Source organism: Allobosea sp. (assembly GCF_035999205.1).
In the GTDB taxonomy this organism is placed as follows: Bacteria; Pseudomonadota; Alphaproteobacteria; order Rhizobiales; family Beijerinckiaceae; genus Allobosea.
On sequence record NZ_DASYHA010000025.1, the window covers coordinates 1,184,321 to 1,297,171 of the forward strand.

99 protein-coding genes and 2 tRNA genes (1 of these 101 running past the window's edge) are annotated in these 112,851 nt (G+C 67.0%); 64 read left to right on the forward strand and 37 right to left on the reverse strand.

What is annotated here, in order from left to right; all coding sequences use genetic code 11:
• Positions 1-86: 86 nt before the first annotated feature.
• Positions 87-1,721 carry a cisplatin damage response ATP-dependent DNA ligase gene (locus VGN82_RS20980; protein ID WP_327528984.1) on the reverse strand — a complete coding sequence of 545 codons (1,635 nt, stop codon included), beginning with the start codon at positions 1,719-1,721 and terminating at the stop codon, positions 87-89.
• Positions 1,722-1,828: 107 nt separating this feature from the next.
• On the opposite strand from VGN82_RS20980, the gene VGN82_RS20985 reads away from it, so the two are divergent.
• Positions 1,829-2,605, forward strand: coding sequence for an SGNH/GDSL hydrolase family protein (locus VGN82_RS20985; protein WP_327528985.1), 777 nt, complete (start codon positions 1,829-1,831; stop codon positions 2,603-2,605).
• 7 nt (positions 2,606-2,612) lie between these two features.
• Here the strand turns inward: VGN82_RS20985 and VGN82_RS20990 are convergent, their stop codons facing one another.
• Positions 2,613-3,656, reverse strand: a complete 1,044-nt coding sequence (locus VGN82_RS20990) for a ligase-associated DNA damage response exonuclease (RefSeq protein ID WP_327528986.1) — start codon at positions 3,654-3,656, stop codon at positions 2,613-2,615.
• 56 nt (positions 3,657-3,712) lie between these two features.
• Here VGN82_RS20990 and VGN82_RS20995 point away from each other — a divergent pair, with 56 nt between their 5' ends.
• Complete coding sequence (locus VGN82_RS20995; protein ID WP_327528987.1) at positions 3,713-4,672, forward strand: class I SAM-dependent DNA methyltransferase; 960 nt, start codon at positions 3,713-3,715, stop codon at positions 4,670-4,672.
• A gap of 5 nt (positions 4,673-4,677) precedes the next feature.
• On the opposite strand, the gene VGN82_RS21000 is transcribed toward VGN82_RS20995, so the two are convergent.
• Positions 4,678-5,157, reverse strand: a complete 480-nt coding sequence (locus VGN82_RS21000; RefSeq protein WP_327528988.1) for a VOC family protein — start codon at positions 5,155-5,157, stop codon at positions 4,678-4,680.
• A 219-nt stretch (positions 5,158-5,376) separates the two neighbouring features.
• Here VGN82_RS21000 and VGN82_RS21005 point away from each other — a divergent pair, with 219 nt between their 5' ends.
• The 13 genes from VGN82_RS21005 to VGN82_RS21065 all read left to right on the forward strand — a co-directional run bounded on the left by VGN82_RS21005 (position 5,377) and on the right by VGN82_RS21065 (position 20,069).
• Positions 5,377-7,863, forward strand: coding sequence for a ligase-associated DNA damage response DEXH box helicase (locus VGN82_RS21005; protein WP_327528989.1), 2,487 nt, complete (start codon positions 5,377-5,379; stop codon positions 7,861-7,863).
• Positions 7,864-7,874: 11 nt separating this feature from the next.
• The gene (gene pdeM, locus VGN82_RS21010) at positions 7,875-8,570 is read left to right on the forward strand and encodes a ligase-associated DNA damage response endonuclease PdeM (protein ID WP_414644356.1); all 696 of its coding nucleotides are present in this window, start codon (positions 7,875-7,877) and stop codon (positions 8,568-8,570) included.
• A gap of 194 nt (positions 8,571-8,764) precedes the next feature.
• A tRNA-Thr gene (locus tag VGN82_RS21015) sits at positions 8,765-8,839 on the forward strand.
• 355 nt (positions 8,840-9,194) lie between these two features.
• Positions 9,195-9,983 (forward strand): GntR family transcriptional regulator, encoded by a 789-nt coding sequence (locus VGN82_RS21020; protein WP_327528991.1) that lies wholly within the window; start codon positions 9,195-9,197, stop codon positions 9,981-9,983.
• Positions 9,980-11,491, forward strand: coding sequence for an ABC transporter substrate-binding protein (locus tag VGN82_RS21025; protein WP_327528992.1), 1,512 nt, complete (start codon positions 9,980-9,982; stop codon positions 11,489-11,491). The genes VGN82_RS21020 and VGN82_RS21025 overlap by 4 nt, the downstream gene beginning before the upstream one ends.
• Before the next feature lie 84 nt (positions 11,492-11,575).
• Entirely contained in the window at positions 11,576-13,081 is a 1,506-nt protein-coding gene (locus VGN82_RS21030) for an ABC transporter substrate-binding protein (protein WP_327528993.1), read from the forward strand.
• A 6-nt stretch (positions 13,082-13,087) separates the two neighbouring features.
• Positions 13,088-14,014: an ABC transporter permease gene (locus VGN82_RS21035; RefSeq protein WP_327528994.1), complete on the forward strand. Its 927-nt coding sequence runs from the start codon at positions 13,088-13,090 to the stop codon at positions 14,012-14,014.
• Entirely contained in the window at positions 14,011-14,862 is an 852-nt protein-coding gene (nikC, locus tag VGN82_RS21040) for a nickel transporter permease (protein ID WP_327528995.1), read from the forward strand. The genes VGN82_RS21035 and nikC overlap by 4 nt, the downstream gene beginning before the upstream one ends.
• Positions 14,863-14,875: 13 nt before the next feature.
• The gene (locus VGN82_RS21045; RefSeq protein ID WP_327528996.1) at positions 14,876-15,661 is read left to right on the forward strand and encodes an SDR family NAD(P)-dependent oxidoreductase; all 786 of its coding nucleotides are present in this window, start codon (positions 14,876-14,878) and stop codon (positions 15,659-15,661) included.
• Positions 15,662-15,671: 10 nt separating this feature from the next.
• Positions 15,672-16,580, forward strand: a complete 909-nt coding sequence (locus tag VGN82_RS21050; RefSeq protein ID WP_327528997.1) for a polysaccharide deacetylase family protein — start codon at positions 15,672-15,674, stop codon at positions 16,578-16,580.
• Positions 16,580-18,124: a gamma-glutamyltransferase gene (locus VGN82_RS21055; protein WP_327528998.1), complete on the forward strand. Its 1,545-nt coding sequence runs from the start codon at positions 16,580-16,582 to the stop codon at positions 18,122-18,124. The genes VGN82_RS21050 and VGN82_RS21055 overlap by 1 nt, the downstream gene beginning before the upstream one ends.
• Positions 18,121-19,101 carry an ABC transporter ATP-binding protein gene (locus VGN82_RS21060; RefSeq protein WP_327528999.1) on the forward strand — a complete coding sequence of 327 codons (981 nt, stop codon included), beginning with the start codon at positions 18,121-18,123 and terminating at the stop codon, positions 19,099-19,101. The genes VGN82_RS21055 and VGN82_RS21060 overlap by 4 nt, the downstream gene beginning before the upstream one ends.
• A complete protein-coding gene (locus VGN82_RS21065; RefSeq protein ID WP_327529000.1) occupies positions 19,098-20,069 on the forward strand; it encodes an ABC transporter ATP-binding protein in 972 nt (323 codons plus the stop codon). The genes VGN82_RS21060 and VGN82_RS21065 overlap by 4 nt, the downstream gene beginning before the upstream one ends.
• A 34-nt stretch (positions 20,070-20,103) precedes the next feature.
• Here VGN82_RS21065 and VGN82_RS21070 read toward each other — a convergent pair whose 3' ends face one another.
• The 4 genes from VGN82_RS21070 to VGN82_RS21085 are packed head-to-tail and all read right to left on the reverse strand — an operon-like array spanning position 20,104 to position 23,627.
• Positions 20,104-20,895 (reverse strand): ABC transporter ATP-binding protein, encoded by a 792-nt coding sequence (locus VGN82_RS21070; RefSeq protein WP_327529001.1) that lies wholly within the window; start codon positions 20,893-20,895, stop codon positions 20,104-20,106.
• A 7-nt stretch (positions 20,896-20,902) separates the two neighbouring features.
• Entirely contained in the window at positions 20,903-21,895 is a 993-nt protein-coding gene (locus tag VGN82_RS21075) for an ABC transporter substrate-binding protein (protein WP_327529002.1), read from the reverse strand.
• A gap of 59 nt (positions 21,896-21,954) precedes the next feature.
• Positions 21,955-22,779, reverse strand: coding sequence for an ABC transporter permease (locus tag VGN82_RS21080; RefSeq protein ID WP_327529003.1), 825 nt, complete (start codon positions 22,777-22,779; stop codon positions 21,955-21,957).
• Positions 22,776-23,627, reverse strand: a complete 852-nt coding sequence (locus tag VGN82_RS21085) for an IclR family transcriptional regulator (RefSeq protein ID WP_327529004.1) — start codon at positions 23,625-23,627, stop codon at positions 22,776-22,778. The genes VGN82_RS21080 and VGN82_RS21085 overlap by 4 nt, the downstream gene beginning before the upstream one ends.
• A 133-nt stretch (positions 23,628-23,760) precedes the next feature.
• Here VGN82_RS21085 and VGN82_RS21090 point away from each other — a divergent pair, with 133 nt between their 5' ends.
• The 5 genes from VGN82_RS21090 to VGN82_RS21110 all read left to right on the forward strand — a co-directional run bounded on the left by VGN82_RS21090 (position 23,761) and on the right by VGN82_RS21110 (position 27,838).
• A complete protein-coding gene (locus tag VGN82_RS21090; RefSeq protein ID WP_327529005.1) occupies positions 23,761-24,459 on the forward strand; it encodes a hypothetical protein in 699 nt (232 codons plus the stop codon).
• The gene (locus tag VGN82_RS21095) at positions 24,459-25,235 is read left to right on the forward strand and encodes an SDR family NAD(P)-dependent oxidoreductase (protein ID WP_327529006.1); all 777 of its coding nucleotides are present in this window, start codon (positions 24,459-24,461) and stop codon (positions 25,233-25,235) included. Before VGN82_RS21090 ends, VGN82_RS21095 begins: the two co-directional genes overlap by 1 nt.
• 91 nt (positions 25,236-25,326) lie before the next feature.
• Positions 25,327-26,085, forward strand: a complete 759-nt coding sequence (locus tag VGN82_RS21100; protein ID WP_327529007.1) for a 5-oxoprolinase subunit PxpA — start codon at positions 25,327-25,329, stop codon at positions 26,083-26,085.
• The gene (locus VGN82_RS21105; RefSeq protein ID WP_327529008.1) at positions 26,082-26,816 is read left to right on the forward strand and encodes a 5-oxoprolinase subunit B family protein; all 735 of its coding nucleotides are present in this window, start codon (positions 26,082-26,084) and stop codon (positions 26,814-26,816) included. Before VGN82_RS21100 ends, VGN82_RS21105 begins: the two co-directional genes overlap by 4 nt.
• Entirely contained in the window at positions 26,813-27,838 is a 1,026-nt protein-coding gene (locus VGN82_RS21110) for a 5-oxoprolinase subunit C family protein (RefSeq protein WP_327529009.1), read from the forward strand. The genes VGN82_RS21105 and VGN82_RS21110 overlap by 4 nt, the downstream gene beginning before the upstream one ends.
• Before the next feature lie 17 nt (positions 27,839-27,855).
• Here the strand turns inward: VGN82_RS21110 and VGN82_RS21115 are convergent, their stop codons facing one another.
• Positions 27,856-28,500 (reverse strand): helix-turn-helix transcriptional regulator, encoded by a 645-nt coding sequence (locus VGN82_RS21115; protein WP_327529010.1) that lies wholly within the window; start codon positions 28,498-28,500, stop codon positions 27,856-27,858.
• Between the two features lie 308 nt (positions 28,501-28,808).
• Complete coding sequence (locus VGN82_RS21120) at positions 28,809-30,077, reverse strand: NAD(P)/FAD-dependent oxidoreductase (protein ID WP_327529195.1); 1,269 nt, start codon at positions 30,075-30,077, stop codon at positions 28,809-28,811.
• A 143-nt stretch (positions 30,078-30,220) separates the two neighbouring features.
• Here VGN82_RS21120 and VGN82_RS21125 point away from each other — a divergent pair, with 143 nt between their 5' ends.
• The 5 genes from VGN82_RS21125 to VGN82_RS21145 are packed head-to-tail and all read left to right on the forward strand — an operon-like array spanning position 30,221 to position 36,057.
• Positions 30,221-31,099, forward strand: a complete 879-nt coding sequence (locus tag VGN82_RS21125; RefSeq protein WP_327529011.1) for a MurR/RpiR family transcriptional regulator — start codon at positions 30,221-30,223, stop codon at positions 31,097-31,099.
• A 51-nt stretch (positions 31,100-31,150) separates the two neighbouring features.
• The gene (locus VGN82_RS21130) at positions 31,151-32,719 is read left to right on the forward strand and encodes an ABC transporter substrate-binding protein (RefSeq protein ID WP_327529012.1); all 1,569 of its coding nucleotides are present in this window, start codon (positions 31,151-31,153) and stop codon (positions 32,717-32,719) included.
• Between the two features lie 30 nt (positions 32,720-32,749).
• On the forward strand, positions 32,750-33,682 hold the full coding sequence (locus tag VGN82_RS21135) for an ABC transporter permease (RefSeq protein ID WP_327529013.1): 933 nt from the start codon (positions 32,750-32,752) through the stop codon (positions 33,680-33,682).
• Positions 33,679-34,524 (forward strand): ABC transporter permease, encoded by an 846-nt coding sequence (locus VGN82_RS21140; protein ID WP_327529014.1) that lies wholly within the window; start codon positions 33,679-33,681, stop codon positions 34,522-34,524. The genes VGN82_RS21135 and VGN82_RS21140 overlap by 4 nt, the downstream gene beginning before the upstream one ends.
• Positions 34,525-34,569: 45 nt before the next feature.
• Positions 34,570-36,057, forward strand: a complete 1,488-nt coding sequence (locus VGN82_RS21145; RefSeq protein ID WP_327529015.1) for a M81 family metallopeptidase — start codon at positions 34,570-34,572, stop codon at positions 36,055-36,057.
• Between the two features lie 330 nt (positions 36,058-36,387).
• Here the strand turns inward: VGN82_RS21145 and VGN82_RS21150 are convergent, their stop codons facing one another.
• The gene (locus VGN82_RS21150; protein WP_327529016.1) at positions 36,388-36,636 is read right to left on the reverse strand and encodes a hypothetical protein; all 249 of its coding nucleotides are present in this window, start codon (positions 36,634-36,636) and stop codon (positions 36,388-36,390) included.
• A gap of 505 nt (positions 36,637-37,141) precedes the next feature.
• Between VGN82_RS21150 and pcaF the strand changes: the two genes are divergently transcribed.
• Genes pcaF through VGN82_RS21165 form a run of 3 tightly spaced genes read left to right on the forward strand, consistent with a single transcriptional unit; the run spans position 37,142 to position 39,761 of the window.
• The gene (pcaF, locus tag VGN82_RS21155) at positions 37,142-38,350 is read left to right on the forward strand and encodes a 3-oxoadipyl-CoA thiolase (protein ID WP_327529017.1); all 1,209 of its coding nucleotides are present in this window, start codon (positions 37,142-37,144) and stop codon (positions 38,348-38,350) included.
• A gap of 44 nt (positions 38,351-38,394) precedes the next feature.
• A complete protein-coding gene (locus tag VGN82_RS21160; RefSeq protein WP_327529018.1) occupies positions 38,395-39,105 on the forward strand; it encodes a CoA transferase subunit A in 711 nt (236 codons plus the stop codon).
• The gene (locus VGN82_RS21165) at positions 39,105-39,761 is read left to right on the forward strand and encodes a 3-oxoacid CoA-transferase subunit B (RefSeq protein WP_327529019.1); all 657 of its coding nucleotides are present in this window, start codon (positions 39,105-39,107) and stop codon (positions 39,759-39,761) included. The genes VGN82_RS21160 and VGN82_RS21165 overlap by 1 nt, the downstream gene beginning before the upstream one ends.
• An 83-nt stretch (positions 39,762-39,844) precedes the next feature.
• Here the strand turns inward: VGN82_RS21165 and VGN82_RS21170 are convergent, their stop codons facing one another.
• Both VGN82_RS21170 and VGN82_RS21175 read right to left on the reverse strand, forming a co-directional pair.
• Positions 39,845-40,234 carry a Crp/Fnr family transcriptional regulator gene (locus VGN82_RS21170; protein WP_327529020.1) on the reverse strand — a complete coding sequence of 130 codons (390 nt, stop codon included), beginning with the start codon at positions 40,232-40,234 and terminating at the stop codon, positions 39,845-39,847.
• Positions 40,210-40,614 (reverse strand): cyclic nucleotide-binding domain-containing protein, encoded by a 405-nt coding sequence (locus VGN82_RS21175; protein WP_327529021.1) that lies wholly within the window; start codon positions 40,612-40,614, stop codon positions 40,210-40,212. Before VGN82_RS21175 ends, VGN82_RS21170 begins: the two co-directional genes overlap by 25 nt.
• A 423-nt stretch (positions 40,615-41,037) precedes the next feature.
• On the opposite strand from VGN82_RS21175, the gene VGN82_RS21180 reads away from it, so the two are divergent.
• Entirely contained in the window at positions 41,038-41,772 is a 735-nt protein-coding gene (locus VGN82_RS21180; protein WP_327529022.1) for a metallophosphoesterase family protein, read from the forward strand.
• Positions 41,769-42,617: an EamA family transporter gene (locus VGN82_RS21185; protein WP_327529023.1), complete on the forward strand. Its 849-nt coding sequence runs from the start codon at positions 41,769-41,771 to the stop codon at positions 42,615-42,617. Before VGN82_RS21180 ends, VGN82_RS21185 begins: the two co-directional genes overlap by 4 nt.
• A gap of 2 nt (positions 42,618-42,619) precedes the next feature.
• Here the strand turns inward: VGN82_RS21185 and VGN82_RS21190 are convergent, their stop codons facing one another.
• Positions 42,620-43,513, reverse strand: a complete 894-nt coding sequence (locus tag VGN82_RS21190) for a LysR substrate-binding domain-containing protein (protein ID WP_327529024.1) — start codon at positions 43,511-43,513, stop codon at positions 42,620-42,622.
• A 75-nt stretch (positions 43,514-43,588) separates the two neighbouring features.
• Between VGN82_RS21190 and VGN82_RS21195 the strand changes: the two genes are divergently transcribed.
• The 7 genes from VGN82_RS21195 to VGN82_RS21225 all read left to right on the forward strand — a co-directional run bounded on the left by VGN82_RS21195 (position 43,589) and on the right by VGN82_RS21225 (position 53,254).
• Positions 43,589-44,764, forward strand: a complete 1,176-nt coding sequence (locus VGN82_RS21195) for a 2-aminoethylphosphonate--pyruvate transaminase (RefSeq protein ID WP_414644357.1) — start codon at positions 43,589-43,591, stop codon at positions 44,762-44,764.
• A gap of 17 nt (positions 44,765-44,781) precedes the next feature.
• Complete coding sequence (gene phnA / locus VGN82_RS21200; protein ID WP_327529196.1) at positions 44,782-46,029, forward strand: phosphonoacetate hydrolase; 1,248 nt, start codon at positions 44,782-44,784, stop codon at positions 46,027-46,029.
• A 1-nt stretch (position 46,030) separates the two neighbouring features.
• Positions 46,031-47,482 carry a phosphonoacetaldehyde dehydrogenase gene (gene phnY / locus VGN82_RS21205; protein ID WP_327529026.1) on the forward strand — a complete coding sequence of 484 codons (1,452 nt, stop codon included), beginning with the start codon at positions 46,031-46,033 and terminating at the stop codon, positions 47,480-47,482.
• Positions 47,483-47,590: 108 nt separating this feature from the next.
• Complete coding sequence (locus tag VGN82_RS21210) at positions 47,591-48,610, forward strand: putative 2-aminoethylphosphonate ABC transporter substrate-binding protein (protein ID WP_327529027.1); 1,020 nt, start codon at positions 47,591-47,593, stop codon at positions 48,608-48,610.
• A 151-nt stretch (positions 48,611-48,761) separates the two neighbouring features.
• Positions 48,762-49,856: a putative 2-aminoethylphosphonate ABC transporter ATP-binding protein gene (locus VGN82_RS21215; protein ID WP_327529028.1), complete on the forward strand. Its 1,095-nt coding sequence runs from the start codon at positions 48,762-48,764 to the stop codon at positions 49,854-49,856.
• Complete coding sequence (locus VGN82_RS21220) at positions 49,853-51,568, forward strand: putative 2-aminoethylphosphonate ABC transporter permease subunit (protein ID WP_327529029.1); 1,716 nt, start codon at positions 49,853-49,855, stop codon at positions 51,566-51,568. Before VGN82_RS21215 ends, VGN82_RS21220 begins: the two co-directional genes overlap by 4 nt.
• Positions 51,569-51,589: 21 nt before the next feature.
• Entirely contained in the window at positions 51,590-53,254 is a 1,665-nt protein-coding gene (locus VGN82_RS21225; RefSeq protein ID WP_327529030.1) for a Na/Pi cotransporter family protein, read from the forward strand.
• 11 nt (positions 53,255-53,265) lie between these two features.
• Here the strand turns inward: VGN82_RS21225 and VGN82_RS21230 are convergent, their stop codons facing one another.
• Entirely contained in the window at positions 53,266-54,276 is a 1,011-nt protein-coding gene (locus VGN82_RS21230; RefSeq protein ID WP_327529031.1) for a 2-hydroxyacid dehydrogenase, read from the reverse strand.
• A gap of 37 nt (positions 54,277-54,313) precedes the next feature.
• Positions 54,314-55,675 (reverse strand): (R)-1-hydroxy-2-aminoethylphosphonate ammonia-lyase, encoded by a 1,362-nt coding sequence (gene pbfA / locus VGN82_RS21235; RefSeq protein WP_327529032.1) that lies wholly within the window; start codon positions 55,673-55,675, stop codon positions 54,314-54,316.
• 199 nt (positions 55,676-55,874) lie between these two features.
• Here pbfA and VGN82_RS21240 point away from each other — a divergent pair, with 199 nt between their 5' ends.
• The 8 genes from VGN82_RS21240 (at position 55,875) to VGN82_RS21275 (ending at position 62,066) form a co-directional block, all read left to right on the forward strand.
• Positions 55,875-56,744 carry a LysR substrate-binding domain-containing protein gene (locus tag VGN82_RS21240; RefSeq protein ID WP_327529197.1) on the forward strand — a complete coding sequence of 290 codons (870 nt, stop codon included), beginning with the start codon at positions 55,875-55,877 and terminating at the stop codon, positions 56,742-56,744.
• Positions 56,745-56,900: 156 nt separating this feature from the next.
• Positions 56,901-57,401, forward strand: coding sequence for a gamma-glutamylcyclotransferase family protein (locus VGN82_RS21245; RefSeq protein ID WP_327529033.1), 501 nt, complete (start codon positions 56,901-56,903; stop codon positions 57,399-57,401).
• A 157-nt stretch (positions 57,402-57,558) separates the two neighbouring features.
• Positions 57,559-58,302 (forward strand): ABC transporter substrate-binding protein, encoded by a 744-nt coding sequence (locus VGN82_RS21250; protein ID WP_327529034.1) that lies wholly within the window; start codon positions 57,559-57,561, stop codon positions 58,300-58,302.
• 23 nt (positions 58,303-58,325) lie between these two features.
• Positions 58,326-59,177 carry an amino acid ABC transporter permease gene (locus VGN82_RS21255; protein WP_327529035.1) on the forward strand — a complete coding sequence of 284 codons (852 nt, stop codon included), beginning with the start codon at positions 58,326-58,328 and terminating at the stop codon, positions 59,175-59,177.
• A complete protein-coding gene (locus VGN82_RS21260; RefSeq protein ID WP_327529036.1) occupies positions 59,174-60,004 on the forward strand; it encodes an amino acid ABC transporter ATP-binding protein in 831 nt (276 codons plus the stop codon). The genes VGN82_RS21255 and VGN82_RS21260 overlap by 4 nt, the downstream gene beginning before the upstream one ends.
• Positions 60,001-60,639 (forward strand): GntR family transcriptional regulator, encoded by a 639-nt coding sequence (locus VGN82_RS21265; protein ID WP_327529037.1) that lies wholly within the window; start codon positions 60,001-60,003, stop codon positions 60,637-60,639. The genes VGN82_RS21260 and VGN82_RS21265 overlap by 4 nt, the downstream gene beginning before the upstream one ends.
• A gap of 44 nt (positions 60,640-60,683) precedes the next feature.
• A complete protein-coding gene (locus tag VGN82_RS21270) occupies positions 60,684-61,121 on the forward strand; it encodes a VOC family protein (protein ID WP_327529038.1) in 438 nt (145 codons plus the stop codon).
• 3 nt (positions 61,122-61,124) lie between these two features.
• Positions 61,125-62,066: a DMT family transporter gene (locus VGN82_RS21275; RefSeq protein WP_327529039.1), complete on the forward strand. Its 942-nt coding sequence runs from the start codon at positions 61,125-61,127 to the stop codon at positions 62,064-62,066.
• Here the strand turns inward: VGN82_RS21275 and VGN82_RS21280 are convergent.
• The 9 genes from VGN82_RS21280 to katG all read right to left on the reverse strand — a co-directional run bounded on the left by VGN82_RS21280 (position 62,041) and on the right by katG (position 71,380).
• Positions 62,041-62,304, reverse strand: a complete 264-nt coding sequence (locus tag VGN82_RS21280) for a hypothetical protein (protein ID WP_327529040.1) — start codon at positions 62,302-62,304, stop codon at positions 62,041-62,043. The genes VGN82_RS21275 and VGN82_RS21280 overlap by 26 nt on opposite strands.
• Positions 62,305-62,401: 97 nt before the next feature.
• Positions 62,402-63,418, reverse strand: a complete 1,017-nt coding sequence (locus tag VGN82_RS21285; RefSeq protein ID WP_327529041.1) for a Gfo/Idh/MocA family protein — start codon at positions 63,416-63,418, stop codon at positions 62,402-62,404.
• A complete protein-coding gene (locus VGN82_RS21290; RefSeq protein ID WP_327529042.1) occupies positions 63,415-64,302 on the reverse strand; it encodes a sugar phosphate isomerase/epimerase family protein in 888 nt (295 codons plus the stop codon). Before VGN82_RS21290 ends, VGN82_RS21285 begins: the two co-directional genes overlap by 4 nt.
• A complete protein-coding gene (locus VGN82_RS21295; RefSeq protein WP_327529043.1) occupies positions 64,299-65,135 on the reverse strand; it encodes a carbohydrate ABC transporter permease in 837 nt (278 codons plus the stop codon). Before VGN82_RS21295 ends, VGN82_RS21290 begins: the two co-directional genes overlap by 4 nt.
• Positions 65,132-66,013, reverse strand: coding sequence for a carbohydrate ABC transporter permease (locus VGN82_RS21300; RefSeq protein ID WP_327529044.1), 882 nt, complete (start codon positions 66,011-66,013; stop codon positions 65,132-65,134). Before VGN82_RS21300 ends, VGN82_RS21295 begins: the two co-directional genes overlap by 4 nt.
• Positions 66,014-66,107: 94 nt before the next feature.
• The gene (locus VGN82_RS21305) at positions 66,108-67,328 is read right to left on the reverse strand and encodes an ABC transporter substrate-binding protein (protein WP_327529045.1); all 1,221 of its coding nucleotides are present in this window, start codon (positions 67,326-67,328) and stop codon (positions 66,108-66,110) included.
• Positions 67,301-68,287 carry an alpha/beta hydrolase gene (locus VGN82_RS21310; protein WP_327529046.1) on the reverse strand — a complete coding sequence of 329 codons (987 nt, stop codon included), beginning with the start codon at positions 68,285-68,287 and terminating at the stop codon, positions 67,301-67,303. Before VGN82_RS21310 ends, VGN82_RS21305 begins: the two co-directional genes overlap by 28 nt.
• Positions 68,287-68,937 carry a GntR family transcriptional regulator gene (locus VGN82_RS21315; protein ID WP_327529047.1) on the reverse strand — a complete coding sequence of 217 codons (651 nt, stop codon included), beginning with the start codon at positions 68,935-68,937 and terminating at the stop codon, positions 68,287-68,289. Before VGN82_RS21315 ends, VGN82_RS21310 begins: the two co-directional genes overlap by 1 nt.
• Positions 68,938-69,202: 265 nt before the next feature.
• A complete protein-coding gene (katG, locus tag VGN82_RS21320; RefSeq protein ID WP_327529048.1) occupies positions 69,203-71,380 on the reverse strand; it encodes a catalase/peroxidase HPI in 2,178 nt (725 codons plus the stop codon).
• A 302-nt stretch (positions 71,381-71,682) separates the two neighbouring features.
• Here katG and VGN82_RS21325 point away from each other — a divergent pair, with 302 nt between their 5' ends.
• The 9 genes from VGN82_RS21325 to VGN82_RS21365 all read left to right on the forward strand — a co-directional run bounded on the left by VGN82_RS21325 (position 71,683) and on the right by VGN82_RS21365 (position 86,870).
• Positions 71,683-72,579: a hydrogen peroxide-inducible genes activator gene (locus VGN82_RS21325; protein WP_327529049.1), complete on the forward strand. Its 897-nt coding sequence runs from the start codon at positions 71,683-71,685 to the stop codon at positions 72,577-72,579.
• 439 nt (positions 72,580-73,018) lie between these two features.
• Entirely contained in the window at positions 73,019-73,594 is a 576-nt protein-coding gene (locus tag VGN82_RS21330) for a TetR/AcrR family transcriptional regulator (protein WP_327529050.1), read from the forward strand.
• 46 nt (positions 73,595-73,640) lie between these two features.
• Positions 73,641-74,822, forward strand: a complete 1,182-nt coding sequence (locus tag VGN82_RS21335) for an efflux RND transporter periplasmic adaptor subunit (RefSeq protein ID WP_327529051.1) — start codon at positions 73,641-73,643, stop codon at positions 74,820-74,822.
• Positions 74,823-74,828: 6 nt separating this feature from the next.
• The gene (locus tag VGN82_RS21340) at positions 74,829-77,972 is read left to right on the forward strand and encodes an efflux RND transporter permease subunit (protein WP_327529052.1); all 3,144 of its coding nucleotides are present in this window, start codon (positions 74,829-74,831) and stop codon (positions 77,970-77,972) included.
• Positions 77,973-78,638: 666 nt separating this feature from the next.
• Positions 78,639-80,978, forward strand: coding sequence for a UDP-forming cellulose synthase catalytic subunit (gene bcsA, locus VGN82_RS21345; protein ID WP_327529053.1), 2,340 nt, complete (start codon positions 78,639-78,641; stop codon positions 80,976-80,978).
• A 36-nt stretch (positions 80,979-81,014) separates the two neighbouring features.
• The gene (locus VGN82_RS21350; RefSeq protein ID WP_327529054.1) at positions 81,015-83,333 is read left to right on the forward strand and encodes a cellulose biosynthesis cyclic di-GMP-binding regulatory protein BcsB; all 2,319 of its coding nucleotides are present in this window, start codon (positions 81,015-81,017) and stop codon (positions 83,331-83,333) included.
• A complete protein-coding gene (locus tag VGN82_RS21355; RefSeq protein WP_327529055.1) occupies positions 83,333-84,454 on the forward strand; it encodes a glycosyl hydrolase family 8 in 1,122 nt (373 codons plus the stop codon). Before VGN82_RS21350 ends, VGN82_RS21355 begins: the two co-directional genes overlap by 1 nt.
• Positions 84,445-86,190, forward strand: a complete 1,746-nt coding sequence (locus VGN82_RS21360; protein WP_327529056.1) for a hypothetical protein — start codon at positions 84,445-84,447, stop codon at positions 86,188-86,190. The genes VGN82_RS21355 and VGN82_RS21360 overlap by 10 nt, the downstream gene beginning before the upstream one ends.
• Before the next feature lie 44 nt (positions 86,191-86,234).
• Positions 86,235-86,870 (forward strand): GGDEF domain-containing protein, encoded by a 636-nt coding sequence (locus VGN82_RS21365; RefSeq protein ID WP_327529057.1) that lies wholly within the window; start codon positions 86,235-86,237, stop codon positions 86,868-86,870.
• Positions 86,871-87,233: 363 nt separating this feature from the next.
• Here VGN82_RS21365 and VGN82_RS21370 read toward each other — a convergent pair whose 3' ends face one another.
• The 9 genes from VGN82_RS21370 to VGN82_RS21410 form a co-directional block, all read right to left on the reverse strand.
• Positions 87,234-89,456 carry a hypothetical protein gene (locus tag VGN82_RS21370; RefSeq protein WP_327529058.1) on the reverse strand — a complete coding sequence of 741 codons (2,223 nt, stop codon included), beginning with the start codon at positions 89,454-89,456 and terminating at the stop codon, positions 87,234-87,236.
• A complete protein-coding gene (locus VGN82_RS21375; RefSeq protein ID WP_327529059.1) occupies positions 89,447-90,466 on the reverse strand; it encodes a glycosyl hydrolase family 8 in 1,020 nt (339 codons plus the stop codon). Before VGN82_RS21375 ends, VGN82_RS21370 begins: the two co-directional genes overlap by 10 nt.
• A complete protein-coding gene (locus tag VGN82_RS21380) occupies positions 90,463-92,934 on the reverse strand; it encodes a cellulose biosynthesis cyclic di-GMP-binding regulatory protein BcsB (RefSeq protein ID WP_327529060.1) in 2,472 nt (823 codons plus the stop codon). The genes VGN82_RS21375 and VGN82_RS21380 overlap by 4 nt, the downstream gene beginning before the upstream one ends.
• Positions 92,931-95,117: a UDP-forming cellulose synthase catalytic subunit gene (gene bcsA / locus VGN82_RS21385; protein WP_327529061.1), complete on the reverse strand. Its 2,187-nt coding sequence runs from the start codon at positions 95,115-95,117 to the stop codon at positions 92,931-92,933. Before bcsA (VGN82_RS21385) ends, VGN82_RS21380 begins: the two co-directional genes overlap by 4 nt.
• Positions 95,118-95,137: 20 nt before the next feature.
• A complete protein-coding gene (bcsN, locus tag VGN82_RS21390; protein WP_327529062.1) occupies positions 95,138-95,998 on the reverse strand; it encodes a cellulose biosynthesis protein BcsN in 861 nt (286 codons plus the stop codon).
• Between the two features lie 430 nt (positions 95,999-96,428).
• On the reverse strand, positions 96,429-97,832 hold the full coding sequence (locus VGN82_RS21395) for a M20/M25/M40 family metallo-hydrolase (RefSeq protein ID WP_327529063.1): 1,404 nt from the start codon (positions 97,830-97,832) through the stop codon (positions 96,429-96,431).
• 54 nt (positions 97,833-97,886) lie between these two features.
• Positions 97,887-98,849 carry a Bug family tripartite tricarboxylate transporter substrate binding protein gene (locus VGN82_RS21400; RefSeq protein WP_327529064.1) on the reverse strand — a complete coding sequence of 321 codons (963 nt, stop codon included), beginning with the start codon at positions 98,847-98,849 and terminating at the stop codon, positions 97,887-97,889.
• Positions 98,850-98,910: 61 nt separating this feature from the next.
• Positions 98,911-99,219 carry an AtuA-related protein gene (locus VGN82_RS21405; RefSeq protein ID WP_327529065.1) on the reverse strand — a complete coding sequence of 103 codons (309 nt, stop codon included), beginning with the start codon at positions 99,217-99,219 and terminating at the stop codon, positions 98,911-98,913.
• Between the two features lies 1 nt (position 99,220).
• On the reverse strand, positions 99,221-100,567 hold the full coding sequence (locus tag VGN82_RS21410) for an acyclic terpene utilization AtuA family protein (protein ID WP_327529066.1): 1,347 nt from the start codon (positions 100,565-100,567) through the stop codon (positions 99,221-99,223).
• Between the two features lie 82 nt (positions 100,568-100,649).
• On the opposite strand from VGN82_RS21410, the gene VGN82_RS21415 reads away from it, so the two are divergent.
• Positions 100,650-101,558: a LysR family transcriptional regulator gene (locus VGN82_RS21415; protein ID WP_327529067.1), complete on the forward strand. Its 909-nt coding sequence runs from the start codon at positions 100,650-100,652 to the stop codon at positions 101,556-101,558.
• A 287-nt stretch (positions 101,559-101,845) separates the two neighbouring features.
• Here VGN82_RS21415 and VGN82_RS21420 read toward each other — a convergent pair.
• Positions 101,846-101,922, reverse strand: a tRNA-Arg gene (locus VGN82_RS21420).
• 175 nt (positions 101,923-102,097) lie between these two features.
• Positions 102,098-102,472 carry a phosphoribosyl-ATP diphosphatase gene (hisE, locus tag VGN82_RS21425; protein WP_327529068.1) on the reverse strand — a complete coding sequence of 125 codons (375 nt, stop codon included), beginning with the start codon at positions 102,470-102,472 and terminating at the stop codon, positions 102,098-102,100.
• Positions 102,473-102,570: 98 nt separating this feature from the next.
• On the opposite strand from hisE, the gene VGN82_RS21430 reads away from it, so the two are divergent.
• Both VGN82_RS21430 and VGN82_RS21435 read left to right on the forward strand, forming a co-directional pair.
• Entirely contained in the window at positions 102,571-102,969 is a 399-nt protein-coding gene (locus VGN82_RS21430) for a MarR family winged helix-turn-helix transcriptional regulator (RefSeq protein ID WP_327529069.1), read from the forward strand.
• Between the two features lie 50 nt (positions 102,970-103,019).
• Positions 103,020-104,333 (forward strand): MFS transporter, encoded by a 1,314-nt coding sequence (locus VGN82_RS21435; protein ID WP_327529070.1) that lies wholly within the window; start codon positions 103,020-103,022, stop codon positions 104,331-104,333.
• Positions 104,334-104,369: 36 nt separating this feature from the next.
• On the opposite strand, the gene VGN82_RS21440 is transcribed toward VGN82_RS21435, so the two are convergent.
• On the reverse strand, positions 104,370-106,190 hold the full coding sequence (locus VGN82_RS21440) for an ABC transporter ATP-binding protein (protein ID WP_327529071.1): 1,821 nt from the start codon (positions 106,188-106,190) through the stop codon (positions 104,370-104,372).
• A 142-nt stretch (positions 106,191-106,332) separates the two neighbouring features.
• On the opposite strand from VGN82_RS21440, the gene VGN82_RS21445 reads away from it, so the two are divergent.
• Entirely contained in the window at positions 106,333-107,469 is a 1,137-nt protein-coding gene (locus tag VGN82_RS21445) for a DSD1 family PLP-dependent enzyme (RefSeq protein ID WP_327529072.1), read from the forward strand.
• Positions 107,470-107,558: 89 nt separating this feature from the next.
• Here the strand turns inward: VGN82_RS21445 and VGN82_RS21450 are convergent, their stop codons facing one another.
• The gene (locus VGN82_RS21450) at positions 107,559-108,455 is read right to left on the reverse strand and encodes a helix-turn-helix transcriptional regulator (protein ID WP_327529073.1); all 897 of its coding nucleotides are present in this window, start codon (positions 108,453-108,455) and stop codon (positions 107,559-107,561) included.
• Between the two features lie 139 nt (positions 108,456-108,594).
• On the opposite strand from VGN82_RS21450, the gene VGN82_RS21455 reads away from it, so the two are divergent.
• The 6 genes in view from VGN82_RS21455 to VGN82_RS21480 are tightly spaced (at most 56 nt apart) and all read left to right on the forward strand, a layout consistent with a single transcriptional unit that may run on beyond the window.
• Positions 108,595-109,257: an ABC transporter permease gene (locus tag VGN82_RS21455; protein ID WP_327529198.1), complete on the forward strand. Its 663-nt coding sequence runs from the start codon at positions 108,595-108,597 to the stop codon at positions 109,255-109,257.
• Positions 109,258-109,262: 5 nt separating this feature from the next.
• Positions 109,263-109,985, forward strand: coding sequence for an ATP-binding cassette domain-containing protein (locus VGN82_RS21460; protein WP_327529074.1), 723 nt, complete (start codon positions 109,263-109,265; stop codon positions 109,983-109,985).
• 56 nt (positions 109,986-110,041) lie between these two features.
• The gene (locus VGN82_RS21465; RefSeq protein ID WP_327529075.1) at positions 110,042-110,920 is read left to right on the forward strand and encodes an ABC transporter substrate-binding protein; all 879 of its coding nucleotides are present in this window, start codon (positions 110,042-110,044) and stop codon (positions 110,918-110,920) included.
• Positions 110,921-110,924: 4 nt separating this feature from the next.
• Complete coding sequence (locus VGN82_RS21470) at positions 110,925-111,746, forward strand: molybdate ABC transporter substrate-binding protein (protein WP_327529076.1); 822 nt, start codon at positions 110,925-110,927, stop codon at positions 111,744-111,746.
• Positions 111,747-111,759: 13 nt separating this feature from the next.
• A complete protein-coding gene (locus tag VGN82_RS21475) occupies positions 111,760-112,242 on the forward strand; it encodes an SAM-dependent methyltransferase (protein ID WP_327529077.1) in 483 nt (160 codons plus the stop codon).
• Positions 112,229-112,851: the 5' portion of an iron ABC transporter substrate-binding protein gene (locus VGN82_RS21480; RefSeq protein WP_327529078.1), read on the forward strand. 409 nt of this gene lie beyond the right edge of the window; only the first 623 of its 1,032 coding nucleotides appear in the window; it begins with the start codon at positions 112,229-112,231; its stop codon lies beyond the right edge, outside the window. Before VGN82_RS21475 ends, VGN82_RS21480 begins: the two co-directional genes overlap by 14 nt.

The window sequence follows — 112,851 nt, forward strand, 5'->3', positions numbered from 1 at the left end:
GGAGCATCGTGGCCCGCGGCAAAGGCTGTGAACCATCCGGCGTCCGGTAGCAATTCCGACAAATGGCGAGCCCGCCTGGCCTGTCCTCACGAGGGCGGCAGTAGTGCTTCCAGGGCCTCGATGCGGTCGGCCTCGCTGGGAGGCTTGTCCCAGCGGATGCGGCTGATCCGGGGAAATCGCATCGCGAGACCGGATTTGTGCCGCGTCGAACGCTGCAGCCCCTCGAAGGCAACCTCGAAAACGAGCCCGCTTTCGGCGTTGTGCGTGACCTCGCGCACCGGCCCGAAGCGGTTCAGCGTGTGCTTGCGTACATAGCGGTCGAGCTCGAGCAGTTCCTCGTCGGTGAAGCCGAAATAGGCCTTCCCGACCGGCACCAGCTCGGCCGCCCCGCTCTCACCGGCGCGCCAGACGCCGAAGGTGAAGTCGGAATAGAAGGAGGAGCGCTTGCCGTGGCCGCGCTGGGCATACATCAGCACGCAATCTACGAGCCTGGCCTCGCGCTTCCATTTCCACCAATGCCCTTTGGGGCGCCCCGGCAGATAGGGCGATCCGAGCCGCTTGATCATGCAGCCCTCGACCGCCTCGGCATCCGCGCCCGCCCCGGCGGCAGACGGATCGGCTCGCGCGGCGGCCAGCACTTCCCAGGTCGAGAAGGCGATCGGCGGCGAGAGATCGACGATCGGGCTCGCCAGCCTGGCGACGAAGGCCTCCAGCCGCTGCCTGCGTTCCGAAAGCGGCAGATCCCGCAGATCCTCATCGCCATCGACCAGCAAGTCGTAAGCGCGGATATGGGCGGGATATTCGACCAGCATCTTGGCTGTGACGCTCTTGCGGTTGAGGCGCTGCTGGAGCGTGTTGAAGCTCTGCACGCTCTCGTCGCGCCGCACGAGCAGTTCGCCATCGATCGCCCCGTCCTGTGTCAGCGCCTCGACGACATCGGGAAAGGACGCGGCGATGTCCTCGCCGGTGCGCGAGAACAACCGCGTGACACGCGAGCCGTCGGGTCGCATGCCGCTCGTCGCCTGGACGCGGATGCCGTCCCATTTCCATTCCGCCTGGAACTCGGCCGGCTCCATCTTCTCGAAATCGCCATCCTCGATCGGGTGCGAGAGCATCACCGGCCGGAACGGGGCGGGATCGGTCGCCTCCGGCCGCGGCGCCCTGCCTTCGAGCCAGGCGAAGAGCTCCCGATAGGGCGGCTCCAGCCCGTGCCAGACCTCCTCGACCTCGTCGGGCGCGATACCGCCGAGATTAGCGGCCGCCGTCTTGGCGAGCCGCGCCGAGACCCCGATGCGCAGCGAGCCCGTGATCAGCTTCAGCAGCGCCCAGCGCCCGGTCTCGTCGAGCGCATCGAGCCACGAGGCGACGAGGCGCGGCAGGTCCGTCTTGCCGGCATTGCGCAGACCGGCGACGACATCCGGCAAATGCGGAACGTCGTTGGCGCCATGTCGAGCCGGCCACATCAGCGCGACCGTCTCCGAGAGGTCACCGACATAGTCGTAGGACAGCGCGAACAGCACCGGATCGGTGCGCTCGGCGATCAGCGCGCGGATCAGCCCGGCCTTGGCGTTCGGAAAGACCAGCCCACCCGTCATCGCCGCCAGCGCAAGGCCGCGATCAGGGTCAGGCGTCGTGCGGAAATAGTCCGCGATCAGCGCCAGCTTGGCATTGCGGCGCGGCTCATAGGCCAGACGATCGAGCAGCCAGGCGAAGCGGTTCATGCTGTCCCCCGCCGGCCACGGCTCGCCATTTCCTGTTTGCTGCACTGCATCGTTCAGCCGCCATTCATGAACGAAACCTTACCCGCTGAGGGGTACAAGGGAGAGACATGCCGATGCGCGTCGCGATGCGGTTCCTTGCTTTGCCTGTCATCGCTGCAACGCTTTCGGCCGGAACTCCCGCGCAGGCGGCGAGCTTCTCCTGCCGCGAGGCGCCGATCATGCGCTCGAGCGCCACGCTTGCGCCGCTCTCCACCAAGGCTTCGCAGGGCCAGTCGCTCGCGATCCTCGCCATCGGCTCCTCGTCGACCGAAGGCGTCGGCGCCAGCGCCAAGGACCGGACCTATCCGGCCCGCCTGCAGGCACTGCTCGCCAAGGCCTGGCCGAAGTCGCAGGTCGAGATCGTCAATGCAGGCATCGGTGGCGAGACCGCGCCGCAGACCCTCGCCCGATTGAAGACCGCATTGGCCACCCGCCACTACGACCTCGTGATCTGGCAGGTCGGCACCAATGACGCCGTCAAGGGCGGCGATCTCGACGCCTTCAGAGCCATGGTCACGGATGGTATCGCGATGGTGCGCGAGGCCGGCCCGGCGCTCGCCATCCTCGATCCGCAGTTCTTTCCCTCCGTCCGCGATCCGCAGCGCTACGGTGCCTATGTCGAGGCGGTCGGCGAGATTGCCCGCCGCGAGGCGGTGCCTGTCTTCGCCCGCTATGCGGCGATGCGGGAATGGCACCGCACCGACGCCGAAGCGTTCAAGGCGGCGCTTTGGACAGACGGCTTCCATATGAGCGACGCCGGCTATGACTGCCTCGCCCGCGACATGGCGAATGCCATGGTTGGCATGGCCGCACCCGCGCGCCCGGTCGTAACGGCCTCGCGCTGATCGAAAACTAGACGGCCGCAGCATCGGCCGCCTCCCCTACGGGATCGGCCTCGCCCTCGTCGCCATAGCCGACGAGGTGCAGCGGTTTCGCCTTCAATCCCACCGTGCCGCACCAGTGGACGAGCGCCTCGGCCTCGCCATGGGTGACCCAGATCTCGCCAGCGCCGGTCTCCCGGATCGTCGCCTGGAGGTCGTCCCAATCGGCGTGATCGGAGATGATCAGCGGCAACTCCACGCCCTTCTGCCGCGCCCGCGCCCTGATGCGCATCCAGCCGGAGGCAAAGCTCGTCACCGGATCAGGGAATTTGCGCGCCCAGAGATCCTGCGTGGCGCTCGGCGGGCAGATCACGATCTCGCCGCCGAGCGCCTTCCGATCGGCCGTCGCGACCTTCCTGGTCTCGCCAAGGACGGCGCCTTGCGCGAGATAGAATTCCGTCAGCTTCTCCAGCGCGCCATGGAGATAGATCGGGCGCTCGTATCCGGCCTCGCGGATCAGCGCCATCACGCGCTGCGCCTTGCCGAGCGAATAGGCCCCGACGATGTGGGTCCGCTCGGGGAAGAGGCGGACCGACTCCAGCAACTTGCCGACCTCTGCATGGGCCGGCGGATGCCGAAAGACCGGCAACCCGAAGGTCGCCTCGGTGATGAAGATGTCGCAAGCGACGGGCTCGAAGCCGGCGCAGGTCGGGTCGCGCTCGCGCTTGTAGTCGCCGGAGACGACGATACGCAGGCCGGCGCTCTCGACGACGATCTGCGCCGAGCCCAGCACGTGGCCGGCCGGAACGAAGGTGAAATCGACGCCAGCGATCCGTGTGGTCTCGCCGGGCACCGCCTCCTGCCGCTCTCCGGTGAAGCCCTCGCCATAGCGCAGCGCCATGATGGCGAGCGTCTCGCGTGTCGCCAGCACGGCACCGTGGCCGGCGCGGGCATGGTCGGAATGGCCGTGCGTGATCAGCGCCCGCGCCACGGGCCGGACCGGGTCGACATAGATGTCGGCCGGCGGGCACCACAGGCCGGCCGGCGTCGGGATCAGCAGCTCTGACGGGCGCATCGTCCTAGCCGGGTGCGGTCTGGCCAGTGTCATACTCCTCAGATAGACCCGCAGGCATGATCGAAAAGAGCTCCACCGCGCATTTCGCCAGTTCCGGCGACCCGACGCTCGACCGTCGCTATGCCTGGGCGGAAGCCGCGTTCAAGGAGGGCGACGCCCAGGCCGCCGTCGAGATCCTCGACCAGACGCTGGCGCAGGCCTACCACTTCACCGCCGCCTGGCATCTCTACGGGCTGGCGCAGGAAGCGCTCGGCCACAAGGAGGACGCCGCGACCGCCTGGCGGCAATGCCTCGACCTCGACCCCAACGACCATTTCGGCGCGCGGCTCGACCTCGCCCGCATCGGCGCCATGTCTGCCGAAGAGGCGACCTCGGAGAATTTTTCCGGCACCCTCTTCGACACCTATGCCGAACGCTTCGACAGCCATCTGACGCAGGCCCTGCAATACAACGCTCCCGCCTTGCTGAAGGCCGCGCTGGCCCGCATCTGCGACAACGCCCGCAAGCCCTTCCGGTTCGATGCCGTCCTCGATCTCGGCTGCGGCACCGGTTTGATGGGCGAGGCGATCCGCGACGAGACGGGCTTCCTCGCGGGCTGCGATCTCTCGCCACGGATGATCGAGCGGGCGCGGGCGAAGATGCGGGCCGATGGCGATTCGCTCTACGACAAGCTGGCGGTGGCGGGCCTCACCGCCTTCCTGACCAGCCGCCCTGATGCCTGCGCCGACCTCGTCATCGCGGCCGATGTCTTCGTCTATGTCGGCGAGCTCGCTCCGGCCTTTGCCCAGAGCGCGCGCGTCCTGAAGCACGGCGGCCTGTTCGCCTTCACAGTCCAGAGCCATGAGGGTGAGGGCGTCGTCGTCGGGGCGGATCGTCGGTTCGCGCATGCGGAAAGCTGGCTCCGGCAGAGGCTGGAAGAGGCGAAGCTCTCTCCCCTAATGATCGAACCCGCCAGCACGCGTCAGGACCGCGGCGAGGCCGTCCCGGGCCTGCTGGTGGTGGCGCAGCGGCTCTGACAGGTTCAGCCGCGCCGGGCCTTCTCGATCGCGGCGACATCGATCTTGCCCATCTCCATCATCGCGGTGAAGGCGCGCTTGGCCTCCTCACCTCCGGCCGCCATCGCCTCGGTCAGCACGCGCGGTGTGATCTGCCAGGAGATGCCCCAGCGATCCTTGCACCAGCCGCAGGCACTCTCCTTCCCACCATTGCCGACGATGGCGCTCCAGTAGCGATCGGTCTCCTCCTGGTCGTCGGTCGCGATCTGGAAGGAGAAGGCCTCGCTATGCTTAAAAGCCGTCCCGCCATTGAGGCCGATGCAGGGCGTTCCGGCGACCGTGAACTCGACGGTCAGGACATCGCCGGCCTTGCCGGACGGATAGTCCGTCGGAGCGCGATGGATTGCCCCCATGACGCTGTCCGGAAAGGTTGCGACATAAAATCGGGCGGCGGCCTCGGCGTCCTTGTCGTACCAGAGGCAGATCGTGTTCTTGGCAATCGCCATGGCTCTCCCTTTCGCTCCTCTTGAAGCCGTCTCGGCACAGCGGCGCGCCAATGGAATGCTCCCGCGCCGCCAACGTTCCATCCACAATAGCTGAAGGATCATCACGGCAGGCGCGAGGCGGCGGCAACGCGGTCCGACCGCCCATCGGGTCGGGTTCGATGTGGCAGGCCCTCGCATTCCCCTTTCGTTCTCGCACGCCACGCCCTATCTCTGGACGACATGGCCGTGCCCTCCCCGCTCCCACCCGCCTTCACTGCCTGGTTCGCCAGCCGCGGCTGGAGCGCGCGGCCGCATCAGCTCGCGTTGCTCGATGAAGCCCGCGCCGGGCGCTCGACCTTGCTCGTCGCGCCTACGGGTGCCGGCAAGACGCTCGCCGGCTTCCTGCCCTCGCTGGTCGAATTGACGGAGCGGGGCGGCGAGCGCGAGGGGTTGCACACGCTCTACATCTCGCCGCTGAAGGCGCTGGCCGTCGACATCGCGCGCAACCTCGAGGCTCCGATCCGCGAGATGGGCTTGCCGATCACCGTCGAGACCCGTACCGGCGATACCTCGGCGGCCAAGCGCACGCGCCAGATCCAGCGCCCCCCTGACATTCTGCTGACGACGCCGGAGCAACTCGCCCTCTTGGTCTCGCATCGCGATGCCGCGCCCTTCTTCGCGAGCTTGCGCCGGGTCGTTCTCGACGAACTGCATGCGCTCGTGACCTCGAAGCGCGGCGACCTGCTCTCGCTCGACCTGGCAAGGCTGCGTGCCCTGGCTCCGGAGGTCAGCGCGGTCGGCCTTTCGGCGACGGTGCGCGAGCCGGCCGATCTTCAGCGTTTTCTCGGCGGCGCCGAGAGCCCGGCAGGGCTCGTTACGGTCACCGGCGGGGCGGCGGCGCGGATCGGCATCCTGCACACCGAGACCCGCCTTCCCCTCGCGGGCCACACCACAGCCCATGCGATGGGTGCGATCTATGACGCGATCCGCACGCACAAGCTGACGCTGGTTTTCGTCAACACCCGCATGCAAGCCGAGTTCGCCTTCCAGGCGCTGTGGAGCATCAACGACGACAACTTGCCGATCGCGCTCCATCACGGCTCACTCGATGCGCAACAGCGCCGCAAGGTCGAGGCGGCGATGGCGGATGGGCGGCTCAAGGCGGTTGTCTGCACCGCCACTCTCGATCTCGGTATCGACTGGGGCGATGTCGATCTCGTCGTCAATCTCGGCGCCCCCAAGGGCGCAAGCCGGCTAATGCAGCGCATCGGCCGCTCGAACCACCGTATGGACGAGCCTTCGCAAGCGCTGCTTGTTCCATCAAACCGCTTCGAGCTGCTGGAATGCCGCGCCGCGCTCGATGCCGTCGCCGAGGCCGCGCAGGACACGCCCGATGCCCGGATCGGCGCGCTCGACGTGCTCGCCCAGCATGTGCTCGGCGTCGCCTGCTCCGACGGCTTCGATGCGGATGCGCTGTATGACGAGGTTCGCACCGCCTCGCCCTATGTCGGGCTGGCGCGCGAGGACTTTGACGCGGTGGTGCACTTCGTCGCGACCGGCGGCTACGCGCTGCGTTCCTATGAGCGCTTCGCCAAGCTCCGGCAGGACAAGGCCGGGCATTGGCGCGCGAGCAATGCCAGGGTGATCCAGCAATACCGGATGAATGTCGGCACGATCGTCGAATCGACCATGCTGAAGGTCCGGCTCGGCCGGGCACGCGCCGGCAAGCCGGGCCAGCCCTCGACGATCACGCGGGGCGGCCGCGTGCTCGGCGAGATCGAGGAGTACTTCGCCGAGACGATGACGCCGGGCGACACCTTCATCTTCGCCGGCGAGGTCCTGCGCTTCGAGGGCATCACCGAGAACGAGGCCGTCTGCTCGCGTGCGTCTCCCGGCACGGACCCGAAGATTCCCTCGTATAACGGCGGCAAGTTTCCGCTCTCGACCTTCCTCGCAGCTCGCGTCCGCGCGATGCTCGCCAGCCCGAAGGAATGGAACAGCCTGCCCGACGAGGTTTCCTCCTGGCTGCATGCCCAGCGCCTGAAATCGCGCCTGCCGAAGCCCGGCGAACTGCTGGTCGAGACCTTTCCGCGCGGCGGGCGCTTCTATCTCGTAGCTTACCCCTTCGAGGGGAGGCTCGCCCACCAGACGCTCGGCATGCTGCTGACGCGGCGGCTGGAGCGCGCGAAGATGCGGCCGCTCGGCTTCGTCTGCAACGATTACGGCATTGCCTGCTGGGGCCTCGGCGACATGAGCGCGGCGGTCGCGCGCGGCGCGCTGAGCCTCGAGGATCTGTTCGCGCAGGACATGCTCGGCGACGATCTCGAGGAGTGGCTGGCGGAATCGGCGCTGATGAAGCGTACCTTCCGCAGCTGCGCCATCATCGCGGGCTTGATCGAGCGGCGCTTTCCCGGCCAGGAGAAGAGCGGTCGGCAGGTCACGATCTCGACCGATCTGGTCTATGACGTGCTGCGGCGGCACGAACCCGACCATGTGCTGCTCAAGGCCGCGCGCGCGGACGCCGCGACCGGCTTGCTCGACATCCAGCGGCTCGGTCAGATGCTGACACGAATCGGCGGCCGAATCGTGCATCAGCCGCTCGACCACGTCTCGCCGCTCGGCGTGTCGGTGATGCTCGAGATCGGCCGCGAGGCGGTCTATGGCGAGGCGGCGGACGAAATCCTGGCGGAGGCGGAAGCGATGCTGATCGAGGAGGCGATGGCGTGAACGCAGCGGCGATGGCTGCAGGCGCGATGGACCGCCCAGCCTTCATGCTTGGGCAGCTGGCGGTCGTGCCGGACCTGTCGGGCGCGCTCTGGCTGCCCGACGAGCGCACGCTCGTCGTCGCCGACCTGCATCTGGAGAAGGGCTCGGCCTACGCCGCGCGCGGCGTGTTCCTGCCGCCCTACGACTCGACGGCGACGCTTGCAGCGCTTGCGGCCGCGATCAGACGCCATGCCCCGCTGCGCGTGATCGCGCTCGGCGACAGCTTCCATGACCGTGAGGCGGAGACACGCATCGGCGAAGCCGAGCTCGCGACGCTGCGGCGATTGCAGACAGGCCGCGACTGGCTCTGGGTGACCGGCAATCACGACCCCCAGATCAGCCTCGCGATGGGAGGCGACACGGCGGGCAGCATCGAACTCGCCGGCGTCACCCTGCGCCACGAGCCCGATGCGCACGAAACCGGATACGAGATCGCCGGCCATCTCCACCCCGCCGCCAAGGTCAGGATGCGGGGCCGCGCCCTACGGCGGCGCTGCTTCGCGCTATCGGCGAAGCGCTGCGTCATGCCGGCGATGGGCGCCTATGCCGGCGGGCTGAACCTGCGCGACGCGGCATTCCGGCCGCTGCTGGGACCGGGATTCAGCGCCCATCTGCTCGGCGATGCCCGGCTGTTCCGCATCGATCCGCGGCTCCTGCTGCCGGACTGAGCCGACCACGCCGTTTCGTCGCCACGGCACGGCCGGCAAGGGCGAAATGGCGGTCATCCCCATATCGCTGTCACGACGATGACGAGATGGGTTGCGTCCGCGAAGGGCTTGTGGCATCAGGACGCCGCTTCGGAACGACGCCCCCGCTGACCCTCGCCTCAAGGCGACCGCCAGCCACGATGGCCGACGATCCTGCTGCGGTAGCTCAGTGGTAGAGCACTCCATTGGTAATGGAGAGGTCGAGAGTTCAATCCTCTCTCGCAGCACCAGCCCTTATCCAAGAACAGCCAGCGCCTTTCCGCGGCCTCAAGGCAGGTCCGCATCTAGAGCGGCAGATCAACTCACCTCCCGCCAGCCGAACACCCGGCCGTGAATGCCCTAGCGCTCGGGGCCATTCCAGCTTTCCGTACACCGGACCAACTGCAAGCCCTTGTCTGCGGGTGCTCGATGCCGCGCCTGGGCATGAATAGCGTTCGCGCGGACCGAGATGGTTTGGCGCCCCTCGGCCGATCGTTTCGCGCTTCTGATCTCCGCGACAGCGCGGCCCGGGAACAATCTTCCAATCTGTCGTGAAGCCTCACATCGCTCTTGTGAAATCTCACAAAGCGATTCAGACTTCGTCACATGCTCGACACATCCTCTCCCTTCAGCCCCGTCGCGACTGCCCCGATCGCCGAAGCCCGGCTCGATGTCGCGACGCGACGGCTGCGCAAGGCCATCGTCGGCTGCGAGCTGGCGCCGGGCGAATTCATCCATGAATCGGCCCTGGCCGAGCGCTTTGGGCTTGGCCGCGCCAGCATCCGCGTCGCGCTCACGGAACTCGCGGCGGCTCGTTTCGTCAGCCGCCATGCACGCCAGGGATGGCGGATCGCGCCGATCGACGGCGCATTGATCGCGGCCGTCCTGGACGGTCGTCGGCGCCTGGAAGCCTCGCTGGCGGCGCAATCACTGCCCGAGCCGGCCGGTTCCAATGCCGTGGCGCTGCTTGGCATGCTGCGCTCCGTGACCGGGCGACCGGAGCCCGCCGCACTTGCGACCGCCCGGGCGGCGGAGCGCCAGCTGCGGGATCTCATCGCGGCAGGCGCTGGCGCCTTCGCCCGCGACTGGCTCGAGGAGATCTGGGACCATGCCGACCGGATCGTGCGGATGCTCGATGTCGCCGGCCACCCGATCCTGCCCGCCGATCTCGGCGACCTCGTCACCGCCCTGATCGCAGCGGATTCCGAGGCGGCCTCGCGGGCGCTCGCGCGGGAGCATCAGCGTTTCGCCGATGCGCTCGCCCACGGCTTCCTGGCTGCATCCGCGCAGCTTTCGCGTCCGCCGGCCCGCTCGGCCCGCCGGCGCAGCAAGCGCCGCACCGGCGTCACAACCGCAGATCGATCGCCCCCCCTCACGAAGGAGCAGCAGTCATGAGCATTGCCTGGCAGAACTATTCGCTCGCGGCCGCCTGCGCCGCGGCGCTCGCTCTGGGAACGGTCGCGCCGGCGCAGGCCTCGAAGGAGCGCTTCGTCGTCGATCTCGTCAACGAGCCGTCATCGCTGGACCCGCAGGTCCAGTGGAACCCCGACAGCTACTATGTCTACCGCAACATCTTCGACAATCTCGTCACCCGCGACGACAAGGGCGAGATCGTCCCGCAGGTCGCGACCTCCTGGAAGTACCTGTCCGACAACGAGATCGAGTTCGAGCTCCGGCCCGACATCGCCTTCCATGACGGCTCGAAACTGACCGCCGACGATGTCGTCTTCAGCGTCAAGCGCATCACTGATCGCAGCTTCGGCAGCCCGCAGCTCGGGCAGTTCGACAAGATTACCGATGCTGTCGCGCTGTCGCCGACCAGGGTCAAGCTGACGACCAGCGGAGCCTATCCCGCCTTGCTGGCGCAGCTGGTCAAGCTCTCGATCGTGCCCAAGGCGGTCGTCGAGGCGGTGGGCAAGGACGCCTTCAACCTGAAGCCGGTCGGCAGCGGACCCTACAAATTCGAGGGCTGGCAGCGCGGCGTAGCTGTGACGCTCTCGCGCAACGATGCCTATTGGGGCACGAAGGGCCCGTTCCCGAGCGTGATCTTCCGGGCCGTGCCGGACAGCGCGACCCGCCTCGCCAACCTCCAGGCCGGCACCAGCGATCTCGGCGTCACGCTCGACAGCGACCAGGCGGCCCAGCTGAAATCCGCGGCGAAGGCCAAGCCCCTGACAGGACTGACCGAGCGCGTCGCCTATCTGCGCCTGAACACGACCAAGCCCCCCTTCGACAACATCAAGGTCCGCCAGGCGGCAGCTCTCGCCATCGACAAGGAAGGGCTGGTCGACGGCCTGCTCGGCGGCTTCGACAAGCCGGTCGGGCAGCTGCTGACGCCCGCGATCTTCGGATGGGTCGATGGCTTGGCCGCCCCGAAGCATGACCTCGCCAAGGCGAAGGCTCTGGTCGCCGAGGCAGGGCCGGCGGCGAAGGCCGAGATCGAGCTGTCGACGGCACCGGTCTTCGACCAGCGCATCGTCCAGGCCGTGCAGCAGCAGCTCGGCGAAGCCGGCCTCAACGTCAAGATCGCGATGTCGGACATGGCGAGCTACCTCAAGCGGGCCCAGGCCGGACCCGAGGGTACCTCGACGCTGAGCTTCGGCCGCTGGTCCTGCGCCTGCCAGGACGCCGATGGAGTGCTCTTCCCGCTGCTGCACAAGAGCAGCGGCTGGTCGGCTTATCGCAACGCCAAGACGGACAGTCTGCTGGAGGAAGCCCGCCAGACTCTCGACAAGGACAAGCGCCTCGCCGCCTACAAGCAGGTCCACGAGATCGTCGCGACTGAGGCGCCGGTGATCCCGCTCTACCAGGCCGTCGTGATCTATGGCGCGACCAAGAACCTGAATTTCACGCCGACGCCGAACGAAAGCATGTTCCTGAACCGGATGAGCTGGACCGACTGAGCGGTCGCGTCAGCCACTGAAACCGCAGGGCCAGGCGCCGGGAGGAGACCGGGCGCCGCATCAACAAGAAGAGGGGAACGAAAGATGAAGCGAACTCGCCGAATGCTCGCAAGCGCGCTGGTCGCCGCTTGCCTGGCCGTGCCGGGCGGCGCGGCCTTCGCCGCCAAGGATCGCCTGACGATCGATCTCGTGGGCGAGCCGAACTCGCTCGATCCGCATGTCCAGTGGAATCCGGACAGCTACTATGTCTACCGCAACATCTTCGACAACCTCGTCACCCGCGACGACAAGGGCCTGATCGCGCCGCAGGTCGCCACGAGCTGGAAGCAGCTCTCCGACACGCAGATCCAGTTCCAGCTGCGCGACGACATCACCTTCCATGACGGCTCGAAGCTGACCGCCGAGGATGTCGTCTTCAGCGTCAAGCGCATCACCGACCCGAAATTCGCCAGCCCGCAACTCGGCCAGTTCGACAAGATCACCGACGCCGTCGCCGACGACGCCAAAACGGTGACGCTGACCACCAACGGCGCCTATCCGGCCCTGCTGGCGCAGCTCGTGAAGCTCTCGATCGTGCCCAAGAAGGTCGTGGAGGCGGTCGGGAAGGATGCCTTCAACCTCGCGCCGGTCGGCAGCGGCCCCTACAAGTTCGGCGGCTGGCAACGCGGCGTATCGGTGACGCTCGCCCGCAACGACGCCTATTGGGGCACCAAGGCGCCGTTCCCGAGCGTTGTCTTCCGGGCCATTCCGGATGCCGCGACACGCGTCGCCAATCTGATGGCCGGAACGTCAGACCTGGCCGCCAATCTCGATGGCGATCTCGCCAAACAGCTCCAGACCTCGCAGCGCGCCAAGCCTGTGCCGGTGCTGACCGAGCGTGTCGCCTATCTGGCGATGAACGTACAGAAAGAGCCGCTGAACGACCCGCGCGTGCGGCGTGCGATCGCGCAGGCCATCGACAAGCAGGCGATCACCGACGGCGTGCTCGGCGGCACCGAGAAGCCCCTGGCGCAGATGCTGTCGCCGGCCCATGAGGGGTTTGTCGAAGGCATCAAGGATCTCCCCTTCGATCTCGCCAAGGCCAAGGCCCAGATCGCCGAAGTCGGCCCCAAGGCCAAGCAGGAGATCGCGCTGGTCACCGCGCCGGTCTACGACCAGCGCGTCGTGCAGGCGCTGCAGCAGATGCTGGTCGATGCCGGTCTCAACGTGAAGATCGAGATGACCGACATGGGCTCCTGGCTGAAGCGCATGCAGAGTGGCCCGGACTCCATCCCCGTGATGGCCTTCAGCCGCTGGTCCTGCGGTTGCCAGGACGCCGACGGCGTGCTGTTCCCGATCCTGCACAGCGCCAGCGGCTGGGCCAACGCCAAGGACAAGACGATCGAGGAGGCGCTCGAGGCTGGGCGGCAGACGCTCGATCCGGCCAAGCGCCTCGCCGCCTACAAGACCGTTCACGAGCGCATCGCCAGCGAGCACTTCGTGATCCCGCTCTATCAGGCGGCGCAGATGTACGGCACATCCAAGAACCTCGTCTGGACGCCGACGCCCAACGAAAGCATCTTCGTCAACCGCATGAGCTGGAAGGACTGAGCCAGAGTGCCCGGTTTCCTCCTTCAGCGCGCCGGACAGGCGCTCGTCACCATCCTCGGCGTGGCGACGCTGATCTTCTTCGTCCAGCGGCTGACGGGGGATCCGACCTATCTTCTGGTGCCGGAGACCGCGACCAAGGCCGATATCGACGCCCTGCGCCACGCGCTGGGCTTCGATCGGCCCCTCGTCGTCCAGTATCTCGACTTCCTCGCCGATCTCGCCCGCTTCGATCTCGGGCAATCGGTCGTGCAACGCGTGCCGGTCCTGACCATCATCGGCTCGCGCCTGCCCTACACGCTGATGCTGGCGGCGGGCGCCCTCACTGTCGCCTGCGGCATCGGCATCCCGATCGGCATCCTGCTCGCGGTCTTTCGCGACAGTGCCATCGCCAAGGCGGCGGCGGGCTTCGTGCTTGCCGCCCAGAGCATGCCGACCTTCTGGAGCGGCATCCTGATGATCATGGTGTTCTCGGTGTTGCTCGGCTGGTTGCCGCCGTCATCGACGGGCGACCTCCGGCATCTCGTCATGCCGTCCTTCGCGCTCGGCCTGCTGAGCATGGCGACGTTTGCGCGCATCGCCCGCTCGGCCCTGCTCGACGAATTGTCGAAGGATTATGCCCGCACCGCCCGGTCGCGTGGCGTGCGCACGCCGCGCCTGCTGCTGCGCCACATCGCGCGCAACGCCTCGATCCCGGTGATCACGGTCCTAGCGCTGGAAATCTCGAACCTGCTGGCGGGAGCGGTGATCGTCGAGACCGTCTTCGCCTGGCCCGGCATCGGGCAAGTCACGGTACAGGCAATTCTCGCGCGAGACTTCATGATCGTGCAGGGGGTCGTGCTGCTCGGCGCCTTCGTCACGGTGGCGCTCAATCTGATCTCGGACGTGCTCTACAGCGTCGTCGATCCCCGTATCGTCCTGGATGGCGCCCGATGAGTGCGGTTGCAGCCTCCCGTCTGCGCCAAGGGCTCGGCTTGCGCCGCTGGTGGCCGCTGACGATCGTCGCGCTGGTGGTGCTGGCCGCGATCTTCGCGCCATGGCTCGCGCCCTATGACCCCAACACGCAGAATCTCGTCGGCCGGCTGAAGCCGCCCGGTACAGTCTCGCGCGCCTTCCACTACTGGCTCGGCAGCGACGAACTCGGACGCGACGTTCTGAGCCGGATCATCTACGGCTCGCGCGTCTCGCTCGTGGTTGCCTTCGCCTCGGTGATCCTGTCGGGCACGGTCGGCACGACGCTCGGCATGATCGCCGCCTATCGGCGCGGCTGGGTCGAGACGCTGGTGATGCGCGTCGTCGATGTCTTCCTGTCGATTCCGGCCGTGCTGCTGGCGATCATCACCGTCGCGGTGCTGGGGCCGAGCCTCGTCAACGTCATCATGGTGCTCGCCCTGACGCGCTGGCCGCGCTACGCCCGCGTCGCCTACAGCCAGACGCTGTCGGTCGCGACGATGCCCTATGTCCGCCTCGCCGCATTGATGGGCGCGGGCGCGCCGCGCGTGATGTTCCGCCACATCCTGCCCAACATCATCGGTGCGGTCAGCGTCGTGGCGACGCTCGAATTCGGCCTGATGATCCTGTTCGAGGCCGGCCTGTCCTTCCTCGGTCTCGGCGTGCAGCCGCCGACAGCAAGCTGGGGTTCGATGCTCTCCACCGGCCGCAACTACGTCGCCACCGCCTGGTGGGTGGCGACGTTGCCCGGGCTTTGTCTCTTCGTGCTCGTGCTCGCGGTCAACCTGACCGGCGATGCCGTGCGCGATCGTCTCGACCCCCGTTTCCGCTGAGGATGATCTGACCATGTTCGACGACATCAAGGGCAAGCGCGCGCTCGTCACCGGCGCCTGCGGCGTGATCGGCAAGTGGATTGCCGAGACGCTTCACCAGGCCGGCGCGACCCTGGCCCTGACGGATGCCAAGGCTGACGACCTCGCGGCCTTCGCCGGAACCCTGGGCCTGAGCGGCGACAGCTTCTGGAAGACCGCCGACCTCACCGACGAGGCCTCGATCAAGGCCCTGACGGCCGAGATCGGCACGCGCTGGGGAGCCGCCGACATTCTCGTGAACAATGCCGGCATCTACCCGAGCGCCTTCCTGCTGGACACGCCGACCGAAGAGTTCGACCGCATCTTCTCGATCAACCTGCGTGCGCCCTTCATCCTCAGCCGCGAGCTTGCGACGCAGATGGTCCGCAAGGGCGTCAAGGGATCGATCATCAACATCTCGTCGGGCGCATCGCGCAAGATGCGGCGGACTGCCACGGTCTATTCGACCTCCAAGACGGCGCTCGACCGCCTGACCAAGGGCTTTGCCGTCGAGCTGGCCGAATATGGCATCCGCTCGAACGCACTCGAGCCGGGCTTTGCCGCCGGCAGCACGGTGAGCAGCCTGTCGGAGGCGCATGTCCGCAACACGATCGCGCAGATCCCGCTCGGCCGCCCCTCCTCGCGCGCGGATGTCGGCAACGCGCTGCTCTATCTCGCCAGCGACGCCTCCTCCTATGTCACCGGCGCGACGCTGACCGTCGATGGCGGCGGTTCGGCCGGCACGCTCGCGGTCCATCAGGACAAGAAGAGCGCGCTGTGAGGGCCGCGCGATGAATCCGGACTCATCTCCGGCGACCTTCGTCCCCTCGGCCTACGAATGGCCGCAGGGCAAGAGCAGCGCCTTCTGCTTCTCAGTCGATGTCGACGCCGAGAGCCCTTACCAGTGGAACCTACCAACGGACGCGCCGCAAACGCTGGGCCAGATCGAGCAGCGCCTGTTCGGTCCGCGCATTGGCATCTGGCGCATCCTCGACCTGCTCGACCGCTACGGCATCAAGGCGACGATGTTCGTGCCGGGGCTCGTCGCCAGGAACCATCCGGACCTGTTGCCGGCCTTCGTCGCGCGCGGCCACGAGGTCGGGCTGCACGGCTATTTCCATGAGCTCGCCACCGAAGCGGGGCCCGAGGAGTTTGCCCGCGCGCTCGATGAATCTCTGGCGCTGTTCAAGAGCCAGGCCGGCATCGTGCCCAAGGGTTTCCGCTCGCCAGCCTGGGAAATGACGCCGTTCATGCTGGCCGAGGTCAAGCGCCGGGGTCTCTACGATTCGTCGCTGATGGGGTTCGACCACCCCTACACGATCGACGGCGTCACGCAGGTGCCGGTGCTCTGGGCGGTCGACGACGCGATCTATTTCCGCTTCTCCGGCAGCCCGACCGACAGAGCCCCGCCATCGCCGCAGGGCGGAATCCTCGAAGCCTGGCTCGACGAGTGGCATGTCCTGCATCGCGAGGGCCGGATGATGATGCTGACGATCCATGACTGGATCTCCGGGAGGGCCGGTCGCATCCGCATGCTGGAAAAGCTGCTCGATGTCGTTGCGACCTCGCCCGGAACCTGGATCGCCACGGTCGGCGAAGTCGCGGCGCATCATGCCGCCAGTGCCAATGCCGAACGCTTCAGCGTGCCATTGCGCTTGCCCGAGGCGAGCGGTCCCCATCGTTTCAAGGCCCCTCGCTGATGCAGACATTCACCATCCAGAGATCCGCGGTGCAGTCGGAGCATGGCCTCGTCGCAGCCCAGAACCGCCATGCGGCACAGGCCGGCGCTGATGTCCTGTCGCGCGGCGGCAACGCCATGGATGCGGCCGTCGTCGCCGCTCTGGTGCTCAGCACGGTCGAGCCCTGGCTGTCGGGCATCGGTGGCGGCGGTTTCCTCGTCCATGCCGACGGCAAGACAGGCGAGACGGAAACGCTCGACTTCAACGTGCGCTCGGCCGCAGGGCTCGACCCGGCAGACTATCCGCTGGCCGACGCCCAGGCCGGCAACTGGTTCAGCTGGCCTTCGGTGGTCGGGGATCGGAATGTCTCGGGCTATGGGGCCATCTGCGTGCCCGGCGCGATCGCAGGCCTTGCCGCCGCGCTGGAGCGCCATGGCTCGATCTCCTGGGACGAGGCATTGCAACCCGCGATCGAGCATGCCGAGCGCGGGCTGGAAATCGACTGGTTCGCCGCGCTCTGCATCGCGATCGAAGCTCCCGGCCTTGCGCGCGACCCTACGCTCTCCGCGATCCTGCTCGACGACGGCCATGGCCCGAAGGCCGGCGCCGACACGCGCCGCTTCAAGCCGATGACGCTCAAGGCCAAGCTGCTGCGGCGGCTTGCCAAGGCGGGAGCGCGCGACTTTTATGAAGGCGAGTGCGCCGGCCAGATCGCAGCCGATCTCGAAGCCGGCGGCTCGCCACTGCGCTCCAGCGATCTGGCGGCGTATGAGCCGGTCTGGGCGCCAGCGCTGGCGGGCCGCTATCGCGGTTTCGACATCGCCGCCGTGCCGGGTTTGAGCGGCAGCCCGACCTTCTTCGACGCGGCGCAGCGCCTCGCAGACGGGCCGCTATCGCGGGCGACCTCGCCTGCCCAGACCGCCCTGCTCTATGCCACCGCCATCCGGGAAGCCTATGAAAAGCGCCTGACCACGCTTGGCCATGCCGCGACGCCCGAGGCCGGTTGCACATCTCACGTCAGCGTGGTCGATCGCAGCGGCAACATGGTCTCGCTCACCAATACGCTGCTCTCGCGCTTCGGCGCCAAGGTCGCGTTGCCTCAGGCCGGCATCATCATGAACAACGGCATGATGTGGTTCGATCCGCGCACCGGCCAACCCAACAGCATCGCGGCGGGCAAGAAGCCGCTCGCCAATATGTGCCCGTTGATCCTGAGCCGAGGCGGCCGCCCCATGCTCGCGATCGGCGCGGCGGGCGGGCGCACGATCTTCCCGACGATCTTGCAGCTGATCTCGGGAATGGCCGATTTCGGATTGTCGCTGGAAGAGGTGTTTCACCGCCCACGTATCGACGCCTCGACCCCGCGCATCAAGATCGACGCTCGCGCCGAGGCCGATGTCGCGGCGACCATCGCCGGCGCCTTCCCGGTCGAGATCGTCGAGGACACGCTCTACCCCGTGAACTTCTCGATTCCCTCAGCGGTGATGGCGACCGAGGGCGGCGGCTTCACAGGCATGGCCCATCCGACCAGCCCCTGGGCGGCCGTGGTGGCGGCAACCGCATGAGCGCCGCGACCATCCCCGTCCTGGCGATCGACGACCTCGTCGTCGAGATCGGCGGCAACCGCATCGTCGATCATGTCTCGCTGAGCGTCGGATCGGGCCGCATCCTCGCCATCGTCGGCGAATCCGGCTGCGGCAAGAGCCTCACCGCCTTGTCGGTGCTGGGCCTGCTGCCAAGGGCGGCACGCGTCGCAGGCGGCGAAATCCGGCTGAACGGCCGCGATCTGCTGCCCCTCGGCGAAGATGCCTTGTCCGACGTCAGGGGCAACGAGGCCACGATCATCTTCCAGGAGCCCGTGGCTTCCTTGAATCCGCTGATGCGGGTCGGCGAGCAGGTCGAGGAAGCGCTGCGTCTGCATCGCGGCCTCTCGCCTACGGCCGCACGGGAGGAGGCGATCGCCATGATGACGCGCGTCGGCATCCCCGATGCGGCCAGGCGAGCGCGGCAATATCCGTTCGAACTGTCGGGCGGGATGTGCCAGCGCATCATGATCGCCTCGGCGCTGATCTGCCGCCCTGCCCTGCTGATCGCCGACGAGCCGACGACGGCGCTCGACGTCACCATCCAGGCGCAGATCTTGGAATTGATGCGCGACCTGCGCGGGGATGTCGGCACCGCGATCGTGCTGATCACCCACGACATGGGGGTCGTCGCCGATCTCGCGGACGATGTCTGCGTGATGTATGGCGGGCGCGTCGTCGAGAGCGGCTCGGTGGAGGCCACCTTCGCCTCGCCGCGCCACCCCTACACCAAGCTGCTGCTGGCGACGATCCCGACCCTGCATGGCCGCCGCAAGACGACGCTGCGGACCATCGAGGGCATGGTCCCGAGCGCGGATTCCTGGCCCGATGGCTGCCGCTTCCGGACACGCTGTCCGCTCGCGGACGAAGCCTGCCGGGAGGTGCCACACCTGGCCGATGTCGGCCACAACCATGCCGCCGCCTGCTGGCACACGGCCCGGGTCGAGGCGCTGGCATGACGGCAGAAGCGCTTCTCCAGGTTCGAGACCTCAAAGTCCATTTCAAGCTGCGCCGGGGCGTCGGCACGCCGGGCGGCGTGGTCAAGGCGGTCGATGGCGTGTCGTTCGACCTCGCCGCCGGCCGCACGCTGGCCCTTGTCGGGGAATCCGGCTGCGGCAAGTCGACGACAGCCTATGCCGTCATCGGGCTGGAACAGCCGACGGGCGGTAAGGTCCTCTTCGATGGCCGCGACATCACCCATCTCCGCGGTGCGGATCGGGCCCATCTCGCCCGGGACATCCAGATCGTCTTCCAGGACCCGAGCGCCGCACTCAATCCCAAGATGAGCATCGCCGACAGCGTGGCCGAGCCCCTCGCCATCGCGGGCTGGACGCGCAACGACCGTCGCAAGCGCATCGCCGAACTGCTCGACCGCGTCGGCCTTCCGGCCACCTTCGCCGAACGGCTGCCGAGCGCGCTTTCCGGCGGGCAGCGCCAGCGCGTCGTGATCGCGCGCGCGCTCGCCCTGTCGCCACGCCTGCTGATCCTCGACGAGCCGGTCTCGGCTCTCGACGTCTCGATCCGCTCGCAGGTGCTGAACCTGCTGCTGGAACTGCAACGCGACCTCGCCCTCGCCTATCTCTTCATCTCGCACGACCTCTCGGTGGTGCGCCACATCGCCGACGAGGCCATCGTGCTCTATCTCGGCTCCGTCATGGAGCGGGGACCGATCGACCTGATGTTCGAGGCGCCGCAACACCCCTATACCAAGGCCCTGCTCTCCGCGATTCCGCTGCCGGACCCGGTCCAGCAGCGCCAGCGCGAGAAGATCATCCTGACTGGCGACCTGCCGAGCCCGCTCGCTCCGCCACCAGGCTGCCCCTTCATCAGCCGCTGCCCGACCCGCGTCGAGACCTGCGCCACGGCGCGACCGGAACTGCGCCCGACAATCTCGGCAACGGAGGCCGCCTGCTTCCTGACACGGTAGGCCGTGCCGTACCGAGTTCCGCGCACCCGGCGCCTCAGTACTTGATCACGCCGAAGCGCCGGAAGGCTTCGTGGATGCGGTCGGCATAGGCATTGAAGCTCGGATAATCGCCGAGATGAGCCGGGCGCGGACGCGGCAACTCGATCGCGATCTCGTCGACGACGCGGCCCGGCGTCGGCGACATCACCAGAACGCGGTCGGACAAGCCGATCGCCTCCTCGATCGAATGGGTGATGAAGACCACGGTCTTGCCGGTCTCCAGCCAGAGCATTTCGAGGTCGTGGCGGATCTGAGTGCGGGTGATGGCGTCGAGCGCGCCAAAGGGCTCGTCCATCATCAGCACGCTGGGATCATGGATCAGCGCCCGCGCGATCGAGACGCGCTGACGCATGCCGCCAGAAAGCTGCTTGGGATAGCGGTCGACGGCATGGCTGATCCCGAGCTTTGCGAAGAGTTCGAGCGCGCGCTCCCTGGCCGGCTGGAGCGGCAGGTGCCGGATCTCGGCCTGCAACATCACGTTCTCCAGGGCCGTCCTGAATTCGAGCAGGAGGTGGTCCTGGAAGACGATGCCGATATCGGTCAACGGCGAGGTCAGGGCCTTGCCGTCGACCAGAAGCTCGCCGTTGGTGACAGGAATCAGCCCCGCCGCCATCAGCATGAAGGTGCTCTTGCCGCAGCCGGAGGGGCCAATCAGGCTAACGAACTCGCCGCTCCTGATGTCGAGGTTGAGACCATCGACGGCGGTAAAGCCGCCGAAAGTCTTGACGATGCCGCGCCCGGTGATGGACGCGGCGCTTTTCCCCGTGCTGACGGCAAGGTCGGTCACATTGGCCTCACGAGCAGGCGGCGGCCGAGGCCGGCAGCAGTTCGGTGCTGTAGTAGTCGGTGATCGGCTTGTCCTTGGGCAGGCCGAGATACTGGGTCAGCAGGTCGAAGCTGACGGTCCAATTCTTCTCGGGCACCCTGCCGAGCGAGGTCGCGCCCGGTGCGCAGAGCAGCCTGTTGACGACGTCGAACTGCGCCAGCACCTGCGCCTTCTTCACGGCCGGGAACTGCGCCACGACGGCATCCGCCGCAGCATCGGGGTTCTTGCGGGCGGCTTCCCAGCCCTGCAGGCTCGCCTCGACGAACTTCTTGAACAGCTCCGCATCGGCCTTGATCCGGTCATCGCGGGCAATGATCGAGAGGCCGACGGTGGGCACGCCGACATCGCGATAGAAGATGTCGGTGACCTTGAAGCCGCGTTCGCGGATCTGGATCGAGTGGAAATCGGCGCCGCCGAGGATGGCGTCGACCTTCTTCTCCAACAGCGCGCCGACGAAGGCAGCCGGATCGATGGCGATGACGTCGACCTTGGTCTTGTCGATCTGATTGCTGGCGAGGATCGCCTCCAGCAGGATCGTCTGGGCGGTGCCGGGCTGGACGGCGACCTTCTTGCCGACGAGGTCCTTCGGCGAGGCGATGCCGCTCTCGGCCAGCGAGATGATGGCGAAGCCGTTGGTCTGCAGCACCGGAGCGACGATCTTCACCGGCGCGCCCTTGCTGCGCAGCTGCATGGCGGCCGGCGCGTCGGCGAAGCCCACATCCGCCTGTCCCGTCGCGACCATCTGGGCCGTGGTGCCGGAGCCCTTGCCCTCCTCGATCGTCAGGTTGATGCCGGCCTTCTCGTAGAGCCCCATCTGCTTGGCCATCATGAAGCCGGCATTGGGCGCGGCGGCCAGGAAGTTCAGCGTGATCTTCATCGGCTTGCCGGCACCCTGCGCGAGGGCCGTGCTCGCGCTCAGAGCCAGCAGGGTGGCGGCGGTGATCAAACTGCGTCGGTTCATGGTCTTCATCCTCCCAGATATCCCGGTTGATCCCGGGTTGATGGTTTGTGGAGCGTTTCTCAGCCCTTGCGCTGCCAGGGCATCAGCAGGACCTCCAGCCCGTCGACGAGGTAGCTGAACAGGATGCCGACGAAGCTCAGCGCGACGAGGCAGGCGAAGATCAAGGGCATGTCGAGGAAGCTCGTGCCGCGCAGCAGGAGATAACCCAGGCCCGAATTAGCGCCGACGAACTCGCCGACGATCGCGCCGGTCGCCGCGAAGACGGCCGAGACCTTCAGCCCCGAGAAGATGTAGTTCAGCGCCGCTGGCACCCGCACCTTGCGGAAGGTCTGCCAGGGCGTCGCGCCCATCGATCGGGTCAGGTAGAGCACGCGCTCATCCAGCGCGCGGAAACCGGTCATGCTGGCGACCAGCGTCGGGAAGAAGCAGAGCAGAAAGGTCAGCAGAACCTTCGGGAACAGGCCGAAGCCGAACCAGACCACAAAGAGCGGCGCGATCGCGATCTTGGGCACGAGCTGGAAGAAGACGATCACCGGATAGATGGCCTTCTCGAGCAGCCGGACCGAAACGATGATGTAGCCGAGCGGGATCGAGATCACCGCCGCCATCAGGAAGCCGAGCACGATCTCGTTGGCGGTGATCAGCATGTGCTGGAAGATCAGGGCGCGATCCGTCCAGAGCCGCTCGAAGAAGGCGCTCGGTACTGGGAGGATGTATTCCGGAACGCCGGCCATGGGCACCAGCACCTCCCAGGCGAGGAGAAGCACGCCGAAGCTCGCCAGCGGCCAGGCAATCGCCGATGTCCAGGCGGCCAGGCGGCCGGGCGTGACCTCGGACGGAGGGATCGGCCGTGTCGTCGGAGCAGGTGCGGCGTTGTCGGTCATGCGCTGGTTCTCGCCTGGAGTTCGGCTTGCGGCTGTCCCTTGGCGCCGGGCCTCACCGGCGCCTGCATCTGCCGTCGACGCAGTGGCCAGATCGCGGCCATGTCCTGCGCCGCCTCCTGCAGCGCCAGGGCGATCGGGCCACGCCGTTCCTCGGTCATTCGCGGCAAGGGGCCAGCGACGCTGAGCGTGCCGGCGATGGCCGCGTCGGGGGCCGGGCCCGAGCGGAAGACGACGGCCATGGCGACCGTGCCGATCTCCCCCTCCTCGACGGCAAGGGCGACGCCGCGCTTGCGGGTCTCGGCGAGATGGGCGCGCAGCGCATCGACGTCGGACAGCGCATTGGGGCCGGTCCGGTCGCCTGCTTGGAAGCCGCGAGCGCAGACGATCCGCAAGGCTTCCGCCTCCGGCAGGGAGGCAAGCCAGGCCTTGCCGGTCGCCGTGGCGTGCAGGACGATCTCCGTCCCCATCGGCGGGTCATAGCGCAAACCGGCGGTCGCGCCCTGCGCCCGGGCGATCCAGACCAGGCTCTCATCCTCGACCACAGCGAGACGGCAATATTCGCGTGTCCTGTGGGCGAGCGCGTCGAGCACGATCTGCCCGGCATCCGGCAGGCCGCGGAGATCGAGATTGCGGAAGGCGAGTTGGGAGAGTTTCAGGGTCAGCGCATAGGCACCGGTGCCTGCGTCCTGCGTGACGAAGCCGCGTTCGGCCAATGTCGTCAGAAGGCGGTGCGTCGCGCTGGCAGGCAGGTCGAGTCGGCTCGACAGAACGCCGAGGTCCGCCCCGTCGGGCTCGCCCGCCAGCGCCTCCAGCATGTTCAGCGCGCGCTCGACCGCTGCGATCGTCACCGTTCCATCCCTCTGCGTCTCTACCCTGCGAACTTTATTTTTGGAATTGAATTCCAATTCGGAATTGATTTCCGTATATGAGGCAACAGAGGCGGAGTCAACGCGCCTCGCCAAGATGCGCGGGAGGTTGCTGGTGAGCTTGTCTGGAGAGGGCGCGGTCGCGATCTGGCACGACATCGCGCCGGAAGGGCGCGACGAATTCTATGCCTGGCACGGCCAGGAGCACATGCCGGAGCGAGTCGGCATCCCCGGCTTCCAGCGCGGCCGGCGCTATGTCGCGATCGAGGCCGATCTCGAATTCTTCAATCTCTACGAGGCCTTGAGCGTCGAGGTGCTGAAGGGGCAGGACTATACGGCGCGCGTCAACGCGCCCACGCCATGGACGCTTTCGGCGGTGAAGCACTTCCGTTCGGTGGCGCGCTCGATCTGCCGCGTCGCCCATAGCGCAGGCCCGGCCCAGGGCGGGCTGATCGCGACCTTGCGCTACGACGTAGCCGACACGAATGCGGCTGCCCACAAGACGAGCCTCCAGCGCCAGAGCATTCCCGATCTGCTCGCAAAGCCCGGGATCGCGGCCGTGCATCTCCTGACGGCCGACGCCGAGGCGAGCGGCGTTGCCACCGCCGAGCAAAAAGCGCGGGGCGTCGCCAACACCGTCCCGCGCTGGGTGCTGCTGCTCGAAGGCTGGGGCGACGAGGCGGCTTTCGTCGCCACCGCGAAGGCCGAACTCGCACCGGAAAGGCTCGATGCGATCGGCGGCCGGGGCCCCTATTCGCTCGGGCTCTATCGCCACCAGATCACACGGACAAAGACCGCCTGGAGTGCCGGCTGATGGGCGCGACCTATGATCTTTCCGGGCGCTATGCGATCGTCACCGGCGGAGCCGGTGGGCTGGGCCGCGGCATCGCCCGCGCCCTGCTCGACGCCGGCGCCGGCGTCGAGTTGTGGGACAGCAACGCGACTGCCCTCGCCGAGGCCGCAGCTGAGCTGGGGGCCAGCACCCGCATCGTCGACATCACCAATCCGGCCGCGGTCGAGCGCGCCGCCAATGCAGCCTTCTCCGATCACGGCAGCATCGACATCCTGATCAACAATGCCGGCGTGCTCGGCGAGGTCAAACCGATCTGGGAGACCTCGCCCGAGGATTTCCAACGCGTCCTGCAGGTCAACCTCTTCGGCGCCTATCTGGTAACGCGTTCCGTCGTCGGGCATATGCGCCAGCAGGCACCGCGCCCCTCGCGCGTGACCCCGCATCCGCTGCGCGGCCATGTCGTCAACATCGCCTCGATACAAGGCAAGGAAGGCATGGCGCGGGCCTCAGCCTACAGCGCCTCGAAGGCCGGGCTGATGGCGCTAACCAAGAGCGTCGCCAAGGAAACGGCGCAGGAGGGCATCATCGTCACGGCGATCACGCCGGCAGCGGCCGAGACGGCGATGGCGCGGGAGATTTCGGCGGAGCGGCGGGCCGACATCCTCGGCCGGATTCCGATGGCCCGCTTCGTCGAGATCGACGAGGTGGCGCGGATGGTGCTCTGGCTCTCCTCGGACGAGTGCTCCTTCTCGACCGGCGGCATCTTCGACCTCTCGGGGGGCCGGGCGACTTACTGATCATCAGGCTCTATCACCGCCGGCGACGATCATCCTATGGTCGGCGCAGGCAAGGCTGCGCCGGTCCGGTGCCGGCTTCAGGGGACAGGCCATGACGACGATCGATCTCAACTCGGACCTCGCCGAAGGCTTCGGCGCCTATCGCTGCGGCGATGACGAGGCGATGCTCGGAATCGTCACTTCGGCGAATGTCGCCTGCGGCCTGCATGCGGGCGATCCAGAGATCATGGCCACCACCTTTACGGTCGCACGCGAGCGCGGCGTGGCGGTCGGCGCCCATCCGGGCTTTCCCGATCTCTGGGGCTTCGGCCGCCGGCGGATTCCGTTCTCCACTGGCGAGATCGAACGCCTCGTCGCCTATCAGGTCGGCGCGGCGGCGGCGCTCGCCGCCTATGCCGGCCATCGCATCACCTATGTCAAACCGCACGGCGCGCTCGGCAACATCTCCTGCGAGGAGCGGCCCGTGGCGGATGCGATCGCGCGGGCGATCAAGGCGGTCGATCCCAAGCTCTCCTTCCTCGCGACGGCGCTGACCGAACAGGTCGCCGCCGGCGAGGCGGCCGGGCTGCAGGTGCATCAGGAGATCTTCGCCGATCGCGGCTATACCGAAGAGGGACTGCTCGTGGCGCGCAGCCAGCCCGGCGCCATGATCACCGATCCCCAGGAGGCAGCCGACCGCGTCGTGGCCATGGTCACGGAGGGCGCCATCATCACGCTGTCCGGCCGGCGCCTGCCCACGCCGATCCGCTCGGTCTGCGTGCATGGCGATTCCAGCCATGCCGTCGCCACGGCGCGGCGCGTCCGTGAGGCGCTCGAGCAGGCCGGCATCGGGCTCGCCCCCTTCGCATGAGCACCGGACAGGGCGAGCGCCCGCTCTTTCTGGACGCAGGCGAGGCTGCGCTCGTGGTCGAATTCGGCCGCAGTGTCGATCCCGCGATCAGCGATCGGGTGCTGGCGCTCGATGCGGCGCTGGCCGCGGACCCGCCGGAAGGACTGCGGGAACTGGTGCCGACCTATCGTTCGCTGATGATCCATTACGATCCGCTCCGGCTGGAGCGGGCGCGGCTGGTCGCTCTCGTCGAGGAGCGCCTGACAGCGCCGGTCGCCTCGAAACGAGCCGCCGCACACTGGACCGTGCCCTGCTGCTACGATCTCCCGCATGGCGAGGACCTGGCCGAGATGGCGGCGCTGCTCGGGCTCTCCGCGACCGAGGCCGCCGCGATCCACGCTTCCGCCAGCTACCGGGTCTACATGTACGGCTTCTCGCCGGGCTTCACCTATCTCGGCGGCCTGCCCGAGGCGATCGCGATCTCGCGCCGCATCAAGCCGCGCCCTCCCCATGACAGCAAGGTCGTGCTGGTCGGCGGCGGCTTGAGCGCGATCGCCAGCTTTTCGATGCCCACTGGCTGGTATGTCGTCGGCCGCACGCCGGAACGACTCTATGCGCCGGAGCGCGCGGAAGCCTTCCTGTTCGAGCCGGGCGACAGCCTGCGCTTCGAGCCGATCGATGCCTCGACCTTCATGGCTCTCGATGCACGCGCCGAAGCCGGCGAAGTGGTGGCCCGGAGGCAGGCACCATGAGGCCGAGATTGCGCGTCCTGTCGGCCGGACCCGGTGTCACCGTCCAGGATGGCGGCCGGCGCGGCTATCTGCGCTATGGCGTCACCGGCGCCGGCCCGATGGATCCTCTTGCACATGCCATCGCCAATCATGCGCTCGGCAATCGCCCGGATGCCGCCGCGATCGAGGTCTCGCTCGGCGGAATCGAGGTCACGACAGAGGGCGCGCCCGCGGCGGTGGCTGTTGCCGGAGGAGACTTTCAGCTCACGCTGGACGGGCAGGCGCAGCCTTCGGCCCTGGTGCTGCGGCTGGAGCCGGGAGCGACGCTGCGGCTGCGCGCGGGTCCTGCCGGCGTCTGGTGCTATCTCGCCATCGCGGGTGGGCTGGACGTCCCCCAGGTGCTCGGCTCCAGCGCCACGCATACGCGCACCGGCATGGGCGGCCTGAAGGGGCGCATGCTTCAGGCCGGGGATCGGCTGACTGCGGCTCCGGCCGGCAATGGCGACATCGCGACGGGCCGCATCGTCGCGCCCATGCTCGAACGCCAGCCGGACCTGATCCGCGTGCTGCTCGGCCCGCAGCACGACTATTTCGCCGAAGACCAGATCGCGGCCTTCCTTGCGGGCCCATGGCGCATCTCGACTCGTGGGGACCGCATGGCCTGTTTCCTCGAGGGGCCGACGCTCAGCCACAAGCTCGGCTTCAACATTCCCTCCGACGGCGTCGCCAGGGGCGCGATCCAGGTCCCCGGCGAAGGCCAGCCGATCGTGCTGATGGCCGACCGGCAGTCGACCGGCGGCTATCCCAAGATCGCCAATGTCATCGGGGCCGATCTAGGCCGGCTCGCCCAGGCGAGGCCCGGCACGCAGATCGCCTTTCGCGCGGTGTCGCACGCCGAAGCGGTCGCGGCCCTGGCGGAAGAGCGCTCCTTCCTGTCGGGGCCGATCGCGATCGAGCCGCTGACGCGCAACGCCTTCAGCTCGGAATTCCTGCTCGGCCTCAGCCTGGTCGACGGCTGGATCGATGCCCACGGACAAGGCTGACCGCGCGGCCTCGCCTCTCAGGCGGCCTCCTCGATGAAGGTCGCGACGAAGCGGACGAGCTCGCTCTGGCGCGCCGTGCCCGTCTTGGCGAAGAGGCGTTGAAGATGCGTCCGGGCTGTCGTCCGGGCGATGCCCAGCCTCTTGGCCGCGACGACGGTGTCGAGCCCCTTCACGATCAGGCCCAGCATGCGCGCCTCGGTCGGGGTCAGGCCGCAGGCCTCCGCGACCTCATCGACATTGCGGTCGATCATGCGCTGGGGATCGTCGACCGTCAGCACGAACAGGTCCATTCCGACGCCGCCGAGATGCACCGCATCGACCACGATCTGCCGGCCGCAGCGCATGGACAACGAGAGGCGGATCTCTTCCGGCGCGGAACCGGCACAGCGGCGCTTGAGCCAGGTCTGGAGCCGCGCAGAAAAGAGCTTGTCGGCACAGACGAGACGCCCGCCCGAGCCGAGGCCCTCGCGGGCGAGCGCCGCAGCGCCCTGATTGCTGAAGTGGATGCGCAGATCGGCATCGATGATGAAGAGGGGCTTGGCACCCCGGCCCGCATCATCCGAATCCGCATCGGCGTTGCGGGATGGGGGCGCGGAATAGCCCGTCGAGGAGGGAACGGAGAAGCTCATCGTCATGCGAGGAGATTCAACAAGCTGGAGCATCTTCGCTGTCCCTCAAGTAACAGTGCGCCGGACCCGGCCATGACAGGCTCAAGATTCTCCTGTCCCCCTTTGGTCGCGCCGCCTGCGCGGACGGTTCAACGACAACGACAGCGATTGTCAGGGAGCGAGTTTCGGCTTGCGGGAATGGCTAACGCAGGTCGCGTTCCATTGCGCGCGGCCAGCAAGCAAAGCTGATGCAGCCTCACGACACCGCTTCGGACAGGTCAGGCCTTTTCGGCCGGACGGTCCTCCCATCTGGCGAAACGAGATGCTTCAGCCGCCCCCGTCGCGGCGCGGTCAGGCCGAGGTCAGGTGAATCGTGAACGAAAGCGCTCTGCCGCGAAGGGCGCGGAATCGCAGAACGTCGGCACATTCGTCATCATATCCGCCAGCAACCGCCCGGTGACCGGACCCAGCGTGAAGCCATGATGGGCGTGGCCGAATGCGAACCACAGGCCGGGATGCCGAGGCGCCGCTCCGACGATCGGGAGCATGTCGGGCAGGCAGGGGCGCGCACCGCGCCACGGCTCGGCGTCGAGGCGCCGGCCGAGCGGCATTATGCGCCGCGCGATGCGCTCCGCCCGGTCGAGCTGCCAGGAATCCGAGGGCTCGTCGCGGCCGGCCAGTTCGATGCCGGTCGTCAGGCGGACGCCGCGCTCCATCCGACTGAGGACGAAGCCGGCCTGCGCATCGCAGAGCGGACGCTGCAGAGGCGAATACCCCGACTCCTCGTAATGCATGTGGTAGCCGCGCTTGAAGCCGAGCGGGAAGCGATAGCCGAGACGTTCATAGAGATCGGCCGACCAGGGCCCCAGCGCGGCGACAACCTCCTGTGCCCGCCAGATCCCGGTATCGGTGGGGAGACGCCATTGCGCCGCTTCGCCGCTCAAGGCCAGTGCGTCCGCCTTGATCAGGACGCCACCGCGCGCCGTGAACAGCGCCGCATAGGCGCGGGTCACCGCCCCGGGATCGCTGACCGTCACGGGGTCGCGCCAATGCAATGCTCCGGCCACGGCGCCTGGCAGCAGGACAGGCTCGCGGCTGCTCAGTTGCTCGGGTTGAAGCACGTCATAGGCAAGTCCGTAGCCGCGCAGCTCCGCGGCGGCCCGGATGGCCTGATCGAGGGCGCGAGGGGTGCGGTAGAGCTCGATCCAGCCCTCGCCGCGCATCAGCTCTCGTGTACCCGCCGCATCGGTCCATCGCCGATGCTCGTCGATGGAGCGCTCGATCAGCGGCAGGATGGCACGGCCCAGGCTGTCGAGCCGATCCGGTGCCGAATTCCACCAATAGCGCGCGAGCCAGGGCGCCATCCGCAGCAGCGCCGCCGGCCGATAGCGCACTGCGATCGAGCGGTTCGAGGCGAAGGCGGCCAGCGTCGGAAGGTCTCGGGGGAAGGCGTAAGGAACCACCGACGAGCGTTCGATCAACCCGGCATTGCCGTGGCTGGTCTCGGCACCCGGCTCGCCGCGATCGACGAGCAGGACCCTGCGCCCGCGCTCCTGCAGATGCAGCGCCACGCTGACGCCGACGATGCCGGCCCCGAGCACGATCACATCCGCTTGTCGTGTTGCTGTCATCGTCACGCGGCGCAGGCCCGTCCCATCCACCCGAAGCGGGCATGGCGAGAACGAGCCCCAAACGGAAGTCGTTTGCAAGAAAATAAAAATCCTTTGACAGCCTGAAAGAAAAATTTCTTCATGAGTTGCCGCAGGGAGCCCCGATGTCGCACACGCTTCGCCAGAGATTGCAGGCTTGCCTCGCCAGCGGTTCCAAGGCCGACAAGGCGCTGGGCAGCTACATGCTCGCGCAGATGGCGAGCCTGCCCTTCGAGACAGCGGCGAGCCTCGCGGAGAAGGTTTCCGTCAGCGAGCCGACGGTCGGGCGCTTCTGCCGGACGCTCGGCTACAAGAGCCTGAAGGACCTGAAGGGCAGCCTTGCCGAGGAGATAGGCGACCGGCCCTGGCTGATCAGCGACCGCCTGCGCGATTTCCAGCAGCGCAGCCTGGCGGGCGACGACCAGCTCGCACGCAGCCTGCAGCTCGAGATCGCCGGGCTCGTCCGACTCTACGAGCTCGCCCAGAGCGAGGAGTGGAAGCGCGTGGCGCGCCGTCTCGCAACGGCGTCCGCGGTCCATGTCACGGGCTTCCAGACCGAGCGCGGCCTCGCGCAATATCTCGCCAACCAGCTGCAGTACCTGCGGGACGGCGTGCATCTCGCGGATCTAGCTGCCGGCAACTTCTCCGAGCTGCTCCTCTCCGAGGACAAGGGGCGCTGCCTCGTGATCTTCGAGGCGCGGCGCTATTCGCGCATGGCCAAGGTGCTGGCCGAGCAGGCCAAGGCCGCCGGCATCCCGACCACCCTGATCACCGATTCCTTCTGCGACTGGGGCCGTGGGCTGGTCGACGAGATGCTGGTCGTCTCGACCGAGTTCAACCTGTTCTGGGACTCGACCGCCCATATGGCGAACCTCAGCAACCTGCTGATCAACGCGGTCTTCGTCGAACTCGGCCCCGAGGTCGAGCAGCGGCTGAACCGGATGGCCGAACTCTACGGTCGCTTCACCGGCCATGTCGGGGACAGTTCCGGCCCTCTCGGCTGACGGCCACGATCCAAGCCTTTCGCAACATCTCGAAACAAAAGGGGAAGCGAGATGAAGACGATGATGAAGGGGAGCATTCTTGCGCTCGGGCTGGCGACGCTGGCCAGCACCACGGCGCTGGCGCAGGAGGCGACGTTCGTGATGACGGCCCGCCTCGTCGGCGCGCCGACCTACAACCCGATCAAGGCGACGAAGCTCAACACGGCGACGACGCTGATCTTCGACCGGCTCGTCGTGCAGGATGCCGACCAGAGCTTCCATGGCCAGCTCGCGACCTCCTGGGAAGCGAGCCCCGATGGGATGCTCTGGACCTTCAAGCTGAAGCCGGGCGTGAAGTTCCACAATGGCGAGCCGTTCAACGCCAAGACGATCGAATGGTGGGTGCCGCAGTTCAAGGGCACCGAGAACGCCTTCACCGTCGAGGCAATCGACAAGGTCGAGGTCGTGGACGACCTGACCGTACGCTTCCATATGAAGAATCCCGATCCGAACCTGCTGTTCAACCTCGCCAGCTCCTTCATGGCCATACCGGAGCCGAAGGCGTTCGAGCGGCTCGGCGACAAGTTCGGCGTGACCGAGGCGATCGGCACCGGCCCGTACAAGATGCAGCAGTTCACCGTGGGCCAGCAGACCGTGCTGGTGCGCAATGACGACTATGCCTGGGCCTCGAACCTCTCGGCAAACCAGGGGCCGGCCAAGTTCAAGAAGCTGACCTTCCGCGAGATCGCCGAGGAATCGACTGCCTATCTCGAGCTGAAGACCGGCGGCGCCGACATGCTCGTCAACGTTCCTACCGACTTCCTGCCGCGCATCCAGGCAGACAAGGCGGCAAAGCTCCTGACGATCCCCGGCAACGAGCTCGTCTACATGCCGATCAACACCAGCGTGGAACCCTTCAACGACATCAAGCTGCGCGAGGCGGCCGCCTTCGCCATCAACCAGAAGGAAATCCTCGCCAGCCTCTACGGCGGTGTGGGCGCCGTCGCCGACACCTTCCTGATCTCCTCGCTCAAGGAGTCGCAGGTCGATCCGAAGTACAAGATCGCCTACGATCCGGAGCGCTCGAAGAAGCTGCTCGACGAGGCCGGCTGGAAACCCGGCGCGGACGGCATCCGCGCCAAGGACGGCAAGCGTCTCCAGGTCAAGCTCTGGGCGCAGAACGGTACCGAGTTCAAGCGCCTCGCAGAGATCGTCCAGGCGCAGCTCAAGGCCGTCGGCATGCAGGCCGACATCAGCATCATCGACGCCGGCTCGATCAACGCTCAGTACCGCAAGAAGACCGAGCACCAGCTCGCGGTGCGCGCCTATCAATGGACCAATGCCGACATCGTCGACTGGTTCTTCGCCGCGAAGCGCGCAGGCTATCCAAACGTCTCGATGCTCAATGATCCCGAAGCGGAGCGCCTGAACGACATTGCCATGAACAAGTCCAAGACCTGGGACGAGCGCGTGGAGAACTTCACCAAGTACCATGAGTACGTGCTGTCGCAGTACCCGTTCGCCCCGATCTACCAGCCGGTGCAGAGCCTCGCCTACGGCAAGCGCATCACGGTGCCGGAGAAGATCCGCGGGATCGGCTTCTCCAGCCAGTCGATGATCGACATCGCGCCGGCGAACTGAGCCGGCCACGGCCGCACGCGGGAGACACCCTTGCTGCGCTTCACGATCCGGCGGCTCGCCATGCTGTTGCCGGTGTTCCTCGCCGTCTCGCTGGTGATCTTCATGATCATCCATCTCGTGCCGGGCGACCCACTGGAGCATCTGATCCAGGTCGGCTCGTCGCCCGAGCAGCGGGCGGAGATGATCGCCCGCTACGGCCTCGATCGGCCACTTCTGGCCCAGTACGGCACCTGGCTCGCCAAGGTCGTCACCGGCGATTTCGGCGACGCCATCGTGATGCGCCAGCCGGTGGCGAACCTCATCGCCGAGAACATGCCGCACAGCCTCGCGCTCGGCGGCACGGCGCTGGTCTTCTCCACGACCGTCGGGATCGTCACCGGCGTGCTCGCCGCCTCCTTCCGGGACAGCCCGTTCGACCGGGCAGTGATGGGCTTCATCCTGCTCGGCTCGACGCTGCCGAGCTTCTGGCTCGCGCTGCTGATGATCCTGCTCTTCGCCGTGCAGTTCGAGTGGTTCCCGGTCTCGGGCGCACGGAGCTGGGATGCGCTGGTGCTGCCGGCGCTTACCATCGGGATCGGCGGCACGGCGCTGATCGCTCGCGTGACCCGCGCCGCCATGGTCGAGATCGCCAGCCGCGACTTTGTCCGCGTGCTCCAGGCCAAGGGCGTACCGTTCTGGCGGATCCAGCTGCGGCACGTGCTGCAGCAGGCGATGCTGCCGGTGATGACCATCCTCGGCCTGCGCATCGGCTGGATCCTCGGCGGCGCCGTCACCGTCGAATACGTCTTCGCCCGTCCGGGCCTTGGTTCCCTGCTGATCACCGGGCTGGCGCAACGCGACTACCCGCTCGTCCAGGGCTGCCTGCTGATGCTGGCCATCGCGGTCATGCTCGGCACGCTGCTCGGGGATCTGGCCCAGGCGGCCCTTGACCCGCGCCTGCGCGAAGCGATGGGTGTCCAATGAGCCGCCCTTCGCTCGCCGCGCGCATCGCCCGCTCGCCGCGCGGCGCCCTCTGCGCACTCTTCCTCGCCGCGCTCGTGCTCTGCGCGATCTTCGCGCCGTGGATCGCCCCCTATGACTATGCCGCGCAGAAGCTCGCCATGGCCAATACGCCGCCCTCGGCCGCGCATTGGCTCGGCACCGACGAGTTCGGCCGCGACCTGCTCTCGCGCCTGATCCAGGGCGCGCGCACCTCGCTCAGCGTCAGCGTCTTGTCGATAGCGCTCTCCATGATGCTCGGGGCGACGCTCGGCGCCGCCGCCGGCTATTTCGGCGGCCTCTTCGACAAGGTGGTCACCGTCGTGGTCGACCTGACCTGGTCCTTCCCGGAAATCCTGCTGGCGCTGATCCTGATCGCGATCCTCGGGCCCGGGCTGCATTCGACGGCGATCGCCATCGCCATCGCCTATCTCGCCCAGTTCACGCGTCTGACCCGGTCGCAGGTGCTGGCCCTTCAGGGCGAACTCTTCGTCGATGCGGCCGTGACGGCCGGCGCGCGCCCGGCCCGCGTCCTCTTCCTGCATCTGCTGCCCAACGCCATGACGCCAGTGATCGTCGCCGGGATGCTGGCGACGGGAGATGCCATCGTGCTCGAAGCGACGCTCGGCTTCTTCGGCCTCGGTGCGCAGCCGCCGATCCCGAGTTGGGGCGGGATGATGAGCTCGGGCACCGCGCAGATCTTCATCGCGCCCTGGATCATCATCTTTCCCGGCCTCGTCATCGCCACCACCGTGATCGCGATCAACCTGTTCGGCGACGCGCTCATCGAAGCGCTCGATATCCGCCGGCCGCTGCGCGACGGCTGACCGGCCTCCCCTCTGCCAGAACAAAGAAGTGCTTCGAGGAACGCCATGACCTTCACCGTGCTGACCGCCGAGTTCTCGCATGAGAGCAATACCTTCAGCCGTTGCCCGGCCGACTATGCCGCCTTCACGGATCGCGGCGTCCGGCTCGGCGAGGATGCGATCAGCGAGCGCGGCAAGGCCAATACGCCGATTGCCGGCTTCCTCGACATCGGCCGCCCCGCCGGCTGGCGCGTCATCCACGCGATCAGCGCCACCGCCCAGCCCTCCGGCCCGGTGACGCGCGATGCCTTCGACCGCATCGCCGGCGTGATCGTCGAGACCGCGAAGGCCCATGCAGGCGAGATCGAAGGCGTGCTGCTCGGCCTGCACGGCGCCATGGTCACGGAGTTCTGCGAGGATGGCGAAGGCGAATTGCTGGAGCGGATCCGCGCGGTGCTCGGGCCGAAGGTGCCGATCGGCATCACTCTCGACCCCCATGCCAATGTCACCCGCAAGATGACCGAGCTCGCCGACATCGTCGTCTCCTACAAGACCTATCCCCATGTCGACGTCCGCGAGACCGGCAAGCTCGCCGCCGGCATCCTGCAACGCGCCATGGCAGGCGAGATCAGGCCGATGACCTTGCGCGCCGAGCGGCCGATGCTGGAGGAGGTCAATGGCGGGCGCACCGATATCGGCCCGATGGTCGAGCGCATCGCCAAGGCAAAGGCCTATGAGAAGGAGGCGGGCGTCTTCGCCGTCAGCGTCAATGGCGGGTTCGGCAATGCCGATATCCACGAGGTCGGCCCGACCGTGCTTGTCACCTGCGACGGTGAGCACGAGAAGCACCAGGCTTTCGCCGACGCGCTGGTCGAGGACATGTGGCAGCGCCGCTTCGAGGTGGTGACGCCGTTCCTCTCGGTCGAGGATGCGGTCGCGGAGGCCAAGGCCTATGTCGCTGCATCGGGACCGCTGATCATCGCGGATTATGCCGACAACCCCGGCGGTGGTGGCTATGGCGATGCGACGGGATTGCTCAAGGGCATGATCGCGGCCGAACTTGAAGACGCTTGCTTCGGCCCGATCGTCGATCCGGAAGCAGCGGCCGAATTGCGCAAGGGCACGCCGGGCTCGACTGTCTCGGTCCGGCTCGGCGGCAAGGTCGATCCCGAGATCGGCGGCGGGCCGCTTGCGCTCACCGGTACGCTCGTCAGCGTGAGCGACGGCGCCTATATCGGCGATGGGCCGATGCTCGGTGGCCTGCGCGGCAACTGGGGTGCCTGCGCGGTGCTCCGCGTTGGTGACATCGAGATCCTTGTCACGACGATCCGGGCGCAGATGACCGACCTGCAGCAGTTCCGCGCCTTCGGCATCAATCCGGCGGCGAAGCGCGTCGTCGGACTGAAGTCGATGCAGCATTTCCGGGCGGCCTTCGAGCCCATCGCCGGCAAGGTCATCGTCTGCGACAGCGGGGCGCTCTGCACGCCGGACCTGTCGAAGCTGCCCTACAAGCGCGTGCGGCGGCCGATGTTCCCGCTCGACCGGAACGGGTGACGACAAGGGCAAGCCGGCCCTCTCCCTCCCCGCCATGGAGCGGAATTGCAGGGCAAGCCACGACGCGCGGTGTCGGTCAGGCTCCGGCGCCGGCGGTCATGTCGCCGCAGGCATAGAGGGTCTGTCCGGGCCGGGAAGCCCGCTGCGCCCGGCGGGCGCAGCGGTGGTGCAATCATGAGGGAACGCGATCGCCCCCGCTCGCTCAACCATGCCGCGGGCGGTGTCAGATGACGGAGCGTGCCAAGGGGAATGGCCCCATCAGCGCCCATCTTTCAACAGTACCGCCAGCCATGGCCGGGCATGACGGCCTATCGTGTAACACGCGCTCGCTTACCGCGTGGGCTGCCTCGCCTGCCGCGCCTGCTCGGCCTCCCGCATCGCGCGGAAGGCTTCCATATTGGCCTGCCCCTCCTTGATGGCCTCGTTCATGCGGCCATCGTGCATCATCTTGTAATCTTCGTTCTGGACATCTTGGGTACAGCCATTGCTCTTGCTGCAGGCCGATGCCGGGGTCTGAACTGCCGCAACGCCAAGAAGAACGATCGTCGCTGCAGTTCCTACAAGCATTCGTCTGATCATAGTCCGATCTCCTGACCCAACGCGGCAAGCCGCAGAGCGATCCTGATAGCTGCCAAGCCCGATCGATCCGTCGCAGCAGCCAAAGGACACCCGAATGCGGTCTACAGCGCTCTGCTGTCACCCCTATCCAAGAGAGATATGTTACCGATTCAGCCGTTGTATCCTCTGCTCCTGCAACGCAGCCATGTGTTTCGAACTTGAAGGTGCCAGGACGTCGATGGTTCAGCTTCGTCTTCCATCGACCGGCCTTGGGTCGGCGTGTGTCACTGGCGAGACGTTGGCCACCAAGGCACCGGTCATGATGGTGCATGCCTGTGACTGCCGCATGTCGGGACCGAACCATCTCCTGGCCGGGCGGGCATTGATTGAAGCGCAATCCATGATGATTCTCGTTCGGCGGACGGATTGGCTATCGGTGATCGCTCGCGGCGGGCTCGATATCGCGACCAGACGCGGCTAGGACTGTACGCTGGACGCGCCGAAACCAGGCAACACGGGACGAACCATGACTGACGCCTATATCTGTGACTTCGTTCGGACACCGATCGGCCGCTTCGGCGGGTCCCTGTCCGCGGTGCGGCCGGACGATCTCGGCGCCGTGCCGCTGAAGGCGCTGGTCGAGCGGAATCACGGCGTCGATTTCGGTGCGGTCGATGATGTCATCTTCGGCTGCGCCAACCAGGCCGGCGAAGACAATCGCAACGTCGCACGCATGTCGCTGCTGCTGGCGGGCCTGCCCAAGGAGGTTCCCGGCACGACGATCAATCGCCTGTGCGGCTCGGGCATGGATGCGGTGATCGCCGCCGCCCGCGCGATCAAGGCGGGCGAAGCCGAGCTGATGATCGCCGGCGGCGTCGAGAGCATGTCGCGCGCGCCCTTCGTGCTGCCGAAGGCAGACAGCGCCTTCTCGCGCCATGCCGAGATCCACGACACCACAATCGGCTGGCGCTTCATCAACCCGCTGATGAAGGCGCAATACGGCGTCGATTCCATGCCGGAGACGGGCGAGAACGTCGCGGCCGATTGCGGGATCAGCCGCGCCGACCAGGACGCCTTCGCGTTGCGCTCGCAGCTGAAGGCGGTCGCCGCCCAGCAGAACGGTCGTCTCGCCAAGGAAATCGTGCCTGTCCTGATCCCGCAGCGGAAGGGCGACCCGATCCGCGTCGTGATCGATGAGCATCCGCGCGGCGACACCACGCTGGAGAAGCTCGCCAAGCTGCCGACGCCGTTCCGCAAGGAAGGCGGCAGCGTCACCGCCGGCAACGCGTCTGGCGTCAATGACGGCGCAGCGGCGCTGATCATCGCCTCGGAGAAGGCCGCTGCAAAATACGGCCTGACCCCTCTGGCGCGCGTGTCCGGCGGCGCGGCTGGCGGCGTCGCGCCGCGCGTGATGGGGCTGGGGCCGATCCCGGCCACCCGCAAGCTGTGCGAGCGCCTCGGCCTGACGCCGACGGATTTCGACATCGTCGAGCTCAACGAAGCCTTTGCCAGCCAGGGCATCGCCGTGCTGCGCGAACTCGGCATCGCCGAGGACGGCGACTTCGTGAACCCGAATGGCGGAGCGATCGCGCTCGGACACCCGCTCGGCATGTCGGGCGCCCGCATCGCCGGTACGGCGGCGCTCGAGCTGTCGCTGACCGGCAAGCGCCGTGCGCTCGCCACCATGTGCATCGGCGTCGGCCAAGGCATTGCCGTCGCCTTTGAACGGATTTGAGAAAACGGCCGGGAACCGGCACGGTGCAATCAAGCGAGGGATGGATGACGAACAAGATCTATGACGGCCCAAAGGCGGCGCTGGACGGCCTTCTCTTCGACGGGATGACGATCATGTCCGGCGGCTTCGGCCTCTCGGGCAATCCGGAGAGCCTGATCCCCGAGATCCGCGATTCCGGCGTGAAGAATCTGACGGTGATCTCGAACAATGCCGGCGCCGACGGCTTCGGCCTGTGGATGCTGCTGCAGACAAGGCAGATCAAGAAGATGATCGCGTCCTATGTCGGCGAGAACAAGCTGTTCGAGCAGCAGTATCTCGCCGGCGAACTCGAACTGGAATTGAACCCGCAGGGCACGCTCGCTGAGCGGATCCGGGCCGGCGGCGCTGGCATCCCGGCCTTCTACACCAAGACCGGCGTCGGCACCGTGGTGGCCGAGGGCAAGCCGGTCGAGGAATTCGAAGGGGCGCTTTATGTCCGCGAGACCTGGCTGAGGGCCGACCTCGCCATCGTCAAGGCCTGGAAGGCCGATACCGCCGGCAACCTCGTCTATCGAAAGACCGCGCGCAACTTCAACCCGAACATGGCAACCGCCGGCAAGATCACGGTGGCGGAAGTCGAGGAGATCGTGCCGGCGGGGACGCTCGATCCGGAGTCGATCCACACGCCCGGCATCTTTGTCGACCGCGTCATCAAGAGCACGATCAACGAGAAGCGCATCGAGAAGCTGACCGAGCGCAAGAGGGAGGCCGTCTGATGCCCTGGACCCGCGAACAGATGGCCGCACGTGCGGCCAAGGAGCTCAAGGACGGCTTCTACGTCAATCTCGGCATCGGCATCCCGACGTTGGTGGCGAACTACATTCCCGAAGGCGTGAACGTGACGCTGCAATCGGAGAACGGCCTGCTCGGGATCGGCCCCTTTCCCTATGAGGGTGAGGCCGACCCCGACCTGATCAATGCCGGCAAGCAGACGGTCACGCTGCTGCCGAGCTCGAGCTTCTTCTCCTCGGCCGACTCCTTCGCGATGATCCGCGGCGGCCATATCGACCTCGCCATCCTCGGCGCCATGGAGGTGGCGGCGAACGGCGACATCGCCAACTGGACGATCCCCGGCAAGATGGTGAAGGGCATGGGCGGGGCGATGGACCTCGTCGCCGGCGTCAAAAAGATCATCGTCGTGATGGATCACGCCAACAAGGCCGGCGAATCCAAGGTGCTCGAGCGCTGCACCCTGCCGCTGACCGGCGCCGGTGTCGTCGACATGATCGTCTCCGATCTCTGCGTCATGTCCTGCGACAAGGAGAATGGCGGCGGGCTGACCCTGATCGAGCTGGCTCCGGGCGTCACGCTCGACGAGGTCAAGGCCAAGACGGCCGCGCCCTTCGCGGTGGCTCTGGCCCAAGCAGCCTGATCTAAGTTGCCGAGCCGGGTCGGGGCGACCTCATGGTCGCGCCGGGCCGGCCTCCGCCTGTTGTCCTCCTGTCAACCGCCAATCTATGGATCGCGGCTGGCCGGAGCAGGCATGGGGAGCTCCTCGGCGAAGCGCGCCAGCGGCTGGGAGGTCCTCTCGAAGGCGCGCGCGACCCGGCCGTAGCAGGCGCAAGCACGCGCCTCCATCACGCTGCGATCCCGAACCGTCAAGTCGCCGCGTGAATAGCTGATCGCTCCCTGCTCCATCAGCTTCGAGCAGACCATGTTGACGGTTGCGCGTCGCAGCCCGAGCGCCCGCGAGACCGCCGCCTGGGTGAGCTGGAAGGAATGGCCGACCACCCGGTCATGCGCGTGCAGGAGCCAGCGGCAGATCCGCTCCTCGGCGCTGTGCAGGCTGTTGCAGGCCACCGATTCCAGCAGCTGGATGATCAGGCATTTGGCGTAGCGCAGCATGGCGTGGCGCACGCAGGGGAAGCGCGCAATGGCTTCGTCGAGATCTTGGATCGAAAGCCAGGAGGCATAGCCCGGGAGGACGACGCTGGACTGGCTGATCGCCTCGTCCCACCCATCACCAAGGCGATGCCGACGAAGCCCTCATAGCCGATCGCGGCCTTCTCGACGCCGCGTGCATCCTGCATGTCCGCATGCATCGAGACCACGCCGTCATGCGGAAAGATCGCATGAGTAAAGGGAGCGTTGTCCTCATAGAGAACCTGCCCGAGCGACAGGCGTCGGGTGATCAGTCTCGGTTGCAGATACGCCCGCGCCTCCGGCCGCAACGAGAGCAGGACCAGATTGCGGATATCGAAATCACCCTTCAACTGCGGCTCCAAGCATTCGCTCCCGGCATACAAGGGTCACTGCACTGGTCGTTTGGGCGTATCGATGTTGCGCAAGACGCTCCGTACTCGAATTACCTCAGGTCACACAGAAAGCCGCAGCAATGCATGATCCGAAGTGGCCGGCAGCATAGGCGAATCCCGTACTAAAGGCCTTGATTCACGACTCTATTCAGACTTGAAGTATTTGGCAGCCGCGGCGCATGGACCGTTCGGCGCATCCACACATTTCTGCGGCAATCGCGCGCATGAAGGGCGAGCGCCCCAAATGGCGCGCGCCAAGGCGCCAGAATCTTGCGCTCGGAGCGGCAGTCGCCAGACCAAGCCCGACACCATTATTCGCTGGCAAAGCGTCCGGCATGCTGTAAAGCGCGGCGCGGACGTCGATCGTTTGGCTTCGACGCCAAGAGGTGAGCCATGCGCATCGGCGTGATCGCGGACATACACGGCAATGTCGCCGCGCTGGAGGCGGTCCTGGACCGGCTGCAGCACGCTTCGCCCGACATGATCATCAATCTCGGCGATTGCGCCTCGGGCCCGCTCTGGCCGGCCGAGACGGTCTCGCTCCTCAGGGCGACCGAGATGCTGCACGTCCGCGGCAACCACGACCGGGCGCTGGGCGCGACGTCGCCCGAAGGGCTTGGCCGGTCCGACCTCTTCGCGTGGGAAAGGCTCGAAGCCGCCGATCGCGCATGGTTGTCGACGCTGCCGGAAGAGCAGTTCGTCGCCGGCGCGCATTGCTTCCATGCCACCCCCGGCGACGACGAAGCCTATCTGATGGAAAGGGTTGCCGACGGCCGCCTTCTGCCGGACAGCTCAGCCGCCGTCGAGTCCCGGCTTGCAGGCACGCAAGCGCGCCTCGTGCTCTGCGGCCACAGCCATTTGCCGCGCCTGCTGCGACTTCCCGCCGGGGTGCTCGTCGTCAATCCCGGCAGTGTCGGATGCCCCGCCTACCACGACGATACGGCGCCCGCCCACGTCTCGGAAAGCGGAAGCCCGCATGCCCGCTTCGCGATCGTGACGCTGTCGCCCGCGATCACCGTCGAACACCATGCCATCGCCTATGACTGGGACGCGGCGGCGGCGCGGGCGCGCCAGAGCGGTCGGGACGACTGGGCTCTGGCGCTGGCGACCGGGACGGCGCAGGCGTGAGCCTCGAGATCTTCCTCATCGTGCTCGCGGCGGCGGCGATGCACGCCGGCTGGAACGCCTGCGTCAAGGTCAAACTCGACCCGCTCCTCGCCATGGCGATGATCCAGTTCACCGCCGGGATCTTCGCCGTCCCAGCCCTGCTCATGACGGGCCTGCCCAGGGCCGAGGCATGGCCCTGGCTGGTCGGCTCGCTGATGCTCCATCTCGGCTACTGCATCGGCCTCGCCGAAGCCTATCGCCGCGCCGATATGAGCCAGATCTATCCGATGGCGCGCGGCAGCGCGCCGCTCCTGACCATGGCGGCCGCCTTGACGCTCTTCGGCGAACGTCTCTCGCCGCTGCAATTCGTCGCCATCGGACTGCTCGGTGTCGGCATCATGCTGATCTCGGCGCTGGGCCGCAGGCGCGGCACAGCCTTCGATCCGGTCGCGCTTGGTTTCGCCGGGTTCACGGCCGTCATGATCAGCGGCTACACCCTGGTGGACGGGCTCGGCGCGCGTGCCGCGGGTGACCCGCATGCCTATTCGGCCGCCCTGTTCGTGATCGATGCCTTGCCACTCATCGCCTTTGCGGTCCTGCGTCGGGGAGGCAAGCCGGCCCTGACGGCGATGCGCCCGTTCTGGCTGCAGGGTGCGGCCGGCGGCCTTCTGGCGCTCGGCGCCTATTGGATCGCAATCTGGGCGATGACGGTCGCGCCGATCCCGCTCGTCGCGGCGGTGCGCGAGAGTTCCGTGCTGTTCGCGGCTTTGATCGCCTATCTCTGGCTGAAGGAGCCGCTGCAGGCGTCACGGCTGGTCGCCTGCGGCTGCATCGTCGCCGCGCTCGCGCTGATGCGCCTCGCCTGATCTCAGCGTTCGAGAGCGGCTTCGGCGTCGGCCAAGCTCTGGACCGTTTCGAAGAAGCCGCGCACGAGCGGAATGCGCCGACGCTCGGCGCGGCAGGCCGCATACTCGCCCACGGCGAAATCGGCGCCGGTGATGACCAGCCGCTTGAGCAGCGGGTCGGACCTGAACTCGGCCTCGAAGATCACCCCGATGCCGAAGCCGGCAGCGACGGCCTCGCGCACCGCCTCACGCGACTGGACCTCGAGCAGGTTCGCCGGCTTGATCCCCGCTTCCGACAGGCGCGCCTCGAACGTCTCGCGCGTGATCGAGCCGCGTTCCCGCAGCACGATGTCCTGGCCGGCAAAGGCTTCGATCGGGATGCTGTCATGCGGAGCGAGGCGATGCTCGTTCGAGACGAAGGCGACCAGGCGATCCGAGCGCAGCTTCACCGTGTGCAGGCGCGGATCCGAACTCTGGCGCGCCGTGATCGCGACATCAGCGGCAAACTCCATGATCTGATCGACGACCTCGGACGAATTGCCGATCGTCAGGGAGAACGTGAGCCCAGGATAGTTTTCGCGCATCCGCGCCAGCGCGGCCATGACATGGGTCGCGCTGTCGGCCGCGATACGCAGATGGCCGCGCTGCAGCGTCCGCGTGCCCGCCAGCAGTGACTGTGCCTCGTCCTGCGCGGCGAACAGGCGGGCCGTGATGACGAAGAGGCTCTGGCCCAGTGGCGTCAGCTTGATCTGCCGGCCGACGCGATCGAACAGGCGCACGCCATAGGCGTCCTCGAGCGCGCGGACCTGCGCCGACAGGGTCGGCTGGCTGACATGGCGCGCCTTGGCGGCGCCGGTGAAGCTCTCCGCCTCCGCCACCGCATGGAAGGCCGACAGGCCGGAATAGCTGATCGCCATTGCATAGACACTTTCTATGGGTGACATGGATACGATGTATTGGAGCTATGTCAAACCGCAACCTACCGTCTCGTCATGCGCTGCAACGCGAAAAGCGAGATCGACATGGCACAAGCCCGCCGCCCTGCCTCTTCCGAAACCGGTGATCCGCTCCTCCTGACACCCGGCCCGCTGACCACCAGCAAGGCCATCAAGGAGGCGATGGTGCATGACTGGGGCTCGCGCGACGCGACCTTCGTCGGCATCAACAAGGCGGTTCTGGAGGAGCTGCCGAAGATCATCCATGGCGGCGAGGATTTCGTCACCGTGCCGATGCAGGGCTCCGGCACCTTCGCCGTCGAGGCGATGCTGACCACCTTCGTGCCGCGCGACGGCAAGATACTGGTCCTGATCAACGGCGCCTATGGCCAGCGCGCCAAGCGCATCCTGGAGATCGCCGGCCGCGCGGTCGCGGTCCACGAGACCGCCGAGGACACCCCGCCCGATCTCGCCGAGATCGACCGCATGCTGGTCGCTGACACCGCCATCACCCACATCTTCACCGTCCATTGCGAGACGACCAGCGGCATCCGCAACCCGGTCGAGGCGATCGCCGCGCTCGCCAAGCGCCATGGCCGCCGCCTGCTGGTCGACTCGATGAGCGCTTTCGGCGCGTTGCCGCTCGACAGCCGCGAGGTCTATTTCGACGCGGTCGCCGCCTCCTCGAACAAGTGCATCCAGGGCGTTCCCGGCCTCGGTTTCGTCATCGCCCGCAAGAGCGCTCTCGCCGAGACCAAGGGCAACGCCACGACGCTGGTGCTCGATCTCCATGACCAGAATGCCGGCTTCGAGCGCACCGGCCAGTACCGCTTCACCCCGCCGATCCACGTCATCGTCGCCTTCCATGCGGCCTTGCAGGAGTTCTGGGCCGAGGGCGGCGTTGCAGGCCGTGGCGAGCGTTATGCCGAGAACGCCCGCATCCTGATCGAGGGCATGGAGGGGCTCGGCTTCCGCACGCTGCTGCCGGCTGCCAGGCAGGCGCCGATCATCGTCACCTTCCACATGCCGGAGGACAAGAACTTCGTCTTCCAGCGCTTCTACGACGCGCTCAAGGATGCCGGCTACGTCATCTATCCCGGCAAGCTGACGGTCGCCGACAGCTTCCGCATCGGCTGCATCGGCGCGCTCGGTGCGCAGGACATGCGCGCCTTCGTCGCCACAGTGTCGGATGTCCTTGATGAAATGGGCGTCGGCCTGAAGTCGGCCGCGTGAGGAGCCCTGAGATGACAATGCACACGAAGATCGGCTCGGATGTCGTTGCGAACGGTCGCGAATATGCCCGGCCGCAGCGTCCGACGGTGGTGATCTGCATGGACGGCTCGGAGCCGGCCTATATCGAGGCGGCCAGTGCCAAGGGCCTGACGCCGAACCTCGACCGGATCATGAAGGCCGGCGCCAGCACCCATGCCTATTCGGTGATCCCGAGCTTCACCAACCCGAACAACCTCTCGATCATCACCGGCCGCCCACCGATCTGGCACGGCATCGCCGGCAACTTCTTCTATGACCGCGAGGCCAAGGAAGAGGTGATGATGAACGATGCCCGCTTCCTGCGGGCGCCGACCATCCTGGCCGAGTTCCAGAAGGCCGGTTTCAAGGTCGCGATGGTCACGGCCAAGGACAAGCTGCGCACCCTGCTCGGCAAGGGCTTGGACTTCGCCTCCGGCAGTGCGATCGCCTTCTCTTCGGAGAAGGCCGACAAGGCCAACAAGGCGGAGAACGGCATCGAGAACGTACTCGATTTCGTCGGCATGCCGGTGCCGTCGGTCTATTCGGCCGATCTCTCGGAATTCGTCTTCGCCGCCGGCGTCAAGCTGCTGGAGAGCTTCAAGCCCGACCTGATGTATCTCTCGACCACCGATTATGTGCAGCACAAGGCCGGACCCGGCTCGGAAATGGCCGATAGCTTCTACGCCATGTTCGACGGCTATGTCGGCAAGCTCGACGCGCTCGGCTGCACGCTGGTCATCACCGCCGATCACGGCATGAACGACAAGCACCTCGCCAATGGCGAGCCGGATGTCGTCTATCTCCAGAGCCTGATGGACCAGTGGTACGGCAAGGGCACGATGCGCGTGATCCTGCCGATCACCGACCCCTATGTCGTGCATCACGGCGCGCTCGGCTCCTTCGCCACGGTCTACCTGCCGGATGGCGCGAGCCAAGAAGAGGTTGCGGCCCGTATCTCCGGTTTGGACGGCATCGCGCTGGCGGTGACCTCCGCCGAAGCCTGCGAGCGCTTCGAATTGCCGGCCGACCGGATCGGCGATGTCGTCGTCGTCTCGACCCGCCAGAAGGTCATCGGCACCTCGCCGGACCGGCACGATCTCTCGGGCCTGACCGAGCCTTTGCGCTCGCATGGCGGCATCACCGAGCAGCGCGTGCCGATGATCGCCAACCGGCCGATCACGGTGCCCCAGGGCCGCACGCTCCGCAATTTCGACGTCTTCGACGTCGCCCTGAACCTGGTGAATTGAGATGAACGCGACGGTGAAGCCGCCGGTGCGGCGCGAGGCGATGCGCATCGCCGGCAAGCTGGTCACGACCGACGATATGGTCGAGGTCCACAACCCCTATGACAACAGCGTCGTCGGCCTGATCCCGGCCGCCCGGCCCGAGCATGTGCGCGAGGCCTTCGCCAAGGCGAAGGCGTTCAAGCCGAAGCTCTCGCGCTACGAGCGCCAGCAGATCCTGCAGAAGACGGCCGAGCTGCTGCGCGACCGCAAGGAGCTTTTCGCCAAGCTGATCACGGCGGAAGCGGGCCTGTGCTGGAAGGACTCGCTCTATGAGGCGAGCCGCGCCTATGACGTCTGGTCCTTCGCGGCGCAGCTCACCATCAAGGACGATGGCGAGATGTTCTCCTGCGACATCTCGCCGAACGGCAAGGCGCGCAAGATCTTCACGACACGCCAGCCGCTGCTCGGCGTGATCTCGGCGATCACCCCGTTCAACCACCCGCTCAACATGGTCAGCCACAAGCTGGCTCCGGCGATCGCGACCAATAACCGCCTCGTGCTGAAGCCGACCGAGCTGACGCCGCTGACCGCGCTGGCGCTCGCCGACGTGCTCTATGAAGCGGGCCTGCCGCCGGAGATGCTTTCGGTCGTCACCGGCAATCCCTCGACCATGGGCGATGCGATGATCACCGATCCCGACGCGGATCTGGTGACCTTCACCGGCTCGGTCCGCGTCGGCAAGCACATCGCCGACAAGGCCGGCTACAAGCGCATCGTGCTCGAGCTCGGCGGCAACGATCCGCTGATCGTCATGGAGGATGCCGATCTGGACAAGGCGGCCGAACTCGCCGTTACCGGCGCGACCAAGAACTCGGGCCAGCGCTGCACGGCGGTGAAGCGTATCCTGGTGGTCGAGAGCGTCGCCGACGCCTTCTCCAAGCTCGTCGTCGAGAAGGCGAAGAAGCTGAAATGCGGCGATCCGATGGACCCGGAAACCGATGTCGGCTGCGTCATCAACGCCCGCTCGGCCTCGCTCTTCCAGGCCCGCGTCGACGACGCCGTCACCAAGGGCGCCGAGGTGCTCTACGGCAAGCGGGCGGAAGGGGCGCTGTTCCACCCGACCGTCGTCGACAAGATCCCCTATACCTGCGAGCTGGTGCATGAGGAGACCTTCGGCCCGGTCATCCCGATCGTCCGCGTGCCCGACGACATCGCCGAGGTGATCCGGATCTCGAACTCCACCGCCTATGGGCTGTCCTCGGGCATCTGCACCAACCGCTACGACTACATCCAGCGCTTCGTCGCGGAACTGGAGGTCGGCACCGTCAATCTCTGGGAGGTCCCGGGCTACCGCATCGAGATGTCGCCCTTCGGCGGGATCAAGGATTCCGGCCTCGGCTACAAGGAGGGCGTCGTCGAGGCGATGAAGTCCTTCACCAACGTCAAGACCTGGTCCATGCCCTGGACCGCTTAGCGGACCTTCAGTTTTGCCGAGGGCCGGTGGCTCGATCCGCCGGCCGACAATCATTTTGGGAACGACGCACCAGGCGAGTGCCAAACCGTACAAACAGGGGAAGATAACATGAAGAGCTGGCTTGCATCTGCCCTCATCGGCGCTTTCGCTCTCGCAATACCTGGGCACGCCGAGGCCCAACGGACGAAGGTCACCATCTACACCGCACTCGAAAACGATCTGCTCCCGCCGTTCAAGGCGTCGATCGAGAAGGCTGTGCCCGAAGCCGAGGTCTCCTGGGTGCGCGACTCCACGGGCGTGATCACCGCGCGCTTCCTGGCGGAAAAGGACGCTCCCAAGGCCGACATGGTGATCGGTCTCGCGGCATCGAGCCTGCTGCTGTTCGACAAGGCCGGCCTGCTTGAAGGCTATGAGCCGAAGGGCGCCGCCACGCTGAAGCCAGCCTTCCGCCCCGCGAAGGCGCCCCATACCTGGACCGGAACGGCCGCCTATCTCGGTGTCGTTTGCTTCAACACCGCCGAAGCCAAGGGCGTGCCGGCCCCGGTGTCCTGGAACGACCTGCACAATCCTGCCCTTAAGGGAAAGATCGTGATGCCGCACCCGGCCTCCTCCGGCACCGGCTACCTGATGGTCGCGGGTTGGCTCCAGGGCATGGGCGAGGAAGCCGGCTGGAAGTTCATGGACGGGCTGCACGAGAACATTGGCGCCTACCTCCATTCCGGCTCGGCGCCCTGCGTGCAGGCGGCGCGCGGCGAGCGCACCGTCGGCCTCGCGCTCGACATGCGTGGGGCTTCCGAGAAGACCAAGGGGGCGCCGATCGAGGTGATCATCCCGAAGGAGGGAGTCGGCTGGGAGGTCGAGGCCAGTGCCGTCGTCAAGGGCAGTAAGGTCGCCCCGATCGCCAAGAAGATCGCCGACTGGACTGCGAGCAAGGACGCGAGCGAGCTCTATGCCAAGGCCTATGCTATCGTCGCCTATCCCGGCATCGACGCCTCGCCGAAGAACTACCCGGCCGATGCCGAGGCCAAGATGGTGAAGAACGACCTGGGCTGGATGGCCGAGAACCGCGAGCGCGTCCTCGCGGAATGGTCGAAGCGTTACGAATCCAAGGCTGCGCCGAAGAACTGAGGCTGAGAGCGCCCCCTTCCTCTAGGGAAGAGGGCGCGGCACAGCTTATGCAAGCCGGCAAATCATGCGACCGGACGCCCCCTTCCGAACGAAGCAGGGCCGTCCGGTTGAGCGCCCGCGACCCGCGCCACCATCGAGAAGGTCCGCCGCCATGACGTCGTATACGCCCGCCCCGTTTCTTTCGATCCGCAGCCTCGCGAAGAGCTTCGGCAGCTTCGTCGCCCTGCGCGACATCGATCTCGACATTCAGCGGGGCGAGTTCGTCTGCTTTCTCGGGCCCTCCGGCTGCGGCAAGACCACGCTGCTGAGGGCGATCGCGGGGCTCGACCAACAGGATAGCGGCAGGATCGAGATGGGCGGCCGCGATGTCTCGCGCGCGCCGCCCTCCGAGCGAGATTTCGGCATCGTCTTCCAGTCCTATGCCCTGTTCCCCAACCTCACCGTCGCCGACAATGTCGGCTACGGCCTCGTCAACCGGCGGATCCCCGCACGCGACATCGCCCGGCGGGTGGATGAGTTGCTGGCGCTCGTCAGTCTCTCCGACCAGGCCAAGAAATTTCCCGTCCAGCTTTCGGGCGGCCAGCAGCAACGCGTCGCGCTGGCGCGGGCGCTGGCGACCTCGCCGGAACTCCTGCTGCTCGACGAGCCTCTATCGGCGCTCGACGCCAAGGTGCGCCTGCGGCTGCGCGACGAGATGCGCTCCCTGCAACAGAGGCTTGGCGTCACCACGATCATGGTCACACATGATCAGGAGGAGGCGCTCGCCATGGCCGATCGCATCGTCGTGATGAACGGCGGCGCGGTCGAGCAGGTCGGCTCTCCCGAAGAGATCTATCGCCGCCCCGCGACACCCTTCGTCGCGGATTTCGTCGGTCATATGACCTTCCTGGATGCAGTCGTCACCGGGCCGGGCCGCGTGCGGGTCGACGAGCTCGATCTGCTCGTCGCCAATGCGGCCCCCTTCCCCACCGGAACCGCGGTCCGGCTCGCGATGCGGCCGGAGGAGGTCCGCACCCGCGGCGTTTCGAGCGAAACCGCCAACAGCTTCGAGGCGACGATCGGCGACCTGGCGTTCCTGGGCTCGTTCTGCCGGGCCCATCTCGAGCCGACACGGTCGCGCAATACTCGGATCGCGGCAGATTTCTCGGCGAACGCCATGCGTGACCTCGGCATCCAGCCAGGCCAGGTGCGCGCGATCGCCTTTCCGCCGGAGTCGCTCCACGTCTTTGCCGGGGCGGGTCGATGACCGACACAGCGCAGCCCATCGCCATGGCTCCCGTGAATCTGAAGATGGGCGCGGTCCGCCTCAACGAGCGGCATGTCGCCGCCGCGCTGATCTTCGCGCTCTGCGCCGTTCTCGTGCTGATCATCGCACTGCCGCTCTGGGCGCTGCTGTCGAAGAGTCTCGAGGATGCGAGCGGACGTTTCGTCGGCCTGGCCAACTTCGTCGCCTATGTGTCGACGCCGACGCTGATCTCCTCGCTCGGCAACAGCCTCTTCGTCGCCGGCACGACCACGGTGATCGTGATCCCGGTCGCATTTCTCTATGCCTATGCGCTGCGCCGCAGCTGCATACCCGCAAAGGGGCTGTTCTATGCGGCGGCGATGGTGCCCGTCTTCGCACCGTCCCTGCTCTCGGGCCTCGCGCTCATCTATGTCTTCGGCAACCAGGGGCTGCTCAAATCCTGGATGATGGGCGCTTCCCTCTATGGCCCGATCGGCATCATTGCGGCCGAGGCTCTCTACAGCTTTCCGCATGCCGTCCTGATCCTCGTCACGGCGCTGGCGCTCTCGGACGGCCGGCTGCGCGAGGCCGCCGAAGCGATGGGGACGACGCGCTGGCGCATGTTCCGCACGATCACGCTGCCAGGCGCCCGCTACGGACTGATCAGCGCCACCTTCGTCGTCTTCACGCTGGTGATCACCGATTTCGGCATCCCCAAGGTGATCGGCGGGCAGTTCAGCGTGCTGGCGACCGACGCCTATCGCCAGGTCGTCGGACAGCAGAACTTTCCGATGGGTGCCGTGGTCGGCATCATCCTGCTCGTCCCGGCCATCCTCGCCTTCTTCGTCGACCGGCTGGTGAAGCGGCGCCAGAGCGCCATGCTGTCCGCCAGGGCGGTGCCCTATGCCCCGAAGCCGGAGCCGCGCCGCGACACGGCCCTGCTCGCCTTCGTCGTTGCGACGACGCTGGCGATCGTTGGCCCCTATGGCATCGCCGTGTGGGGCTCCTTCGTCACCTATTGGCCGTACAATCTGGGGCTTACGCTCAACAACTACGACTTCGCCGCCTTCGATCCGGCGGGCTGGGAGTCCTATCGCAACTCGCTGCGGCTCGCCTCGCTGACCGCGATCATCGGCACGGCGCTGATCTTCTCCGGCGCCTATCTCATCGAGAAGCTGAAGCTCTATCCGCGGATGCGCGCCTTTGCGCAGTTCCTGGCGATGCTCCCGATGGCTGTGCCCGGCCTCGTGCTCGGCCTTGGCTACGTCTTCTTCTTCAACGCCAGCTGGAACCCACTGGGCTTTCTCTATGGCACGCTGGCGCTGCTCGTGATCAACACGATCGCGCATTTCTACACGGTGGGGCACATCACCGCGCTGACCAGCCTCAAGCAGATCGACGGTGAATTCGAGGCAGTGTCGGCTTCGCTCAAGGTGCCGTTCTGGTCGACCTTCCGGCGCGTGACCGCGCCGATCTGCCTGCCGGCCATCCTCGACATCGGCGTCTATGTCTTCGTCAATGCGCTCACCACCGTTTCGGCGGTGATCTTCCTCTATGGCGCCGAGACCAAGCTCGCCTCGATCGCCATCGTCCATATGGACGAGGCCGGTGCGATCGCCTCGGCCGCCGGCATGGCAACGGTGATCATGCTGACGGCCATTGCGGTGAAGCTCGCTCATGTCGGGCTGGACCGGCTCGTCTTCGGCCGGCTCCAGCGCTGGCGGCAGCGCTAGGCCCGCGGGAAGACCGAGGTCATGCCCGGACAGACGCCGACGCAAACGCTGCTGGCACTCGCGGGCGAGGTCGCGCTGCTGCTCTGGAGCGTCCAGATGGTCACGGCCGGCGTCTCCGCCGCCTTCGGCAGCCGGCTGCGTTCGCTTCTAACGGAGAGCCTCGACAGCCGCTGGCGGGCCTTCGCCGCCGGCGTCCTGGTCACGGCGGGTCTACAGTCGAGCACCGCGACGGCGATGATGATCGCCTCCTTCGCGGAATCCGGACTGATCGCGCTGACTCCGGCCCTGGCCATGATGCTCGGCGCCAATGTCGGTACGACGCTGATCGTCCAGTTCGTCAGCTTCGACACGAGTATCGCGGTGCCACTGCTTCTGCTCGCGGGCTATGTCGGCCTTCGCAGGCTCGGCGGTGTCGCCTCGCGGGAATGCGCCCGCGCGCTTTTCGGGCTCGGCCTGATGCTGCTGACGCTGCGGCTGATGCAGACCACGATGCAGCCGGTCGAGGATTCCCAGACGCTCAGGATCGTCCTCGGGGCGCTCGCGCGCGACCCGGTCGTCGCGTTGTTGCTGGCGGCGGCGCTGAGCTGGGCCGCGCACTCGTCGGTGGCGGGCATCCTGGTCGTGATGAGCCTGGGCGGCGCCGGCGTGATCGGGCTCGAGACGACGCTGGCCATGGTGCTCGGTTGCAATCTCGGAACGGCGATAAACCCGCTCCTGCAGTCGCTGAAGGGTGGGCCCGCGGCGCGGCGCGTCCCGATGGGCAATCTCGCGAACCGTCTCATCGGCTGCATGATCGGCCTTGCGCTGCTGCCGCTTCTCGTTGCGGCATTCGGGACACTCGCGCTGTCGCCGCTCCAGGCCGCCGCCTTCGCCCATCTCGGATTCAACTTGGCGATGGCGCTCGCCTTCCTGCTGCCATTGCCCGCGATCGCCAGGCTCCTCACCCGCGGCTTTCCCGACGCCTCTCCGGAAAGCGATCCGGCGCGCTCACGCTATCTGGATCCCTCCGCGCTCACGACGCCCGGGATCGCGCTGTCGAACGCGACGCGCGAGGTTCTCCGGATGGCCGATGTCGTCGAGGAAATGCTGAGCGTGTCGCAGGAAGCCTTCGCCAGCGACGACCCTGGCAAGGCCCTCCACATCAGCCGCACCGATGACGTGCTCGACAGTCTCTACAATCAGATCCAGCTTTATGTCGGCGCCATTCGCCTCGAGGCCCTCAGCGATGTCGAGGAGGAGCGTCTCGCCGCCCTGCTATCGCTGGCGATCAATCTCGAACATGTCGGCGACATCATCGAGAAGAACCTGATGCAGATGGCGAGCAAGCGCATTCGCGACCAGCGCCGACTGCCGGCCGACAACATCGACCGGATTGCCGAGATGCATGGCCGGCTGCGCGACCATCTGCGCCTCGCGGTCAATGTCTTCATCTCGCAGGACGAGGCGATGGCGCGACGGCTCATTCGCGAGAAGGAGACCTTCCGCGACCTCGAACGCGAGGCGGTCGACCGCCACCTGACACAGATGCGAACGGGCAAGGCGGAGGCGCTCGCCGTCAGCGCGCTGCAGCTCGACATCACGCGTGACCTGAAGCGCATCGACGCCCATATCGCCGCGACCGTCCACGGGCTGCTGGAGCGCCGCGGCCTACTGCAGGGCAGCCGTCTTCTCCAGGCGGCCGAATAGGCGATGGCGCCTCAGGCGAAGACGACGCTCCTGGATTGGGCGCGCAGCCTCGGATCCCGCGACCTGATCTCGACGGGACGGCCTTCGAGAATCTCGAAGCAACGCGCCAAGGTATCGTCCGACAGGCGCCGCATCGCCTCGACCGTGAAGAAAGTCAGATGGGGGAAGAGGATGACGTTGTCGCGGCCGAAGAGCGGGCTGAGCATGTGGCCGGCCTTCGCCAGCGGCTCGACCGAATAGACGTCGAGCCCGACACCGCCGATGCGGTCGGCGAGCACGGCCTCGACGAGTGCCGCCTCGTCGATCAGAGCGCCGCGCGAGACATTGACGAGGATCGCCGATGGCTTGAGGCAAGCCAGCTCAGCCCCGCCGATCAGCCCCCGCGTTGCCGCGTTGAGCACGCAGTGGAGCGAGACGAAATCGCATTCGCGCAACATCACATGCAGATCGTCCACCTTCTCGATGCCGGACGCCGCAAGCGTTTCCCGATCGACATGCGGGTCGTATCCCAGGACGCGGGCACGAAACCCCTGCCCCGCCATGCGCGCCATGCTGCGGCCGATCTTGCCGGCCCCGACGAGCCCGACCGTGGCGCCTGCGATGTCGCGGCCGAGCCAACGCTGCTCCGGCCAGGCCCAGCCATCGGTCGCCATGGCCCGGCCGATCTCGGGCATGCGCTTGGCGAGCGCGATCATCAGCGCGAAAGCGCCCTCGGCGACCGTCTCCTCGGCGTATTCGGGTACGTTGACGACCGGGATACCGCGAGCGCTGGCCGCCGGAATATCGATCGCATCGATGCCGACGCCGTATTTGACAATGCCCTTCAGCTTCGGCGCTGCGGCGATGACACGGGCCGTGATGGGCGTGTAGCACATCAGCAGCAGATCGGCGTCCGCGACCGCCTCGATCAGCTCGGCCTCGTGAATGCCGTCAGGCAATGTCACGAGCTCGACACCGCGGGCCCTCAAGCCGGCATCGATCTCAGGGCATTCGAGTTCTCGATCCGTGCGTACGGCTTTCATGTCGGTCTCTTTCGGTCGCTGGGAGGGCGGCTGCGGCTCAGCCGGCGGCGATGGCCGTCTCGACGATGTCGAGCGCACGGTCGAGATCCGCCTGCGCGATGACCAGCGGCGGCGACAGCGTCAGCACGTTGCCCTGGCTGATCTTGAAGCTCAGCCCTACTTCGAGACAGCGATAATAGACGCGCTCGGCCAACGCGTTGTCGGGCGCCATATCGGCCTTGTCGGCCACGATTTCGACACCGAACATCAGGCCGCGCCCACGCACGTCGCCGACATGACGCGAGCTCTCGCCAAAGGAGCGCAGGCGCTCCATCGCGGCGCCGCCGAGCTCCGCCGCCCGTTCCGGCAGACCCTCCTCGCGGATGATCGCAATCGTGGTCAGCGCCGCGCGCGTCGTCACCGGGTTCTTCTCATGGGTGTAGTGACCGATCGCGTAGTCGCCGGCGACATCCAGGTCGCGCCGGGCGATCGCGGCAGCGATCGGCAGGATGCCGCCGCCAAGCGCCTTGCCGACGACGAGGATGTCTGGCGTCACCTCGTCATGCTCACAGGTGAAGAAGCGGCCGGTCTTGCCGAGCCCGGTCGGGATCTCGTCGAAGATCAGCAGGGTGCCGTGACGGTCACAAGCCTCGCGAACCTGCTTCCAGAAGCCAGGTGCCGGCGGGTTCGGCGTCGCCCGCATCGGCTCGGCGACGACAGCGGCGAAATCGCCCTCCCGCGCCAGCACATAGGAGATCATGCTGGCGCAGGCGCGCGCCGAATCCTCGAGACTGTTGTGGCCATAGGCGCAATGGTGGCCCGCCCAGGGGGCGACATGCTCGGCCCCGGGCAGAAGCGGACCTGCGATGCCGGAGCGGAAGGTCGCCTCGCCGCCGACGCTCGACGCGCCGAAGCCCGCGCCATGGAAAGCATCCCAGAAGGACAGCGTCTTGAAGCGGCCGGTCGCGGCACGGGCCAGCCGCAGCGCTACCTCGACCGCATCCGAGCCGCCGGTCGTGAAGAGCACCTTGCCGAGATCGCCGGGAGCGAGACGGCCGAGCGTCTCGGCCAGTTCGACCGCCGGCTCGCAGGTGAAACGGCGCGGCGCAAAGCAGAGATCGTCGAGCTGTCGCTTGATCGCCTCCTTCAGGCGGGGGTGGCCATAGCCGATATGGTGGACGCTGTTGCCATGGAAATCCATGTAGCGGCGCCCCGCCGTGTCCTCGATCCAGATGCCTTCGGCCTTCGCGATCGCGGTCACGCAGGGGCTGGACAGACTCTGATGCAGGAAGGCATCGGCATCCCGCGCCAACAGGCTGCGCGTGGCGGCGTCGTCGAGCCGCGCCGACCAGGCGCCCCGCGCTGCCGAGGTGTTCGACTCGCCCTCGGTATGCACGATCTTGGCGGAACGAGCTGACATGCTGTGACTCCCGTGGCGAATTCCGACCGTCCGCCCGCTGATACCCCGGCGGGAGGCGGATCACTTCGCGACTGCTTTCGATGCCGGGATCATCGCCGCGAACGCTCCATCTGAAAAATCGTTATTTTCGATTGATCCATAAGTTGTATCGTTGGTCCGACGGCGCCTCCCCCAGGCGCCCGGTATGTCGGAGTCCAGCATGCGCTACGTCCAGCTCCGGGCCTTCCACCAGGTCGCGATGTCCGGCGGCTTTTCGCGCGCCGCGAGCGAGCTGCGCCTGACGCAGCCGGCGATCTCCGATCAGGTTCGGAAACTTGAGGAGGAGTATGATGTGCTGCTGTTCAGCCGGCAGCACCGGCAGATCGCTCTGACCGCAATGGGCGAAAGGCTGCTCGCGATCACGCACCGCCTGTTCGATGCCGAGGATCAGGCGCGGGAGCTGCTCTCCGAGTCGCGCCGCTTGCGGCTCGGCAACCTGCGGCTCGCGGCCGATTCCGTCCATCACGTCCTGGATGTTCTGGGCGCATTCCGCGAGAGCTATCCGGGCGTTCAGTTGACGGTGAGTACCGGCAACACCGAGACGATCGTGGCGCAGTTGCGGAGTTACGAGGCCGATATCGGCGTGCTCGGTGACTTGGCTCCGCACCGCGATTTCGAGTTCATTCCGCTGAACGCGGCGCCGATCATCGCAGTGGCCGCGGCGGATCATCCGATGGCAACACGTCGGTCGCTATCGCTGGCCGAGCTTGCCGACTCGCCGCTCGTGATGCGGGAAGCCGGTTCGCGGACGCGCCGTCTGCTCGAGCAGCGCGCGGCCGAGACCGGCGTCAAACTGCGCTACGCAATCGAAGTCGAAGGGCGCGAGGCGGCGCTCGACATCGTCGCGTCGGGCGCGGGCATCGGCTTCGTCTCGGCCGCCGAACTGGGAGGAGATCGCGGCTTGGCGCGCATCGCCATAGAGGGCGCGCCGCTCCTGATGGAAGAGGCCCTGATCTGCCTGAGCGAGCGCCGGGAAAACAAGGCGATCAAGGCCTTTCTCGACGTAGCGCGCGGCCGATCAGCGAACTAAGCCAACAAATTCAAAGGCTTGCAATGCATATTGTAACGATCGGCTTCTCCCTGCCGCGCAACGCTTGACGTTGTCGACACTAAGATATACGAAAATATATACGACAACGACGAGACGCTGTCGTTGCGAACGCCTTGTCGCGATGGAGCTTGTTCAATGTACTATTTCGCCTACTGCACCTGGCTGAACGACGTCGAAATCAAACGCTACGCGCCTGAAGCCAAGGTGATCACCAAGGGCTATGCGGCAAACCATGCCCTGCGCTTCCACGCGGCGGCCGACCGGACCGATCGCGGCTGGTGCCATTTCCTGAACACAGCCGAGGCCGCGGGCAACAAGTGCTACGGCGTCGTCTTCGAGCTCGATCCCACGCGGTTCGAGGAGGACTATGACGATTTCGAACGCTGCTGCGCGACCATCTACGGCGACGACGGCAAGATGTACGATTGCTGGACCTACCGGCTGATCCGCCCCGGCGTCGCGATGCGCCCGCCGAACTTCTACTGGGAGCACATCCCGGCCGGCCTGAAGCAGTTCGGCTTCCCGCAGGACTATGTCGAGAAGGTCCTGGCGACCTTCGAGGCGGCCGCGCCTTGCCCGCGGGCCGACAGGCCGAACCCGTCCGCGATTCCCGGCAAGGGCGCGGAATCGCGCTGAACGATCGTATCAAGACAATCACAAGGAGGGGATGATGAAGGCGATTGCAGGGGTTTCGGCGGTTGTGCTTTCCGCGTTCGTCGCCCTTGGCACAGGCCGTGCCGGGGCGCAGACTGCGGAGAGCCTGGTTCCAGCCAGTGTCAAGGCGAAGGGAGCCATGACGGTGGGGTCCCAGCAGACCTTTCCACCAGTCGAGTTCCGGGAGGCCGGGTCGCAAGCGGTGACGGGAGCCTCGGCCGAACTCCTGCGCGAAGTCGCCAAGCGCCTGAAGCTGCGGCTGGACTATGTCCAGTCGGAGTATGCGGCGCTCATCCCCGGCATCGAGGCCGGACGCTTCGACATCGCGTCCGGCGGCATTTCCGATACCGAAGAGCGCGAGAAGACGCTCGACTTCGTCAACTACATGCGCTCCGGTGGCGCGATGCTCGCGCTCGCGGCTACCGCCGCGCAGTACAAGTCGATCGACGACTTCTGCGGCAAGTCGGTGGCGACGTTGCTCGGCTCGCGGGTGATCATGGAGAAGGTCGAGGCGACTTCGGTGGCCTGCGTCGCCGCGGGCAAACAGCCGATCCGCGCCGAGCAGCTGCCTTCCGCCCCCGACGCGCGCATGCAGCTCGATCTGCGCCGAGTCGACGCCTATCTCGGTGACCTTCCGGCGCTGGCCTACCTCAGCAGCCAGTTTCCGGGTCGCTACGGCATCGTCGGCGGAAACTACATCATGACGCCCTACATCACCTCCTGGGGCTTCGGCAAAAAGGCCACGGAGCTCAGGGACGCGGTCAAGACGGGCCTCGACGAGATGCTGGCCGACGGCACCTACAAGGCGATCATGACGAAGTGGGGCCTGGAGGGCGGCCTGCTCGACAAGATCACCATCAACCTGCCCGCCAGCAAGCGATAAAGGGAGAGATAATGGCCACTGTCATGTCCGCAGATCCTGCCTACGCTTCCGCAACGGCGCTGCCGATCATCAGGCGCCGTCACTGGGGCAGCTGGGTCCTCGGCGGGCTGGCGGTGGCCGCCGTCGCCGCGATCATCTGGGGCGGTGTCCGTTCGCGGATTCTCGACCTTGAGGTCATCGGCGCCTACCTGTTCCACCCGGCCATCGTGGCGGGTGCGTTCAACGCGCTCGTCCTGGGCACCCTGGCGCTGGCGATCTCCAGCGTCATCGGGCTCGTCACCGCCCTGATGCGGCTCTCCGGGAACCCGATCCTCGTCGCGCTCTCGTCGACCTATGTCTACCTGTTCCGCGGCACGCCGATGCTGATCCAGCTCGTGTTCTGGTTCAACGCCGTGCCGACCATGTTCCCGACCATCACAATCTCGCTGCCCTTCCTGCCAGGGCCGCTGTTCGAGACGCCGACGACCGTCGTCGTCACGCCGTTCCTGGCGGCGCTCGCCGGGCTTTCCCTGGCCGAGGGCGCCTATATGAGCGAGATCATGCGCTCCGGTATCACCGCCATCGACAGCGGCCAGCGCGCGGCCGCGACGGCACTCGGCATGACAAAGCGTCAGGTCTTCGCCCAGATCGTCGCGCCGCAGGCGGGGCGGATCATCGTGCCGGCCTGCGGCAACCAGTACATCATGCTGCTGAAGTCGACCTCGCTGGCCTCGACCATCGGCTATCCCGAAATGCTGCGCGTGGTCACCGACATCTACTCGTCGAACTTCCGCGTGGTCGAGCTGCTCGCCGTCGCGGCGATCTGGTATCTCGCCCTGACGGCAGTGGCGACCGCCGTCCAGACCGCGCTCGAGAAGAGGTTCCCGCCGCGATGATGATGGAGAACCTTCCGGCCGTCTCCCTGGTCGGCGTCAGCAAGCATTGGGGGCCGGTGGCCGCCTTCCAGGACATCTGCCTGGACGTACCGCGCGGCCAGGTCGTCGCGTTGCTCGGTCCCTCGGGGGCGGGAAAGTCGACGCTTCTGCGCTGCGTCAACTGCCTGGAACCGATTTCCGCGGGGCGCATCTATGTCCATGGCGAGCTGATCGGCTATCGCGAGACGGCGAACGCCCTGCACGAGCTGACGGATGCGCAGATATCCTCGCAACGCCGGCAGATCGGCATGGTCTTCCAGCACTTCAACCTGTTCCGCCACATGACGGCGCTCGAAAACGTCATGAGCGGACCGCGGATCGTCCTCGGCATTTCGCGGGTGGAAGCCAGGAGCCGCGCCGAGGCCCTGCTGGCCAAGGTCGGGCTGACGGCGCGCAAGGACGCCTATCCGGCCCAGCTTTCGGGCGGGCAGCAGCAGCGCGTCGCGATCGCCCGCGCGCTGGCGATGGAGCCGCGCGTGCTGCTTCTCGACGAGCCGACCTCGGCCCTCGATCCAGAGCTCGTCCAGGAGGTGGTCGCGACGATCCGGGCGCTCGCCGAGGATGGCCAGACGATGATGATCGCGACCCACGACATGCCGATCGCCCGCGACGTCGCCGACCGGGTGATCTTCATGGAGGGAGGCGCGATCGTCGAGGATGCGCCGCCGCGCGAGTTCTTCACCAGCCCGCGCAGCGAGCGGGCGCGCCAGTTTCTTGCACGCCTGCTCAACGAGACCCATCAGGAGCGCGACGCGCAATCGCCTGCACGAGAGGACGCCCACCCATGAAGCCGGCAGAAAACGCCATGTCGACGGATGCGCGCACCCGCCTGCGGAGCATGATCCTCGGCGGCGAGCTGCTGCCCGGGCAGCGGCTTGTCGAAGACGAACTCTGCGAGCGGCTCGGGGCCGGACGCACGCCGGTGCGCGAAGCGCTGCTGTTGATGCAGGGCGAGGGCTATCTCACGCGTGAACGGGGCTGGGTCGTTCGTCAGGTCGTGCGCTCCCAGGTCGGCGCCATCTTCGAAAGCCGTGCGGCCGCTGAGGGCGCGACCGCGCGCTTGGCGGCGCGCCGGGTCACCCCTGAGGAGCTTGCCAGGCTGTCGGCCCTGATCGAACAGATGCAGCCGGCGGAGAGCCTGACGCGGCATGAGCTGAACCGCCTGAACGGCCTCTTCCATCAAGCCATCGTCGATGCCGCGGCGAACCCGTTGCTGGCCCAGTTCCACGAGCGCACGCAGTTCCAGTACTGGATGCTGCGCGTGCCGGTGCTGTTCGCCGAACACGAGATCCGGCACTCCAACGAACAGCACGCCGCCATTCTGGCCGCGCTCGCCGCAGGCGACGAAGACACCGCCGAGCGGGCCGCGCGCGAGCATGTCGAAACCACCCGGGCGATCGTCGAACCGGCGCTGCATCTCTAGAGCGGCCGGGAGCCGCCCCTCCTCCGTCACGTCAGCAGGTCACCATGTCAGCTCTGTTCCGCAAGCTTCACCACATCTGCATCTTGGTGAAGGATCTCGAGCGCGCCGAAGCCTATTATGCCGGTCTCGGCTTCGGCCCCTTCTACGACTATCCGAAGAAGGGGCCTTATGTGGAGTTCGATGTCCCGAACCCGGCCGCGTCCGCCGCGATGAAGTATCGCTGCGCCGATCTCGACAACATGCAGCTGCAGCTGTGCATGCCCGGAGATCTCGACAGCCCGCAGCGCCGCTTTCTCGATGAAAACGGCGAGGGCGTCTATCATCTCGGCTTCGAGGTGCCGGATATCGACGCCGGGGTAGAGGCCGGGCGCGCCGCAGGCCTCGGCATCGTCGCTCGCGGCAAGCGGGTCGATGGCGGCGGTTTCTGCTATTTCGACACGCGCGCCGAAGCAGGCACGGTGCTCGAGATCAGAACGGCCTGATCGATGCAGCCTCCCGATGGTCAGCGGCAGGGCTCGGGCCGCCGGGCGGCCCTGCTCCTGGCCGCCATGATCCTCTTCGCCCTGTCGGACGTCGCCGCCAAGCAGCTCGGCGGCGCGGTTCCGGCGGTCCAGATCGCCTGGGCGCGCTACGCCGTCTCCGCGCTGGTCCTCGTCCTCGTTTGCCTCGTTTTCGACGTTCGCGTCGGACGGCCGAAGGCGAGGCGGCACCAGATCCTGCGCGGGCTGGGCATCGTCGGTACGACGCTTTTCCAGATCCTGGCGCTTCAGCATCTGGCGCTCGCCGATGCGACCGCGCTCTATTTCGTCTCGCCCTTGCTGGTGACGCTGCTGGCGGGGATCTGGCTGCGCGAGACCGTCCGCCCCGCTCAGTGGTGCGCCGTGCTGCTCGGCCTGACGGGCGTCGCCATCGTCGCGAAGCCGGGAGGCGACGCGCTCGGCCTTGCAGCCCTGCTGCCGCTTTGCTCCGCGCTGTGCTGGGCGATCGCGATCGTTCGGTCCCGCGTCGCTCTCCGGCAGGATAACGTGGCGACGACACTGGCCTGGTCGACAGGAACGGGGTTGCTGACCCTCAGCATCGCCCTGCTCTTCACATTCAGGTTGCCGAATGGGGTCGAGATATTCTGGCTGGCTGCAATCGGCCTGTCCTGGGCAGCTGCGCATGCGCTGGTCGCCCTGGCCTATCATGGCGAAACTGTCGCCGTGGCGAGGCTTGCGCCAATCTCATACACCTATCTCGTCTGGGCGCTGGCGCTGGGGCAGCTTATGCTTGGCGAGCAGCCAGGGCTTTCGACCCTGGCCGGCGTCGTGCTGATCGTGGGCGCTGGATTGTGGTCGCAGTTTGCCGGCCGCGCCCTGCCGGCGGACGGCGCGGCCCAGCCTCAGCATGACGGGGGGCCGGTCATGCGCCCTGCACGCGCGCCTTGATCCGCCAGGAAGCGTCCCCTTCGTCGCGGCGAAGGCGCCAGGTCTTGGTTTCGATCCGGCTCCGGCGCGCCGTCGCGTAGGCGGGAACCGTCAGCACGGCTTCGTCGCCGTGCAGATCGAGATCGCCGAGCACCGTCACGCCGTCGCTGAACTCGACGAGGGCGCCGGCGGCGCCGTCCTCAGACAGCGTGACCGGGCAGCCCGCATAGCAATGCGTATCCGCAATCACGACCTTCATCAGCCTATCCGCAGCGTGGCGTGCCCCAACCCTCGCACCGTCCGTGCCGAAAGCGTCGAACCGACCGGCAGGCCACGACGGCGACAGGAACCTGCGCCTATTCGGAACCGGCGATGACCTGTTCGAGCAGCGCCATGGCCCTGGCACCTGCGGCAGCGCCAGGCGCCGCTGTCGCCTCGCCCCGTGCGGCCCGAACGAAATCGCCGAGCAGGGCATGGTAGCCCTTGTGGTCCTCGTTGGCTGCGGCAGTGAAGTTCGGCTCCCAGACAAGTGTGTCCTCGCCGTCGATCAGACTCGCATCCGGCTTGGACACCTTGAAGGGCGGATTGCGGAAGTAGCGGACCTCGTGAAGGTTGCGCACCTCGACGCGGGCGTGATCGCCCATCACCTGCCACCACTCCATCGGCGTGCCGCGTGACTGGTGCGTGCCCATGACGAGCGTGCCGATGCCGCCATTGGCGAAGCGGAAATCGACATGCAGCAGCAGCTTTCCGGGCGCCAGCTCGTGCCGCCGCGCGCCGACCGACGCGACCTCCCCCATCAGATGCGGCACCAGATCGAAGTAATGCACGCAATGATGCAGGTAGAAGCCGCTGTAGTCCGGGTCCTTGGTGAAATAGGTCGGCGCGGTCATGTACTCGCCGAGGAAACTGGCCGTCTCCCCGAATGCGTCCGACCGCAGGACGTTGGCGGCGATGCGGTTCGCGGTCGAGTAGCGCTTCATGAAGCCGAGCACGACCGGCACCTTGCGGCGCGCTGCCGCCTCTGCGAGTTCTGCGGCTTGCCGCGCCGTCGGCGCCGGCGGCTTCTCGATGAAGAGCGGCAGGCCGCGCGCGATCCCCGTCAGCCCGATCTCGTGATGCAGGCCGGGGCCGACGGCGAGGCCGATCGCGTCGACATCATCGCGCGCGAGCAACTCCCGCCAGTCGCGCAGGCGGCCGGCCTCGGCGACGCCATAGCGCCGGCCGGTTGCATGCAACCGCGCCTCGTCTGTGTCGCAGAGCGCGACAATCTCGACATCATGCCGCGTCAACTGCGGCAGCAGCATCTCGTTGGCATGGGTGCCGCAGCCGATCCAGCCGATGCGCAGGGCGCCTGTGCGAGAGCCCGTCATGCCGTCCTCCCGGCGAAGGCGAGCGCAGTCTTGAGGAAGGCAATGCTGGCGGCCAGCGGCTCGTCCTCGTTCTCTGTCGGCACGCGCCATTGCGCGAGCGGCGTGCCGGCCCGCTCGTCATTGCGGCGGAAGGGTTCGAGCACAATCGGGCCGCGATAGGCAACATCACGCAGCGCCCGCGCAATCGCCGGCCAGTCGATGTGGCCGGAGCCGACGAAGCCGCGATTGTTCTCGTTGGCCTGGAAATGCACGAGCCTGGAGCCGGCCAGCCGGATCGCATCGGCGAGATCGAACTCCTCCATGTTCATGTGGAAGGTGTCGAGCATCACGCCGGCGGCCGGGCTGTCGACGCGCTCGACGATCTCCAGCGCATGGCGGGTGGTGTTGCAGATGTCGGTCTCGAAGCGATTGAGCGGTTCGACGCCGAACAGGATGCCGGCATCGGTGGCGCGCCGGCCGGCCTGGGCGAGGCCCGCGACGATGGCGTCGATGCGGCGCTTGCGCTCGCTCTCGTCGACCGGGGCTGGCGCGCGGCCGGCAAAGACCAGAGGAGCACCATAAAGCGGCCCGCCGACGACGGTCGCGCCCAGCGCGGCGGCACTATCGACGCAGGATTCGAGATAGGCCACGCCGGCCTTGTGCGCGTCCGCATCGCCGCTGGCGAGGTCGCGGGTGAGGTTGACGCGGGCGGCGAGCACGCAGGCCAGGCCGGCGTCAGCGATGGCGGCGCGCGTCTCCTTGAGGTCGAGTTCCCCGGGCTCCGGTACCAGCAGTTCGACGACGTCCGCTCCCGCCCGCTTCATCCGCTGAAAGCAGTCGAAATGCTCGCGCGTGAAGGGCCGCGCATAGAACATCGAGATCACCCCGATGGCGTTTACAGTCATGACTTCACCGCACCGGCCGTGAGTCCGCCCACGAGCCGCCTTTGCACCAGAAGGAAGAGGAAGGTGACCGGCAGCGCGATCAGCGTGCCGCCGGCCGTGAGAAGGCCCCACTGGATGGTGAATTCGCCGATGAAGAGCTGCAGCGCGACCGTGACGGTGCGCACAGCCTGCCCCGAGAGCATCATGGCGAAGAGATATTCGTTCCAGGAGGTGATGAAGATGTAGATCCCGGCCGTGGCGACGCCCGGCATCACCAGCGGCAGGATGATCAGGCGGATCGCCTGCAGACGGCTGGCGCCGTCGATCGTCGCGGCCTCGTCGAGATCCTTGGGGATCGCGTTGAAGTAGCTCGTCAGCATCCAGATCGCGAAGGGGATCGCGAAGGTCGAGTGGCCCAGGACGACGCCGAGGAAAGTGTCGATCAGGCCGAGCCGCCGCATCATCAGGAAGAGCGGGATGATCAGCAGCACGATCGGGAACATGTTGATGACGAGGAACCCCGTCAGCAGCATCTGCCGCCCGCGGAAGCGGAAGCGCGAAAAGGCATAGGCCGCGGGAATGCTGACGCCGAGGCCCAGCAGGCTGGCGCCGCTCGCGATGATCAGGCTGTTGACCAGGCTGCCGGCGAAGTTCGTGCGCGCGATCAGGTCGTTGTAGTGCTGCAGCGTCGCCTCTCGTGGCCAGTAGTTCAGCGGCCAGGCCGAGAGCTCGGCCTGCGGCTTGAGCGAGGTCAGGATCATCCAGGCATAGGGCGCGAGCGCGAACAGCACGATGAGCAGGACGGGAAGCTCGACCTCGAGCACACGTCTGGCATAGGAGCGGCGTTCGATCATGCCTCGATCCCCCGTGCGGCGCGCCGGACATAGAGGAAGACGACGCCCAGCAGCAGTGCGGTCAGGATCAGGGCGAGGGCCGCGCCATAGCCGAACTCCATGCTGCTCGAGGCTCGCAGGAAGGCGTAGAGCGGCAGCGTATGGGTTGCGTAGCCCGGCCCGCCCCCGGTCATGACCAGGATGACGTCGAGCGAATTCGCGACCCAGATCGTGCGCAGCAGCAGCGCCGTCGCGATCACGTCCGCGATCGCGGGCAAGGTGACGTGGAACAGTTGCTGGCGCGGCGTGGCGCCGTCGATCTCGGCCGCCTCGTAGAGCTCGGCCGGAACGGTCTGCAGTCCCGCCAGGATCGTCACGGCGAAGAAGGGGAAGCCCTGCCAGACCAGCGCCAGCATGATCGCGTAGAGCGCGGTGTCGGGACGCGCCAGCCAGGCGATCGGCGCCGCGATGAGCCCAAAGCGCATTGCGACGTCGTTGATGACGCCGAGATTGAAGTCATACATCCAGGTCCACATCAGCCCGATGATGACGCTCGGCAGCGCCCAGGGGATGATGACCAGCGAACGCGCCAGCCCGCGCCACCAGAAGCTTTGGTTGAGCAAGAGTGCCGCGACGAGGCCGAGCAGGAACTGCAAGCCGACGACACCGACGATCCAGATGAAGGACTGGCCGAGCGAGATCCAGAAGACCTCGTCGCGGGCGATCTTGGCGAAGTTGCCGAGCCCGACGAAGCGCGCATTATCGGGATCGTAGAGCAGATAGTCCTGCAGGCTGAGCCAGATCGTCTGCGCGACGGGCACCAGTACGACGCCCGCCGTGACCAGGAGGGCCGGCAGCAGGAACCAGAACGGCGTTGCGCCACGCCCAAGGGGCGGCAAGCGTCGTTCAGCCGAGGAGAGCGAAGCCACGATACGAACCTGTCGGAGCGAAGGCGAAAGGGGGAGGCCGGAGCTCCGGCCTCCCCCGGTCCCGTCAGCCATGGAAATGCTGCTCGATCGCGCGCATCATCTCATCGGGCTGGATCTGGCCTAGCAGCGCCCGCTGCATGTTGGCCGGCCAGATGCGCGCAATGAAATCGGGCGTCTTGGGCGAGTCCGGCAGCGAAGCGGCGATGGGCAGCGAGGCGGCACTGGCATCGACGAAGCGCTTTGGATGCAGCGTCCAGTCCTTCGCCGCCGAGGTCGCGATCGGCAGCTGGCCGGTGAACTTGTTCAGCACCACATTGTTCTCGGCCGTGGAGAGGAAGGCGCACCATTTGAAGGCCGCCTCGCGCGCCTTGCTCGCGGAGAAGACCGCGTTGGACTCGTCGCCGAAATAGGTCCAGCCCTTGCCGTCGGGGCCGCGCGGGACCGGCACCGCCGAGACCTTGTCGCCGAGCACGCCGACGATCTCGTTGGCCGAGCCGACATGGTGGATGGTCATGGCCGTGCGCCCGGCCTTGAAGCTGTCGACGATCTGCCGGAAGCTGTCGGTCGGCGCCGAGGCCGGCACCACCTTGTCCTTGATGGTCAGATCGACGAACCAGCGATTGGCGGCGAGCGCCTTGTCGCTGACCATGCCGCCCTTCTCGAAGTTCGCCCCGCCGCCGAGGACGAACGGTCCCCAATGGTCGAAGCCGCCGGCGCCGCCGCGCAGGCCGAAGCCGGAGACGTCGGCCTTGGTCAGCGCCATGGCCGCGCTGCGGAAGTCCTCGAAGGTGGCCGGCGGCTTCAGGCCCGCCTGCTCGAACAGATCCTGCCGATAATAGAGATAGAGCACGACATATTGCAGCGGCAGGTAGTACTGCTTGCCGTCGGCGCCCTTGTTGATCTTCCAGATGTTGTCGGCGATGTCGCTGCGCCCGGCCCAGCCGGCGATCAGGTCGTCGAGCGGGGCGAGCGCCTTCATCTGTTGGAAGCGCGCCGCCCAGGACAGCCGCACCATGGCGCAGTCGGGGGCATTGCCCGCGACGATCGCGGCGAAAAGCCGGGTCTGGTAGTCGTTGCCGCCGCCCCAGGGAATGCTCTCGGCCTGGATCTTTATGCCGGGATTGGCCGCCTCGAACTTGGCGACGAGCTCGGCAGGCGAATGCTGCGGATTGTCGAAATGATACCACCAGCGCACGGTGGTCGTGCCCTGGGCGATGGCGGGGCGGGCAAGCGGGCTGGCAAGCGCGGTCGCGCCCGCTAACTTGATGAAAGTCCTGCGTTCCATGGGTGGTTTCCTCCGGCTTTTTTGTTTTTGAGTTGGTCAGCGATGTAGGTGCCGCCGGCCGCGAGCATGGCGCGCGCGGCATCGAGTTCCCGCCACATGCGCAGGCAGCCATGCACGACGCCGGGAACATGATCGAAACGGAAGCGCGCGCCGGCTTCGCCGAGGCGGTGTGCCAGCCGGATCGTGTCGTCGCGCAGCGGGTCGAGCCCTGCCGCGGAGAGATAGAGTGGCGGCAAGCCGGAGAGATCGGATCGGACGGGAGCCGCCAGGCTCGCCGTGCTGTCGGCTTCCTGCCCAAGAAAATTGTTCCAGTACCAGCGCATGTTCGCGCTGGTCAGGAGAAAGTCGCCGCCGCCGAAGGCGGCATGGCTGGCCGTGCCGAAGTCAGGCTCGTAGCAGCCATAGAAGAGTGCGGCTGCCGCCAATGGCGCCAGGTCGTGATCGCGGCGGCGGATCAGCGCGGCCAGCGCCAGATTGGCGCCGGCGGAATCGCCCGCAATTGCGAGGTTTCCGGGCCGGACCGGCTCTCCGAGCCCGCCCTGCTCGACATAATCGATCGCGGCCAGGACATCATCCAGCGGCGCCGGGAAAGGATGCTCCGGCGCGAGGCGGTAATCGATGCCCAGAACGGGGCAGCCGGCTTCGACCGCAAGGCCTCGCATCGTGCCGTCATGGGTGTCGATCGAGCCGAAGGTCCAGCCGCCGCCGTGAACATAGAGGATGAGCCGGGAGAGCTGGCCGCCGTCCGGCACGTAGAGCCGCGCCCGCATGGCATGGCCCGGGCCCGGAATCCTCAGCTCGCGGCTCTCGATGGCGGGTGCGCCGACGCTCCAGGGCAATGTCGCAGTGTCCGATGCCACCCTCGCCTCGGCGATCGGCATGGCACGGAAATCGACCGCCGGCCCTGCCTTCATGCGTTGCAGGATCGTCTCCATCTGCGGGTCGATCCAAGGCTGCATCAGGCCTCTCCGTCGCGCAGGACGATGGTATCGATATGATCGGCGATCGCTTGGGCGAGTCCGGCACCGTCACGCGCGATCAGTAGGTCGAACAGGATCCGGTGACGCCTCGCCGTCTCGAGCAGCGGCCTGCGATGGCCCGGCGCCCAGAGCTTCGAACGGTGCGAATGCAGCGTGCAGCGGGTCAGGATCTGCTCGAGCGCCTCCAGCCCCGACAAGCGGAAGATTGCGAGATGGTAGGCCATGTCGAGCTCGATGAGGGCATATTCGTCGCCATGCTGCGCGACATCCTCCATATCCGCCTGAATGGCCCGCAGGCGCTCGATTGCCGCCGAGTCGAGGTTGAGCACGGCGCGCTGGGCGCCACGGATCTCGATGCGGCGGCGCAGGGCGAGGATTTCCTCGGCCTCTTCGGGATCGAGCCGGGTCACCATGGTGCCGCGGTGGCCCGAGCGCGTCACGAGCCCGTCCTCCTGCAAGCGGAACAGAGCCTCGCGGATGGTGCCCTGGCTGCAGCCATGCTCGCGCGCCATGCCGAGCTCGGTCAGTGCACTTTCGGGACGCAGCTCATTGATCATGATCTGTCGCTTCAGCGACTCGTAGACCACTTCGCGCGGTTTCCGGATCTGGCTGAGGAGGGGCACATTCATCGATATCGATAATGATAATCACAGCAACAGAGTCAAGCGACGATATCATCGGTGGCAGGCCCGAACGGCCGCGACGGCTTGAAAGGGGTGCTCGCGGGCACGCAAGCTGCGCTATCCCAGGGCCATCCGGCCAGGCGGGACGCGGTTCGAACGTATCGGTGGATTGGGATCGGCGCGTGCGGCGCCAATCCCAGATTGCGTAAGTCCGAAAGGGACCAAACTTCGACGGCCGCCAAGGAGAGGCCGTCGCAGATCTCCGCGTTGATCAGGCGACGTCGAAGCGGTCGAGATTCATCACCTTGGTCCAGGCCGCGACGAAGTCCTTCACGAACTTCTGCTTGGCATCCGAACTGGCATAGACCTCGGCCAGGGCGCGCAGGATCGAGTTCGAGCCGAAGACGAGGTCGGCACGAGTGCCGGTCCACTTCACGGCTCCGGTCTTGCGATCGGTGCCTTCGAAGACGTCCTTGGCCTCGGAGGCGGCCTTCCACTGCGTGCCCATGTCGAGCAGGTTGACGAAGAAATCATTCGTCAGCGCGCCCGGCCGGTCGGTGAGGATGCCGTGCGTGCCGCCATCAGCGTTGATGTTGATCGCACGCAGGCCGCCCACCAGCACCGTGAGTTCCGGCGCGGTCAGGGTCAGGAGCTGGGCCTTGTCGACCAGCGCCACCTCCGCCGCCACCTTCGCTCCCGCCTTCTGGTAGTTGCGGAAGCCGTCGGCCGCCGGCTCCATCACCGTGAAGGAGTGAACATCCGTCTGCTCCTGCTTCGCGTCGGTGCGGCCCGGCGTGAACGGCACCGCCACGTCGTGGCCGGCAGCCTTCGCCGCCTGTTCGACACCGACATTACCGGCCAGCACGATGAGATCGGCGAGCGAAACCTTCTGGTCACCGTCGACTTCCTTGTTGAACTGGCGGCGGATCCCGTCCAGCACCTCGATCACCTTGGCGAGCTGGGCCGGCCGGTTGGCCTCCCAATCCTTCTGAGGGGCGAGACGAACGCGCGCGCCGTTGGCACCGCCGCGCTTGTCGCCACCGCGGAAGGTCGAGGCCGAGGCCCAGGCGGTGCCGACCAGTTCGGAGACAGTCAGGCCCGAAGCCAGGATCTTCTCCTTCAGCGCAGCGATGTCAGCCTTGCCGACCAGCGGATGGTCGACCGCCGGCACGACGTCCTGCCAGATCAGCTCCTCCTTCGGCACTTCCGGGCCGAGATAACGCGAGCGCGGCCCGAGGTCGCGGTGCGTCAGCTTGAACCAGGCGCGGGCGAAGGCCTCGGCGAAGGCCTGCGGATTTTCGAGGAAGCGGCGCGAGATCTTCTCGTAGGCCGGATCGAAGCGCAGCGACAGGTCGGTCGTCAGCATCGTCGGCTTGTGCTTCTTCGACAGATCATGGGCGTCGGGAATGACGGCCTCAGCGTCCTTCGCCTCCCACTGGATCGCACCGGCGGGGCTGCGGGTCTGGACCCATTCGTATTTGAACAGGTTCTCGAAGAAGAAGTTGCTCCACTGAGCCGGCGTCTGCGTCCAGGTGACTTCGAGGCCGCTGCCGATGGAGTCGCTGCCGTGGCCGGTCCCGTAGCTGGAGGCCCAGCCGAGGCCCTGCGCCTCGAGCTCGGCCGCCTCCGGGTCAGCTCCCTTGTAGGACTCAGCGGCGGCGCCGTGGGTCTTGCCGAAGGTGTGGCCGCCGCCGATGAGCGCAACCGTCTCCTCATCGTTCATCGCCATGCGGGCGAAGGTCTCGCGGATGAAATGGGCGGCCGAGAGCGGGTCGCCATTGGCGCCCGGGCCCTCCGGGTTGACGTAGATCAGGCCCATTTCGGTGGCGCTGAGCGGCGCGTCGAACTTGTCGAGCGGACGATGCGTCAGCCAAGCGGTCTCGGCGCCCCAGTTCACGTCGTGATCGGGCTCCCAGGTATCCGCGCGGCCCGCGGCGAAGCCGAAGGTGCGGAAGCCCATGGTCTCCAGCGCGACGTTTCCGGTGAGGATGAACAGGTCGGCCCAGGAGATCTGCTGGCCGTATTTCTGCTTGATCGGCCAGAGCAGGCGGCGCGACTTGTCGATGTTGACATTGTCCGGCCAGCTGTTGAGCGGGGCGAAGCGCTGCTGGCCACGGCCACCGCCGCCACGGCCGTCGGCCAGTCGGTAGGTGCCGGCGGAGTGCCAGGCCATGCGGATCATCTGGGGACCGTAATGGCCGAAATCGGCCGGCCACCAGTCCTGCGACTCAGTCATCAGCTTGCGCAGGTCGTTTTTCAGCGCCTCGAAGTCGAGCTTCTTGAACTCCTCGCGGTAGTCGAACGCCTGGCCCAGCGGATCGGACTTGGACGAATGCTGGTTCAGGAGGTCGACGGGCAGCTGGCTCGGCCACCAATCGCGGTTCTGCCGGGTGCCGCCGCCATGGGCGACGGGGCATTTTCCCGCGCTCTCCTCAGTCTTCGCGTTCATGGTTCTCTCCGATCTTGGTTGTGCAATCCGCACGGCTCTCTCGGCGGGGCTGGACCGATGCGCCGGCGCCGTCTGTCCGCCAGGACGGTCGTCAGGACGACGGCGCTCCTGAAGTGCGGAACACCCGCTCGTCCGGCCAATCGCCGCACCTCGCCGAGGCCCGCAGCGACAGCGCAGCGCCAGCTTTCGAAATGCGATGCTGTCGTGCCACCGGCTGCTCCTCGTCCTAGCCGAAGGCCTCTTAGCAGAGCGGTTTCATTATTTTAATTCCGATCTTCTGATTATCACGATAAGCTCAGGTTATGACTAACCTGACTCTCAAGCAGCTGCGCTATTTCGAGGCGCTTGTCCGGCACGGGCATTTCGGCCGCGCCGCCGAAGGCTGCGCTATCTCGCAGCCCGCCCTGTCCATGCAGATCAAGGCCTTGGAAGAGGAACTCGGCGCCGAGCTGTTCGAACGGGACAAGCGCCAGCTTCGGCTGACGAGCTTCGGCGAAGCCCTGTCCCGCCGCACCAACGACATCCTGCGCGCCGTCGATGAGCTTGAAGAGTTTGCGCGGACATCACGAAACGGTCTCACGGGACGGCTGCGCATCGGCGTGATTCCGACCGTCGCGCCCTACCTGCTGCCGGGGCTCATCGGCGAGCTGAGCCGCCTCTATGTCGGCCTCGACATTCATGTGCGTGAGACGCTGACGCCAAAGCTCGTCCAGGAGCTGAAAGAGGGCCGGCTCGACATGGCGATCGTGGCCCTCCCCGTGTCCGAGCCGTCACTGACCGAGATCGCCCTGTTCACGGAGAGCTTCGTCCTCGTTCGCCCGCGCGTGGACGAGGGGAAGCCGGTTCCCAACCCCGACGCGCTGCGCGAGATGCGGCTGCTCCTGCTCGAGGAGGGGCACTGCTTCCGTGACCAGGCCCTCTCCTTCTGCAAGTCCCAGGCGCAGCCCGTGCAGCCGCGCGACCTCTTGGATGCAAGCTCCCTGTCCACGCTCGTGCAGATGGTCGATGCCGGGCTGGGGGTCACGCTGATCCCCGAAATGGCGGTTCCGGTCGAGACCCGCTCGGCTTCGGTCTCGGTCGCGCGGTTCGAAAACCCGCAGCCCTCCCGCACCATCGGCATGGTCTGGCGCAAGACCAGCCCCCTGGCGAAGCAATTCTCCGAAATCTCCCAGGCCGTGCGCCTGTCGGCGGGCGCCTGACAATCACCGCCGCGAGGCGGGTGGAGACGATCAGCGATCGCAATGTGCCTAAAAGTCAGGAATCCGAAGCAATTTTACGTTTCGAATTGAAGCCAACTTGATGGAACGCAGTGCATGGTCGGGACAACCGGTAACCTGCGGGGCGTCATCTTGAGCCGTTATCTCAGCTTCATCTTTCTGATCGCCCTGAGCGTGTTCTTCTTCTCGGCAGCGCGGTCACAGCCTGTCGATCTGGCCGGTGGTCTCTCGTCCGGGAACTCTGTGGCGCGCATCTAACGCGCCGGGTGCGCCAACTCGCCTCTGGCGCCTGATGCGCCGACTTTACAGCCACTGCCGATCCGAAGCTCCCGCCCCCCGACAATCACGAGAGCGTTACGCAGCTTGACATAGCTGATGGTGATTTTTATCCATCCGGTTGGTTATTTTTTATGAGACCGGTATGGGCCGTCATCGAACCATCGACCGCGAAGCACTGCTCGATGCCGCCGACACCGTGGTGAATCGTGCCGGAGCTGCGCATCTGACGCTCGAGGCCGTCGCCGTCGAGGCCGGCATCAGCAAGGCGAGCGTCCTCTACGACTACAAGACCAAGCGGGCCCTCATCCGCGCCGTGATCGAACGGCGCGTGTCGACCGAGATGGCGCGGGTCCAGGCCTGCGTTGCGTCCATCGCTCCGGCTCCCAATGCTGAAATCCTCGGGCGCCTCGCGGCGGCATCCCGCTCCTTCAGCGACGAGGACCGCACGGTCGCGCTCAGCCTATGCGCTGCGCTGGCTCATGACGCGGGTCTGCGCGAACCGATCCAGAATGCCTATCGCGACCAGATCGATGAGGTCGCAAGCCGTTCGACACATCCGCGCGGTGCGATGCTCGCCTTTCTGGCAGCCGAAGGCCTGATGATGATGGACCGCCTCGGCTTGCACAGCTGGCCGCAAGAAGAGCGTGGGCGCCTCCTCGCCGATATCGCCTGGCTCGTCGAACAGACGCCCGGGCCGCGCGACGAGCCCGCCCGGTAGGCCTTCGCATCACCATTCTCCCAAACCCTGTCCGGACATGTCTCGCATGCCATTCCCCCTATCTCCCGTCGGCCGCTGGGCTGTCCTGAGCGTCGCCCTGCTTGTCAGCGCCTGTTCCGAGCAAAAGGCGCCGGCGAACGCAGCTGGCAACCGGCCTCCCACCGTGCTGGGCGTGGTGACGGCCGAGGCGCAGACGCTGCCTGTGACAAGCAACCTGCCGGGGCGGATCGCGCCGACGCGCATCGCCGAGGTCCGCCCGCGCGTCTCCGGCATCGTGGTCGAGCGCGTCTTCCAGCAGGGCAGCCTCGTCAAGGAAGGCGACGTGCTCTACCGGATCGACCCGGCGCCCTTCCGCGTGCGGGTGGCGAGCGCGGAGGCCACGCTGAAGCGCGCGCAAGCGGCCCAGCTGCAGGCGCGCCAACAGTCCGATCGTATCGTCGAGCTGCGCGAGCGCAACGTCGCCAGCGCCCAGCAGCAGGAGACGGCCGTCGCCCAGCTCGCCCAGGCCGATGCCGATGTCGCCGCGGCCGAGGCAGGCCTCGCCGCCGCCAAGCTCGATCTTCAATATTCCGAGGTCCGCGCCCCGATCAGCGGGCGCATCGGCCGCGCGCTGATCACCGAAGGCGCGTTGGTGGGCACCGGCGCCGCCGACATCCTGGCGACGATCCAGCAGCTCGACCCGGTCTATGCCGACTTCACCCAGTCGGCCGGCGAGCTTCTGGCGCTGCGTCGCGCGCTCCAGCTCGGCGCATTGACCGGCGCCAATCCCGGGGCGGCCAATGTCGAGCTGCTCTTCGACAATGGCGAGACCTATCGGCATCGCGGCCAGCTGCTCTTCTCCGAGGCGACCGTGGACGCCACCACCGGCCAGGTGACCCTGCGCGGCCAGTTCCCCAACTCCGACGGCGACCTCCTGCCGGGCATGTATGTCCGCGTCGTCATCGAGCAGGGCACCCAGGCCAATGCGCTCGCGGTTCCCCAGCAGGCGGTGCAGCGCGATGGCCGCGGGCAGGCCCAGCTCTACGTCCTCAAGGACGACGGCACGCTCGAGCTGCGCCCGGTCACCGCCGGGCGCGTGCTCGGAACCCGCCAGGCGATCGACGCCGGCCTGAAGGTCGGCGAGCAGGTCGTCGTTGAGGGCTTCCAGAAAATCCGGCCGGGCGCGCGCTTCAAGGGCGAGCCCTGGAAGCCGGCCGCGGCCGCGAACGGCGCCGCCAAGCAGGGCTGAAGACAGATGCCGAGCTTTTTCATCGACCGGCCCATCTTCGCCTGGGTCGTCGCGATCTTCATCATGCTGGGCGGGCTCATCACGATCCCGATGCTGCCGATCGCGCAGTATCCCAATGTCGCGCCGCCGCAGATCACGATCGGCACCAACTATCCGGGCGCCTCGCCCGAGGAGATCTACCAGAGCGTCACGCGCCCGGTGGAGGAGGAGCTGAACGGCGTTCCCGGCCTGCTCTATTTCGAGTCAACCTCGGAGGCGAACGGCCGCGTCAACCTCACCGTGACATTCGCGCCGGGCACCAAGATCGGTGAGGCGCAGGTCGAGGTGCAGAACCGCATCAGCCGCGTCGAACCACGCCTGCCGCGTACCGTGGTCCAGCAGGGCATGCGCGTCGAGCAGGCCGGCTCGGGGTTCCTGCTCGTCGTCACCCTGACCTCGGAGGACGGCCGGCTCGACGTCGTCGGCCTCGGCGACTATCTCAGCCGCAACGTGCTGGGCGAAATCCGCCGCGTGCCCGGCGTCGGCAGCGCGACGCTGTTCGCGACCCAACGCGCGATGCGGATCTGGATGGATCCGGAGAAGCTGCTCGGCCTGCGCCTGACCGCGTCCGACGTCATCAATGCCGTGACGGCGCAGAATGCGCAGGTCGCGGCCGGCCGCGTCGGCGCGCAGCCGAATCCGATCGACACGCAGCTTTCCGCGACCGTGCTGGTCAAGGGCCAGCTGACTTCGCCGGAAGAGTTCGGCGCCATCGTGCTGCGCGCCAACACGGACGGCTCCTCCGTGCGCCTGCGCGACGTGGCGCGGGTCGAGGTCGGCGGCGAATCCTACAACTTCTCGACGCGTCTCAACGGCCAGCCGAGCGCCGCCATCGGCGTGCAGCTCGCGCCCACCGGCAACGCCATGGCGACCGCGACCGCCGTGCGCGCCAAGATGGAAGAGCTCGCCCGTTTCTTCCCCGCCGGCCTGAAATACGAGGTCCCCTACGACACCTCGCCCTTCGTCAAGGTCTCGATCGAGAAGGTGGTGCACACGCTGCTCGAGGCGATGGTCCTCGTCTTCGTGGTTATGTTCCTGTTCCTGCAGAACTTCCGCTACACGGTGATCCCGACCCTGGTGGTGCCGGTCGCGCTGCTCGGTACCTGCGCGGTCATGTTCGCCGCCGGCTTCTCGATCAACGTGCTGACCATGTTCGCCATGGTGCTGGCCATCGGCATCCTCGTCGACGACGCCATCGTCGTGGTCGAGAACGTCGAGCGCATCATGGCGGAGGAAGGACTGCCGCCGAAGCAGGCGACGCGCAAGGCGATGCAGCAGATCACCGGCGCAATCGTCGGCATCACGCTGGTGCTTACGGCGGTGTTCGTGCCGATGGCCTTCTTCCCCGGCGCGGTCGGCATCATCTACCAGCAGTTCAGCCTGACCATGGTCGTCTCGATCCTGTTCTCGGGCCTGCTGGCGCTGACCCTGACCCCGGCTCTCTGCGCGACCTTTCTCAAGCCGGTCGCCAAGGGCCACCACGAGAAGAAGGGCTTCTTCGGCGCGTTCAACCGCGGGTTCGACCGGGCGACGAACGGCTATGCCGGCATGGTCGGCGCGATCGCGCGCAAGCCCGGCCGCTACATGGTGATCTACCTGGCGCTGCTGGCCGGGCTCGGCTGGAGCTTCATGCGCCTGCCGTCAGCCTTCCTCCCCAACGAGGACCAGGGCTATCTGCTCGTCGACGTCCAGGCGCCGCCCGAAGCCAGCGCCAACCGCACGCTCGAGGTGGTCAAGCAGATCGAGACGATCGCGCTGGCGGAGCCCGCGGTCTCGCGCATGGTCGGCATCGCCGGCTACAGCTTCGCCGGCGCCGGCGAGAATGCGGCGCTCGCCTTCATCACGCTGAAGGACTGGAGCGAGCGCGGGCCGAACGATTCCGCCGCCGCGATCTCCGCCCGGCTCAACGCCAAGATGTCCCAGATCAGGGACGCACAGACCTTCGCGCTGTCGCCGCCGCCGATCTCCGGGCTCGGCAATTCGAGCGGCTTCACCTTCCGCCTGCAGGATCGCGCCGGCCTGGGGCAGGAGGCGCTGGGACTGGCGCGTACGCAACTCCTCAATGCCGCGGCGCAGAGCCCTGTCCTCGCTGGACTGCGCGTCGAGGGCCTGGCCGACGCGGCCCAGGTCAGTCTCGTGATCGACCGCGAGAAGGCCAATACCTTCGGCGTCGCCTTCGCCGACATCAACGCCACGATCTCGGCCAATCTCGGCTCGTCCTATGTCAACGACTTCCCGAATGCCGGACGCATGCAGCGCGTCACCGTGCAGGCGGAAGCCGGGCAGCGCATGCAGGCGAACGATCTGCTGCGGCTGAACGTGCGCAACGCCCATGGCGGCATGGTCCCGCTCGCCGCCTTCGCTACGCTCGAATGGCAGAAGGGGCCGACCCAGGTGGTGGGTTACAACGGCTATCCGGCCGTGCGCATCGCAGGCCAAGCGGCGCCGGGCTATTCCTCAGGCGCGGCCATCGCCGAGATGGAGCGCCTGGCGCGCGACCTGCCGCAGGGCTTCGGCTACGAATGGACCGGCCAGTCGCTGCAGGAAATCCAGTCGGGCTCGCAGGCGCCCTTCCTGATCGCTCTCAGCATCCTCTTCGTCTTCCTGCTGCTGGCGGCGCTCTACGAGAGCTGGTCGATTCCGATCTCGGTGATGATGGTGGTGCCGCTCGGTGTCATCGGCTCCGTCGCGGCAGTGACGCTGCGCGGCATGCCGAACGACGTGTACTTCATGGTCGGGCTGATCGCGATCATCGGGCTTTCGGCCAAGAACGCGATCCTGATCATCGAGTTCGCGAAGGATCTGCGCGAACAGGGCATGCCGCTGAAGGAAGCGACGATCGAGGCGGCCCGCCTGCGCTTCCGGCCGATCCTGATGACATCGCTCGCCTTCACGCTCGGCGTCGTGCCGCTCGCGATCGCCTCCGGCGCCAGCGCGGCAAGCCAGAATGCGATCGGCACGGGTGTCCTCGGCGGCATGATCTCGGCGACGGTGCTGGCGATCTTTTTCGTGCCGGCCTTCTTCGTCTTCGTCATGCAGCTCTTCGGCAGCTCGAAGCCGAAAGGCGCGAAGCAGGACGACACGACACCGCAAGCCGCTGCTGCCGAGTGAGGGGCGGCACGCCGCGCTCCCAGGCCTGGTGCTGACGGCGCTTCAGACGGCACCTGACATAAAAGGCCGCATGCGCATGCCTGCGGCCTTTCGTTTGCCCGCCCGATTGCCATCGTTCCGCCAGCAGGCCGACGGCCGCTTCAAGCCCCTGGCGAAGCTTCGGCAGCGAAGTCCTGCCGCCTGACAAGAGCCGCGCTCCGGGGCAGCCCGCTCTCCGGAGGCGGTTCCGTTAGGCGGCGCAGCATCGCATCTGCAGCATCCCCGTGATTAAATTGTAATCAATGGCTGCTCGCCACCTCCTGCAAGCCGCGAACGCCATGCCGTTAGGTGATGCAACGATCATCGACGCTCAGATTGATTCGCAACGGACGCACGACTAGATGCCAACGGAAGCTAAATATAACGCCAAAAACGCATGAAAATACACGAGTAATTCAATTCAAATTTACTAACAAATTCTTAACATGCCGCCTTGCGTCACGCGATGTTCATATTGGACGCAATCTATACTTCTTTTAAAAATTTAATCCTCTCTATTTCATATAACTTTCACTCTTAACTATATGTATTGACCGTTGATCGGCATGCTCAAATTTAATGCTTTATCCGAAATCTTCGGCAGAATACGAATGACCTATTCTCGTAGCGTAATGTGAGGCATGGCAGATGTTTAACAAGCTCATGCGTGTGGCGTGGATTTTATCTGCCGGCTTGTTCGTCCTGTTTGTGACTCAGCCAATCGGCATTAAACTTCATTTTGCCTTCTCCGTCGTTTCGATTGCAGCCATGATCGCCATTTCATGGCTACGCCTTGGCGGTATCTTTCGACACATATTCCTGGCTCTCGGATCGATCATCATCATCCGCTACGTCTACTGGCGCATCACAGAGACGATACCTGATCCGACGCAAGTCGCAGACTTCATCCCGGGCATGTTGCTTCTCATTGCGGATCTATTCTGCATCACGATGCTGGGCCTTGGCCTGTTCGTGAATGCTCAACCCATCACGCGCAATGCTGCACCGCAACTGAAGGACGAAGAACTGCCGTCCGTCGACGTTTTTGTCCCGTCCTACAATGAAGAGCGGGATCTCGTCGCCACGACGTTGGCTGCGGCGAAGGCGCTCGACTATCCGCATAACAAGCTCAAGGTCTTCCTCCTCGACGACGGCGGGACTGACGAGAAGGTTTATTCCTTCGACCACGCCGTTGCATCGGCTGCGCGTGCGCGCCGTTCCGATCTGCAGCAGCTCTGCGCCGATCTCGGGGTCACCTATCTGACGCGCGAGCGCAATCTCCACGCCAAGGCCGGCAACCTCAACAACGGCCTGGCCCATTCCGCAGGCGACCTGGTCGTCGTCTTCGACGCCGACCATGTGCCGGCCCGTGAGTTCCTGCGCGAGACGGTCGGGCACTTCGCCACCGAGCCCAAGCTGTTCCTCGTCCAGACGCCGCACTTCTTCATCAACGCCGACCCGCTGGAACGCAACCTCCAGACCTTCAAGTCGATGCCCTCGGAGAACGAGATGTTCTACGGCGCGATCCAGAAGGGGCTGGACAGCTGGAATGCGGCCTTCTTCTGCGGTTCGGCGGCCGTGCTGCGCCGTGCCGCGCTGGACGAGGTCGGCGGCTTCGCCGGCGTGACCATCACCGAGGACTGCGAATCCGCGCTGGAGCTGCATTCGCGCGGCTGGAAGAGCCTCTATGTCGACAAGCCGCTGATCGCCGGCCTGCAGCCCGAGACCTTCGAATCCTTCATCGGGCAGCGCTCGCGCTGGTGCCGCGGCATGCTGCAGATCTTCATGCTGAAGAACCCGCTGTTCAACACCGGCCTGAGCTTGCCACAGCGCCTCTGCTACACCTCGAGCAACCTGTTCTGGCTGTTCCCGCTGTCGCGCCTGATCTTCATGATCTCGCCGCTGTTCTTCATCCTCTTCAACCTGCAGATCTACAATGCCTCGCCTCAGAGCTTCGTTGCCTATACGCTGACCTACATCCTGGCCGTCATCCTGATCCAGCATTACCTGTATGGCAGTCTGCGCTGGCCCTGGATCTCCGAACTCTACGAGTACATCCAGAGCGTCTATCTCTTCCGCGCCGTCATGAGCGTGATCGCTAACCCTCGCGCGCCGAAGTTCAACGTCACGCAGAAGGGCAACTCGCTGGCCGAAGACGAATTGTCGCCGCTGGCCTGGCCGTTCTACGCGATCTTCGCCTTCCTGCTGGCGACGCTGGCCTACACCGGATATCGCTACGTGACGGAGCCGGCCGCTCGCGACCTGCTAGTCGTCATCGGTGCCTGGAACGTCTTCAACACCGTCATGGCCGGGCTGGCGCTCGGCGTCGTCTCCGAGCGCCGCGAGCGGCGCAAAATCCAGCGTCTCGAGACCAGCCGCCGCGGCAGCCTGTCGATCGGTGACCTCGAAGTTCCGGTCATCGTCAAGGATGCATCCGTCGGCGGCCTCAAGGTTCAACTGGGCGGCACCGATGGTCGCCAGTTCGGCCAGTTGCTCGCGCCCGGCCGCCACGCGGCGATGATCCGGGTCGAGAGCGAGACAGGCGCGCCGCTGCAGGCGCAGGTGGCGATCACCTCCGCGACCAGCGCCGACGACAGCCGCATGCTCGGGCTGCGCTTCCTCGGCGACGGCGCCGATCGCTATCGCATCATCGCGGATGTCGCCTATGCCGATCTGTCCGCAATGCGCGAGATGCGAGCGGCCCGGCAGAACCGCCAGAGTCTGGTGCTCGGCACCGCCCGAACCCTGGTCTGGGCGGCGCGCGAGGCGATGCGCGGGATGTTCTTCCTGCTGTTCCGCCGCAGCAACCGGCCCGGCGCGGCCGGCCAGCAGGCCGGCGCTACGCCCGCGGCAACGCCTGCACAGACCGGCATGAGCTCGCCCCTCTCCACGGCGCCGGCCACCCAGCCAGCGGCACTGCCCGCGCAGGGCACCAGGCTGCCGGAAGCGGTCGGCCTGGGTGAGTTCAGGCCTGCGACCACCGCCTGAAGCGCCTTCATCGCAATGATCACCGGAGCATCTGCCATGCGTGCGCTGCCCAGCTTCGCCCTTCTGCTCGCGACGACCGGACTGACGGTCGCCGCCCAAGCCCAGACGGCCCCCTCGCCGCTGCATCTCGAGACCTCGCTGCAGGCTCGCCTGGCCCCTCGGCCGGTCGCCGAAGCGAGCTTCCGCCCGCTGTCCGTGATGGACGACGCCCTGCACCTGAACGGCGAGCAAGGGATCGACGAGCGGGCGGTCTTCCTGACCCAGGCCGAGGCGCTGCGCGCAACGGCCTTCCGCATCGCGTATCTCAACGCCGTCTCGAACCTGCCGGACGCCTCGCGCCTGATGGTGCGGGTCAATGACCAGACGATCGGCGAGGTGCGGCTGGATGCAAACGCCGCCGAGGCCACCGCCATCCTGCCGATCCCGCCGGGTGTCATCGTGCCCGGCTATAATTCGGTTCGACTGATCGCGACCCAGCGTCACCGGGTCGATTGCAGCGTCAGGGCCACTTACGAGCTGTGGAGCGCGATCTCGCTGAATCGCAGCGGTTTCGTCGGTCTGCAGCCCACTCCGGCACTGCGCCGCATTGCCGATCTGCCAGCGCTCGCGGCGAGCGGCGCCGAGCGCACGCCGATCCGCGTTCGCCTGGCGAGGACGTCCGACACGGCCGCGATCGACCTCGCGATGCGGGCGGCGAACGCGCTCGTTCTCGCAGCCGGCATTCAGCGACCGATCATCGACGTCGCCGAGGAGCAGGGCGAGGGAGCGGGCATCGATCTTGTCGTCGGCCGCGAGGCGCCGGCCGGTTCGACGCCGCTCGACGGCGAGATGGGCCTCTTCTATCTGCACGACGCAGCCGAAGGCCGCACGACGCTCACGCTCCGGTCGGGACCGGAAGGCGAGCGCAGCCTGCAACGCCTGGTTGAGTTCGCCAATGCGCCGAACCGCATCGGCTCCGAGCCGGGCCGGCGCGCGCTGGCCAACACAGCCGGGCGCCAGGTGCGAGATGGCTCGCAGCTGAGCTTCAGCGAGCTCGGCTTCGAGAGCAGAGCCTTCGACGGCAGCTTCTTCCAGTCCTCGATGCGAGTGAACATGCCGAGCGACTTCTTCGCCGCTCCCTATGGTGCTGCGCGGCTGGAGCTGGATTCGGCCTTCCTAGGTGCCGCGGCCGTCGGCCGGCGGGTCAACATCCGCATCAACGACCAGATCGCCGCCGTGGTGCCGGTCAACCAGGGTGGCTCGTCGCAGATCGAACAGCGCCGCGTCGAGCTGCCGATCCAGATGTTCAAGGCCGGCGCCAACACGGTCACGGTCGAGGCCGACCTCGTCGGTTCCGATCGCGCCTGCGACGCAACCGCCGCCCGCACATCCAATCCGCGGCTGCTCATCGCCGGTTCGAGCCGTATCAATTTCGGCTCGCTGGCTCGCGTCACCGTGCTGCCGAGCCTTTCGGCGACCTTGACCCATGGCTACCCTTATCTCGGCCGCGAGGAGCCGACGACGGTCGCCGTGTCCTCGGCGAGCCCCGCCTATCTCAATGCCGCCATGACTTGGGTCGGCCGGATGAGCGCTGCCGCGCGCACCTCGATGCCGGTGACCTTCCGCTTCGGTCCGCTCGACGATCCCGACACGTCCGGGCTGTTCTTCGGGCCGCCGGGCGAGGCCTCGCAGACATTGGCGCGCTCGATGATGGCCGTCGAACAGACGAGGGCGGCCCAGACCACCGCGCGAGACACCGAGATCGCGAACGCCAGAGCGGCCGCCGACGCGGCGGTCGTGCCAGCGGCGGATGGCAAGATGCCGTCCCTTGCGGAGCGACTGCGCGTCAGCGCCGCCGCCAGCGTCGCCGGCAGCCTGGCGCGTGGAGATCTCAGCCCTGTGGCCGCATGGCTGGAGGATTTCGGCCTGATCGAGCGGGACACGGCACTCGGGAGTTCCGCCGGCGCGTTGCTGACACCTGACGGGCTGACGATCCTGCAGGAAGTCGGCACGCTGCCGCCGCAGAGCTGGCGCAGCATCTTCGAGCGGCAGCCATTGCCGAACATCAAGACGATGGTCCTGGCCGCAAGCCCGGAGGCGCTCGAAGAGCTGATCGCCAAGGCAACCACCGCTCATGCCTGGACCCGCTTCAACGGCGAGGCTGCGCTGCTCCGGACGGATAGCTGGGCGCCGGAGAACCGTGCCGCGCAGCAGCGGCACTATCTCCCGACCGCCTTCCCGTCGCCGGCCAATCTCAGGCTGTCGATCGCCGGCTGGCTCTCCCTGAACCAGAGCTACTATCTCGGCGGCCTGATCATGCTGTCGATGCTGCTCGCCTTCACCACGGCGCTCGTGCTCAAGGGGCGGCGGCCGTGATGGCCCGCAACCCCAGCCGCGCCAGTGCTGCACTGGCCGCGGCGCTGGTGGCCGGGAGCGGTGGCGCCACTGCCGCACCGCAATCGCGTGCCGGCGTCACGGTCGTCAATCAGACCGCGCCCATGCCGTCGGGGCCGCAAGGTGCGATGCTGCTGGCCAAGAACTGGCCGTCATACAGGGCGGCCTTCGTCAAGCCGGAGGGCCGCGTCGTCGACAACGGCAACGGCAACATCAGCCATTCCGAGGGACAGGGCTACGCAATGGTCCTCGCCGTCGCCACGCAGGACCGGGAGGCGTTCGACCTGATCTGGCGTTGGACGGAGCGCGAGCTCTACATTCGCGACGATGGCCTGGCGGCCTGGCGCTGGGAACCGGGCAGCACACCGAACGTCACCGATCGCAACAATGCAAGCGACGGCGACCTGCTGATCGCATGGGCTCTCGGGGAAGCCGGGGCCCGGTGGGACGCGCCCGAATACACCCGGGCGATGAAGCGCATCGCAGCGGCGATCTTCAAGCACAACGTCATCAGCTCGCGCGTCGGTCCCGTACTTCTGCCGGGTGCCGTCGGCTTCGACGCGAAATCGCAGCCGGACGGCCCCGTGGTCAATCTGTCCTACTGGGTCTTCCCCGCCATCGACCGGCTCGAAGTCCTGGCGCCGGAGCACGACTGGCCAGGGCTTCGGCGTTCGGGACTGACCCTGCTCAGCGAGGGGCGTTTCGGTCCGCTGCGGATTCCGCCGGAATGGCTCGCGCTCGGGCCTGAACGGAGTGCTCCGGCGGCCCAGTTCGAGCGCCGGTTCAGCTACAACGCGATCCGAATTCCACTCTACCTCGCCTGGTCGAACCGCGTCTCGCCGGAGCATCTGCGGCCCTTCGTAGCGATGTGGAATCCCACCGAAGACATCGGCCCCTTCATCCTCGACATCGACGATGGCAAGGCCAGCGGTAATTTCGACGGCGCCGGCTATCGCCTGATCTTCGCCCTGGCCCAATGCATCGCGGCCGGCCGGCCGGTTCCGGTGGCGCTGGCGACGGCCAGGAACGAACTCTACTACCCCGCAACGCTCGCTTTGCTCAGCACGCTCGCGATCAGTGAAAGGAGGCCCAAATGTCTCTGAAGTCGCTCGTGATTTCCTCGGTCGCCGCAATCGCCCTGCTCGGACCGGTCCAGGCCCAGAACGCCTTCAAGATCGACGTGCCCCCGCCGCCGCAGCAGCCGAGGGCAGTGAAAGAGGCCGGCCTCAAGCTGCCCCGCCCGGCTGGCGACACGCGCGCCGCACAGGCCGCGCCCGTGAAGACGGTCGACGAGAGCGCTCTGCGCTTCTATGCGAGCCAGGGCGACACGGCCCGCGTCGCCGCCGAAATCCGCCGCCTGAAGACGCTCCACTCCAACTGGCAGCCGCCGGAGGATCTCTTCAGCCACGGTGGCTCGACCATCGACGAGCAGCCCCTCTGGGCACTCTTCACCGCCAAGCGCTATGAAGAGCTGCGCGAGCGCATCGCCGCCTTGCAGGCCGAGCGGCCCGATTTCGTGCCTTCGGCCGACCTCGCCGGCAAGCTGGTGCAGGCCGAGCGGCGCGAAGCGATCGTCATCGCTGCGGACGGCAGGGACTGGCCGCGCGTGATCGAGCTCGCGACCGGTGCCGAGGATCTCCTGGTCTGCCGCGAGATCGACCTGCTCTGGCGCGTCGCCGAGGCCTTCTCCGGCGTCGAGGAGCCGTCCCGGGCCGTCGAGGTCTATCGCTACATCCTGACCAACTGCGACAACAGCCGCGAGCGCCTCGCCACCGTGCAGAAGGCCTCGGCCATTCTGCCGGCGCCGACCGTCCAGGAGCTGATTGCGCTGGGCAAGCGGCGTGGCGCGGGCTCCGAGTTCGATGCCGTCGGGATCGACATGATCCGCCGGAAGGTGGGCCAGGCCTCGAGCGGCGATAGCGCCGAGGCGCCCGATGCCCGCGAACTCAAGCTGATCGAGGCTTCGGCCCGCCGCGGGTCGGCAGATGATGCCGCCCTGCTCGGCTGGTACAACTTCGGGCGCAAGGACTATGCCGCAGCGAAGGAATGGTTCGGGATGGCGACGAAGACGGCCGCCAAGCCGAAGCATGTCGAGGGCCACGTCCTGGCCCTCCGCAACGCCGGTGATCTGGCCCAGGCCGAGGAACTCGCCTATCGCCATCGCGAGGCCGACGCGCTGATCCGCAAGGCCTATGTCGAGATCGTCGCATCCGACATCACCGGACCAACCGCCAAGCCGCTGAGCTCCGACCGGCAGGCCCGACTCGAGGAGATCATCAGCAAAGACAAGTCCGCGCTCGGTGCGCAGGCACTGGGCTGGAGCCTCTACAACGCCAATCACTTCGCGCCGGCCCGCCTGTGGTTCGAGCGCTCCGTCGCCTGGGCTCCTTCAGAGGAAGCCGTCGTCGGCCTCGTTGTCGCCGCCCGCAAGCTGAACGACCGCGCCTCCGCGCTCGCGACCGTCAATACCTACAAGCAGCAGTATCCGGCCGTCGCCTCGCTCGACCGTCTCGGCGGCCAGGACCCGACGTCGCCGCGTTCCGCGCGTCGGGTTGCCGGCGGCCGCATGGCGAACGGCGCAATGCGCGAAAGCATCAAGCTCTACGAGGCCGGCAAGTTCCAGGAGGCCGCCGCGCTGCTCGACAGCCATCAGAAGTCGATGCCTGTGGGCATGCAGGAACTGCGCGCCTGGGCGCATTACAACGCGGCCAACTACAAGGCCGCGGGCGAGATCTTCACCAAGCTCAAGACGATCAAGCCCAGCAAGGCGACCGAGCATGGCGAGTTCCTCGTCGAGATCCAGGCTCGCGGCAATCCGCATCGCTGGTGGTACAACTGAGGCCAATGGCGAGGAGCCCTGCGATGGTCCGCTGGAATCCCACCATGTCGAAGCCGTCTCGGCGTGCGGCCAATCCGGCAGCCCCGTCTCGCGTCAAGCGCTGCGTCGCGGCCTCGGCCCTGAAGTCCGTGCGCGAGAGGCTGCTGGAGCGCTCGCTCCGGCAAGCCGAGCGGCAGCTGCAATCGCTGCGGTCGCTGGCCTATCACGACGAATTGTGCGGCATCTACAACCGCCGCGCCTTCAATGACGAGTTGCAGCGCGTGACCGACATGGCCCAGCGCTATGGCGGCGAGGCGGCGATCGTGATGATCGACGTCGACAATCTCAAGACGATCAACGACCGGCACGGCCATGCGGTCGGTGACATCGCTCTGGTCGCCGTGGCTCAGGTGCTCAAATCGTCGATCCGGTCTTCCGATGTCCTCGCGCGGATCGGCGGCGACGAATTCGCGATCATCCTCCACCACATCGATGAGGCGTCGGCGCAAACGAAGATCACCGACATGCGCGAGCGTGTCGCCGCGACGCAGATCAATACGACGGCCGGCAAGCTCGCCCTGGCCATCAGCGTAGGCCATTCAATGATCAGCGTCGGCCTCGCCGAAGAGGCGATGCGATATGCCGATCACGCGATGTATCGCAACAAGCGCGCGGGCCGAACGATCTACCAGCACACCTGAGGCGGCGGCCGATGGCAGGCGCGAAGCCTCACGAGACGAGGCTTTTTCCGGACACGCCAGCCGAACCGGGGACCGGCGCAGGGCCGCGCCCGGCATACCAGAACGCGTAGCCGAGCCACCCGAAGGCGAGAACTCCGACCAGAGACAGGACATCGAGCATGTTTCAGGACCCGCGTTGACCATCACGAACTTGGCCTGCCGGTGCTAAGATTCCGCCGTTGGCTTGTGTCGCATTTTACGGATCTGCGTTTTCGGCAGAGGAGACGCCAATCGCGTGTGACCGTTCGAAGCGGTCGCCCACCTGAACTCCGGCCTCTGCCAGGCGTCCATCGGAACAGGCCTCCGCAACCTGCGGCGGGGGCGTCAGTACCGGTTCTGCTTGGTGATATCGCGAATCGCGGTCAAGCCGGCGAGCGCCTTCGACGATCCGCTGGCCCGGTGGAGCGCCGTGAAAACCCTGCTGGCCTCGTCGTAGCGGCCGAGATGAAAATAGGACCAGCCGCGCATCAGCATCAGATCGGTGGTTTCGGGAGCAAGGCGCGCACGTTCCGACAGGGTCACCAGCGCGCCGTCGAAGTCCTTAGCATCATACTGGGCATAGAACCTCTCGGAGAGCAGCAGGGTCGAGAGCTCGCGGCGGCGCGCCGGCGCAACGTCGGCGCTTGCCGCCGCGACGCCGGCCTCCGCCGTCAGACCCTGTTGCAGCTTTGCGTAGGTCATGCCGGCCGCTGCGTCGGCCGCGATCTGAGCATTGCCGCTGCGCATGGCAGCCGCGAAGGCCTCGGCAGCCGCAGCGGGGCGCTTCAGGTTCAGCAGGTTCCAGCCCCGCTGTAGGGCTGCTGCGCCGGTCGTGCCATTGCCGCCGCCGGGGCGGGCTTGGGCACTGCGGCGAGGCAGCAGGGGATCGGCCCGAACATCGTCCTCGGAAAGCGGCCTGGCCGCTTCAGTGCGTATGACACGACGCGGCGCCGGGTCGACGAATGTTCGGCCGGGCGGGATCGGCATGGCCTCGTTTGCCAAGCCTGATCTCGCAAGGTCTGACCTCGCCAAATCCGATCTTGCGGCGCCCTGCCCCGCCTGGTCCTGGCGAGGCAGCTCCGGTCCACGCGCATCGCGATTGCGTCGTGGATCGAGCAGGGTCGCGATCCGCTCGGAGCGGCTGCCCCATTCCGCCATGATCGCCCGCAAGCCAGCCAGGTCGCGCAGGCGCTGGCGGGCGAGTGCGAGCCCGTAGGCCGCCGGCTCATAGCCCCTGTCCCAGTCGCGAGCCGTTTCGAACCAGGTTGCAGCCGGAGTGATCTGGCCGGAATTGTAGGCATACCAGCCGAGAGCCGCCGCACCCGGGACGTAACGGTCGGTGCCGACGGTCTTCGCGATCCGCTCGAGGATCGCACGGTCGAGTCTAGGCGGCGGCTCCTGCGTGATCAGGCTCGTCGCGACATCGAGATAGGCCTTGCGGTTGGCCGCGCCGGCTTCGAGCCATTGCGCGCCCAGCGCTTCGGCCTCCTGGTATTTGCGGTTGGCTCCGAGCGCGAGAACCGCCCCTTCCGCCGCCTTGGCTCCACCATTGCGCGCAAGGGCGGTCTTGAACCAGCTCTCTGCCTTGACCGGATCATTGCGGCGAAACGTGTAGAAGCCGAGCAGGATGGCGTCGTCGGGCGTCGTCGCGGCATTCGCGAGGGCCTCGACGCGGCGAATGTCGTCGGGGGACACCACGAGCGTCGTATCCTCGGACGCCCGGCCGATGCGCCGCCGCGCGATCTCGTCGCGGATGCTCGTGAACTCGGATTGCCTCTCCTGCGCGAGCAATTGCTCCGTCAACGGATCCGACAGGGTGGCGAGCGCCTTCTGCATCGTCCCGATGCGTTCGGCCGGCGTATTGCAGTTGCCGAGGACATAGGCATAGGCGTCCCGGGCCCGCTCGGGCTTGCCCGTGTTCACGAACGCCTCGGCCACCCGCCAGAGCGCATCGACATTCGCGCAGGTCAGCAAGGCCGGCGTCTCCGTGCCGAGCCGGATGACCTGTTCCCATTGTCTCGCGTTCGATGCGTTCACCAGTCGCTGCGCGGCCTCGGCGGTGTCGAGCCTCGCCAGCAGATCGTCCGGCGCGCGCCAATTCGGGTCCGTCGTGCTGCGCTGGGCGATCGCCGCCCGCACTTCGCTGATCTTGCCCTCCGCGAAGAGCCTCCACATCCGTTCCAGCTCTGCGTCGCCGGTCTGGACGGGCGACATCAGGTCAGCGGGCGGCTTCCATTCCGGATACAGCGCCCGCAGCCGGGCGAGTTCGGCCTCGAGGCGGCGCGTATCCCCCTGAGCCGCAAAATAGCGCAGTCCGCTTTCGTCGACCGCGGGCGGGCGCTGCGGCTGTTGCCCCGTCTGGGCCGGCGGCGTGGCCGGAGAATTGGGCGCCTGAACGACCTCGACCCCGGCGGACGGCGCATCGGACGTCGGGGTGCCGGCCGCCATCGCCGAGCGCACCGCGACAGGCGGATCGAGCAAAGGATCGGCCTTCTGGCCATAGCGACCGATGGCGTAGAAGACGAGGCTCGAGGCCGCGATCGCCAGGACGACCTGTTTCATAGGCATTGCGGATACCTCTCCCGGAGCATCGAGAGGGACAGGAGGTGCAGGGTCGAGGGGTAATAACCGGTCGGCTGGAAGGTCTTGAGGTCGGCCGGGATCGCCGTCTTGTCCAGCACGCAGGCCATCGCCGCGGCGAGCATGCGGTAGCCGGGGTCGGGCAGCGGTTCGACGGGCTTGCCCGTCTTGACGTCGATCACCGCCGGGCCGCCGGCCCAGGCCTGGCGGAACGGTTCCATCCGCGCCTTGTCGGCCAAGCCGGCGCGCATCAGGTAGAGCGGGATGCGGATCGCATTGTAGCCGAACTGGGCCGGAAACCCATCCGCAGGTTGAGGAATACCCTTGACCGAGAGCCATTCCGGCGCGGGCATTTTTGCCTTTGCGAGCGTGTCGAGCAGTCGCAGGCCGGTCGCCTGCACATGCATCCAGCTCTGGTCGCCCGTGAGTTGCGCCATCGCCGGCAAGGCCTCGAAGACCCAGTAGGACGGGTTGACCACGGGACCGTCCGGCCGGTCCTTCTCCGTGAATCCCGCCGCGGCGGGCATCAACCAGGTCTCGCCGCCGCGCTTCAGCAGGGCGACCTTGGCCAGCGCCCGCGCGATCTGGCGCGCTGCGGTCGTATAGGCCGGCATGTTCCAGCGCGAGCCCGCGCAGGCCAGAGCCTCCGCGATCAGGAGATCGCCGTCGCTGGCGTTGTTGATGTCGGTGACGCGGGGGCTTGCCTTTGGATCCCAGCGCCAGGCGGCCAGCCCGTCATCGCGGATCAGCAATTCGGTCCGCGTAAAGCCGAGGATTCTGGCGAAGCTGGCGCGGTCGCCGGCGAGGCAGGCCAGCAGCAGGCCGTAGCCCTGGCTCTCGCTGTGGCTGATACCGCCATTGACGTCGTCGATCACCCGCCCTTCGGGCGTGACGAACTTCTGCCGGTAGAGCTCCCAGGCGCCTTCGGGCAGTGCGGCCTGGGCGCTGCAAGTGAGGGTCATCAGAGCTGCGGCCATGGTGGCGATGAGCTTGTTCACGCCCGCCTCCCCAGCCGGCCGAGCATCAGCGACGTTCCGATCCCCAGGGCGATGCAGGTTGCCAGGAGCCCCAACGCATAGGTGCCGATGTTGCTCGACATCCAGTTGGCGAGGACGAGGCGCATATTCGCCAGGCTGAAGGGCCGCGTCGCCACGAAGGAGGTGCTGTCGGCGGAGATGACGTGCGTCTCTTCGGCTCCGCGGAAGGACGTGATCTTGCCGGCCATGCTCGCCCAGTTCCCCGGCGAGACGATGCGGGCGATGCTGCTCTCCAGCGTTTCCTCGCGTCTGACGACGAAGGCCGTCCAGACCTGCTTTGTCTCGGGGTCGGCCGCCTGGGCCGCGATCAATTCGGTTCCTTCAGCGGGCTCGTACAGGGTGCCGGCGCGCGACGGAGCGCGCAGCTGGGCGAAGGACAGGTCGAAGGTTCGCTGGAGCCAGCCGTCGAACGCGACGAAATAGCGTGCCAGCGGTCCGCCGAGCGACGTCCGCCAGCGGTCGCGGATCTCGTTGGTCGACGGCGCGATGCCCCCCGAATCTTCCGGGGTCGTCTGGCGGCCCTGGAAGCGGTTCAGCACCGCATCGAACACCGCGGTGCCGTCAGCATCGGGCGTGACCACCACCGCGTCGGCACGCAGCGGCCAGGTCGAGCGCACACTGTCCGCGATGCCGACGCGCGGCAGGATTCCGCTCGGCAACTGGCCGACGGCGGAGACGATCAACGCCGGCCGGTCGCCGACGGATGCCGCGCTCGCCAGCGCATCGATCGACAGCGGGCGCGCGGCGCGCTGGGAAAGCCGCGCCAGAAGCGTCGCGGCGGCGCCGAAATTGGCAGTGTCCAGCCGCCCCATGATGAGGGCCACGCGTGGCGCCACCGAATAGGGAAAACCCGTTCCGGCCGTCGCGGCGAGGTTCGGCTTGACGCCGATCTTGGCGAAATCGGGGATGGACAGGGACGTCGTGTCGAAAAGCGCGAAGCGGTTCTTGCCAGGCAAGGTGGCGCCCGGCCCGCAACTGAGATCGCTCCTGGCGAGCGTGACCGCTTCAAGCCAGATCTCGTTGATGCCGGGCCGGAAATGCCTGAACGGCACCGTGATCGGGAACTGCTGGAACAGGCCGCCCGCGGTGGTGTTGAGCGGCACCGTCGCCGCGACATTGCCGTTGACGAAGACCTCGATGTGGCTGACGCCGGGCAGGACCTCCGCGGAATAGGCGCCGTCGAGGTAGAGCGTCGCCTCGCCATAGGCGTTGGCATAGAAGTCGCCCGGCAGCGCGACGACGGCCCTAACGCGCATGCGCCGCCCGGTCGATTCCTGCGTGGACAGACCGAGGTCGGCGAAGCGCAGGACCTGGCTGTTCGAGATGAACGGCGCCTCCGGCATATGCCAGCTCGCCGTGTCCATTCTCGTCCGGTTCATGTTGGTCGGCCTGGAGACAGGCTCGGTCAGCGCCTTCGCGACGATGCTCTCGATATCCGCCCAGCCCTGGCCGGTGACGAGCAGCGTGGCGGGACCGAGCTTCGGATTGGCGACGAAACCGACGAAGCTCGGAGCCGCAGCCTCGGGCGGAACGGCCCCCAACACGTCGCCGAGTTCGTTCGCCGTTCCGATCACGACCGTCAGCGAACCGGGGCGCGAGCGCTCGGGCAGGCGTTCGGAGACGCGTACCACGGCCTGTCCATAACGGCCTCGCAGCGCCACGGCCTGCGCCACCGCCAGAATGGTGTTGCCGGCGATCGCCCGCGACGCGCTGGGCGCAACGATGTTGATCGTCGTCTGACCACCCTCGTCGCCTCCGACAGCCGGCAGATCGTCGATGGTCAGAGGCCGGAACTGGCGGCCATCGCCACCGCGGAAGCTCAGCTTGGTGCCGGCACCGTCGATCCGCGTCCAGAGTTCATAGGTGGAGGCCACCGTGCAGTCCGTCCGGTGGCGGTGCACCGCCTCGAACCGGATCGTGTTCTGGCCGGGGCGGAGAAGGCCCTTGCGGATCGCCACCGACAGTCGCGCCAGGCGGTCGGAGGAAGCGATCGGCTGCTCGATTACACGCTCGCCATTGATGCGGACCGTCAATCGCGAGGCTTCCGGCATGACGACGAGCGCGTTCTGGAATGCCACATCGACATTCAGCTCGGCGGCGGCCTCGTCCTGGGTCAGGTGGAAAGCCCAGCTCCGCGCATCGCTCTCGCCTTCGAGGGTGACCCGCGCCGCCGGCAGCAACGGCTTGTAGGTGAAGGAGCCCTGCTCAGCCCTTGGCGTGCCGGGGGCCGGCTGCGGCCGCTGAGCCGGCGCCGCTGGAGGAGCCGGCTCGGCCGGAGCAGCCTTCGAACCCGGTTGCTGCTCGGGCGCGATCAGGAACGGGGCCGGACCGGAGGGCGCCGATTGCGCGCGAACACCCTGAACGGGCCCAATCCCGCACAGGATCGGAATGGCCATGGCGGCCAGGAGGGGCAGCGAAACCCGCATCATCTCGCCGCCTCCGCATTCGCGGTGGTCGAGCGCTTCAAGCGGTAGAAGCCGAAGAAATACGACAGGCCGCGGCTCGTCTGGAACAGCGCGATGCGCAGGAAGCGCAATGTTCCATAGATCACGCCCATGTTCTGGCGCCGTGCGTTCTGGAAAAGCGTCCAGCGCTCGGCGTCGGAAAAGGCGAGATCGGCGATCATGCGGCTGTGCAGAGGTTCGCTCGGCAAGTAGCGGCAGCCCAGCAGCGTCCCCTTCTCGTCGGGCGTGAGACGCATGACGCGGACCCCCATCGTGCCACGCGGCATGTCGATCGCCGTCTCGAAGGAGATCTGCGCCTCGCTGCCGACCGGTAAGTCACTCAAGGTCGGCGACATGACGCGCAGGGCGACACCGTCGACGGAGGCATTCTCCGTCATGATCGGCGCGGTCTGTCCGTTGACGGTGATCTCGCCGCGCCGCCTGACCGCGAAGCGTCGGGCCGCGCGTCCCTCCGGACGCTCCGACACGACGCCGAGCGCACAGCCGGCCATCAGGAGGTTGAGGAAGTTCCAGAGACCGACCACCAGCGTGGTGTCGGAATTGTAGGGCTCGGCGATGGTGCGCCAATAGGTGGCGACGACGCCCAGCGCCAGGACCGCGAAGATGATGAAGAAGGGCTTGCCCAGTTCCGAGACGTGTCGCGTCGCCAGCGACTCGTTCTTCGCCGTGACCTTGAAGGTCGGCTTGCTCGGGTTGAGCATGACGGAGACGACGGCCGGCAGCAGATAGACGGACTGGATGAATTCGTAGAGTTCCGAGATCCATGGCCAACGGTAGCGGCCATAGAGATAATTCTGCATCATCAGGTTCACGACCATATAACTCAGAATATAGGCAAAGAACTCGCTTCCGGATGCCGTGAAGATCTGCAACCCGAAAAAGAGATAGAACAACGGCGAAATGAGAAAAATCAGACGCGCGAACGGAAAGAGCCAGAACAGCGCCGACGAGCAGTAGCAGAGCCGCTGCGGCAGCGAGAGGCCGCTTTTGAACAGCGGCCGGTGATAAATCAGGATCTGCATCATGCCCTGCGCCCAGCGGGAACGCTGGCCGATGAAGCTCGCGAAGGTCGCCGGCTGCAGCCCGGCGATCAACGGCTTGTCGACATAGACGCTGTGCCAGCCGGTCGCATGCAGCGTGATCGCCGTCTCGGCATCCTCGGTGATGCTGCGTCCCTGGAAGCCGTTCGTCGTCTCGAGCGCCGTGCGGCGGAGCACGGCTGCCGAGCCGCAGAAGAACGAGGCGTCCCACTTGTCGAGGCCGCGCTGGATGATGCCGTAGAACATCTCGTTCTCGGACGGCATGTCCTTGAAGGTCCGGAGGTTGCGCTCCAGAGGGTCCGGGTTGATGAAGAAGTGCGGCGTCTGGACCAGGAAGAGCTTCGGATCGAGCCCGAAATAGCCCACCGTTTCGGAGAGGAACGAACGGGCGGGCGCATGATCGGCATCGAAGACGACGATCAGTTCGCCCCGGGAATGCGCGATTCCGTTGTTGAGATTGCCCGCCTTGGCGCTGAGGTTGCGTTCACGCGTCAGGTAGGTGACGCCTAGCCCCGCGCAGAGGGCCTGAAGCGTCGCCCGGCGTTCCCTTGCGGCACTGGCCGCGACGAAGTTGTCCGAGTTGCATTTTTCGTCGGTACCACCGTCGTCGAGCAGATAGACCTTCAACTTGTCCGCCGGATATTCCATTGCCAGCGCCGCCGACAGCGTCGTGGCGAGAAGCTCGGGATCCTCGTTGTAGCTCGGCACGAAGACGTCGACGGTCGGCGCCGTCTGCGGATCGATCGGCGGCGTCTTGCGTCGCGGCAGGGGCGTCGCCACGACGAACAGGCTGAGGAACAGCATGCCGATGTTGTAGAGTTCGGCTAGATAGAGGGCCATCGCGGGGATGAAGTCCTCGATCTGGTTCACCGGCGGCAGCGTGCTCGTCGTGCGCCAATAGATGTAGCGCAGCACGATCGCGGTCCCGAGCCCCAATGCGATCAGCCGCCACACGCCATCAGGCCGCAGGAACTTCAGCACGATCATGGCGCTGACCACGATCGCACCGGCGATCAGATGCGCCTGCAAGCTGATCGGCAGGGTGATCATCAGGACGACCACGGCTGCGATCAGGGCCCAGATGATGACATAGCTTGCTGTTCGCATCGGACTTCAGGCCAAAATGACTAGCGCGAGGGGGCAGGAGGCGGCGGGACGGTCGGGTATCCTTCCAAGGGACGATCCGGCAGTGGCTCCAGGGTTTCGACGGGCGGGGGTTGCGGCCGGCTCACGCGCGCGGCCCGCGGACGCACGACCCTCCTCTGCCCCTCGGCCGCATCGGGCCAGGTGGCTTGCGCCGTGGGGTAGATCGGCACGCCGGCCTCGCCGAGGCCGGGCTGAGGCTGCGGCGCATCGCCGATCGGGTTCCAGCCCGGCCGCCTGAGCGAGGCGTTGATCGAATAGCCATAGGCCAGCCGCAGCAGCGCCGTCTCAGACGCGCCCGGCTCGCAGACGCGGAGCCGGATGGAAACGAGACCCGATTGGGGCCGGAAGAAGCTGTCGCCGCTCGCGATCTGCTGCCAGGCGTACAGGCAGCCATCCCCCGTGGCGCTGCGGCCAAAGGCGTACCCGAACGGGCCATAGCGGTTCTGCACGTAGATGGCGCCCGGCGTCATGGCGACGCCCGGCAGGCGCTCCTCCATCTCGCGAGCGATGGCGAAATCCTCGATGCTCGGGCTCGACAGGAGCCTGCCCTCGACCGCGGTGTCATCCGGAACATCCGCCCCCGTCAGGAAGGCGACATCGATCGCGTTCTCGCCCGACGCGCGGCCGCGCGTGGCGAGAGCGATGGTCTGGGCGATAGCATTGTCGTAGTTGCGCTGCGTGACGCTCACGATCGGCGGGCCGCCGACCGGCAGCATCACAAGGGAACGGCTCGGGCTGACCGCAACGGCGCGCGTCGCGAACGACAAGTCGGCATCTGTCAGCCTCTGCCCGCCGCACCCGGAAAGCACGATACCCAGCAGAGCGGCCGTCGTGAGCAGCACGGGCCGCCACCCTATCGCAGAGCGAGCGGGCGTAAGAGCTGGGGCACCAAATGAAGTCATCCGCATGAGGGCCAGCGGCATTGGAGCGTCGTCATGCATTGACCCTTGATTAACAAAGGTTAACGCGGTCCTACCGCGCAATCCCTCAATGAGTTTCGGACCCCCCGACCGAATCAATGATGTCAGTACAGACTATTCGCGCGCCCTCTCCAACCCTCCATTGAACACATGGGGCCAATACCTGAGCGGGACGCGACAACAGTCCGAGGCGAAGCTGACCGCACAGCGACTGCGTCTGTCACAACGCCGGCTCATCGATAAAATGACGGCGGGCCAGCCGGGTGACGAGGCGGAACAAGCGCTACGTCACCCTGCGGCTCGCGGTCCCGGCATGGCCGCCCCCCGGATCTGCCACCCTGCCGAACAGCCGTTATCGGCTCGTGGCGCGCAGCTCCGCCGGCGCGAATGTCGCGAGTTCTTGGAGCAGCAGCGGCCAGCTGCGCAACCCGAGCGCGATCGAGTCGAGGTGGAAGAACTCGTTGGGCGCGTGGACGTCCTCGTCCGGCAGATTGAGTCCGAACATCAGCGTGTCGATGCCGAGCAGCTCCTTGAAGATGGCGGTGATCGGAACCGTCGCACCGAGGCGGACATGCACCGGGTCGCGCTGCCAGACCTGCCGCAGCACGCGCGTCGCGGCCTGGACCAGCGGATGATCGCCCGCGAGCGTCGAGGCCGGCGAGCCCTCCCCCACCCCCGTGAAAGCGATGCGCACGCCAGGCCGAGCGACGGAACGGATATGATCCTGCAAGGCTGCGATCGCCTGCGCGGGATCCTGCCCGGGCGCCAGCCTGATGGTGATCTTGGCGCGCGCCTCGTCGGGGATGACGGTCTTGCTGCCGGCCCCCGTATAGCCGCCCCACATGCCGTTGACGTCGATCGCCGGCCGCAGGGTCAGACGCTCGCGCAGGCTGTAGCCGTGCTCCCCCGCCGCAATGCCCCCGATATCGGCGACAAATCCAGCCTCGTCGAAAGGGAGTGCCGCTGCATCGTTGCGGGCCTGCGGGCTCGGGGGCGGCAGCGCCGCCATCAGGGCGGGGACGGCGATCGCCCCGTTCTCGTCATGCAGCGAGGCGATGATCGCCGCGAGTTCGTGAAGGGCATTGCGCACCGCGCCGCCATAGCGGCCGGAGTGCAGCTCCTTGTCGGCGCTGCGCACGACGAGTTCGAGCTTGGCAAGGCCGCGCGCGCCGACATTGATGGTCGGGACTGTCGCGCTCTGGCGCCCGCCATCGGCCGAGATCATCGCATCCGCCTGCAGCAGCGGGCCGTAGCGTCGCACGATCTCGCGCAGGCTGGGACTACCTGTTTCCTCCTCACCCTCGAGGAAGAGCTTGATGTTGACCGGGCAGCCGCCATGCACTGCCAGGAAGCCCGCCACGGTCTCGATCGCGATCGTGGTCGAGCCCTTGACGTCGGAGGCGCCGCGGGCATGCAGGTTTCCGCCCTGGATCGTCGGCTCGAAGGGTGGCGTCCGCCACAGCGCAAGCGGATCGGGCGGCTGCACGTCGTAATGGCCGTAGACGATGATGGTCGGAGCGCCCGGCGCCCCGAGCCAGGCACCGTAGACCGCCGGGTGACCGCCGCCATCGAGGAGCTGCACATCCGACAGCCCGATCCCGGTCAGCCAGTCGAGCAGGAAGCTGCGCGTCGTGGCCATGCCTTCGGCATAGGCGGGATCGGTGCTGACGCTGGGCAGCCTGAGGAAGGCGGTGAGCCTTTCGAGCACGGCGTCATGGCGCTTCAGAAGGTGGTCGACGACCGGCTCGGCATTCATCTGGGTGTCCTTGACGTTGATAGAGGCAGCACCATGCGCCGGCGTTGATGGCGTCTATTCCGGCTGGATGCCGGCTGCCTTGACGATCTCGGCCCATTTGGCGATCTCGACCCCGACGAAGGCCTTGAGTTCGTCGGGCGTGCTGGTCTCGGGCTCGACGCCGGCCGCCAGCAGGCGCTCCTTCGTCGCCGGATCGTTGACGGCGGCGATCAAGGCTTGGTTCAGTTTCTCGACCGTGGAGCGCGGCGTCTTGGCCGGGACGAAAGCCGCGAACCAGGCGGCCAGGTCGTAACCTTTGACGCCGCCCTCGGCCATGGTCGGCAAGTCGGGCGCGAGAACGCTGCGCCTGGCCGTCGAGACGGCCAGGCCATTGACCTTGCCGGCCTTGATCTGCGGCAGCGTGGTCGAGATGTCGGCGAAGACGAAGTTGATCTGCCCGCCCAGAAGATCGGTGATCGCCTGCGGATTGCTGCGATAGGGCACATAGGTGATGTCGAGGCCGGCCAGCGACTTCAGCATCTCGCCGGCGATGCGCGAGGAACTGGAGCCGGCGCCGAAGGTCAGTTTGCCCGGATTTGCCTTGGCATAAGCGACGAACTCCTGGACCGATTTGGCCGGAACGGCGGGGTGGGTCGCCAGCGCCAGCGTGATCGTACCCAACTTGCCGACCGCCTCGAAGCTGTTGACGGCGTCGTAGGGCACGGTCTTGAGCAGGCTCTGATTGGCGCCATGGGTGGTGTTCGTGGTGATCAGCACCGTGTGCCCGTCAGGCTCGGCACGGGCTACGTTCTGCGCGGCGATGACGCCGCTCGCCCCGGCCAGGTTCTCGATGACGACGGGCTTGCCGAGGTTCTTCGAAACATGCTCACCGAGGATGCGGGCGACCGCATCCGTCGCGCTGCCGGCCGCAAAGGGCACGACGAACTTGAAGGATTTCGACGGGAATTCCTGGGCATTGCCGGCGCCGGCGAGGCCGATGGCCAATGCGCCGGCAATGAACATGCGCGCGATCTTCATGGGTGTCCTCCGCTCTCATTCATGGTTTCGGTACGGCGTCTTGCTGGCCGTTTGGTCGGGCTCAGTCGTCGGGAATCTCGATGTCCAGCAGGGCGGAACTCAGGGATTTGCCGTGAGTGTCGAGCGCCAGGGAACGCGTCACGCCGCCACCGAGCGCCCGCTGCAGCACGAAGTTGAGCGCGCCCAGCGACGGGATCTCGTAGCGGCTGACGCTGCCGCGCAGGATGCCGGCGAAATGCGTCGCCACCCGCTCCGGCGTGACGTGCCGCACGAGGCGCGGATAGTCCGCCTCGTCATAGGCGATCAGCGAGATGCTCGACGTGTCGCCCTTGTCGCCGGTGCGGGCATGAGCGATGGCGCGCAGCTTCATCTCAGCTCTCCAGCACCTGGACAGAAGCCCGGACGTGCTCGCGCGGCAGCAGCGTAGAGAGCACGCCGAGAACCTCGCGGACCTGCCTGGTGACGCCGCCTCCGCCGGCGGGTCCGTTGGTGTAGAGCGTCTCCACCTCGTTGCCGATGCGCGCCGCCTCGCCCGCCGTTGTGGTGCGCCCGGCCACGCGCAGCCGGACCTCGTAGGGTTCGACTCGCCCACCGGCCGCCGGCAGCCCGCGGCCGTGGAGCGCATCGACGCCGATCAGATCGAAGCGCAGCTCGTGCGCGACCAGCCCGATCAACCCCAGCCGCTCGCGCACGATCTCGGCCGCCAGTTCAGCCCGGTCGCGCGCACCGCTGCCCGCATAGGAGATCTGGCCTTCGCCGACGAAGCCTTCGGCAATGCCGAGCGAGACTTTCAGCGCCTCGGGCCGGGCGCGGCCGCTTCCCCCGGTGATGCGGACTCGATCAGGTCCGACCTGCTCGACCTGCGCCCGCGAGAAGTCCGCAACGACATCGGGCGTGAAGTAGCGCTCCGGATCGTGAATCTCGTAGAGGATCTGCTCCTTGCAGGTGGCGGACGTCACGCAGCCCCCGGTGTTCTCGACTTTGGTGATGATGGCCGAGCCGTCCTCGCTGACCTCGGCAAGGGGAAAACCAAGCCGCGCCAGGCCTGGCACCGTCTTGAAACCGGGATCGGCGAAGTAGCCGCCGGTGACCTGCCCGGCGCATTCGAGCACATGGCCGATCAACGTCGCCTGGCCGAGCCTCGGCCAATCCTCGAATGACCAGCCGAATTCATGCATCAGCGGCCCGAGGAAGAGCGAGGGGTCGGCGGCACGACCGGTGATCACGACATCGGCGCCGGCGGCGAGTGCCTGCACGATCGGCTCAGCCCCGAGATAGGCATTGGCGGATACAAGGCTCTCCCCCAGCGTGGCAACCGGCCGCCCGTCCTCCAGGATCCGGCATTCGCCATCGCTCACCGCCTCGGCAACGTCGTCGCCCGTCACGGCCGCGACCTTCAGGCCGAACAGGCCGAGCTCACGCGCTGTCACGCAGACAAGCTCGGCCGCAGCAAGCGGGTTGGCTGCCCCCATATTCGTGATGATGACGGTGCCAGCACGGTGGCAGGCCGGGAGCACCGCGCGCATGCGCGCTACCAGCAGCGGATCGTAGCCGAGACGATCATCGCGCTGCCGCGCTTGCTGCGCCAGCGCGATGGTCCGCTCAGCCAGGCATTCGAAGACGAGGTAGTCGAGCTGGCCATGCTCGGCGAGCTCGACCGCGGGCTCGATCCTGTCGCCCGAATAGCCGGCGCCGGCGCCTATCCTGACCTGTCGCATGTATCCTCCCGGGTGCGAGAGAATGCCGCCGCCAATTCATAAGACAATTGAAATTATTGGATTTCAGCAATAGGAAATTTATATGAATTTCGATGTCCGTCAGCTCCGGGCGTTCATCGCGGTGGCGGAGCATGGCAGCTTCACCCGTGCCGCAATGGTGCTCAATCTCTCTCAGCCGGCCTTGACGGTTCAGGTCCGGGCTTTGGAGGAGGCGCTCGGGCTGCGGCTCTTCGACCGGAACACGCGCAATGTCGCGCTGACGCGCCTCGGTCGCGAGCTTCTCCCGGAACTGCGGCGCATCCTGCGCGAACTCGAAGCGCTGCTCGACCAGACGCGGCAGCTCGCGCGCATGGCCGGAGGGATGGTTCGCATCGCTGTCCTGCCGTCCTTCGCCTCGAGCCTGTTGCCAGACGTGATCGCCGGGTTCCGGACGCTCCATCCCGAGATCGGCTTCACTCTCCGCGACGTGATCGCTAGTGGCGTGGCGGAGCTGACGCTTGCCGAGGAGGTCGATCTCGGCATCACCGGCGGGCCGATCGAAGATGCGGCGCTGGAGCTTCTTATGAGCAGCGTCGACCGGATGCATGCCGTCTTCCCGGCCGGGCACGCGCTGGATGACGGCACCTCGCCCTCCCTTGCGGCGGTGCTACGCCACCCGCTCGTCCTGATGTCGCGCACGACCAGCGTCCGGGCCGTCGTCGATGCCGCGATCGCGGCCGAGGGGCTGTCAGCCGAGGTCGCCGCCGAGGCGACCTACATGTCCACGGCCGTCGGCATGGTCCGTGCCGGGATGGGCATCGCGATCCTGCCCGAGACCGCCATGGAGATCGGGGCGCTGCCGATGCTGCATTCCGTGCTGATCGACGATCCGCGGCTGGCGCGAAGCATCTCTGTGATCAAGCGAAGGGGCCGGACGTTGCCACCAGCAAGCTCAGCCTTCCTGGACCATCTTGGCGTCGCATTCGACGCGCTGGAACGAGGCGCGAGTTGAAGCACGATGCCGCTATGGCGTGCCGGGCGCTGCCGACGGACTGCCGGCCGCATGAGGTCATGGCCAAGTCGTTCCTGCGGCTGCCCCAGCCACGGACGCACCGCTCGATCAAAGCCAGGACGACGCAGAGGCCGATCCCAGCACCGCGAGCGCGAAGATCAGCCGAAGGTCACCAACTTCACCGACCTGCACGCAAAGCGCATATCGAAGAACCTAGCATGAATTTGGGAGTGTAAACGGCCCAGTGAATGGGCTGTAAACGGCGCTCTCTGGAAAGAGCGAAATGATGGCGCGCCCGAAAGGATTCGAACCTCTGACCCTCAGATTCGTAGTCTGATGCTCTATCCAGCTGAGCTACGGGCGCGTATCGCGGCCACAGCGCTTGGCGCCCGGCCCGATGTCGGGGGAGATAGCCGCTCTCTTTCGTCTTGGCAACCCTGAAAGTCTCAGGCCCCCAAAAGTTTTGCCGGCCGCAGGATAGAGCCCCGGAAAAGGCAGGATCGACGCGCTATGGCGGCCGGGATGCGGGAGACCGCCTCTCAGCGTTCGAGCCCGGCCAGGGGCGGCGCCCCCGGCTCCAAGCCTGCTACGGTCTTGCTGCGGGCCTTCGGCAGCTTCTCGGCGATGCCGTAAAGCTGCTCGCGACGGTCCATCTCACGCCAGACATCCTCCGGCGTGATGCCGAGCTCGCTCCACAGCACCACGAGATTGTAGATCATATCGGCGCTTTCAAGGACGGTGCGGCGGCGGTCGCCCTGCACTGCCTCGAGCCCGACCTCGAAGGCTTCCTCGGCGAGCTTCTTGGCCATTTTCGGCAGGCCCTCGCCCGCGAGCCTCGCCGTCCGCGACAGCGCCGGATCGCGCGAGCGCGCCGCCAGAACCGCAGCATGAAGCCGGAGGATCGAATCAGCCATCGCGCAAGGATCGGCACGGCTCATGAGGGTTTGATGACGGCGCCACGGCCATCACGACGGCACTTGCAAAGAAGCGATCGCGGGCATATACCCGCGACATGAGCAGCCCCTGCTATTGCACCGTCCTCCGCGCGGCCATGCGCCGGATCGCAGCGTCCTATGACGTCGCGCTGGAGCCGGTCGGGGTGAACATCGCACAATTCAGCCTGCTCAGGACGGTCAGGCGCGCCGCGCCCGTAACCCTGACGGAACTTGGCCGGTTGACCGAACTCGACCGTTCGACGATCGGCCGCAATGTCCGCGTGCTCGAACGCATGGGGCACCTCGCGATCGGGCGCGGCAAGGACCAGCGCGAGGCCACGGTGTCGCTGACGTCGGATGGGCATCGCGTTCTCGATGAGGGGGCGCCGCTCTGGGAAGCGGTGCAGGGCCAAATCGAGGCCCGTCTCGGCCCTGAGCATGCCGACAGTCTTCGCGCCGCCTTGAACGCCCTCTGACCATGTCTTTTCCGCCCAAATGCGGGCAGATACCCGCAAAGGAGATCACGATGAGCTCGCTCGCTGCTCCCACCGGCCCCGCTCCCGGATTGCCAGCCGCGATGGCGCGGCGAGGCCTGCATTATGGCTGGGTCGTCGCCGCCGTGACCTTCCTGACCATGCTGGTCACGGCAGGAGCGGTCGGCGCGCCAGGCGTTCTGATCGGTCCGCTGCAGCGGGAGTTCGGCTGGGCGACCGCCGACATCTCCTCGGCCCTGGCGGTGCGCCTCCTGCTCTTCGGGCTGATGGGTCCTTTCGCGGCCGCCTTCATGAACCGCTTCGGAGTTCGCCGCGTCGCCAGCACCGCGCTCGGCTTGATCGCGGCCGGCATCTTCGGCTCCTTCGTGATGACCGAGCTTTGGCATCTCGTGCTGCTGTGGGGCATCGTCGTCGGCTTCGGGACGGGCCTGACCGCCATGGTCCTCGGCGCGACCGTCGCGACACGCTGGTTTTCGGCCCGGCGCGGACTCGTCGTCGGCCTGCTGACAGCCAGCAGCGCGACCGGGCAACTGGTGTTCCTGCCACTGCTCGCCTCGCTCACCGAGCGCGTCGGCTGGCGCAGCGCGCTCGTCGTCGTCCTCGTCATGCTGATCGTCGCCGCGCTCGCTGTGCTGACGCTGATGCGCGACCGACCTGCCGATGTCGGCCTCGCCCCCTATGGAGCCGACGAGATCGTGCCCGCACCGTCCCAGGATAGCAGCATGCACGCCATGCTGATGTCGCCGTTGCTGGCGCTGCGCGAGGCATCCCGTACGCACACCTTCTGGGTGCTATTCGGCACCTTCTTCGTCTGCGGCGCGAGCACAAATGGGCTGGTCCAGACGCATTTCATTTCGCTCTGCGGCGATTACGGCATGGCGGCGGTGACCGCCGCGGGCGTGCTGGCGATGATCGGCATCTTCGATTTCGCCGGCACGGTCGGCTCGGGCTGGCTGTCGGACCGCTATGACAGCCGCTGGCTGCTGTTCTGGTATTACGGCCTGCGCGGATTGTCGCTGCTCTACCTCCCCTTCAGCGATTTCTCGTTCTACGGGCTGTGGCTGTTCGCCGTGTTCTACGGCCTCGACTGGATCGCCACCGTGCCGCCGACGATCAAGATCGCGGCCGACCGTTTCGGCGACAAGGCCAATCTCGTCTTCGGCTGGATCTTCGCCGGGCATCAGCTTGGAGCGGCCTTCGCCGCCTACGGCGCCGGCTTCAGCCGCACCGTGTATGAGAGCTATCTGCCAGCCTTCTTCATCGCCGGGGCGCTCTGCCTCTTCGCGGCAGCCTTCTCGATCACGATGCGCGGCACCGCCCTGCCCGCCAAGGCCGTCGCGGCCTGAGCAGCGAAGCGCTTCGCGCACCGCGCGTGAGGCGTCTCAATCTTCGATGAACTGCAGCCTGTGCAGCCTTGCATAGGCGCCGTCGCGGGCGACCAGCACCTCATGGCTGCCGGTCTCGACGATGCGCCCCTCCTCCATCACGACGATCAGATCGGCCTCGCGGACGGTCGCGAGCCGGTGCGCAATGACGAGGGTGGTCCGGTTCTTCATCAGGCGGCCGAGCGCCTGCTGGACGAGCCGCTCGGACTCGGCGTCGAGTGCGCTCGTCGCCTCGTCGAGCAACAGGATCGGCGCATCCTTGAGGATGGCACGCGCGATCGCAATGCGCTGGCGCTCGCCGCCGGAGAGCTTCTGGCCGCGCTCGCCGACAGGAGAATCATAACCCTCCGGCATCGCCATGATGAAATCATGCGCGGCCGCCCCCTTCGCTGCGGCGACGATCTCCTCCTCGCTCGCGCCCGGCCGTCCGAAGGCGATGTTTGCCCGCACCGTATCGTCGAACAGCACGACGTCCTGGCTGACGACGCCGACCTGCGCGCGCAGCGAGGCCAGCGTCAGGCCACGCAGGTCCTGCCCGTCGATCTCGACGCGGCCTTCCGTGGGATCGTAGAGGCGCGGCACCAGCGCAAGCAGCGTCGACTTGCCAGAGCCGGACCGGCCGACCAGCGCCGTCGTCTTGCCGCCCTCAGCGACAAGGTCGATGCCTTCGAGGGCGCGCGCATCATCGCGATAGCGGAAGCGCAAATGCCTGAAGGCGACTTCGCCGGCGCCGACCGCAAGCGGTTTCGCATCCGGCTTCTCGGTGATCTGCGGTTGTTCGTCGAGCAGCGCGTAATAGCGCTTCAGCGAAGCGCCAGCCTCCTGGACGATGGCGTTGAGGTTGCCGAGCGAGCGCATCGGCTGGGCCGCCAGCAGCAGCGCCGAGACATAGCCGGTGAAATCGCCGACCGTCGAGCCGCCCGAGGTGATGCGGACGCCGATCGCCGCCAGCACGCCGGCGACCGCCATGCCACCGCCGACCTCGAGCAGCGGGTCGAGCCGGCCGCGGGCATTGGCCGCCTTCATCTTGAGCGCGCGGATCGTCTCGAAGGCCGCGGCCGCGCGGCGCTCGAGATAGGGTTCGAGCGTATCGGTCTTGGCGGCGCGCGCGCCTTGCAGACTCTCCGTGACAAGGCTCGCCATCAGGCCCGTCTGTTCCTGCTGCGAAGTCGCCATGCGGCGGAGCTTCCGGCCGATCTTGCCGATCGGATGCGCGACGATCGGGGCGATCAGCATGACGACGAGGGTCATCTGCCAGTCGATCCAGAACATCGCGCCGACCAGCGCCACCGCCGTGAGAACGTCGCGCACGGCGATATTGATCAGCCGCGTCAGCGCCTCCTTGACGAAGGTGAAGTCGGTGGTGAAGCGCTGTGTCAGCGAGGCCGGGTTCTCGCGGTGAAGCTGCGCGAGGTCGGCGTGGATCAGATGCTTGTAGAGCGCCGTCTGCATGTCGGCCTCGATCCGGCTGACGACGCTGTTGGTCATCACCGTCTGGGCGAGCAGCGAGAATCCCTTGATCGCGGTGACGATGACGACGACGACCGCGACCGCGTTGACGACGCCGATCTCGACTCCGACCGATTTCGAGACGAGGCGCTCCGCGCGTCGTACGAAGCCGGTCGCTTCCGCCGTCAGCGGATCGGCGAAGGCGTCGAAAGCCGCCTTGATCAACAGGGGATAGAGGCTCGTCGTCGCCGCGATCACCACCACGAGGGCCATGATCATCGCCATCTGCGGCAAATAGGCTTTGACCTGCTCGCGCCAGACGCGGAGGAGAAGCGCGAAAGTGTCGTCGGTAACGCGGCCTATCTTCATGGCGCGCGACCTAACATGGCGCGTCGCGGGTGGCGAGTAGCGAACGCGAGGCGGTCCCATTTGCCATTCGCCCGCGGGCCTTGCCCCGGCCACGAAGCTGTCGTCCCATGGCCGCTACTGATTCAGGAAAGCGCGACAGCCCATGCCCTTGCATCCGCCGGCCCAGGTCGGCCAAAGCTTCGACGAGATCGACACCCCGGCCCTCCTGCTCGATCTCGACGCCTTCGAGCGCAATCTCGTCACCATGGCCGCCTACACGCAAGGTCACGGCGTCAGGCTGCGCCCCCATTCCAAGACCCATAAGAGCCCGGAGATCGCGCTGCGCCAGATCGCCCATGGCGCGGTCGGCCAGTGCTGCCAGAAGGTCGGCGAGGCCGAAATCCTGGTCGAGGGTGGCGTCACCGACGTGCTCGTCAGCAATGAGGTCGCGGGTGCTGCCAAGCTCGACCGGCTGGCCAGGCTCGCCCGCCAGGCGCGCATCAGCCTCTGCGTCGACCATCTCGACGGCGTGCGCGAGGCGGCCGAGGCCGCCGCGCGCCACGACGTCGTGCTCGACGTGCTCGTCGAGATCGATGTCGGCGGCCGGCGCTGCGGCGTCGCGCCGGGCGAAACGGCGGTGCGACTGGCTGAAGCGATCGCACGCAGCAACACGCTGCGCTTCGGCGGCTTGCAGGCCTATCACGGCACGGCCCAGCACATGCGCTCGATCGACGAACGCCGCGAGGCGATCGAGCGCGCCGGGCTCGCCGCGCGCAATACGGTCGAACGGCTGACACAGGCCGGGCTCGCCTGCGGCGTCGTCAGCGGCGCCGGCACGGGGACCTTCGAGATCGAGAGCCAGTCCGGCATCTGGAACGAGATCCAGGCCGGCTCCTACATCTTCATGGATGCCGATTATGCCCGTAACCGGCAGGCCGACGGCACGCCCTTCCGCACCTTCGAGCATGCGCTGTTCATCCTGACGGGCGTGATGAGCAAGCCGGTACCGGACCGCGCCGTCGTGGATGCCGGACACAAGGCGGCGGCGATCGATTCAGGCCTGCCGACGCCCTTCCGGCGCGATGGCGTAGTCTACACCAAGCCCTCCGACGAGCACGGCGTGCTGACGGGTGACCCGATAGCCCTGCCCCATCGCGGCGACAGACTCCTGCTGGTGCCGGGCCATTGCGACCCGACCGTGAACCTGCACGACTGGTATGTCTGCGTGCGCGGGCTCCATACGCCGGACGCCCATGTCGAGGCGCTCTGGCCGGTGGCCGCGCGTGGCGCCCTTACCTGACACCCTGACGTGTTCGCCGAACGCCCCAACGATCCACCAAGTCGGCGGCTGGCGCTATTACGCCGCAGCGATCAGGAATGCGGACGGCCTCAGCGGTTGAGCCGCACGGCGCCGCTGCGCGAAAGGTCGTAGCCGCCGAGTTCGCGTGCCCTCGCCCGCATCGCCTCGCCCCGCATCCAGCCGAGCAGCGTCTGTGTCGCCGGCTCGAAATAGGTGCGGCGGCGCATGGCCAGATCGACATGCTCCCAGACCAACGGCAGAAATTCGAGGCCGAAGGCGCTGGCGATCGCTCGCGAGGCGATCCCGCAATCGGCGCGTCCGGTGCGGATCGCCAGCGCCAGATCCTGCCCCGTCGCGCAGATGCCCTCGGCGACCACCATCGCCTGTTCCGGCACGGCCTCGCGCTCGATCAGGCTGTTGAGCAGGAGTTGCGCGCCGGCCCCCCTCTGGCGCCGGGCGAAGCGCGCGCCCTTCGCGACGGCGGAAGCCAGGCTGGTGATGTCGAGCGGGTTGCCGGGCGCGACCAGCAATCCCTGCTCTCGCCGGGCAAAGCCGATCACCACCGCATCGAAGAGACCGGGCTCGGCCCGGATCGCGGCCGGATTGGCCTCGTCGTTATCAGGCGTGGCGTGGAGATGAATGGCGGCAATCGCCACCTCGCCGCGCACCAGCCGGTCGAGCCCGGCCTGAGAGCCTTCCGCCAGCAGAGCGAGTCCGCAACCGGAGTCGCGCACCACCACCTCCAGCAGGGAATCCTGACTGCCGCCAATGATCGGCGGCGGGCTGACCGGCTGCATCCCGTCCGGTCGCGCCAGCCCCGCTTCCAACCAGCGATCGAGGGCGGCACGGGGGAACAGCCATTTGCCACTGACCTTGGTGCAGGGCACCGCGCCGGTCGCGACCAGCTCATAGAGCTTGCGATCCTTGAGCCGCAGATAGCCGGCCGCCTCTTCCGTGGTGAGGTAGACAGGATCCTGCAAGTTCATGCGCTTGTCTGCGAATTTTCCAGAATTGGCATTTGGTCGCATTGAACTCTAGAAAATACAAGGCTCTGCATCACGACGGAGCAACGGGAGCAGACGGACCTTGGACTTCGGAGCGATTTTCAAGGCGGCATTTGCTTTGATGGTGGGGCTCGACCCTGCCTTCCTGGCGATCGTCGGCCTGTCGCTGCGGGTGACACTGACGGCCGTCCTGATCGCCGCGCTGGTGGGGCTGCCGCTCGGAGCAGCGCTTGCGCTGGCTCGTTTTCCCGGTCGCTCCGCCGTCATCGTCTGCCTCAATGCGTTGATGGGGCTGCCGCCCGTCGTCGCCGGGCTGTTCGTGTTCCTGCTGCTGTCGCGCTCCGGGCCTCTGGGTTCGCTCGGCCTGCTGTTCACGCCGACCGCGATGATCGCCGCGCAGGTCATCCTCGTACTGCCGATCGTGATCGCGCTGACGCGGCAAACGGCCGAGGATCTCTGGGGCGAATATCGCGACCATCTGCGCTCGGTCGGGCTCGAGGGTGTCAGGGCGATTCCGACGCTGCTCTTCGACGGGCGCTTCGCCTTGGCGACGGCACTGCTCGCGGGCTTCGGCCGAGCCAGCGCCGAGGTCGGCGCGGTGCTGATCGTCGGCGGCAACATCGCCGGCTACACCCGGACCATGACGACAGCGATCACGCTGGAGACCTCGAAGGGCGACCTGCCGCTCGCGCTCGGACTCGGGCTGGTGCTGATCGCGCTGACGCTCGCCATCAACGCGGTCGCCTTCGGCGCCAGCCGCATCGGCGCCCGCTATGCGGGGTGAATGCCATGCGTGACATCGTCTCGATCCTGCCGCTGGCCGTCGAAGCCGTCTCCTTCCGCGGCGACGGGCGCACGCTCGTCGATGGTTTGCGCTTCGACATTCCCGCCGGCGGCCTGACCGTCGTGCTCGGCCCGAACGGCGCCGGCAAATCGCTGACGCTTCGGCTCTGCCACGGTCTGCTCGCGCCGAGCCAGGGCCGGGTCCGCTGGGCGGCCAGCATGGAAGGGCGCGCGAAACGCCACGCCATGGTCTTCCAGAAGCCGATCATGCTGCGCCGCTCGGTCGAGGCCAACATCACCCATGCGCTGGCCGCCGCCGGCATCTCCGGCGGCGAGCGCGCCGAGCGGAGCAAGGCTGCGCTGGCGCGCTTCGGCCTGCTCGACAAGGCAGCGCAAGCCGCGCGCCTGCTCTCGGGCGGCGAACAGCAGCGCCTCGCCATCGCGCGCGCCTGGGCATTGCGGCCGGAGCTGCTGTTCCTGGACGAACCGACATCGCAGCTCGACCCTGCCGCGACGCGGCAGATCGAGGAATTGCTGGCCGCCCTCGTGGCGGAAGGCATCACGGTGGTGATGTCGACCCATGATCTCGGCCAGGCCCGGCGCCTCGCCTCGCGCGTGCTCTTCCTGCACCGCGGCAGGCTGGTCGAGGACTCGCCCGCCGCGGCTTTCTTCGCCGCCCCGGACTCGCCCGAGGCCAAGGCCTTCCTCGCCGGAGAGCTGATCTGGTGAGCCATCGAGTTCCCGATGCGAAACGCAAAGAAACCAAACTGACCCAGGAGACGACCATGACGACGACCCGCCGCCTGTTGCTCGCCGCCGGCTTTTCCGCAGCGCTGACCAGCGTTGCGCTCGCCCAGACGACGACCGCGACGCCACCCGCAGCATCCGCGCCGGCGGCCGGCGACAGCCGCTTCATCACCGTGTCGTCGACGACCTCGACCCAGGATTCCGGCCTGTTCGGCCATATCCTGCCGCTGTTCAAGGTGAAGACCGGCATCGAGGTCCGCGTCGTCTCGCAGGGGACCGGACAGGCGCTGGACACTGGCCGCCGCGGCGATGCCGACGTCGTCTTCGTCCATGCGCGGCCTCAGGAGGAGAAGTTCGTTGCCGATGGCTTCGGACTGGAGCGCAAGCCAGTGATGTACAATGACTTCGTCCTGATCGGACCAAAGAGCGATCCGGCCGGCGTAGCCGGAACGAAGGACATCACGGCCGCGCTCAAGGCTATCCAGGAGAAGGGCGCGCCCTTCGTCTCGCGCGGCGACAAGTCTGGTACCCACGCCGCCGAGCTCGCGCTCTGGAAGGTGGCCGGCGTCGATCTCGAGGCAAAGAAGGGCTCCTGGTATCGCGAGATCGGCCAGGGGATGGGCGCGGCCCTCAACACCGCCGGCGGCATGGGCGCCTATGTGCTGGCCGATCGCGGCACCTGGATTTCCTTCAAGAACCGTGGCGAACTCGTCATCGCGGTGGAAGGCGACAAGCGCCTCTTCAACCAGTACGGCGTCATCGCGGTGAACCCGGCCAAGCACCCGCATGTGAAGATCAACGACGGCCAGGCCTTCGTGAACTGGCTGGTCAGCCCCGAGGGCCAGAAGGCGATCGCCGAGTACAAGATCGAAGGCCAGCAGCTCTTCTTCCCGAACGCGACGCAGGCCGGGGCGTGATCAGGTGCGCCGCGCCCTCGCCCTCGGCATCCTGCTGATGTCGGCGATCGCGACCACCCCGGAGGCTCGCGCGCAGGAGCCCGTGCTCCTGCATGCGGCCGGCAGCCTGCGCGCCGCCCTCACCGAGGTCGCGCAGGCCTTCACCGCTCAAAGCAAGCTGGCGGTGAATCCGGTCTTCGGCGCGTCCGGATTGCTGAAGGAACGCATCGCGAAAGGCGAGGCCGCACAGGTCTTCGCCTCGGCCGATTTCGGCAATCCCCGCGCATTGGCGCAAGCAGGCCTGACCGGCCCGGTCGTGCTCTTTGCACGCAACGAGCTCTGCGCCTTCGCGCGGCCCGAAATCGCGCTGACGCGAGAGACCCTCCTGGAGCGGATGCTCGACCCCGCGATCAAGCTCGGCACCTCGACACCGCGCGCCGATCCGTCCGGCGACTACGCTTTCCAGGTCTTCGCCCGCGCCGAGGTCCAGCGCCCCGGGGCCAAGGCTGCGCTCGAAGCCAAGGCGCTGCAACTGACTGGCGGGCCTGCCAGCGTGCCCGCGCCCGACGGGGTCAATACCTACGGACACAAGCTCGCGAGCGGCGAAGCCGACATCTTCCTGGCCTATTGCACGAACGCGGCCCCAATCGCGAAGGAGCAGCCCGGCATCAAGCTGGTGCGCCTGCCGGCAGCGCTCGCGGTCGGCGCCGATTACGGGCTAACCGTCATGAACGGGGCCTCGCCAAACGCCTGGCGCTTCGCCATGTTCATCCTCTCGCAGGACGGGCAGGCGATCCTGGCACGGCATGGTTTTGCCGCGCCGGCGCTGCCGCGCGAGGCAGGCTGAACGGAGAGTGGCGATGGACTGGCAGGCGACGCGACCGGGCGAGACATGCGCCGCCCTGCCCGACCGGCAGGACGCACATCTTGTCTTCATCGGCCGCCTGCGCACGCCCTTCGCCTCGCGCGACCAATGTCCGCGCAGGGGGGATGCGGAGAACGGCCCGATCTGCCGCGTCGAGGTCGACGAGCTCTGGCGCGCCGCGCTCACCGGCATCGACGGTTTCGAGGAACTCGACCTGCTTTACTGGATGCATCTGGCGCGGCGCGATCTGGTGACGCAGACCCCGCGCGGCGGCCAGCCGCTCGGCACCTTCGCACTGCGCTCGCCGGTCAGGCCCAATCCGATCGCCTTGTCGCGCGTGAAGCTGCTCGGTGTCGAAAACGATGCCCTGCTGGTTCGGGGGCTCGACTGCGTCGACGGTACGCCGCTTCTCGACATCAAGCCGCATCATTGCCGGCACGCATCCTCGGTCGTGGAGCGACGCCATGCCTCGGCCTGACCGCCGCCGCGTTCTGGCGGGTCTCGGCGCGGCCATCCTCACCCCGCATGTCGCCCGCGCCGCGACGATCCGCGACGGAGCCGGCCGCGAGATCGCGATCCCGGCGAAGGTCGAACGCGTCTTCCCGGCGGGCCCGCCGGCCGCGATCCAGCTCTACACGCTGGCGCCCGAACTGCTGCTCGGCTGGCCCCGCGCCAACCGCCCGGAGGAACTGGAATTCCTGCTGCCCGGCATCGGCAATCGGCCAGAGGTCGGCCGCATCACAGGCCGCGGCAACAGCGCCAACCTCGAAGCGGTGCTGCAGTGGAAGCCGGACCTCATCGTCGACGCCGGCTCGACCGGACGGACCTATGTCGAGCTGGCCGAGCGTGTGCAGGGGCAGACCGGCATCCCCTACGCTCTGCTCGACGGCCGCTTCGCCGCGATCCCCGACAGCTACCGCATCCTCGGCCGCCTGACCGGCCGCAGTGAACGCGCCGAGACGCTGGCAGGCTGGTGCGAGAACGCGATGGCGACCATCCGCGGGCGGATCGCCGGGATTCCGGCCGAGAAGCGCCCTTCCGTCTATTATGCCCGGGGGCCGCGCGGACTGGAGACAGGCCTCGGCGG

What these genes read in the sequence shown, in the direction of transcription:
- phnY (WP_327529026.1), top strand. Translation starts at nt 46,031, where the DNA reads ATGAACGCGACGGTGAAGCCGCCGGTGCGGCGCGAGGCGATGCGCATC.
- VGN82_RS21080 (WP_327529003.1), bottom strand. Translation starts at nt 22,779, where the DNA reads ATGACCGACAACGCCGCACCTGCTCCGACGACACGGCCGATCCCTCCG.
- VGN82_RS20995 (WP_327528987.1), top strand. Translation starts at nt 3,713, where the DNA reads ATGATCGAAAAGAGCTCCACCGCGCATTTCGCCAGTTCCGGCGACCCG.
- phnA (WP_327529196.1), top strand. Translation starts at nt 44,782, where the DNA reads ATGCACACGAAGATCGGCTCGGATGTCGTTGCGAACGGTCGCGAATAT.
- VGN82_RS20985 (WP_327528985.1), top strand. Translation starts at nt 1,829, where the DNA reads ATGCCGATGCGCGTCGCGATGCGGTTCCTTGCTTTGCCTGTCATCGCT.
- VGN82_RS21295 (WP_327529043.1), bottom strand. Translation starts at nt 65,135, where the DNA reads ATGATCGAACGCCGCTCCTATGCCAGACGTGTGCTCGAGGTCGAGCTT.
- VGN82_RS21250 (WP_327529034.1), top strand. Translation starts at nt 57,559, where the DNA reads ATGACGGTGGGGTCCCAGCAGACCTTTCCACCAGTCGAGTTCCGGGAG.
- VGN82_RS21230 (WP_327529031.1), bottom strand. Translation starts at nt 54,276, where the DNA reads ATGAAAGCCGTACGCACGGATCGAGAACTCGAATGCCCTGAGATCGAT.
- pdeM (WP_414644356.1), top strand. Translation starts at nt 7,875, where the DNA reads ATGGCTGCAGGCGCGATGGACCGCCCAGCCTTCATGCTTGGGCAGCTG.
- VGN82_RS21255 (WP_327529035.1), top strand. Translation starts at nt 58,326, where the DNA reads ATGTCCGCAGATCCTGCCTACGCTTCCGCAACGGCGCTGCCGATCATC.
- VGN82_RS21170 (WP_327529020.1), bottom strand. Translation starts at nt 40,234, where the DNA reads ATGCTGCGCTACGCCAAATGCCTGATCATCCAGCTGCTGGAATCGGTG.
- VGN82_RS21100 (WP_327529007.1), top strand. Translation starts at nt 25,327, where the DNA reads ATGACGACGATCGATCTCAACTCGGACCTCGCCGAAGGCTTCGGCGCC.
- VGN82_RS21145 (WP_327529015.1), top strand. Translation starts at nt 34,570, where the DNA reads ATGACCTTCACCGTGCTGACCGCCGAGTTCTCGCATGAGAGCAATACC.
- VGN82_RS21095 (WP_327529006.1), top strand. Translation starts at nt 24,459, where the DNA reads ATGGGCGCGACCTATGATCTTTCCGGGCGCTATGCGATCGTCACCGGC.
- VGN82_RS20980 (WP_327528984.1), bottom strand. Translation starts at nt 1,721, where the DNA reads ATGAACCGCTTCGCCTGGCTGCTCGATCGTCTGGCCTATGAGCCGCGC.
- VGN82_RS21130 (WP_327529012.1), top strand. Translation starts at nt 31,151, where the DNA reads ATGAAGACGATGATGAAGGGGAGCATTCTTGCGCTCGGGCTGGCGACG.
- VGN82_RS21290 (WP_327529042.1), bottom strand. Translation starts at nt 64,302, where the DNA reads ATGACTGTAAACGCCATCGGGGTGATCTCGATGTTCTATGCGCGGCCC.
- VGN82_RS21275 (WP_327529039.1), top strand. Translation starts at nt 61,125, where the DNA reads ATGCAGCCTCCCGATGGTCAGCGGCAGGGCTCGGGCCGCCGGGCGGCC.
- VGN82_RS21025 (WP_327528992.1), top strand. Translation starts at nt 9,980, where the DNA reads ATGAGCATTGCCTGGCAGAACTATTCGCTCGCGGCCGCCTGCGCCGCG.
- VGN82_RS21215 (WP_327529028.1), top strand. Translation starts at nt 48,762, where the DNA reads ATGACGTCGTATACGCCCGCCCCGTTTCTTTCGATCCGCAGCCTCGCG.
- VGN82_RS21225 (WP_327529030.1), top strand. Translation starts at nt 51,590, where the DNA reads ATGCCCGGACAGACGCCGACGCAAACGCTGCTGGCACTCGCGGGCGAG.
- VGN82_RS21350 (WP_327529054.1), top strand. Translation starts at nt 81,015, where the DNA reads ATGCGTGCGCTGCCCAGCTTCGCCCTTCTGCTCGCGACGACCGGACTG.
- hisE (WP_327529068.1), bottom strand. Translation starts at nt 102,472, where the DNA reads ATGGCTGATTCGATCCTCCGGCTTCATGCTGCGGTTCTGGCGGCGCGC.
- VGN82_RS21190 (WP_327529024.1), bottom strand. Translation starts at nt 43,513, where the DNA reads ATGGCGATCAGCTATTCCGGCCTGTCGGCCTTCCATGCGGTGGCGGAG.
- VGN82_RS21450 (WP_327529073.1), bottom strand. Translation starts at nt 108,455, where the DNA reads ATGAACTTGCAGGATCCTGTCTACCTCACCACGGAAGAGGCGGCCGGC.
- VGN82_RS21055 (WP_327528998.1), top strand. Translation starts at nt 16,580, where the DNA reads ATGCAGACATTCACCATCCAGAGATCCGCGGTGCAGTCGGAGCATGGC.
- VGN82_RS21260 (WP_327529036.1), top strand. Translation starts at nt 59,174, where the DNA reads ATGATGATGGAGAACCTTCCGGCCGTCTCCCTGGTCGGCGTCAGCAAG.
- VGN82_RS21245 (WP_327529033.1), top strand. Translation starts at nt 56,901, where the DNA reads ATGTACTATTTCGCCTACTGCACCTGGCTGAACGACGTCGAAATCAAA.
- VGN82_RS21265 (WP_327529037.1), top strand. Translation starts at nt 60,001, where the DNA reads ATGAAGCCGGCAGAAAACGCCATGTCGACGGATGCGCGCACCCGCCTG.
- VGN82_RS21430 (WP_327529069.1), top strand. Translation starts at nt 102,571, where the DNA reads ATGAGCAGCCCCTGCTATTGCACCGTCCTCCGCGCGGCCATGCGCCGG.
- VGN82_RS21285 (WP_327529041.1), bottom strand. Translation starts at nt 63,418, where the DNA reads ATGACGGGCTCTCGCACAGGCGCCCTGCGCATCGGCTGGATCGGCTGC.
- VGN82_RS21330 (WP_327529050.1), top strand. Translation starts at nt 73,019, where the DNA reads ATGGGCCGTCATCGAACCATCGACCGCGAAGCACTGCTCGATGCCGCC.
- VGN82_RS21455 (WP_327529198.1), top strand. Translation starts at nt 108,595, where the DNA reads ATGGTGGGGCTCGACCCTGCCTTCCTGGCGATCGTCGGCCTGTCGCTG.
- VGN82_RS21240 (WP_327529197.1), top strand. Translation starts at nt 55,875, where the DNA reads ATGCGCTACGTCCAGCTCCGGGCCTTCCACCAGGTCGCGATGTCCGGC.
- VGN82_RS20990 (WP_327528986.1), bottom strand. Translation starts at nt 3,656, where the DNA reads ATGCGCCCGTCAGAGCTGCTGATCCCGACGCCGGCCGGCCTGTGGTGC.
- VGN82_RS21110 (WP_327529009.1), top strand. Translation starts at nt 26,813, where the DNA reads ATGAGGCCGAGATTGCGCGTCCTGTCGGCCGGACCCGGTGTCACCGTC.
- VGN82_RS21165 (WP_327529019.1), top strand. Translation starts at nt 39,105, where the DNA reads ATGCCCTGGACCCGCGAACAGATGGCCGCACGTGCGGCCAAGGAGCTC.
- VGN82_RS21140 (WP_327529014.1), top strand. Translation starts at nt 33,679, where the DNA reads ATGAGCCGCCCTTCGCTCGCCGCGCGCATCGCCCGCTCGCCGCGCGGC.
- VGN82_RS21415 (WP_327529067.1), top strand. Translation starts at nt 100,650, where the DNA reads ATGAATTTCGATGTCCGTCAGCTCCGGGCGTTCATCGCGGTGGCGGAG.
- VGN82_RS21405 (WP_327529065.1), bottom strand. Translation starts at nt 99,219, where the DNA reads ATGAAGCTGCGCGCCATCGCTCATGCCCGCACCGGCGACAAGGGCGAC.
- VGN82_RS21305 (WP_327529045.1), bottom strand. Translation starts at nt 67,328, where the DNA reads ATGGAACGCAGGACTTTCATCAAGTTAGCGGGCGCGACCGCGCTTGCC.
- VGN82_RS21315 (WP_327529047.1), bottom strand. Translation starts at nt 68,937, where the DNA reads ATGAATGTGCCCCTCCTCAGCCAGATCCGGAAACCGCGCGAAGTGGTC.
- VGN82_RS21105 (WP_327529008.1), top strand. Translation starts at nt 26,082, where the DNA reads ATGAGCACCGGACAGGGCGAGCGCCCGCTCTTTCTGGACGCAGGCGAG.
- VGN82_RS21125 (WP_327529011.1), top strand. Translation starts at nt 30,221, where the DNA reads ATGTCGCACACGCTTCGCCAGAGATTGCAGGCTTGCCTCGCCAGCGGT.
- VGN82_RS21005 (WP_327528989.1), top strand. Translation starts at nt 5,377, where the DNA reads ATGGCCGTGCCCTCCCCGCTCCCACCCGCCTTCACTGCCTGGTTCGCC.
- VGN82_RS21400 (WP_327529064.1), bottom strand. Translation starts at nt 98,849, where the DNA reads ATGAAGATCGCGCGCATGTTCATTGCCGGCGCATTGGCCATCGGCCTC.
- VGN82_RS21120 (WP_327529195.1), bottom strand. Translation starts at nt 30,077, where the DNA reads ATGACAGCAACACGACAAGCGGATGTGATCGTGCTCGGGGCCGGCATC.
- VGN82_RS21150 (WP_327529016.1), bottom strand. Translation starts at nt 36,636, where the DNA reads ATGATCAGACGAATGCTTGTAGGAACTGCAGCGACGATCGTTCTTCTT.
- VGN82_RS21160 (WP_327529018.1), top strand. Translation starts at nt 38,395, where the DNA reads ATGACGAACAAGATCTATGACGGCCCAAAGGCGGCGCTGGACGGCCTT.
- katG (WP_327529048.1), bottom strand. Translation starts at nt 71,380, where the DNA reads ATGAACGCGAAGACTGAGGAGAGCGCGGGAAAATGCCCCGTCGCCCAT.
- nikC (WP_327528995.1), top strand. Translation starts at nt 14,011, where the DNA reads ATGAGTGCGGTTGCAGCCTCCCGTCTGCGCCAAGGGCTCGGCTTGCGC.
- VGN82_RS21000 (WP_327528988.1), bottom strand. Translation starts at nt 5,157, where the DNA reads ATGGCGATTGCCAAGAACACGATCTGCCTCTGGTACGACAAGGACGCC.
- VGN82_RS21075 (WP_327529002.1), bottom strand. Translation starts at nt 21,895, where the DNA reads ATGAACCGACGCAGTTTGATCACCGCCGCCACCCTGCTGGCTCTGAGC.
- VGN82_RS21050 (WP_327528997.1), top strand. Translation starts at nt 15,672, where the DNA reads ATGAATCCGGACTCATCTCCGGCGACCTTCGTCCCCTCGGCCTACGAA.
- bcsA (WP_327529061.1), bottom strand. Translation starts at nt 95,117, where the DNA reads ATGCGAACAGCAAGCTATGTCATCATCTGGGCCCTGATCGCAGCCGTG.
- VGN82_RS21460 (WP_327529074.1), top strand. Translation starts at nt 109,263, where the DNA reads ATGCGTGACATCGTCTCGATCCTGCCGCTGGCCGTCGAAGCCGTCTCC.
- pbfA (WP_327529032.1), bottom strand. Translation starts at nt 55,675, where the DNA reads ATGTCAGCTCGTTCCGCCAAGATCGTGCATACCGAGGGCGAGTCGAAC.
- VGN82_RS21395 (WP_327529063.1), bottom strand. Translation starts at nt 97,832, where the DNA reads ATGAATGCCGAGCCGGTCGTCGACCACCTTCTGAAGCGCCATGACGCC.
- VGN82_RS21380 (WP_327529060.1), bottom strand. Translation starts at nt 92,934, where the DNA reads ATGATGCGGGTTTCGCTGCCCCTCCTGGCCGCCATGGCCATTCCGATC.
- VGN82_RS21335 (WP_327529051.1), top strand. Translation starts at nt 73,641, where the DNA reads ATGCCATTCCCCCTATCTCCCGTCGGCCGCTGGGCTGTCCTGAGCGTC.
- VGN82_RS21280 (WP_327529040.1), bottom strand. Translation starts at nt 62,304, where the DNA reads ATGAAGGTCGTGATTGCGGATACGCATTGCTATGCGGGCTGCCCGGTC.
- VGN82_RS21065 (WP_327529000.1), top strand. Translation starts at nt 19,098, where the DNA reads ATGACGGCAGAAGCGCTTCTCCAGGTTCGAGACCTCAAAGTCCATTTC.
- VGN82_RS21370 (WP_327529058.1), bottom strand. Translation starts at nt 89,456, where the DNA reads ATGCCTATGAAACAGGTCGTCCTGGCGATCGCGGCCTCGAGCCTCGTC.
- VGN82_RS21220 (WP_327529029.1), top strand. Translation starts at nt 49,853, where the DNA reads ATGACCGACACAGCGCAGCCCATCGCCATGGCTCCCGTGAATCTGAAG.
- VGN82_RS21045 (WP_327528996.1), top strand. Translation starts at nt 14,876, where the DNA reads ATGTTCGACGACATCAAGGGCAAGCGCGCGCTCGTCACCGGCGCCTGC.
- VGN82_RS21180 (WP_327529022.1), top strand. Translation starts at nt 41,038, where the DNA reads ATGCGCATCGGCGTGATCGCGGACATACACGGCAATGTCGCCGCGCTG.
- VGN82_RS21020 (WP_327528991.1), top strand. Translation starts at nt 9,195, where the DNA reads ATGCTCGACACATCCTCTCCCTTCAGCCCCGTCGCGACTGCCCCGATC.
- VGN82_RS21270 (WP_327529038.1), top strand. Translation starts at nt 60,684, where the DNA reads ATGTCAGCTCTGTTCCGCAAGCTTCACCACATCTGCATCTTGGTGAAG.
- pcaF (WP_327529017.1), top strand. Translation starts at nt 37,142, where the DNA reads ATGACTGACGCCTATATCTGTGACTTCGTTCGGACACCGATCGGCCGC.
- VGN82_RS21340 (WP_327529052.1), top strand. Translation starts at nt 74,829, where the DNA reads ATGCCGAGCTTTTTCATCGACCGGCCCATCTTCGCCTGGGTCGTCGCG.
- VGN82_RS21365 (WP_327529057.1), top strand. Translation starts at nt 86,235, where the DNA reads ATGTCGAAGCCGTCTCGGCGTGCGGCCAATCCGGCAGCCCCGTCTCGC.
- VGN82_RS21060 (WP_327528999.1), top strand. Translation starts at nt 18,121, where the DNA reads ATGAGCGCCGCGACCATCCCCGTCCTGGCGATCGACGACCTCGTCGTC.
- VGN82_RS21115 (WP_327529010.1), bottom strand. Translation starts at nt 28,500, where the DNA reads ATGCTCCAGCTTGTTGAATCTCCTCGCATGACGATGAGCTTCTCCGTT.
- VGN82_RS21310 (WP_327529046.1), bottom strand. Translation starts at nt 68,287, where the DNA reads ATGCAGCCTTGGATCGACCCGCAGATGGAGACGATCCTGCAACGCATG.
- VGN82_RS21440 (WP_327529071.1), bottom strand. Translation starts at nt 106,190, where the DNA reads ATGAAGATAGGCCGCGTTACCGACGACACTTTCGCGCTTCTCCTCCGC.
- VGN82_RS21210 (WP_327529027.1), top strand. Translation starts at nt 47,591, where the DNA reads ATGAAGAGCTGGCTTGCATCTGCCCTCATCGGCGCTTTCGCTCTCGCA.
- VGN82_RS21475 (WP_327529077.1), top strand. Translation starts at nt 111,760, where the DNA reads ATGGACTGGCAGGCGACGCGACCGGGCGAGACATGCGCCGCCCTGCCC.
- VGN82_RS21445 (WP_327529072.1), top strand. Translation starts at nt 106,333, where the DNA reads ATGCCCTTGCATCCGCCGGCCCAGGTCGGCCAAAGCTTCGACGAGATC.
- VGN82_RS21195 (WP_414644357.1), top strand. Translation starts at nt 43,589, where the DNA reads ATGCGCTGCAACGCGAAAAGCGAGATCGACATGGCACAAGCCCGCCGC.
- VGN82_RS21360 (WP_327529056.1), top strand. Translation starts at nt 84,445, where the DNA reads ATGTCTCTGAAGTCGCTCGTGATTTCCTCGGTCGCCGCAATCGCCCTG.
- VGN82_RS21465 (WP_327529075.1), top strand. Translation starts at nt 110,042, where the DNA reads ATGACGACGACCCGCCGCCTGTTGCTCGCCGCCGGCTTTTCCGCAGCG.
- VGN82_RS21410 (WP_327529066.1), bottom strand. Translation starts at nt 100,567, where the DNA reads ATGCGACAGGTCAGGATAGGCGCCGGCGCCGGCTATTCGGGCGACAGG.
- VGN82_RS21355 (WP_327529055.1), top strand. Translation starts at nt 83,333, where the DNA reads ATGGCCCGCAACCCCAGCCGCGCCAGTGCTGCACTGGCCGCGGCGCTG.
- bcsA (WP_327529053.1), top strand. Translation starts at nt 78,639, where the DNA reads ATGTTTAACAAGCTCATGCGTGTGGCGTGGATTTTATCTGCCGGCTTG.
- VGN82_RS21030 (WP_327528993.1), top strand. Translation starts at nt 11,576, where the DNA reads ATGAAGCGAACTCGCCGAATGCTCGCAAGCGCGCTGGTCGCCGCTTGC.
- VGN82_RS21435 (WP_327529070.1), top strand. Translation starts at nt 103,020, where the DNA reads ATGAGCTCGCTCGCTGCTCCCACCGGCCCCGCTCCCGGATTGCCAGCC.
- VGN82_RS21325 (WP_327529049.1), top strand. Translation starts at nt 71,683, where the DNA reads ATGACTAACCTGACTCTCAAGCAGCTGCGCTATTTCGAGGCGCTTGTC.